Raw genomic sequence first — 115,343 nt, 5'->3', positions numbered from 1 at the left:
TGTCGTATCGATTTGTTGTAAAAGTTCATTCATAACCTAATAGAATTAATAATATCCTTGTCTCTCGTAAAAATGATAAAAATATCCGTCTAAATCTTCTTTCTTGGGTGCAAAGTTACTTATTTTTTTACAGACTTTTTGCCGTTAAATATTAGCTAATAGTAGAACGCATGAGTAAATGTTCTCAGTACAACATAAACATCAAATAGACAACTTATCGTCTCAAGGAGATATCGGAATCTGCATAAATGGAGAGAGGGGTACTGAATTACATAATTCTGATAAGAAGATTCATCACGAAATGAAAGTATGCAATTGTAAAATAAGCTCTATTTAGCTCGGAAATTCTTCCAATAGGAAACGTAAATGTTTCTTATGAGAAGAAGAATTGTTTTTCATATGAAAGATTTCTTTATTATATAACTAAAAATTGTACTGATTTTATCCCTCAAAAATGATATTCATGATTTCGTTTTAACACACCTAGATTATCTATTTTGTGTTAGTGATTTATAAATCATATAATAGCCTTTGGATAGGCTTTTTTAAAATAATAGCTTGCAAATTGAAAGCAAATTTCATAAACTGAGATAAAAATGATTTATTAGTTGGATAACGATATTGGCTTAATTTGTGTAATGTGAATTATTGGGGATTCAAGAATTAATTATGCAGAAAAAAGTTAAATGAAGTGTAGCTATAATCTTTATCTTTGGGTATCTTTGTGAAGATATAATAGGGAAAAGTGAGAAATTATGGCCAAGAATAAACTTGCTAAATTTGCCGATCTTGATAAGTTAGATATTGTGTTACAGTACCCATATTCAGTATTAAAGTCTGAAGATGGATTTCCTTACAAAGGACACTGGAACGAAGATGTATTTATGAACACTAATCCGATCGTCATAGAACTGGGCTGCGGTAGGGGTGAGTACACCCTTGGCATGGCTCGGAAGTATCCACATGTTAATTTCATAGGAATTGACATCAAGGGGAATAGGATATGGAATGGTGCGATGAAAGCCGAAGATGAGCAATTACCAAATGTTCGATTTTTAAGAACAGAGATAGAGTTCTTACCACACTTTTTTGGTCCTGAAGAAGTGTCTGAGATCTGGTTGACTTTTCCGGATCCACAGATGAAAAAGACTAGAAAAAGACTCACAAGTACACGCTTTTTGATTAGTTATTGTGAGATACTGGGTGGAGATAAGATCTTGAATCTTAAGAGTGATAGCTCGTTTCTCTATTTATATACAAAGGCGGTAGCTGATGCAAATCACCTTACGATACTTGAGGATTATCAAGATGTATATAAGGAGGTGGAAAGAGGGAGTGACCTGAGGCAAATTCAAACATATTACGAACGACAGTGGTTGGCACGAGGTCTTGATATCAAATACTTGCGGATTTCGCTTGCAGATTTGCCTGACCGTTGGGTGGAGCCAGATATTGATATTCCTTATGACACCTATCGGAGTTACGGTAGGAATCAAAGAAGTGAGTTGAACATATGATATGTATTTTATAAATCCAATATAATGAGCAAAATAGAAATTCAAGAAATAATAGATGCGTTAAAGACGGTACGATATCCTGGCGAAGAGGGGAATATTGTATCGAATGGAATGGTGCAAAATGATATTGTTATCGATGGCAATAAAGTGTCATTTTCTATTCGTTTTAAAAAGGCTAAAGATCCACTTCACAAGTCGGTTATTAAGGCGGCTGAGAGTGCTATCCTTACCTTTGTTTCGGATGAGATCGATATACAGGGTAATATCACCCCAATCTTTCCAGATCCAGTACCTTCCAAAAATACATCTGTATTACCTAAGGTTAAGAATATAATAGCTGTAAGTAGCGGTAAGGGTGGAGTAGGCAAGAGTACGGTTACGGCTAACCTTGCTGTAGCTCTCTCTCAAATGGGGTATAAAGTAGGGCTATTAGATGCCGATATCTTTGGTCCGTCTATGCCTAGAATGCTTAACCTCGAGGATGCACAGCCAGAGGTCGTTTCTATTGATGGTCATGACTATATCCAGCCTGCTGAGAATTATGGAGTAAAGATGCTCTCCATAGGTTTTTTTGTACAAAAAGATAGTGCTATTGTATGGCGTGGATCTATGGCATCAAATGCACTTGGTCAGTTAATCACAGAGGGTAATTGGGGTGAGTTAGATTATCTATTATTGGATTTGCCTCCGGGCACCTCTGATATTCACCTAACAATTATACAGACGGTTGGCCTTACTGGAGCGATAGTAGTAACGACACCTCAGAACGTTGCCCTAGACGATGCACGAAAGGGGATAAGTATGTTTAGGGATGATAAGATTAATGTCCCTATTCTGGGTATTGTCGAGAATATGTCGTGGTTTACTCCAGCTGAGTTACCACAGAATAAGTATTATATCTTTGGTGAAGAGGGCGGTAAAAAGTTGGCAGAAGAGCTGAATGTTCCACTATTGGGACAACTTCCATTGGTTCAGAGTGTTCGGGAGTCTGCAGATAAGGGGGCTCCGATAGCACTTAATGATGAGACCATCATGGGATTGTCATTTAGGAAACTTGCTGAGAATGTAATCTCAGCTGTAGATAAGAGAAATCAACAGCTCCCACCTACAAAAAAGGTGGAAGTGACCGAGAGATAAACAATTATAATTATCAAATTGACACATATATACATAAAGTATGACACAGTCTGTCTCAACTGAGAAAAGTAACCCTTTGAGAGAGTTTTACACGTGGTTAATGAGTGTAAACCCCTCGGTATTCCTGTTTTTGGCTGCTATTCTAGCAATCATTTTTGCAAATACAGGACTAAAAGAATTGTATGATAATATTCTTAATGCCCCTGTAACATTAGAGGTTTGGGGATATTCTTTCTTCAAGATTGCTGGCCGTCCGATGACCGCTGCTGAGTTTATTAATGATGCATTGATGGCTATTTTCTTCTTCTCTGTCGGATTAGAGATTAAGCGAGAAATGACCATTGGTTCATTATCAAGTTTTAAGAAAGCCTTATTGCCTGTAGTCGCTGCATTCGGTGGGATCATCGTACCGGTATTGGTTTTCCTATCCATTTGCCATACTGAGCCAGTAATGCGTGGTATGGCTATTCCGATGGCAACAGATATTGCTTTTGCCTTGGCCGTCTTAGGTTTGCTTGGGAAGAGAGTACCCGCAACACTAAAGATTTTCCTCATGGCTTTGGCCGTAGTGGATGATATCGTCGGTATCTTGGTTATCGCTATTTTTTATTCATCTGGAATCAATGTAGTGCCATTAGTCTTAGGATTAAGTTTCGTCTTAATCGCTTATATACTGGGGCAGAAAGGTGTTGTTCGTTCAGGGATTTATTACTTTATATTCTTTATAGTGTGGTCTCTATTCTTACACTCTGGAATTCACACTACCATTGCTGGTGTATTATTAGCTCTTAGTATTCCATATAAACCAACTATTCGACCACGAGACCTAAGAGAAGATCTGAAGTTATTGACAGAACGTGTGGAGATTGCATGTGAGCCAGATCATGTGGTTAGGGATTTCCTTAGTGACGATGAGATAGAGGAGATACTTAGAACGGAAAGGAGACTCCTCAGATCAATTAGCCCAGTTCAGATCATGGAGCAGCAAACAAATGCGTTCGTTAACTATGTGGTTCTTCCACTATTTGCATTTGCTAATGCTGGTGTAGCGTTAGGTGGTGTCTCTGCCAGTGAATTATTTGGTCTGCCGTTGGCGATTTTCTTGGGCCTATTTGTAGGAAAGACTATTGGTATTTTCGGCTTTACCTGCCTTTTCTCAAAGCTTAAGCTTATTCATCTATCTCCTGGGATTACTAAGTGGAATCTCTTTGGGGTGTCAATCTTTGGAGGAATCGGGTTTACGGTCTCCTTATTCATTGCAACTTTAGCATATTCTGGCTTAGGAGAAACTGGTGAAATTCTTTTAAATGAAGCAAAACTAGGTATATTTGCAGGTACGATCGTTTCGGGAATAGTGGGTGTACTCGTTCTTTCAACCATTTTGAAGAAAGAGAAAAAGCACAATAAGGGTGCATATAGTAAGGAGTACATTGATTATATGAAGACAGCTGTGATTGATGATTAAGGAATCAATATAGGAAATGTGTATCGTACCCGCTAGATTGTATAGTCTAGCGGGTACGTGCTTAAAGGAAATTGAATAACAGAGATGAAATTAGAGAAAATATTAGCAGTACGCTTTCTCTATCAAGAGGAAAGTAACACGACGCGACGTAAGAAGAGATTACGTCCTGTGGTTAGGATCTCCACTATTGGAATAGGATTAGGGGTCATGCTTATCCTCCTTTCATTATTCATTGTTCATGGCTTTAAGCAAGAGATCCAAAGTAAGATTAATGGCTTTAGTGGCACCGTTAGGATTTCAAACCCTGATAACGTTTTTAATCAATATTATCTACCATTGTCTATTTCCGATGAACTGCTTTCTCAGATTAGTGTGGCATCATCGGATATCGACCCAAAAGCTCTCGTCAATACCTTCATAGATGAAATGTCTCTTATCCGAGTGGACTCTGCCTATAAGGCTGTTTTGATGCATGGACTAGATGCTAATTACGATGCTTTTTTTTTTCAATCTTACCTTAAGGAAGGACGCTTGCCCAATTTTTCTGGAGAAGTGACAGACGAGGTAATGATATCAAAGAAAATAGCTGATCACTTGAATATAAAATGTGGTGACACATTTGTTAGCTCTTTTCTCCTAGATAATCGTATGAAAGTTAGGAAGTTTACTGTCGTAGGGCTCTTTGAGACTGGCTTTGATGATTATGATGGAAATATCTCAATCGTTGATCAACGTGTACTAAGGCAGGTTAAGGACTGGTCAGATGATGAGGTTAGTGGCATTACTATTACGCTTAGTAAAACAGATGCAAGTGGGGAGGTCTATGATAAGTTATATCCCGTGCTTGCGGATAGAAATATAGCTAATAAGTCTGAGAGGTATGCTATGTTTACTGTAGAGGAGTTGAATTATAGTATATTCGGATGGCTCAACCTATTGGATGCAAATGTATTGCTGATATTAGGTCTGATGATCGCAGTTGCTGGGATGACTATTATTACAGGTGTGGTGGTACTCATTCTGGAGAAGGTTAGAGCTATTGCTACTCTGAAGGCTCTAGGTCAGAGAAATTCCTCTTTGCGAAAGGTCTTTATACTAATGGCATCTACAATTCTATTTAAGGGAATAATATGGGGGAATGCTTTAGCTCTATCTATTGCCTTTATTCAGAAATATTGGCAGCCTATTACGCTTGATCCTTCTCAGTACTACATGACTCATGTCCCTATTGTTATCGACGTAAAAGTTTTATTGCTGATCAATATTTTGGTGTTCTTGCTAGTCTTTCTATTTATATTGATCCCAACCTCTATTATTTCCAATATCAAACCATCAAAATCTCTTCGTTTTGAGTAGTTGTCAAGAGACATCATGCCTGACTATAGGGGATTTCCAAGTGCATGTGACTAGAAAGAATATCAAAGGGTTGTACTTGAGGGTATTACCACCAGAGGGGAGAGTTGTTATTTCCGCTCCTTTGGGATGTGGTGATGAGTATATTAGTCGTTTTGTATTGACTAAACAGGACTTTGTCCAACGTGCGATTAATAGAATCATTGAAAAAAGTGGTTATCCTCTGGAATATGTTGATGGTGAGCTTTTGCCTTTTCTGGGTGAACATTATGTACTGCAAATAAATGAGGAAGTTAGAAAGCGACCAAACGTTTATCTTAAGGGTAACTCTATGATTCTTGAAATTACTGATAATAGTAGTAGGGAAGATAGAGAACGTGCCATATATGATTATTATTGCGAAAGACTTAAGAATGAACTAGACCCATTGATAACTAAATGGGAAGGAATATGGGGTGTGAAAATATCTGGGTATGCTTTTAGAAAACAAAAAACTATATGGGGCAGCTGTAACAGACGCACTCGGCACATATCATTTAATATCGAATTAATTAAATATCCATTGGGATGTATTGAATACATTGTTGCACAAGAGCTTTTGCATATTCTTATCCCAGGGCATGGATCAGATTTTAAGTCAGCAATGAATGAAAAGCTACCAATATGGCGAGATCTGAATGCAAGGTTGAAAATGAACCCTGTACAGACTGAACTTTAGGTGATTTCTCTAATCGGAGAATGTGTATTTTTGAGCAAAAATAGGTATCTTTGAGGAAGTAAATTACAAACGAGAGAGGCGACTATAAGGCCTCTCTCGTATTAAAAATAAGATTTATATAATAATGCAAGACGATTTTCAGAGTAACGACAAGATCATCGAGGTGAACTTGGAGGAACAGATGAAGTCTGCGTACATCGACTATGCTATGTCGGTCATCGTAAGTCGTGCCCTGCCAGATGTAAGGGACGGCTTTAAGCCTGTACACAGACGAATCCTATATGGGATGAATGAACTGGGAAATACGCCAGACAAAGCTTATAAAAAATGTGCTCGTACCGTAGGTGATGTAATGGGTAAGTACCACCCTCATGGTGATAGCTCTATATATATGGCCTTAGTAAGGTTGGCACAAGATTGGTCCATGCGTTATACTTTGGTAGATCCTCACGGAAACTTTGGCTCCATTGATGGGGATGGACCTGCTGCTATGAGGTATACCGAGAGTCGCTTAGCACCTCTAGCGATGGAGATGTTAGCAGATATTAATAAGGAGACCGTGGATATGGTGCCTAACTACGATGACTCTAATAGTGAGCCTAGTGTTTTGCCATCAAGAATTCCAAACCTCTTAGTTAATGGTGCCTCAGGTATAGCCGTTGGGATGGCTACTAATATGGCCCCTCATAATTTGACAGAAGTTCTAAATGGTACTCTTGCCTACATCGATAAGAGAGGAGAGATTACCATTGAGGAGCTTATGACTTACGTTAAGGCTCCTGACTTCCCAACAGGTGGTACCATCTATGGTTACCAAGGAGTAAAAGATGCCTTTACTACAGGTAGAGGTAGAATCGTCATTCGTGGTAAGGCTGAGATAGAGGTGGAGGGTCAGCATGAGCAGATCATCATCACCGAAATTCCTTATGGAGTTGTTAAGAAAGATCTTGTTAAGTCTATTGCGGAGTTGGCTACGGTCAAGAAAATTGAAGGAATCAGCAACGTACAAGATGAGAGTAGTGGCAAACAAGGTATGCGTATCGTGATTGATATCAAACGCGATGCGAATGCAGGGGTTGTCCTAAATAAACTATATAGATACACAACACTAGAGAGCTCCTTTAGTGTAAATAATATTGCTCTTGTTGATGGACGTCCTCGACTGCTTAACCTAAAGGACTTGATCGGAGAGTTTGTAAAGCATAGGCATGAAGTTGTCACTCGTCGTACTCAGTATGACCTGCGAAAAGCTGAAGAACGACTACACATACTTGAAGGTCGTATAATAGCGGCTGATAACATCGATGAGGTAATCGCAATTATTAAAGCTTCTCAGAAACAAACAGAAGCAATGGAGCGTCTGATAGAGCGTTTTGATCTTTCTCAAATTCAAGCTAGATCTATCGTGGAAATGCGTCTAGGTCAGCTTACTGGCATGGAGCTTGATAAACTACATGCTGAGTATGAAGAGGTTCAAGGTAAGGTTAAATATTACAAGGAAATTCTATCAAACGAGGATCTCCTCTATTCTATCATTAGTGATGAGCTGAAGGCTATTATCGAGAAATATGGCGACGAGCGTAAGAGCGATATCGTATATGCTACTGCCGATATGAATCCTGAGGATTTTTATGCTGATGATGATATGGTTATTACCATTTCACACTTCGGATATATTAAGCGTACTCCTCTAGCAGCCTTTAGAGCTCAAGGTAGAGGTGGCGTAGGTGCAAAGGGATCTGATACGAGAGATGATGATTTCGTGGAATATATCTATGCAGCATCAATGCACGCTACTTTACTCTTCTTTACTGAATTGGGTAGATGTTATTGGTTGAGAGTCTTTGAGATTCCAGAAGGAGCTAGGAACTCTAAGGGTAGGGCCATCCAGAACTTACTTAATATCGATACCGATAATAGAGTTACAGCCGTCATAAGAATAAAGAATCTGACTACTGATGAAGACTTTGTACAAAGCCACTATCTGACCTTCTTTACTAAAGATGGAACGGTTAGGAAGTCAAGATTGAAAGACTTCTCTAGGCCTCGTAGTAACGGTATCATTGCTATTAACCTAAAGGATGATGACAAGGTTGTTAGTGTGAGACTATCTAACGGTAAATGTGATTTTGTAATCGGGACACGCATGGGTAGAGCCATTCGATTCCATGAAAGCGATCTGAGGTCTATGGGACGCTCTTCTACCGGTGTAAGAGGTATTCGCTTGCAAAACAATGATGATGAGGTTATTGGGGCAATCTGTATTAAGGATTCGGAGGCTGAAACTGTCTTAGTCATCTCAAAGAATGGATATGGCAAACGATCAGATATAGAGGATTATCCTGTCCGCCATAGAGGTGGTAAGGGTGTAATTACTCTAAAGATCACAGAGAAGACTGGAGAGCTCATCTCGCTTCACAATGTTACTGATGAGCATGATATTATGATTATCAATAAGAGTGGAGTGGTTATTCGTACCAGTATGTCTGATATTTCAGTCTTAGGCCGTAATACACAGGGTGTAAAACTGATTGACCTTGACAAAAGAGGTGATGAGATTGCTAGCACATGCCGTGTTTTATCTGATGAAGAGGAGCCTGAGGTAGAGGATATTGACGAAGGTGTTATAGAGGCAGATGAGGATGGAGTCATTGATTTCGAAGGTGAGGAGGAGACTGATCTCGACGAGTAATAGCCAATGTAATATTAAACCTGATGTGTCTGTACACATCATATTAGTACCAATCTCTTTAATATAATGCTAAATCAAATTTAATTATTAAATTTGGAGCATTGAAGCTAATTAAACGAGAATAATAATAATCAAACCAAAGAGTGAAAGATATGAAAAAAGGAATTATTTTAATAGCACTTAGCTTTCTAATGGCATTTCCTGCAATGGGACAGCAAAAACTTGTGAAGTCTGTCGAACGCATGGTAAAAAAAGATAAGGCCGACTTAGTAGAGGCTCGTAAATTAATTGAACCAGCTCTCACAAACGAAGAAACAGCTAATGACCCATACGCATGGTATGTAGCAGGTCTTGTAGAAGAGAAAGCTGTGGAGAAAGATTATCTAGCTATGCAGCTAGGCCAAGAAATCAAAGAGGATGTATTCTATAATAACTTGATGAACATGGTTAAGTTTTATAGAAAGACAAACGAACTTGATTCACGTAATAAGTTCGAAAAGAAAATCTCTGGTCCTCTTTCTACATACTATCAACTACTCGTTAATGGTGGTGCCACCTTCCTTGATGATGGAAAGTTTAAAGAGGCTAACGAGTATTTTCAAGCATTCTTGGATGTAAAGAAGATGGAAATGTTCAAAGATAGTCCTGTATCTCAAAGTGATTCTTTAAGTATGCAGATTGGCTTCTTTAATGCTTATGCTGCATCACAAATTGAAGATAATGCAGAAAATGCTATTAAGGCATTTGAGAGTATTAAAGATATAGAGTATCGTCAGAATGATGTATATCAGTTGCTATCCCTTCAATATTATAATGCTAAGGACAATGAGAACTTTATTAAGACTCTTAAGGACGGTGCCGCACTATTCCCAGAAGAATCTTTTTATGTGAATAATATCATTGATGCTTACATTAAGCAAAATCAGCTAGATGAAGCTAAGAGCTACTTAGACATAGCTATTAGCGAACATCCGGACAATGCTCAATTGTATTATACATATGGATTTTTATATGAGAATGGTTATCAAGACACTGACAAGGCAATTGAATACTATACAAAGGCCACTGAGATAGATCCAACTTATGCACAAGGCTTCTTTGGTATTGGTAGATGTCACTTTAACGCTGGACACGCATTAATTAATAACGTGGACCTTTCTGACCAAGAGAAATATAAAGAAGCTACAGTGAAGAGTGAAAAGCTATTCAAACAATCAATCCCATTCTTTGAGAAAGCGATTGAATTAGAGCCTGATAATCAAGATTTCCTAAGAGCTCTTAGCAATTGCTACTATGTGCTTGGTATGGAGGAAGAGCGTGCTAAAATCGAAGATAAACTAAGCACAATGTAATAAGTTATTCATTGTAGTTATTAGCTACAACATATGTTATTAAAAGAGGGTGTGTCAAAACCTAGTTTTGATGCATCCTCAATTTTTTTGATAGGGTGTGTCCTAAGCAGCTACGAGATGTTTTAGAATTTGGTTTTCCTCTAAAAGTAGGTTGTTAGTGACTAAAAATGGATGATTTGGGCAAGAATGAGGTGTATTATCCATGTTTTTTGGGTTTTTCGCCATCATAGAGCATAGTTTCTTGACATTGAATGCTATGGCAAAGAAGGCAAAGTCCATAGTGACCTTGTCTTGACCGAAGTGTCGAAAGCGTTTGTAGCTCATATTGTATTTCATTTGACCGAATACTGATTCTGGCTCTACACATCGTCGTCCTCGATGTCTTAGTCCTTCTTCGGAGGTAAGGAGTTGGTTTGCTTTCTTTTTGTACTCATTGAGTCTGTGATTGACCTCTATGATTCGATTGCCTTTTGCCTTAAAACATAGTCCTCTGAGTGGACATCCTTTGCACCTCGCAGCCTTATATCTCGCACTCTCAGTAGTGTATCCGCTTGCTGTCTTGCCTCTCTTTGTCCCGATACGCCTCATCCTTTGTCCCATCGGGCAGACATAGTAATCTCCTTCTTTGCTGTAGTATAGCGATGAGGGCTGAAATGGGTCGGGCTTATAGCGAGGACGATGCTCAATATGGAAGCGATTGTATTTGACAAAGGGTGTTGTACCAGACTCTTCCATAAAACGATAGTTCTCTTCCGAGCCATAGCCAGAGTCGGCTACAACAGTAGAGGGCAAATCACCATAACGGTCTTGGTGGAATTGAAGAAAAGGGATAAATGTGAGGGTGTCAGTAGGATTGTAGAAGAGTCCAAAGTTGGTAATAAATTGCTGATTCGTAGCTATTTGTAAATTGTAACCTGGCTTGGTTTGACCATTTCTCATGGCATCCTCCTTCATACGCATAAAGGTGGCAGAGGGGTCGGTCTTGGAGTAGGAGTTGCGATCCTCGAGTTTTTCCAGCTTCTCGTCATACTCCATAAGTTTAGCCTTATGCTCTTCTAGTTGCTTGATCTGCTTCTTCCTCTCTCTTATTTTCTTTTTCTCCTCCTTGTTGACTGGTTCCGGGGTTCTCTCTAGTTCTGCTTTGAAGGTGGTCACCAGCTCTGAAAGTTGTTCCGCTGTAATCTCTACTTCTTCGCTACCCTCGCTATTCTCTTGAGCAATACAATCATCGATTTGAGAGAGCAATGCCTTTAGCTTTTCCTGAAGTTTGGCTCGATTTCGTTCCACGCTCTTCCGCCACACAAAGGTGTATTTATTGGCTTTGGATTCTATCTTAGTGCCATCGATATACTCCACATCAAGACTGATAAAACCTCTCTCTGCAAGTAACAATACCATCTGTGAGAAGACCTTATTGATCTCTCCTTTTACACGATTACGAAACCTATTGATGGTGATAAAATCTGGTTTTTCATACCCTGCAAGCCAGATGAAGTGGACATCTCTTTTGAGGGCTTGCTCAATCTTCCTGCACGAGTAGATGTTATTCATGTAGGCGTAGATAATCACCTTGAGCATCATCTTGGGGTGGTAGGGGTGGCGACCTATCTTACTGTACAAGCCCTTAATATTCTCAATCTCAATAGCATCGATAATGGCATTGACCACTCTCACTGGATCATTAGCACAAATATCCTCGTCAAGCCTTTGAGGAAAAAGCATTGACCTATTGTGTATGTATGGACGAAATTGTATCTTTGTCATAGTTAATTTATTGATATACATAAAGATACAAAATCTTTATGATATAGAAAAGCCCCAGCTTGTGAAAGTTGGGGCTTTTGTCGCAAAATAATAGGGTGCGTCAAAAAAATTAGTTTTGACACACCCTCTTTTTAATAAAAGAAAAGTATAGTCTTATTGAAGAGGCTATGGGGATTTACTAAAAATTCGATTTGGTAGTGTCCCGAAAAGTGAGTGCGATCTAAAAAGTGTGTACGCCAGAATTCGTCTCGCATAAATATTGTACCCGAAAAAACGAATACACCAAAACTGCTATCGCCATAAATGTGAATGTCAATATAAGGGTGATACTGTCCCCAAAAAGTGTGTAAGTCCCAAGAATGTTATCTTTGAAAAGTTAAAAACAAAAGATAAACAAGAAGATGAGACTTACACAAATGCAATTTAAGGAAATTCTATCAAACGTGATGACAGAGCCAAATGGAGTTGGTCGTTTAATGGAGTTAATCATCGAAATAGCGATGCAAGGGGAGAGGGAACTGTATAAAGAAGATAGTGGCGATGTGAGCAATGGATACCGCCCCCGTCGCATCTTTGCGAGTGGTAATATGCTAGAATTACGAGTACCCCGAACTCGACAGCAGGGCTTCATGCCCTTGATTTTAGGCGTTCTCAAAGATCAAGAGAAAGAGATGGGAGAACTAGCAGGTTATCTATATAGCTGCGGTAATACGATGGAGGATATCTCTGGAGTATTCGAGCGTTTGTATGGTAAACGTTATAGTACGAGTCAAATCAATCGTCTCTCCTTATCGACCCAAGAAGCAGTAGAAGAGTGGCGTCAAAGACGTCTACCGAGGACTTTAGAGGCACTTGTTATCGATGCTACATATCTTCCTGTACGGAGAGGAGAAAGTGTGAGCAAGGAGGCATTTTTTGTAGTGATGAGTTTAGATAGCGAAGGACGTCGAGACATCGTGGGTGTCTATAATAATCCAACAGAGGGAAGCGGCATCTGGGGCGAGTTTTTTGAGGATCTAAAAAGCCGAGGACTCGAAGAGGTAGGACTAATCATTTCAGACGGGTTGAATAACATTGAAGAGGTTGCACGTGAGCACTTTACAGAAGTGGAAGTCCAGCTCTGCACGGTGCATCTACAGCGAGAAATAACTCGAAAGATACGCCCTCGAGATAAGTCAGCCATCGCAAGTGATCTACAGGAGGTCTTTAGTAAAGACGGCTCAAGAAGCTCACCTTTAGATGGCCTAGAGAGCTTTAAAAACTTTGCGTTCAGATGGCGTAAGAGCTATCCTTTTCTCACAAAAATAGCTAACGGTCAGAGGATAGAGTATTACTTCACATACCTAAAATACGACGTCAGTGTTCGCAAGTACATTCATAGTACTAACTGGATAGAACGCTTCAATAGACAGGTAAAGAAAGGGGCTCGATATAAATGTGCATTACCTAGCGTAGAATCCGCTCTACACTTGATAGGTAGTATTGCAATCAATGCAAACTATCTGAAGAAAAGAATAGGAGATCTAACTCTTGGACTTAGGAAGAACAATGAAAAGTAAATAACAACAATGTGCTTTATTTTCCAACACAAAGATATCAACCTAAAAGAATACGGCAAGGCGGTGTCTCCGCGGTGCTACGACAGCCTTGCCTTAATTCTTTATTGGTCTATCTTTAATGTTTATGGAAAACAAAGCGAAAAAATATGTAGGTTTGCTTTTCAGAGACGCATTCTGCCGTACACACTTTTGGGGACACTACCATAAGGGTTAAGGTATTCATGCTAGAAATCGAATTATCAGCAATCATCAGATCTTCCTAATATTTCACATAGCACATTAAAGGAAATACAATCAATGTACTGCTTGGCTCTCGCAGGTAAAAACTTTCGTCCAAGTGCAATAAAGCAAGAAACAATTGTGTTGTTTATTTATATTTATTAGATTTGCTTGTTAATATTATCAAAACACATTTACTATATATACAATAGGACTATATTCTTGTAGTTTATCATGAAAAATCTTAAGTTATTAATAGCGATTACCACTGTGCTTGTACTTAGTGGTTGTGTGCAGCGTGTTTCTCTTGATGTTGAAGAAAATAACATTGTCGAAAAGGAGCAAATGGAGATCTTATTAACCGCTTCTTTTTCTGATGTGGTAACACGGGCATACCCTTCAACGGTTGATGAAATGAGAAAAGCGAGAATTAATTTCGAGGGTTTAAGGATTGTTTTCTATCAACTTGATTCTGACATAAAGTCTTCAACTGTTGCTTATACCTATGATTGTGATATAAATGCTCATAAAGGAGTTCTAAGTGGGAAAGACTTTATACAAAGTGATAACACAGACTCAAAATTTAGGATTAAAATACCATTTAAAATAAATAGGGGGTAATATCATATTTACATTATAGCAGGTGCTACCGAAGCCATTAAGAGTGCTACATCTGTAGGTCAGCCATTCAAGCTGATGCAATCTGCAATAGTAAGAGATGAGAAAGAGTTTTACACCAAAGGATATCTTAAGAATAGTATATATATAAATTCTAACCCCCTCATTATTTCAGAGAAAGAACCGAGCATATCCACGTTGTCTGACCATACATATGCTCTTGATGAGTGTGTCTTAGCTCCAATTAATGCTTTTGCATCAGTTAACTGGTCTCCTGTGATCCATGATAATAGATTCATTATCTCTAATAATAGCATTCTTGTTTTTGCAGACGTTCTAAATAAGAAATTTATTTTATTGCCAAAATATGATCAGCAAGTCAAGACTGAACTAGGCATTGATTTCCCTATTGATCCAAACTATTCGAACTTCGGGTCTAAAGAAATGGATTTATTAGAGCCTGATTTTTTGTACCATCCCTTTTATAATCAAGACGGGAGTGAAAAGTTCACGTTTTATTATTCATCGAAAGATGATAGGGAAAATAGTTATTTGATTATCCCTGAAAATACAATGGATGCTAAGGACTATTGGGGAACGGTGGTTACGCGATTAATAGTCATGGCTATGATATACCCCAAGGATATGAATTTAGGTGATGCAGATATTAATTCCATTAGAGATAGAAGCAAACTACCCTCCTGGGTCTATTTCAAGGATAAAGGATTTTCCGAAGCAGAGTTTGATGCTCTTTACAAAAAAAGCAATGAGTCAGAGACTAAAACAGATGAGGATATTGATATAATTACAGCATACCGTGAATTAAAAGGTAGTAGTGATCAATACCCAAAGAATGGCTATCAAAGTAAGTCAATCAGATATTACAAGCATGGAACTAGCTTTTTCTCAATTCCAATACAACACTTTACAGAAGAACAATTAAAGGGAAAAAGTGCTATCCCAGGATTATATGCTGTTGTAAGAAATACACACTATAATATCGTGATCAAATCTTTTCAGGGTGTAGGCGCCGCTTCGATGGAATCCTTATCGAAGGATTTAAATTACAAAGATATTATGAATGCGACCACTGGAGACTTGCAAATTTTAGATGTAAATGTGATTGACAATATTATCGACACATTATACTAACACTATCAGAGGTAAGCCACCTGCTATTCATAAGTTCTAAATTACTCGTCTGCGATTAATTTGGTTTGAAAAGGCAGTTGATTATTAAAATTCTCTATCCTAACATTCCCGAAAAGGGAATCTAAATATTAAGGGTTCTAAATTATTGGTGTACGATAAAACCATAAAAGAGTATAATGAGGTGTCTCAATCGCAGAAATGATGCGGTTAAGACACCTCTTTATACAATTTTAGAGTTTTGTTGAAGAGCTATATTTAAGTATTGATATACCGACTTTTAGAGGAACGGATAGAAATAAGTGATATTACCAGCGATCTATCTATTATTCACAAAAGCACGTTTTAAAGCGTATATTTAACGCATTTAGCGTCAATAAAAAACTAATGAAGCGTAGAATATTACTCGACAAAACGTTCCTATAGGAAGAATATTTTTTTCTCATGAGAAGAAAAATTGTTTCTTATGTGAAACTTTTCTCTATTATATAACTAAAAAATGAGTCGCTTTTATTGGTTGGTTCAAAACATCGTTATTTGTGATATCTATTTTGCAGAGCTAGTTGAGTGAGAGTGGAAATTTAGCTATCTTTGCATTCGTGTAAAAAAGAGTTATCGGTTCGTAAAGGGTATTAAAATCAATGTGGTTTTATTTTCTCTGATACGATTAAAAGGGAATTTGGTGCAAATCCAAAACTATCCCCGTAGCCGTGATATTTGTTAAAATACTACTTTGTGCCACTGCCTGTTTTATTTAGGTGGGAAGGTGTAGATATTTTGAATTAAGTCGGAAGACCTACCTCATAACCCTTTTGTTGTTTAATTCTTTCGGGTGAAAGGAATTGACCATATGTTTTCTTTTCTGAAATATCTATGATTCGCATAGATATTCGTATTAGCTAGCTTATTGGTTTTTCTTATGTCCCGAGAGTTAATACTTTAATGGGATGTCTGATAAATCATTAATTGTTAGTATTGTAGCTATTGCTCTTCTGGTCTTTAGCTCGTGTGGAAATAAACATACGAGTAGTGATTCAGAAAGTGGTGTTAATCAAGTTGACAGTGTCGATTTTAACTATCCTGTTGCATTTCAAAATGCTAAGGGGATAGATGTAGTGAATGGTGAGAACTATAAAATTGTTTATATTTTTCATCCCGATCTTCCAGATACCATAGACACCTATGTCTTGTATCCGCGTCACATGGAACGTCCTCAATTAAGTGAATTCAGCGATGCGAAAGTGACGGCATATATTCCTATTCCAATTACGAATATAGTATGTACCTCTAGTGTACAAGTTGGAGCTTTGCCTATACTGAATAGGGAGGAGCACCTGGTCGGTGTCGTATCTATTAAGAATATCAATGACCTCAAGCTTAGGGCTCTAGCCAAAGAGGGACGTATTCAAGAGGTGGGTAGGGGAATGTCTAAAAATATGGAACGAATCATGGCTCTTCAGCCTGATGTGGTATTGATGGACTTTACGAGAACACCTGAGGAAGCTCAGAAATTTAAGGATTCTGGTATTGATATCCTGTTATACAATTCTTGGAAAGAACAAAGTCTATTAGGCAGGGCGGAGTGGATCAAGTTTATTGGAATGCTCTTTGGAGATAATAAGTTGGCTAGTGAGGTCTTTGGAGAAGTAACCAGGGAGTATGACTCCGTCAAAGAGATTGTAGCTAATGAGGAAGAGATAATTCCCGTGATGTATGGGCAGGATTACAAGGGAACATGGTATCTACCTGGTGAGTTCAGCTATGTGACCTCAATGCTTCATGATGCTAAACTAAGCTTCGATTACGCAGAAGGGCGAGTGAGTAGCCTTCCATGTAGCTTTGAGCGGATATTTAAGAATAATAGAGATGTTAAGGTCTGGATCTGCGTGATGATGAGTAGTGTGATGACCTATAAAGACTTTATTGCTCAGAATGACCGATACCGTTTTTTTGCAGCGACTCAGGAAGGAGGAACACTCGTCACTGATCAAAAGAGGGTTAATGAATATGGTGGTAATGACTACTGGGAGAGTGGTCCATATCACCCTGATCTTATTCTTAAAGATCTCATCAAGATTACTCGTCCCTATTTGCTCCCAGATTATGAAACAACATACTTTAAGCAATTAACAAGGCAATGAATCGCAAGAAATTTCTCTTCCTCATTCTCCCCATTCTTATCCTTCTAGCATTTTTTGTGGAGTTACTATGGGGTAGCGTGTCACTCAGTTTTTCAGAGGTACTATCTTCTTTAGAGCGCATCACAGCTAACTCAGACGAATTAAGCACCTCCGATTTTATTGTACTTAATTTCCGCTTGCCCAAAGCTATCACAGCTTTAGTTGCAGGTGCAGGTATCGCCACAGCAGGACTTTGTCTTCAAGCACTTTTTCAGAATCCGTTGGCTGATACCTCCATTCTAGGTATCAATAGCGGTGCAGGAGTAGGTGTAGCACTTTATACGATGTCATTCGTCTTAGTCCCAGGCTTAGGTGGAGGTCCAGGCGTTTATAATGTTTGGGCAATTGCTATTGCTGCTTGTGTTGGATCGCTAGCTGTTTTGCTCATTATACTTGCATTTGTCTCATACCTCAAAGATATAGTATCTGTCTTGATTATCGGGGTGATGATTGGCTTTTTGGCCAGTTCAGTAATCACCATATTACAGTACTTTTCGGAAGAGGAAGCATTGCGTAGCTATCTATTGTGGTCATTTGGGAGTATATCAGGTACCACTTGGGAGCAGCTACGCTTGGTTGTTCCTGTCGTCTTAGTTGCATTGATCCTAACACTAGGACTCCCGAAATACTTAAATGCTATAGCATTAGGGGAGAATTATGCTCGCAGCGTCGGGGTTAATGTTAAGCAGGTTCGGGTGTCCCTAATATTGATAACAAGTATCATAACAGGTACGATTACAGCCTTTGTTGGCCCCATTGCTTTTCTAGGACTTGCAGTACCACACTTTACACGAATTTTATTTCGCACTGCAGATAACAAAATATTAATAGTGGCTAATATGCTCTGTGGGTCACTTCTGCTGCTTTGTTGTGATATCATCACCCAGTTTCCGGGTGGAGACTTAGTCTTTCCAATTAATGCAATCACCTCAATTATAGGAGCACCAGTAGTGGTTATCGGGATTATTAAGAACAGTCGGGGTAAATCAGTTTTCTAATGAAGACGACAATAAAAATAGAACAGTTAACAACTGGATATATCAGTAAGAAGGATCCGACTAGAGTCGTATCTAAAAAAGTACAGCTCTCTGTCTGCGAGGGAGAGCTGGTCTTACTCATGGGTCCGAATGGGTGTGGAAAATCTACTTTGATGAATACTATTTCAGGACTTCTGCCTCCGCTTCACGGTGATGTAAAGATTACGAATCAATCTACACACTCGCTAAAGCCAAAGGATAGAGCCAAGCTTCTAAGTTTGGTCCTGACTGATAGAATTCATTCTCCTCTCATCTCTGTTCAGGATATTATCGAAATAGGTCGTTACCCATACGTTGGGGCTTTTGGCTCTCTCATGGAGAAAGATCATGAGATAGTACGTCAAGCCATAAGAATATGTCACCTTCAGGGGTATGAGCATCGCTACTTTAGCGAATTAAGTGATGGCGAAAAGCAGAGAGTGATGATTGCACGTGCTCTTGCACAGCAGACCCCCGTGATGCTATTGGACGAACCCACTGCACACTTAGATCTCCCCAGTCGTCTGGATGTGATTATGATGCTGAAGACTCTAACTGAACAAACAGGCAGTAGCATTATCGTTTCGACCCATGAACTAGATCTCGCTCTGCATTGGGCGGATACTGTATGGCTGATGAATAAATCTGGAGAAATCTATAGTGGGTCACCTGAAGACTTAGTACTTAGTGGTCGCTTTGAATCTGTATTTGGTAACGAAAAGTTGAAGTTTGATCAGGAGAGAGGGGAGTTTTCGGTGATTCAAAGTAATACTATTCCGGTTCGTCTGATAGGTGACGGACTCAGATATTCATGGACCGTTAGAGCTTTAGAACGAAAGGGCTTTATGCCAAGTGAAGATGCAGGACAATATGAAATTATTATAGGTGAAGATGATTGGCTCTTTAGGGGCGAAAGGTATTCTTCATTAAGAGACCTCATTATTACATTAGTAACGCTACATAATGAATCAAAATAAGATCCTATGAGCAAGGTTTACAACATTGTTTATCTCTTAGATAATCATACTAGACTATCACCCTACGAAGCGTTAGCGACAGATGAGTTTCAGCTAAAGATTACAAAGCTTACGACGAAGCAGCTTGATGATACTGATGAGGACGCCGTGGGTTCTCCTTGGGACACATTGAGAGAAGCGGACTTTATATTGCTATTAACACACGGGGGACTTGGTATCTTTAGAAAGTTTGATCGCTTCAAAGAGCTCTTTATCCAAGATAAGTATATGTTTATCTCGACTGGCATAGAAGATGAAATGTCTGAAGTACGTCCTTTATTACGTATTACAGTCCCTACATATCTTAGAGTTCTTCGGTATGTGAAATGCCGTGATGAGTATAATAATCAATTACATCGCTTTTTGGCCTCGGAGTTTGGAGGATATGATGTCTCTTATGGCGAGCCTAAAATTCCAGAGTGGGATGGGCTTTATTTACGGAAAGGAGAACGGCCGGTTCAGGTCATACAGAAAGCACGAGAGGCACGAGCATTAGGACAATATGTCTGTGGTGTTACGATACCCTTTTATCTATATTCCTCTCGCAATCTTGAGCATATTGATGCTCTGATCTCACATTTATGGAGTAGAGGCTTTGCTGTAATCCCGATTTTTTCGACTGGTGCAGAGGATAGTCGTACAGGTCAGGAGGGGATCTCTAATGCCATGCGGAAGTACTTTTATCACGAAGGAGAGTTACTAATAGATGTCCTAATCAATACTATTTCATATTCTTTGGGCGTATTTGAGACCCAAGGAGCTCTATGGATGGATGATGATCAATCGGAGGAGCGTTCAATCCTCGTACAGATGAATATACCTGTGATACAGGCTTATCATACATATTATACTGAGAGGATCTGGAGAGAACGAATAGAGGGGGTTGATATGATGAGTCTTATATCCGCAATATATTATCCTGAATTTGATGGTCAGATTGATGGATATCCTATCGGGGTCACGGATGAAGAAGATCCATCGAAGATTTTACCTCTTCATGAGGGTATCGAGACTGTTTCCAAGCTCGCCTATAATTGGGCTAAGTTGAGGCATAAAAAGAATAGCGAGAAGCGAGTCGCTATCATCTTTCATAACATGCCCCCTCGAAATGATATGATAGGGTGTGCAGCAGGATTAGATACTCCGGCATCCGTTTTTAATCTCCTAAAAGTATTAGAGTCAGAAGGGATAAGGTTTGACAATCATTATCAGAATGGAGATGAGATTATTAAGGAGATAATTGATACAGTCAGCAATGATACCGAGTGGTTAACGGATGAGGAGACACTCAGTCGTGCGATAGATCACATCTCACGTTCACTCTATCAAAGATGGTATGATTCTTTGACAGAAAAAAGTAAAAGATTCATTGAAAAAGATTGGGGCGAAGCACCAGGTGATTTTAAAGTGATAGACGGTGTAATGCCTGTACCAGGTGTGCTCAATGAGCATCTATTTATCGCCTTGCAACCTCCTAGAGGACTTGAAGAACAGTCCGAAAAGATATATCATAGCCCAGATATTTCATGTCCACACTTCTACATTGCTATCTATAAGTGGATTAGGTATCAGTTCAAAGCAGATGTGGTTATTCATGTCGGTACACATGGGTCAGTTGAGTGGTTACCGGGTAAGGAAAAAGGGCTCTCAAAAGATTGCTTCCCCCTCATAAATATTGATGATTTACCTAATCTATACCCATATCACACGACTGTCATTGGAGAGGGTATACAAGCTAAAAGACGAACAGCCGCAGTTCTTCTTAATCATCTAGAACCCGTTTCTATCGAATCGGGGACTTATGATGAACTTTCAGAGCTTGATGCTTTGGTTACTCAGTATATAACTGCTCCTATGAATATTAGGGAAAAAGATCTTCTGGGCGAACAGATTATCAAACTTGCTCAGGAATTGAATTTGGATGACGATCTCAGAGCTACTGAGCATAATTATTCTGCAGAAGATTACATTGCTGAATTACATAAGTGGTTAGGGGTGATCAAGCATTCAATGGTAAAGGAAGGGTTGCATATTTTTGGCACGCCTCCTGAAGATGATAGGCTGGCTAGTTTTGCTCGTCTGTTATTGAGGCTACAAAATGGTGATACCCCCTCATTACCTGAGACAATTGCTAGTTATTATGGCTGTGATTACCACACTTTAATAGACGAACCTAATCATATATGGCCTTCTGGTAAAAGCTCTATCATGCTACGTGACGACTTTGTAATGATAGCAAAGTCTTTTGTAGAAGCACTTCGAAAGAATGACTATCATGCGATATCTGATGAGGCTCTATATGATATTCTAGGCGGAGAAAAAAAGAGTTTGTCTGGCTTTCATCAGATGATGGCTTTGATAGAAAGAGAGGTGATTCCAAAGTTACTTCGTACTACGGATGAATTGGAGTACTTCAGAAAAGGGATAAATGGGGGTTTTGTACTACCAGGAAAGGGTGGAAGTCCATCCCGAGGCAACTTAGATATTCTCCCGACAGGTAGGAATATGTATGGAATCGTTCCTAATGAAGTCCCCTCTAAGGTCGCATATAAGTTGGGTAAATCATTAGGAGATCAATTACTATCCAAGCATTTAGAAAACTCTGGGACTTATCCCGAAAGTATAGCTATAGTTCTCTACTCTGGTGATCAGATGAGGACTCATGGTGAGGATATTGGCGAGATTCTTTGGTTGATGGGGCTTAAGCCTAAGTGGTTATCGCCATCATCAGATAAGGTTATCGGACTGGAGGTCATTTCTCTTGAAGAACTAGGAAGGCCTCGGATTGATATCGTCTCACGTATTTCCGGATTACTGCGTGATACGTTTCCAAACTTAATTCAGCTTCTCGATGATGCTACTCAATTATTGATTTCTCTAGATGAGCCTTATGATATGAATTTCATCAAAAAGCATTTTGATGAAGATGTTCAAAGCCTTTTGGATAAAGGAACGACGATAGAAGTAGCAACACAAGAAGCGGCCGTCAGAGTATTCGGATGTCCTCCAGGGGGGTATGGAGGAGGTGTGGATGTCCTTGTAGAGGCGAAGAATTGGCAAACAGATGAAGATCTCGCTACCGCTGCTATCACTTGGGCGGCACATGCTTACGGAAGAGAATTTCATGGAGAGAAGTGTAGGGGAAATCTAGAGCGACAGCTTGCTAAAGTACAAGCAACCGTGAAGAATGAGAATACAATAGACTTTGACCTCTTCGATATGGATGACGAGTTTATTTACCACGGAGGGTTAATCGCTGCAGTGAAGAAGTGTAGTGGTAAAAAACCTGAGTCATACTACGGAAATAGCTCCGATCCTAACTTTACTGTGGTTAGAAATGTCAAGGAAGAGTCTGCACGGGTCATTCGTTCTCGCCTTCTTAATCCGATCTGGATCAATGGTCTGAAAGCACATGGATACAAAGGAGCTCAAGATGTGGCGTACAATATGGATAATATCTTTGGGTGGGATGCTACAGCTGACCTCATCGAAGATTGGAACTACGAGGCACTGGCTGATCACTTCCTTGGAAATCCTGAGAATAAAGAATGGATGCAGGGTGTTAATCCATGGGCACTGCGTGAAGTAGCAGCGAAGTTACTAGAGGCAGCACAGCGAGGAATGTGGAATGCTAAGGAAGAAACTCTCGACATGGTCCAGTCAATATATCTAGAGTGTGAAGGGTTAATGGAGGGCGATGAATAATCATTGATAATTCGAAATATATGGAAAATAAGAAGTTGCGATACCCATTTACAGCGGTTGTGGGACAAGACCAGATGAAGCTGGCCTTGATCCTAAATCTAATTAATCCAAAAATTGGTGGGGTACTAATATTTGGAGAAAAAGGCACCGCCAAGTCCACAATTGTACGATCTATGGAGAATCTTGTCTTCGGTAGGAAGGTGGTAGAGTTACCGCTTTCGACTACAGAGGATAAGATGATTGGTTCAATTGATGTCGAGCACGCTATCCAGACAGGTGAGACCCGCTTTGAGCCAGGAATACTATACCGAGCAGATGGCCATATCTTGTATGTTGATGAAGTAAACTTACTAGAGGATCATCTTGTGGACGTCTTATTAGATGTCTCCGCGATGGGCGTCAATTATGTGGAAAGAGAAGGTATCTCACATACCCACCCCTCTCGTTTTGTCCTAGTCGGTACCATGAATCCAGAGGAAGGTGATCTGAGACCACAGCTCTTAGATCGTTTCGGATTATCCGTGGAGGTACATGGGGAGTCTACGAAAGAAGCACGTACAGAAATCCTTAAGCGTAGGCTTCAATTTGAACAGAGCCCAGAAAAGTTTATAAAAGATTTTGAACATGACGAAAAGCAGTTGGCAGATAGGGTAAGTCATGCGAAGCAGATTCTCAACGAAATCAAATACTCTGATGAGATCCTTGACTTAATTGCTGCTATTGGGATCAAGCTAGAAGTTGATGGACACAGAGCAGATATAACACTGCTGAAGACTGCTCTTGCTTTAGCTGCCTATGAGGGCGATGAGTCTATTCAGAAACAGCACATATATAAGGCTGCTGAATTGGTACTTCCTCATCGATTAAAGAGAAGACCCTTCGAGGATAGACAATTTAATGGTAGTGAAATAATTAGGTTGATGGAGAAATGATCTCTTTCGATAGCATATTGGGCAACAATCAAGCACAGTTGGCGATAATCTTGACGCTGCTCCAACCCTCCTCATGTAGCCTTCTTATTTCAGGTGAATCGGGAACGGGAAAGACCTCGTTACTGCGTAGCTTATATTCAGTTCTTGGAGACGAGAGGCATGATCTTATTGTTAATATCCCTAGTTCTACTACCCAAGAGATGCTATCAGATTACATGGATACTGACCTCCTGATAAAGCATGGGTCAATTAAGTATAAATCTGGGTTGCTAAACAGACTGAATGGCAAGATAGTATTGATAGATAATATCAATCTCCATGATCGGATGGTGCTACAGAGCATCTTAGATTATCAAGCGACCTGTGCTATAAAGAATAGCTTTAAAATCATTGCTACTATTAACCCCAATGAAGGGGGGCTAAGTAGTACTATATTAGATCAATTTAATCTTTTTGTAGAGTTAAGAACTGTACGTGATATAGAGGTTAGGAGGCAGATATTAAGAAAGTCGATTGACAAAGTTAGTAGAATACCCAAAGAAAACCCGCTGTATGCCACGATAAAGCAAAGTCAATTAATGACCAATAAGGTACACTTGGAAGAAGAACTTATGGCATTAATAGCAAAGACATGCCAGGATTACTTCGTTTTGGGTCATCGTGGTGACATTGCTTTACTGAATGCGGCTATTGCTCATGCTGCCTGGATGGGAAAGAGTAGGGTGGAGAAGGGAGATGTCAAAGCGGTTCAGGATCTTGCATTGTTGCATCGTCGTCTGAATCCTGCTCATGAACCGCCTGAAACTTCTACTGATGATAATAACGATGAGTCTCATGAGCAGCAGGAGGACGGCAGGGATAATAAGTCCTCGAATGATGGGCAGCAAACAGAGGAGACACAACCAAAGGATAATCAGAAACTCTCGTTGACTCCCTACGCAGGGCAAAGTTCAGATAGGGATGCGACCCATGGAGATGATTCACCTGATAATAAACCTAACTTCGATGACTCCGCACGTACACAGGAGCATCAAGAGCTTCCTATAGATTTTTATTTGGAATATGATCCCTTGGATCACTTAGGTAGGTCCACAAGATTGGATGCTGGGTTTGGATCTCGAGTTAAGAGTACCCAGAATAATTTTAGAGGGAGCTTTCGAAAAGCTGTTCCAGAACGTGGGAATATTGAGCATCTAGCCTTTTCCGCTACTATTCGTACCGCGGCCCCTTTCCAAAGGCATAGACGACAATCGGCTCCTCTGAATGCTCCTAGAGTATTGTTACAGCCTATGGATTATCGTTTTCAAGTCAAGCAACATCGTACAGGTTATCACATCCTTTTTGTTGTTGATGCTAGTGGATCAATGGGCGTGAAGAGAAGGATGAAGAAGGTAAAGGGGCTCATTATTGAGCTACTGAAGAACTCATACGTTAAGCGTGATAGAGTAGGAATGTTAGCTTTTAGGGGCGAAAGCTGTGAATTGATATTGCCCTTTACCAAGAGTGTGTCCAAGGCACAGGAGTTATTAAAAGAGGTTCGCACAGGAGGACGGACCCCTCTATATCTCGGAATGAGAAAAGCTACTGAAGTAGTCCAAGCTCTTAAAAGAAGAGAGCAAAAGGCTGCTCCAGTTATTGTATTATTAACAGATGGGCGAGCTACCTCTAGTTACAAGTCTGAAAATACAGAATCTGAACTATCTGCTATAGGACAGCAACTTAAAGCACATTCTGTTAAAACTATCATCATTGACACCGAAGAAGGCTTTTTGCGACTGGGATTAGCAAAGAAGCTAGCTAATAATATTGACGCTCAATACTATACGTTAGATCAATTAGACTCAGATACAATATTAAGTGTATAGATTATGTTTGAAAAAGAAAATTTAAAATTCATCAGTCCAATGGGCGATGAGATGTTTCATGAGAATGAGAGCTTAATAGTTCGCTTTTCAGGAAGGAGAGGTGTTGTCAGTACTTCTAATCTATCCGGTGGATATAGACAGGACCTACGATATGCCTTCAATAATAGTTGTGGCAATAATCCTTTGATAAAGCAGAAAAAGTGTCCTGGAATGATGGGTAAAAATCTACAAGAGCATTATCATAACTTGGCGATAAAGATAGGACTGCCCCCAGAGGAAAGTACCGGTATGGGGACCGCTGCATTGATAGAGAATAGTGCTATGGCTAGACGCATTGAGCATAATGTAGAGGTGATGGCTATTGCTACCGCAGGAATAGATGTTAATGGAGGCAGAGCAGGTGATAAAGCTAGCTATGATGAGTTTACAAGACAAGGTATTAAACCGACAGCTGGCACCATTAATATATTTCTCTTCATCAATGCGAAGCTAGATGGTGGCACACTCACACGTGCCGTCGTAACTGCTACTGAAGCTAAGTGTGTGGCAGTGCAAGAATTAATGGCCAATAGCAGATACTCACAAGGTATAGCCACTGGATCAGGTACAGATTCTATCATCGTAATATGTAATGATGAGTCGGATGTGCAGCTTTATAATGCTGGCAAGCATGTCCTTCTTGGACAAATGATCGGAGAGAGTGTTAAGGAAGCGGTAACGAAAGCACTCGATTTACAATGCGGTATGAATCCTACTCGACAAGCCAGTATAGAGTGGCAGAGTAAACGTTATGGAATGACTAAGGATAGCATATTTATGTATTATCAACATGCAATAAAAGATACAGATAACATTGACGAAATTAGGAAAACCATTGAAGAAATAGACACAGACCAAAAACTATTAGTGCCTATAGCTGCCATCACCCATCTCTGTGATCAAAATAGGTGGGGAATCATTAAAGATGAGATGTTGGTGACTACTATTCAGTCGATGCTATCTCATCTCTTAGCAAGTGAGGGTGCTAAGGACATCAATATATCACGTTCCAGACCTCATAACCTCATGGAATCGTCACCTATATATAAGCAAATCATTTCTGATACGATCTTGTCATTGGCATACATCGCTCATGCTCGATCCAAAAGAGATAAATAAAAGACTTAACAAATGATTAATCCCGAATAAGATTCTTTCGTGGGGTAATCAATAAACCAGTGAGCCTAAAAAAGAGAAAATCATAACATAACAATCATTTATATTTAAATCACAAAACATGAGAAAGATTCTTTTGACTTTTCTAACACTGTGTATCTCCCTGCAGCTTTTTGCAGGTGAGGATCACACCAATCCGGTTGACTCTGTTCGGGAGTATAAAATCCCCGAAGTCATCGTTTATTCTACAAGAATAGCTACACCTGTAAAGAAGCTGCCCATGAAGATTGAGCTAATACAGGCTCCAGATATTCAGAAGTCTGGCTTTACAGAATTGACCAGCCTACTTAAGAACTATAGCTCGGTTGATGTCATTCAGTATCCAGGTTTTTTATCTAGTGTAGGTATTAGAGGTTTTAAGCCGTCTGGGAAGTACGTTACAGTTTTGATTGATGGTATCCCATCAGGTACTGATAACATAGCGACACTCGGTTTATCTGGTATTCGCCAAGTAGAGGTACTTAAAGGTCCATTTTCGGCTGTGTATGGCACTAATGCAATGGGGGGCGTCATCAATATGATTTCAGAAAAAAGCAAAGGAGATTTGAAAGGTCGCTTTGTCTTAGGTGGCGGAAGCTTTTCACAGTCCAATGGGTCTGTAGCTCTTGGAGGTCGCATCGTAGGTGGCCTTTCTTTTGATGCAAACCTTTCATTTGTAGCTCAGGCTCAAAATTATGAAACTGGTCGTCACAATCTCCTAAAGCTATCTGAGATGGAGAAAGAGATTATAGATCCTAGTACCTATGGTATACGGATGCAAGGAAGCCGAAATGGTATTTTCTCAGGACGCATACGGCTAGGGTATGATTTTTCACCAGCATGGAGTGTCAACCTATATAATGCCTATTTTGGAGGAAACAGTATTCCAACAGGTGGTAGTATCTGGGGTGTTAATGGAGAAAAAAGAAAAGATCTCAACCGCTACTCTGGTTCATTAGAAGTTATCGGAAATCTTGGAATGCACGAGATGCATATTACTCCATATTACAATATTCAAAACTCCAATACCTATAATGAAGATAGTGATGATGCATTTGTAACAAGTGCAATAAGAGATCTCACTTATGGGATGATGGCTCAGGATAATATTAACTTTGGTTACCACCAATTAGTCTATGGCTTAGATGTAAAGGCATTCAATCAAGATGCAAAGCGATATGAAGCAAAGGATAAGAGAATTGATCCATATAAGCCAGCTTATGGTACCCTAAATGTTGCGGGATTTGCTCAAGGTAGCCTTAACTTTTTACAAGATAGGCTTAACCTCTCTGCGGGTGCTAGATTTGACTATCTCTTATTTGATTTGGCCGCAGATTCGTATCTTAAGAATGAAGCCAAGAAAGAGAACTATTTCACGATAAGCCCTAATATTGGTTTGAAGTATGAGATATTTGAAGGGTTTAGAGTACACTCTAGCTTTGGTATGGGCTTCTCAGCTCCTGATGCTTACCAGAAGTCAGGAGAGTACGAAGGACCATTGGGATATACTAGAGGTAATAATGATTTGAAGCCTGAGCGATCTAGTACTATTGACTTTGGAGTTGGTTATGACAATCATGAGGCTGGCATCTATGCTGATGTAACTTATTTTAATACTGCTCACAAGGATTTTATTGTCAATGCTCGTATCCAAGAGGGTGATAAGACTATCAAAACATTTGAGAATGCTGATAAAGCAAAAATGAGTGGTCTTGAAACTGTTCTTTCCTATGACCTCGGTAGTCTATGGGACTACAGTTTTTCTCTACGAGCCTTTATGAATGCAACCTTTATGTTTGATTATAAAGTGCTTAAGTCAGAAAAGGATAGTAACTGGGAAGATATGAAGTATGTCCGTAAGCAGAACATTACTTTTGGGGTAGAGTACCAGAGAAATGGTTTTGAACTTGCCTTGAATGGTCGTTTTAGTGGCCAACGTTTTGAAGACAACTGGTTTAAGCCAGACCTCCGTCCTAACCTTACTGAAATTCTAGAGAAGGAGAATCCAGATTATTGGGAGGAAAAATATCTGAAGCATCCAGAGTCATTGATATTTAATGGTTCTATTTACTATAACTTTACTGAAGAGTTAAGAGCAGGAGTGAACGTGCTGAATATTTTCGATGATAACTATACCGAAAAAGATGGTTATAACATGCCTGGACGCAGCTTTATGTTCAACATTTCATACTCTTTCTAGGAGGTAGAAATAGATAATCAAAAAATCGTGTTTTTTGTGGATGGGGCTCAACTATGAAGAAAGGTGCCTCATCCATTTTTTTCTTGTAGATTTTTTTTATACGATGAAGAAAAATCTCTCACTTGTTTATGTCATTATAAATAAGATGATTAGCCCTTTTCACATTCTGTGATTGACCTAATTTCCCTATTTTTTATTTAGTGAACAGATTATTTTTCACGAAAAAGTTTTGGTGGTTTCAATATTCTTTGTATCTTTGCAGAGCAAACAGCGAAAGGGGTAAGTCCTACACGGCCAGCTCCTGGTGAAATCCCCCAGGGCTTGACCGCAGCAAGGGTAGCTGGTTGTAGCGGCGCGATGTAGATCGCTTACCCACCCGCCTCTTTAGCTCAGTTGGTAGAGCACCTGATTTGTAATCAGACGGTCGCTGGTTCGACTCCGGCAAGAGGCTCATGAGTTAGGTGTCTTAGAAGAATTCTTCTAAGACACCTTTTTTTTTGTTGTGTCGTTTTTACAAGTCACGTAACTCTTATCTGTGCTAGTGTGAAAGGACTAGAAATAAGATGTCAAATTATTGTAGCAGCCTAGACGTCAAATCAGGAATTTACTGATTATTGAAGCTCAAATCTCACTTAAAAGTGTTATCTTTGCAAATAATTTAGTATAAACACTGATCATATGTATTAAACCATTGCCAAAATGGAATTATACAGGGTATCTGAAGGAAATAATGATGAATACAGACAAGAGATTTAAGGAATATAATGGACTAAGCCTTGCTGAGATTAATAAGGAGATGCTAGATAAGTGGCAAAAAGAGCAGCTATTTGATGCGTCCCTCTCCTTAAGAGAAGGTGCCCCTAGGTATGTATTTTATGAAGGACCACCCTCTGCTAATGGTATGCCTGGCATACATCACGTCATGGCAAGAACCATCAAAGATATATTCTGCCGCTACAAAACCATGAAAGGTTTTTTGGTGGAGCGTAAGGCTGGCTGGGATACTCATGGATTGCCTGTGGAGCTAGGTGTAGAGAAAAATCTTGGCATTACTAAAGCTGATATCGGTAGTAAGATTTCTGTGGCTGATTATAATGCCGCTTGCCGAAAAGAGGTAATGAAATACACTGGCGAATGGGAAGACCTAACCCACAAGATGGGATATTGGGTGGATATGGATAATCCATATATTACATATGATAATAGATATATTGAGACATTATGGTATCTACTGAAGCGACTTTACGATAAAGATCTGCTATATAAGGGATATACTATTCAGCCCTATTCTCCAGCTGCTGGTACAGGGCTCAGCTCACATGAATTAAATCAGCCAGGTACCTATCGTGATGTCAAGGATACGACCTGTACTGCTATGTTCGAGATTAAGAATCCATCCTCTGAGCTTACAGCCTTTGGGAAAGCTTATTTTTTGGCTTGGACTACTACTCCATGGACTTTACCATCTAATACAGCCTTAGCTGTAGGTGCAGGTATTGACTACTTAGCAGTTCAGACTTATAATCCATATACTCTTGATCCTATAACTGTTCTTTTGGCGAAAAACTTATTAAGCTCGTACCTAAAGCCAGAAGGTGCTGAACTACCAATGGAACAACCTCAAAAAGGGGATAAAGTACTTCCATACCGTATTATCAAAGAATACAAGGGTAGGGACCTTGAGGGCATGGAGTATATCCAATTATTCCAATGGGTAGATCCTGGTAAAGGGGCCTTTAGAGTAATCATAGGCGATTTCGTTACTACCGAAGATGGTACAGGTATAGTACATATAGCACCTACATTTGGAGCTGATGACCAGAGAGTCGGAAAAGCGAATGGTGTTCCTGGTTTGTTGCTTCTTGATAAAGATGGCAAAGAGCGTCCTATGGTAGATCTAGCAGGTAAGTACTTTTTACTTGAAGATCTTGATGAGGATTTTGTTGCTAATCGTATTGATATAGATGAATACGGTAAGTACAGTGGTAGATTTGTCAAGAATCAATATGATCATGCACTTTCAGAAGGTGAAGATACTCTTGATATTGAATTAAGTGTAGTGCTCAAAGAGCGAGGACAAGTCTTCAGAATAGAGAAGATGACCCATAGTTATCCCCACTGTTGGAGGACAGATAAGCCCGTTTTATACTATCCATTAGATAGTTGGTTTATCAGAAGTACTGCTTGCAGAGACCGTATGATAGAGCTTAATGATACTATTCAATGGAAACCAACTAGTACGGGTACTGGTCGTTTTGGAATGTGGTTGAAAAATCTTCAAGATTGGAACCTTAGTAGGAGCCGATATTGGGGAACCCCACTGCCAATATGGAGAACAGAAGATGGTCAAGAACTTATCTGTATTGGTTCGGTAGAAGAGCTTAAAAATGAAGTGGACAAAGCCGTAAAGGCAGGGCTTATGGAGCAAAATCCGTATGCTAACTTCAAAGTAGGTGATAATAGTAGCGAGAATTACTCTGCTATTGAATTGCACCGTCCTTATGTAGATGAAATCATACTCGTCAGTGATTCAGGTAAACCAATGTATCGTGAGCCTGATTTGATAGACGTCTGGTTTGACTCAGGTGCAATGCCTTATGCTCAGCTACATTATCCATTTGAAAATAAGGAGCTGATAGATGAACATAAATTTTTTCCAGCTGACTTTATTGCTGAAGGTGTGGACCAGACTAGGGGTTGGTTCTTTACGCTTCATGCCTTAGCTACAATGATCTTTGATGGGGTGGCCTTTAAGAACGTCATCTCAAATGGTTTGGTACTTGATAAGCATGGTAATAAGATGTCGAAGCGATTGGGTAATAGCGTCGATCCTTTCTCTACAATTGACGAAAAAGGGTCAGATCCATTACGCTGGTACATGATCTCTAATTCCTCTCCAAGGGATAACCTAAGGTTTGACCTAGAGGGTGTTGATGAGGTACAGCGAAAGTATTTTGGAACGCTTTATAACACCTATTCTTTCTTTGCTCTTTATGCTAATCTAGACAATTTTGACCCATCTTCATCTGAGGATATGCCTTATAATCAACGTCCTGAACTAGACAGATGGATCATTTCCAAACTTAATAGTTTAGTGAAGTTTGTTTCAGAATCTCTGGATGACTATGAGCCAACAAAGGCTGTAAGAGCTATTTCTGACTTTGTAAATGATCAGCTAAGTAACTGGTATGTACGCTTAGGTCGTAAGAGGTTCTGGGGTGGTGGAATGAGTGATGATAAGCTTTCGGCTTATCAGACTCTCTACTTAGCTCTTGAGACGATTGCGAAATTGTCTGCACCATTTGCACCATTTTATTCGGATAGGTTGTATCGTGATCTTACAGGAAGTGATGAAAGTGTTCATCTAACTGATTTCCCTGAAGCTAACGAGAGCTTGATAGATAAGGCCTTGGAGGACTCTATGGACTATGCTCAGAGAATATCAAGTATGGTTCTAGCACTTCGTAGAAGAATGAATATTAAGGTTCGTCAACCATTGGCTAAATTTTTGATCTTGACAAATGATAAGTCAGTTATTGAGTCTATTGGTCATGTTAAGGACTTAATCCTTAATGAGGTCAATGTCAAAGATATGATATTTGCAGATACATCTGCTGATGTTGTAGTCAAAAGAATTAAACCAAACTTCAAAGCTTTGGGTCCAATTTTTGGCAAGGATATGAAGTCAGCGGCTGCATTCCTTACCAATCTGAGCAAGTCCGAGATTATTGATTTTGAGAATAATGGAAAAATCGATTTCAACGGGGTTGAAATTCAACTAGAGCATGTTGAGGTTATTTCTGAGGATGTTCCGGGATGGCTTGTTCAGAATGATGGTGCTATAACTGTTGCTTTGGATTCAACTATCACAGATGAGTTGAGATTAGAAGGAATTGCACGAGAATTAGTTAATCGCATTCAGAATATACGTAAGTCTCAGGAATTTGAGGTATCTGATAAGATAGAAGTCCTGATAGAAGATTTAGATGATATCTCTAAAGCACTAAAGGTGCACAAGGATTATATTTCCACTCAAGTGCAAGCACTAAAAATAGAGTTACGCAAAGGATTGGAAGATGGAGAATTACTCGATATAGAGGAGGGGCTAAACGTACATGTAGTTGTTAAACGTATATAAAATTTGGAGGAAAGTCTAATGACAGAGAAGAATAGATATAGTGATGAGGAGTTGGTTGAGTTCAAAGAGATTATTCAGAAAAAGTTAGATAAGGCTAGGCGTAATTACGACATCCTTGTCTCTACTATGGATATGAATGATGGAAATGACATCACCGACACAATGCCGACATACAAAAATTTAGGGGAGAGTGCAGTGCTGCTTTCTAGACAAGAAACGGCAGCACAGGCATTACGTCAGAAAAAGTTTATCCAAAATCTAGAAGCCGCTTTGGTTCGTATCGAGAACGGTACTTATGGCATCTGTAGGGTAACAGGTAAGTTGATTCCTAAGGAACGTTTGCGTGCTGTTCCTCATGCCACACTTAGTATTGAGGCAAAAGAGGCTGGACATAAATAATTAGTTGAAATAGAATCTTGAGTGAGATAAATGAGGCCCCTCTTACACAAGAAGAGGGTGCAGAGAACATTTTAAGCTCCAATACCAAACGTCGAGGTTGGATGGTTATTGGAGTAGCACTGCTCCTTTTGGTTATCGACCAGGCTATAAAGTTTGCTGTTAAGCTGAACTTTAAGCTTGGTGATGACTTAAAGGTCACTGATTGGTTTTACATATACTTCACTGAAAATCCAGGAATGGCTTTCGGATGGGAGCTTTTTGATAAGGCTTTTCTTACCATCTTCAGGTTACTAGCTTCCATACTGATAGGGTGGCTTATATATAAGGCTGTCCATGGAAAATACTCTAACGGTTTTTTATTATGCTTGGTCGCTATCTTTTCAGGTGCCATCGGTAATATAATAGACTCCGTCTTTTATGGGCAGATTTTCAGCCATAGTTATGGTCAGATCGCTACTCTATTTCCTGAGGGCGGTGGATATGCTGGATGGCTTCAGGGTAAGGTCGTGGATATGTTTTATTTCCCGATTATCCAGTCCACATGGCCTAGTTGGATACCATGGGTAGGAGGAGAGGAATTAGTCTTTTTCCGTCCCATCTTTAACTTTGCTGATTCTTGTATCTCCGTTGGAGTAGTACTGTTACTGCTTTTTTACTCTCATTCATTTACTGATTTGATTGGGGGTAGTGTAACAACTAAGGATGATTCAAAAAGTGATGAGTAAAGGGTGGGGGAATCGTCTAGGTTTGGTCTGTCTGATATTGTTGTTCTTTACACAATGTCAGAAGCCGATGAATGTCCTTAGTAGGGATCAAATGTTGGCTATTACTAAGGATATGATACTCACAGAGGCCTATCTTCGTAATCAATATCAGCCTGATTCGATTGCCATGTTATACTATGAAAGTGTATTAGATAAGCATGGTGTATCTAAGGAAAAGTATGACTCTTCTCTTGTATGGTATGGAGAGCACTCTCACCGCCTGGATAGGATATATGAAGAGATTGAAAAGGATTTGATTGCGAATAAATTGGAGCTTGATACCCTATATAGTGATTCCATAGCCATGGAACGTATAAGGTTTACTCCTAAGGAAACTCTTTGGAAGGGACCTGGTCGATTATTCCTATCAGAGAAGCAAAACCTTTATTACTTTGATCAATCCCTTGATCTCGATGGGGCATTTTCTCCTAGTGATACAATTGAGTGGTATGCATCGGTTAGACCTAACGAACTTATAGATTCGTTAGATTTGAGAGTATATCTACTGATATTAGATGAAAAGGCTCACTATTATTCTCGTCACCAATCAGTTCTTGCACCTGATAGTATTCATTCGCTTAGGCATCTCATATCACTCCCAGATTCTCTGCCTGCTAATGGAAGTGCAACATTGTATTTCATACTCCAAAAGTCAGCCAAATCTATCTTTATTGATCGATTTGATATGAAGAAGAGAGAGTTCGTAGGTAAACTCCAAACAGCAGAGCCCGATACTTTAGCTATAAATGAACCTGAGGATAGGTTAGAAGTAGTGGACTCATTGCAGCAAGACGAGTCTGTCGTTGAGTGAGATAAATGAAGCATACACAGCAACAGCACAATGCATTCATAACGAGAGCTTAATCCGTGTTAGATATTTCTTATAGAATACTTTCCTCCTGGTAAGGCTCTAATCTTATTATCTAATTCGAGATCGAATAATTCTGCCGAAATCGTAGTTAGTTCCTTACCCAGCCTAAGAGATAAATCTTCAATGGATAATTCTCCAACCTCTCTGAGAAGTCTTAAGATGGGATTCTCTTCTTCGGGTATATCTTCGATAAAAGGAAGTGGTTTTTGCTTAGGTTGATTTTGTATTAGATTCAATTCCCTGAGCAAATATTCAGGGGATGTAAGGATACTCGCTTTTTGTAACGCTATCATCTTATTGCATCCCTCGGATGCTTTATCAAATATCCTTCCAGGAATAGCATATAGCTGACGTCCGTAGTCAAAGGCTAAATTTCCTGTGATTAAGGCACCCCCTTTCATAGCACTCTCAGCTATAATTGTTGCTTGACTTAGCCCTGCCACTATTCTATTTCTGGCCACAAATCTCTGTGGTAAAGCTCTAGTATTATATCTGTATTCAGTGATAATCCCACCTCCAGTCTCAATGATTTGGTGGGCAAGTCGTATGTGAGCCGATGGATAAAGTGTATAGTGCCCATGAGCAACCACAGCTAAAGAGCGAAGACCATATTCAAGAGCTAATTCATGTGCCAACCGATCAACGCCGTATGCTAGCCCACTAACGATAATTATATCAGGTCTAGCTTCTGCTAGACCTGATATAATGTACCTTAATGACTCTTCGGCATAATAAGTATTACGTCTTGTCCCAACGATAGAAATCATGGGACCATCTACTGGTATCTCTCCTCTTACATATAATACCAAAGGAGCATCATAGCAGTGTGATAGGTATGGTGAGTAATCTTCATCTCCTAAGAAGTAGAGTCGCAAAGGATGGTTATTATCAGCCAATGTTTTGAGAATCTCCATCTCTTGGTCTGCTTTTTCATATCCACTCCTTCCATGAATTAGATCTATTAGCTTACTTTTTACTCCAGAAACCTTCGCCAACTCTTGCTTGGAAGCACTCAATATAGCTTTGGCTGTTTTGAAATGCTCTATTAAGCCCCTTCCTGTTACAGGGCCTATTCCATCAATGCAGCTTAATCGGAGCAGTGATAACTGCTCCTCAGTTATAGAGCTAGGAGATGTAAATAAGGGCATTAACCTAAGATCTTATTAAGTAATTCGTCAATATATTCACCCCTTGTAAGGACGCCATCCTTCAACACTACAGTATGGACACTTCCAGAGGCGGCTAGCTGCTGGTCCTTTATCTTGATCACATCCTCATCAAAAATGAAGCGTACACCCTCTTTCCTACAATTAACGCCCACCCAGAACCTGTCACCACTCCTAAGTGGTTGCTTAAATGAAATCTCAACTTTAGAGACCATGGCATCATATCCCTCATCATGCATTTTAGAAAAATTATCTCCTATTGATTCCAGAAACTCATGACGAGCATGCTCCATATATCGCTGATAGTTAGAGTTATTTACAACTCCTTGAAGGTCACATTCATAATCTCTAACCTTCATTTCTAACAAAAAAAGATATTCTTTTTTAGGCAGTGTTTGTAGTTGGAATACTTGATCTTTCATCATCATTATCAACGTCTTATAAATATTTACTCTTATTTTTATTTTCAACCATCTTCATTATGTACAATGTATCACCAGGTCGTACTTTCTCTGGTACTTTGATACTAAATCGTACCCCTTTGTCGTGTACCTCATCAACTGGGCCGTCATCTAGCCTCATATCATTGGCTATGAAAAAGACTGCTCCAGAGGTGGGTCCTGTGACTAAAAGTTCATCTCCATTTTTTACAACGTCATTCGTTAACTCAAATTCCGCCACCTCAATGTTTGAGAAATACTTGATGACCTTTCCGACAGCAGTCTTTACCCTTGTTGCCGAAGAACCATACTTATGAGTCCATTCCCCAAGTCTTTGTCCCAAGTAATAACCGTCCCAGAATCCTCTATTAAAGACTTTCGCTAATCGCTCATCCCAATCCCTAATCTTTTCTTCAGTATATGTATTCTCTAAATGTGCAAGAATGGCTTCATTATAGCACTCGCAGACGGTACGTACATATTCAGGGCCTCTAGCACGGCCTTCTATTTTAAATACACGCACCCCAGCATCCATCATTTTATTCATGAAGTGAATCGTTTTGAGGTCTTTTGGCGACATGATATATTGATTTTCAACCTCTAGGGACGAGTTACTACTAGTATCCTGTACCAAATAACTACGTCGGCAAATTTGATTGCACGCACCCCTATTAGCACTAGAGTTCATTTCGTGAAGGCTAAGGTAGCATTTACCACTAACCGCCATACATAAGGCTCCGTGTGCAAACATCTCAATACGCACTAGTTCTCCTAGTGGACCGGTTATATGCTCTTTCTCAATAGCATTGTGAATCACTTCTACCTGATCAAGATTTAGCTCCCTAGCTAATACCACGACGTCTGCAAAGCGTGAGTAAAACTTCAATGCCTCTACGTTCGTGATATTAAGCTGAGTGCTTAGATGCACCTCAACGCCTTGAGTAAATGCGTAATTCATGGCTGCTATATCAGATGCAATTATCGCAGATACACCTGCATCCTTTGCCGAGTCTATAATGTTATGCAATAGAGACATATCATTATCATATATAATAGTATTAACCGTAAGATAGGTCTTGATACTATGTTCATTACAGATCCTCACGATCTGACGCATATCCTCGGTATCAAAGGTCTTTGCAGAGCGTGCTCTCATGTTCAAGCCCTCTATTCCAAAGTAAATAGAGTCGGCTCCACCTTGTATCGCGGCATGCAGAGATTCCCAACTCCCTACAGGAGCCATAATCTCAAAATCTTTTCTTGTCAGCTTATTTTCAGCCATATTTTATAATATCTATCTCCTTAATGTTTCTTTTTATAAAATACAAAAATACCCATTTTATCCCTGAATACAAGGTGTGATATATTTCATTACACTTATTTAATACCCAAGAAATTATTTTGACTACTTTTTTATAGAGTTATCTACATAATAATAGGTTTAGATCAGATTAATCATTCGTCCCAATTGTAAGCGATTTTAGGAAGAAACTAGAAATGCCACTAGAAATTAGAAGCATATATTATGAATAGATTAATATGAAGGGCAACACTACGTAGGATTTGGAATAACGTCATTGCAAGAAACTTTTTTTCAAAAGAAGACAAGCATAAACACAAGCTATTTTTTAGTTATATGATGCAGAAAAGTTTCCTATAGGAAGAATTATTTTTTCATACAAGAAGAAAGACTGCTTCCTATAGGAAGAATTTGAACTCCTCAAATAGTGATTATTTCTAGAATAGGATCTTTCTATTTCTAAGCATTCATAGCCACGTGAAGGTGGTGTGAATCATTCTCAAAATTAATAATCTCTATAAAGAGCCGTTTTGTCATGAAAATGGAATTCCCATAACTTTCTTAGCTAAATCAGAATGATATATAGAAAATACTCTTCTGTCAATATTTTGACAATTATAATATCTACAATTTAGGCAAGGTATGTATATATATATTGTTTTTATCTGGAAATATATACATGTGTATGTATAACCATATATAAAATATTAATAAAAGAGTAGGGGAATACATATATATACTTTGTTTATGTATATAAGAATTTTCGATACATACATGAAGTGTAAATAATTGCTAATGCTAGTTCCTTGATTGTTATGAGGTGATACTCCTCTTATCCTAAATCATAATAATCAGAAAATCAATCATATATAGGTGTAAACTAATCAGTATTTAGCAACTCAAGACAAAACAATCATAAATACTTCGATAATTCTTTATACAACACGTGTTTACATATATTTATGCTGTTGTAAACCAGCGCATTACAAAGATAATTTAAATGAATGAATGTTTAACAGATGAGGATAGAAATGGATTCGATTATTATTAAGTATGTATCTACGTATATAAGTGAATTATATTAGGTATATTTGTGTGTATGTATTTATATTTATTATGTGTACTTTGTGTATATGTATAGTTTCGTTCTAATTCACATATGGATGTAAAGGATAGAATCAAAAAAATAATAGAAATGGAGGATATTTCTCAGGCAGAGTTTTCAAGAATCACTGGGATAAATACTTCTACTTTAAGCCATGTATTGACGGGGCGTAATAATCCAAGCATGGAGGTTGTCAATAAGATTTTAAGTGCCTATACAAGATATAGTAGTCATTGGTTAATTAATGGTGAAGGACATCCTCTCAGAGATTCACAAGAATCTATGGATAACAATTCTCTCAGTCCACTTAATGATTATCCTAATAACAAGGCGTTTACATCTCACAAGAGTTTATTCGAGGAACATCAAGAGACGCCCTTTGCAGGTGAAGAAGAAAAGTATATAAATGCCAGTCAAATACAGCAAGATTCATCTGCTGATGTAGATGCTTCTCATCATAATCCTAATGCTATTCAGCGGATTGGTCTTTCTGAATCTCCAAGCAAAAGCTATTCAGAACAAAAAATGGTACCACCCAAGGCTAGTGTCAAAAGAATTATCGTTTATTATGATGATAATACATTTGAAAGCTTTATTCCTGAGAAAGAGAGTAAATAGGCATAATTTTAATTACTTTTGCGGGAAAGAAATATCGTGCACATTGATTAACGACTGATATTATATGAATACTGTGAGTGAATATAATAAGCTGAATTATTCAGGTAGAGCTATTAAAGTCATTGACTTTAAAGTAGATAAAATGCAGTTTTACTCTCCAACGTTATACCTAATGGTACTTTCTCCCCTGGATGAGAAGGTGAAAATTCCTAATTGCAGACCTGGGCAATTTGTACAAATACAGGTGCCAAGTGGATGCGGCGCTTTTCTCCGCCGTCCTATATCCATATATAATGTAGATGATAATTCGTTAGGCTTACTCATATTAAATGTAGGAAAAGGTACTCAAGCATTGAGTAAAGCCCGTATAGGAGACGTTTTCAGTATCATTATTCCTTTAGGTAATAGCTTTACGTCTCCCGTGCTTTGGTTTCCAGAAGAGCCTAAGCAAAATATCAAACCTCTGCTTATTGGTGGAGGTGTGGGAATTGCTCCTTTATTAATGTTAGGTAAGAGTTTGAAAGAGAATGGGATAAAGCCAACATTTCTATTCGGGGCTAAAACGAAGACTTTATTTCCAGATCTAAGCTCTTTTCAAAAATGTGGAACGCTACATATTTCCACTGAAGATGAGTCATGGGGCGAAAAGGGGTTTGTTACAGAACATCATATTATTAATGAGCCCAATGCTTATAACTGTATATATACATGTGGACCGACCCCAATGATGAAGGCTGTGGCAAAAATAGCTAGAGAAAAAAATATTCACTGTGAGGCTTCTCTCGAGAATCATATGGCTTGTGGAGTCGGAGTTTGTCTCTGTTGTACAGAACCAACCATAGATGGGTATAAATCAGTGTGTACAGATGGACCGGTGTTCGATGTTAATAAATTGATGTGGTAAATGGGTATGAAGAACTTTTCTGTAAAAATTAATAATCTGGAGCTTAAGAATCCAATTACTACTGCATCTGGAACCTTTGGTGATGGGCTCCTAATGAATAGGATATATGATGTTGGTGAACTCGGTGCCATTTTTACTAAGGGTACTACTTTGGAGCCTCGTCAGGGTAATGCTCCTCAGAGAATGGCAGAGACAGCAAGTGGTATGCTTAATGCTGTGGGATTGCAGAATAATGGGTTGGATTATTATGTAAATGAAATATATCCTGAAATTATTCAGCTAGGGACCGAAATTATACCCAATATTAATGGCTCTAAAATAGAGGATTATGTGGCTGTTGCTCATAAGATGAACGAGCTGGAGCGGATTAACGCTATCGAGCTCAATATCTCGTGCCCCAATGTTAAAGAAGGAGGCATGGCCTTCGGGGTTTCGGAAAAGGGTATTGCAGAAATTGTTAGGGAGATTCGTGCTGTTTATCACAAGACTTTAATAGTAAAACTTTCACCTAACGTTACAAACATAGCTCGTATGGCCTCAATTGCAGAGGATCATGGGGCTGATGCGTTGTCCCTTGTTAATACATTTCTAGGAATGGCTATAGATGCTGAGCGTCAACGCCCTATACTTTCTACCGTGACTGGCGGTTTGTCGGGACCAGCGATTAAGCCTATTGCCCTCCGAATGGTGTGGCAAGTAGCGAACGCGGTAAAGATACCAGTGATAGGAATAGGGGGTATTACTAATGGTATAGATGCCATTGAGTTTATGCTAGCAGGGGCTACTGCAGTTCAGGTCGGGACTTACAATTTTGTTGATCCATTATGCACCTTAAAGATGTTGGAGGAGATGAGTGATTATATGGATCGACATTCTATTTCTGATGTTAATGAAATTATCGGTGCGTTGAAGATCTAAGTGGTTTTTTATTATTAAGCATAAGAAGAGAGGCATGATTCAACAACTCATCAGAGATACTGGATCATGCCTCTCTTTTGCTTTATTACAAACGAAAGATTAGATTGATATTTTTTCTACTTCCCTCAATATTGATCTAAATTCTTTGAGGATACCCTCCATAATATCTCTTACAGACTTTATTTCCTTTACGGTAGAGCTGATTTGTCCAATTTCTAACTCACCTTCATCTAAATCACCAAGAAATATACCTTTTTTTGCTCGCCCTTTTCCAAGAAGTATTTGAAGTTCTTCCTTTGAAGCACCTCTAGATTCAGCGGTCTCTACTTCTTCTAAAAATTTACCATTTGCAAGTCGAGTGGGGACCAATTTCTTAAGAAGCAACTTAGTATCACCTTCTTCTAGGGTTAAGCAATGATTTTTAAAGTCTTCGTGAGCCGAACTCTCTTCACTTAGAGCAAAAGCAGTTCCGATCTGAATCCCTTCTGCACCGAGAGCAAAGGCTGCTGCCATAGCACGACCAGAAGCTATACCGCCTGCGGCTATAACTGGGACATTGACAGAATCAACTACCGCTGGGATTAGGCACATTGTTGTTGTCTCTTCTCTTCCATTGTGACCGCCAGCTTCAAACCCCTCTACTATAATGGCATCAACACCAGCCAACTCCGCTTTACGAGCAAATTTAGAGCTACTTACGACATGCATAACCTTGATACCATGGTCGTGAAGATGTTTGGTCCAGCTTTTAGGATTACCAGCTGAAGTTATAACTATTGGTACGTTTTCCTCGATAATTATATCAATGTGCTGAGCAATATCTGGATATACTAGAGGTAAATTAACGGCAAACGGCTTGTCTGTTAGTTTTCTAGTGTTTCTGATTTCTTCCCGGAGTTGATCTGGATACATAGATCCTGATCCCAATACTCCTAGACCACCTTCATTACTAACGGCAGCTACTAGATTATGTCCGCTGCACCACACCATACCTCCTTGGACAATAGGATATTCGATGCCAAGTAATTCTGTAATTCTATTTTGATTCATACGATTTGAAATTTTCTTGTATTGATAACTGACATCAAATATAACAATAATATATAGAGCTGACTATTCCTGTCCTTAATATATCCATGCGGTTATAATAGGGGTTATGTTAAGTTCATAATGATATCAAAGAAGAACGATCATATGAATATTGTAGATAGTCACCTACTCTGGTCTAATGACGATATTATATTGCCAGTAAAAACATCGTTTAGTAATCACCTTGATCAAAACAATTTTCATATAATGGAGCATTTTTTTATAACTAGACATAGTGTTAGCTCCATTTCTTGGATATGTATCATCAGTTTAAGCTTGAATTCATAGTAATTTATCATGTACGAAACATTATTAAGATATCATTTAACATAAAAACAACATAAAAACAATAAATTTTATGTAATATTGTCACGAGATGAATTATTTGTATTTATTCATATAAGCTGAACTTATATTGTATGATTATACACATTATTTAGATAACATATTTCTTAAAAAACAAAGACTATGAGAATTTGTCAAAAAACTTGCTACAAAAAAGAAGGAGTTATCAAAAAGTTTTCTTTGCTTTTTATAGCTCTTTCGATGACAACTTTCGGTTGTCAAAACAAATCAGCGGAAATTGACTCCATTGATAGCTATCAAGCTGGTAAAGGTGTAAGCCTTGAGGGATTACCGGCTGGGGCTGGCATGATTCGAGCCAATGAAAATGTTCCAGATCCAGTACCTATTGGGGAACCATCCGAGGGTGAAGATATAACCCCTACTATACTAAATGGTATAAAAGGAGTTATTATTAGCCGCAGTTCAATGTACAGGGCTGGTGTAACATTTAATGAATATCTGCTTTTTAACCCAATGAGTAACTTGATATTTCCTGGCAATGTATTGGTTGGGAACTCTATCTCAAATGGTAGGTATATACCAGTCAAGGAACAAGAAGTAGGTGATATCACATGGTCCTCTCCAGATTTGTCGCCTAAAAATACGGGTTATAAATTTGTTGCTAAGACTCTGAATCCTAACTTCAGTGATTATACAGGTGTACTTCAGGAGTGGAACTCAGTTCCAAAAAATCCAACTGCTACTACTACTACTTTTGAGGTGACTGAAGTGAACAGTCTAAAAGAATTTAGCTCAAAGTTTGGAATTGGTATCGATACTGAAGAAATTAAGGCTGGGTTCAGTTTATCCGGAAAAGTAGGTGAACTGAAAACTCACATCTTAGTAAAATTTATCCAAAAGGCTTATTCGATATCTATGGATATCCCCAGAAGGCCGATTTTACAGAAAGCAAACGTAGCTTCTATGGATGGTGTCCTACCCGTGTATATTTCGGATATTTTCTACGGACGACTAGGCTATGCTTTGATTTCGACAGATCATGATTACTTAGAACTCTTAGCTGCTTTAGAGATCTTAGTTCCTAAGTACTCATTAGAAATTAGCTCGAAGTACAAAAAAATTCTAGATACTTCTCTTACTCAATTTGTAATCATTGGAGGAGAATCAGGCTCACATGGCCAATTTGTTACAGAAGGATGGGAAGGTTTTAAGAAGGCTCTGTCTGAGCCATTGCACTCTTATGATGCTGTGCCGATAGCTATGACCATGAGGTATGCTGACGATAATTCAGTCGCACGTGTACTTTTGACTGGTGAATATCCAGTCACTGAAAGCTACTTTGTGAAAGATTGTGAGTCCATAACTTTTTCGTTTAGGTCATCTTCAATATCAGCTAAAGCTGGAAATAGAGAAGATATATATGTCTGGGGAAATACTACACTTAAGGTTCCTTCAGAACTAACAGGAACTAATGAGGTTCAAGAATATCCATTAATTTCTATACCTAAAGAGCACTATGTGAAAGTTAAGAAGGATCAAAGTTCTCCTTTTGACAACCCTGAAGAATATCAAGTAAAGTTGATAAGACCAGAAGGAATGAGCATGCACGACTTCTTAGACAAACGTGTAGAGATAGAGTCTGAATTTCACAATACAAATCCTGCAGGTACGATTGTAGGTCAAGATCTAGGAAAGCGAACTGTCTCTGTAAAAATTCAAGACTTGCTTTTCAATGCAATGCATGGACAGTATATATTTAACACTCGTCGTAATACACGCCTAGACTATAGTGGTAGTATTGTCTTTGAATTATTCCATGATGTTGAAGGTGTCCAAGAAGTTCCTAGCACAATTGTAGAGACCGATGGACCTCAAGGAACATCGACACGTGCCATTGGAAGAAATGGACAGACACTTTTCTCCCAGTTTACTCAATCAAATAAAAATAAATAACTACATAAATAACAAAAGAATTATGAAAAAGAACATTATTTCAAGCGTTAAAGCTGTTCTGGTTTTTATGTCCTTAAGTCTGCTTTTTGGAGCATGCAGTAATACAGATGGACAACCTCGAGATTCTGATAATTCTAGTGTTACAGAATCTGACAACGAAATCACTGATTTTTCGAAGCTATCGTTACCATTAGCCGATGGTATGACTCGTGCAAATGGTGATGAAGATGGCGTTATCATTCCCCCACTAAGCCCGATAGAGCCTCCAGTAGATGGGACTGCCGTAATCGATGCTATTTATGATAATATCCATGGAGTTATTATCAATCAAAAGAAAGTATATAATGCTGGATTTGCATTTGATCAGATGAGTATTTTTAATCCATCCAGTAACCAAATCTATCCAGGTAGTGTCTTCGTCGGTAGTTCAATTACCAATGGAAAGTTTATGAATTTGAAGAGCACTATAGGAATGATTACATGGTCAGCTAATGGGCTCTATCCTCAGAATCCCGGAGATAGCTACGTTAGAAACGTCGTGGATCCTAAGAGTAGTGACTATAATGGGACTATGCAAGGTTGGGGATCTATCCCTGCCCTACCTCTTGCCGCAACTACTACTTTTGAAGTTAATGAGGTATCAAACTCTCAAGAAATTGGGATACAAATTGGGATAGGTTACGACTCTGACGACTTGAAAGCAAAGCTAAATCTTACTGGAAAACATGAAAAGATGAAGACACACGTCCTCGTCAAAGCTGTACAAAAAGCATATAGCGTAGCTCTTGACGTACCGAATTCTAAAAACTCTATCCTCAAGACCGCAGACGTTGAGGATATGGATGGTGTAATGCCAGTTTACGTTAGTGAGGTATTCTATGGTCGTCTAGGTTATGCAGTCATCTCTAGTAACCATGAGTATCACGAAGTTGTGGCTGCCCTTAATCTGAACTTCCCAAATGGAGAAGAGAAAATTGACATTGATCTCTCTACTAAGTATAAAGAGATTTTAGACGCCTCAGTGAGCAAGAGTTATCTCATAGGTGGTACAAGTCAGGAACACGGACAAGGTCTATCAAATGGTTGGGAAGGTTTTAAAAAAGCACTAGCCGCACCGCTCTCTCCATTCTCTGCAAAACCAATCGCTTACACTCTTCGCTATGTAAATGACAATTCTGTAGCTAGAGTAGTGTTAACTAGTGATTATGTATTAAACGAGAGTTACTTTATTCCTGATATGGATGAGATTAAGATTAGTCTTCAGCCTGAATCTGCTCGTGCTAAGTCAGGTCCAAGAAAACCAATCTGCTTATATGGTGAAGTTAATATGAAAGCGGATCTTCCAGGAGCTAAATGGCAAACTATGTTTAGTAAGAGTATGAGTGATTACATCCGCATAGAAGATGGTGAGACAATTGCCAGCCTAGCTAACGAACCTGTTACAGAATTAGTCATCAAACGCCCTTCTGGCATGACTATGAAAGAGTTTTTAGCTATAAAAGTTACTGTTGACGCTGCTTTTTATAACTCCGATATCAATGGTCGTGTGAAACTGGACGACCTTGGTAGTACAAGTTTGGATCTGACCATTCGTGACCTTATTTTTGGCTCACTCAAGGGCTCAATGAATGTTTATACTAAAAGAAAAACTTACAACAACCTTGAGTATGAAGCCAATATTATTTTCCAACCTACACTTGAGTCTAAGGGTGTTAAGAAAGTAGGTAACAAATATAGTTACTAATAAGTCCCTTAACTATCAGTAAATACATAACTAACACTGTGGATAGGAGGATCTCCCCCTATCCCAGTGTTGTTCTCTCGCTTTGTTATTTTATAATTTTACATTAAAAAAACTTATGAAACAGACATCAAAACTAAAGCTATTCTTGGCATTTATAGCTGGTTTACTAACCATCTTTCTTGTCAGCTCATGTACGTCCAAAAATGTTAGGACCCCAGAGGAAGCTAAAAGTTCTTCAGAGGCATCAAAGCATCTAACTGTCGAAGAAGCAAAAGATTTGGCCTATATATTTCTCCAAGAGAATGAGGCCATTGATTCAGATCTTAGGTCAATGAAAGAGACCTCTCTGTCACTTGCTTTTCAAGAGCCAACTTCAAGTGTGACATTAAGATCTACCAATTCCAATGACAGGTCATCTCAATTGCCCGCTTATTATGTGTTTAATATAGGAGATGAAGGGTATATCATTGTCTCGGCATGGGATGCAACTATTCCTATTTTAGGATATTCTGACGAAGGTAATTTCTTTACCCAAGAGTATGCCGAAAAGTATCCTAATGAATCCTCAAATGTCATTAGTTTCCTAGGGGCTTATGCTAGTTGTATTGACTCCATCAGACTTAATACCGTCGTTGATGAAAACCTCAAACTCAATAGAGAGTCGGCACTTCGCGGCTCGGTAACGACACAGACTACCAGAGCCTATCGGAGTATTTCCCCATTGCTGGGAAATATTAATTGGAACCAATCCCCTTACTATAATGCATACTGCCCTTCAGGCACGCCAGTGGGTTGTGTCGCAACAGCAACCTGCCAGATTATGAAGTACTGGGAATACCCTGATTATGGTACTGGTTCACACCGCTCTACCCACGATGGACAGGTTGCAAATTTTGAACACAGACTCAATTGGGATAATATGCCAGCATACACACTTAGAGGACGTAATGATGATGTAGCTCTATTCTGTTATGATGTTGCGGTAGGATTGAATATGCAGTTTGATAGAAATGGTAGTGGCACATATCAATATTATGTACCAGACCTGCTCGTAAAGCACTATTACTACAAAAATACGGTACAAGATATATACAGACGTAATTATAATACATCACAGTGGGAAAGCATTGTTTATCAAGAGTTAGCTAATGGTCGTCCAGTTCAGTACGCTGGTTCTGGCAGTGGCGGTGGTCACTCTTTTGTTTGTGATGGATATAATAATGGTTATTTCCACATCAATTGGGGATGGGGAGGTATGAGTAATGGTTACTTCCTACTCCACGCACTGAATCCAGGTAACCTAGGTACAGGTGGTGGATCTGGTGGCTTCAATTATGGACAAGACATTGTTATTGGCATTCAGCCAGCTTATTAACTTGATGCTTACTCTACGGAGCCTGATTTTACGCTTGAGTCTAAGGGTGTTAAGAAAGTAGGTAACAAATATAGTTACTAATAAGTCCCTTAACTTTTAGTAAATACACAACTAACACTGTGGATAGGAGGCTCTCCCCCCTATCCCAGTGTTGTTCTTTCACTTTATTTATTCTATAATTTAAGACTTATGAAACAGACATCAAAACTAAAACTATTCTTGGCATTTATAGCTGGTTTACTAACCATCTTTCTTGTCATTTCATGTACGCCTGAGGATGTTAGGACCCCAGAGGAAGCTAAAAGTTCTTCAGAGGCATCAAAGCATCTAACTGTCGAAGAAGCAAAGGCTTTGGCCTATATATTTCTCCAAGAGAATGAGGCAATTGATTCAGATCTTAGGTCAATGAAAGATGCTTCTCTTTCACTCGCTTTTCAAGAGCCCACTTCAAGTGTGACATTAAGATCCACTAATTCCAATGATAAGTCATCTCAATTACCAGCATATTATGTATTTAACATCGGTGAGGAAGGATACATCATTGTGTCAGCATGGGATGCAACTATTCCTATTTTAGCATATTCTGACGAAGGTAATTTCTTTACCCAAGAATATGCTGAAAAGTATCCTAATGAATCCTCAAATGTCATTAGTTTCCTAGGGGCTTATGCTAGTTGTATTGACTCCATCAGACTTAATACCGTCGTTGATGAAAACCTCAAGCTCAATAGAGAGTCGGCACTTCGCGGCTCGGTAACGACACAGACTACCAGAGCCTATCGGAGTATCTCCCCATTGCTGGGAAATATTAATTGGAATCAATCCCCTTACTATAACGCATACTGCCCTTCAGGCACTCCAGTGGGATGTGTCGCAACAGCCACCTGCCAGATTATGAAGTACTGGGAATACCCTGATTATGGTACTGGTTCACACCGCTCTACCCACGATGGACAGGTTGCAAATTTTGAACATAGACTCAATTGGGATAATATGCCAGCGTACACACTTAGAGGACGTAATGACGATGTAGCACTATTCTGTTATGATGTTGCGGTAGGATTGAATATGATGTTTAGTAGAAGTGGTAGCGGCACATGGCAATACTACGTACCCGATCTTTTGGTTAAGCACTATTATTACAAGAATACGGTACAAGATATATACAGAAGTAATTATAATACATCACAGTGGGAAAGCATTGTTTATCAAGAGTTAGCTAATGGTCGTCCAGTTCAGTATGCTGGTTCTGGCAGTGGTGGTGGCCACTCTTTTGTTTGTGATGGATATAACAATGGTTATTTCCACATCAATTGGGGATGGGGAGGTATGAGTAATGGTTACTTCCTTCTCCACGCACTGAATCCAGGTAGCTTAGGTACAGGTGGTGGATCAGGTGGCTTCAATTACGGACAAGATATCGTTATTGGTATTCAGCCAGCTAATCAACCTGATCCTACACCAGATCCAGAGCCTAATCCTACACCTGATCCTGATAATAATTACTGCGAATCATCAGGTCGTTATGCCAAGAGCACTTTTATCGGTAGGGTTAAATTTTCTAATGTAGATAATAAAACGTATAGCAATGCTGGAGGGTACAACTACTTCGAAGACCAGAAAGTATATCTAAAGAATGGTAATACATATGACTTTACCGTAGTACCTGGATCTACAGCGGGAAGCTACTACGAGTATTGGAGAGTGTGGATTGACCTTGATGGAGACAAGCAATTCTCACAAGACGAGATGGCACTTGAATTTATAACCAACAGTGCCAACCAAGCGGTCACTAAAAAGATATCCATCCCTAACAATACCACAAAGGAGGCCACTCGAATGAGAGTCTCCATGAAGTGGGGTAGTTATCCAAGCGTTTGTGAAACTTTTGATCATGGTGAGGTCGAGGATTACCCTATTCTTTTTACAAATCGCGAACCTTCCCCTACTCCTGATCCTATTGATCCTACACCTGATCCAGTAGATCCGACTCCAAATCCTGTGGATCCTACTCCCGATCCAATTAAATACCCAGAGTCGTATGCCTTAGATTCACATTATGGATATATTAAATCTGTTCAACTAGGTAGTATGACTAATGAGTCTAATTCTGGAGATAAGTATAGTAACTACTCTGCAAAATCCAAATATTACATCAAGTCATCTTCTGGTAGTTCGATTACCTATAAGTTAACTCCTGGCTTCGGTACCTCACAAGGTTATTGGTGCTATTGGAGAGTATGGATTGACTATAACCGCAATGGGTATTTTGAGTCCAACGAACAAGTTGTCAGTAAATATGGATGGCAATATGTTAGTGGCTGGTTTAGCTTGCCATTCCAGATGGATGAAGGATTCTATAGAGTCAGAGTCTCTATGAAGATGAATGACGGCTATCCTACTTCTAATGAAATCTTTGATTATGGCGAAGTAGAGGATTACTCACTCTATATCCAGTAAAGTCAATCGTAATATAAAAGATTTATTTCTTAGGAGAGCGTTGAAGTCATCTTTGGCTTTAACGCTCTCTTCTTAGATGATGTTTTCCTTCGAAGTAGAGAGCCATATGAACCTATTAAAGTAGAAATATTATAACCTTAGGTAAAAGAATCCCTCATGTGCTCCCTACATTAAAAACAACGGATAGGCAAAGTACGTCGATCTTAATAGGAGGTATCTATGTTTAAAGCTAATAGTTTGGAGGAAAAATAGTTGTAAGAAAACGAAAAGTCTCCTATAGGAAAAAAAATTGTTCTTATAGGAGACTATCATGCTACACATACCCACACATTATACGTAGGGAACTGCTCTCCCAACATTCATATATTAAAGAAGGATTATTGATGAAAATTTAAAAACATCACCCTATTTCTTTCAAAAAATCCAGAGTATGGTTCGCCTGTCGTCTATTCAGGGAATTAACTCCCCTTTTTTTGGTAAGTTTGTACAAAGATATTTTGGGAGTATTCAATAGACTTGGATGCCTCCCCTTTTGGGCATACTTACAATATTTTGATAAAAAAGAATGAGTACCAGAGTACTAAGCGAACAGGAATTACTTCGTCGAGAGAGTTTAAATAAACTAAGAGAACTGGGGATAAATCCATATCCTGCAGCAGAATATAAGGTAACCGCACACGCAGAAGAAATTAAAAAGACCTTTGAGGACGATGCTCCACAGAGGGAAGTGACTGTGGCAGGCCGTATCATGACACGTCGAATCATGGGAAAAGCTGCATTCTGTGAATTGCAGGATACCACCGGGAGAATCCAGCTATATGTCACTAGAGATGATATAGCACCAGGAGAGGATAAAACACTGTACAATACAGTCTTTAAGAAACTTCTGGATATTGGTGACATTATCGGTGTCAAGGGGTTTGTCTTCCGCACAAAGATGGGAGAAATATCTATTCACGTTCAGGAATTGACTATACTTACGAAGTCACTTCGTCCTCTTCCTATTGTTAAGATGAAGGATGGTGTCGCATATGATGCGTTTACTGATCCTGAGCAGAGATATAGGATGAGATATGTGGACCTTGTAGTTAATCCTGAGAAACGTGAGATTTTCAAGAAAAGGACTAAGACCTTCAAGGCAATGAGAGACTTCCTTGATAATCGTGGTTATCTAGAGGTAGAGACTCCTATTCTTCAGGGTATTCCTGGCGGTGCAGCAGCGAGACCATTTATCACTCATCACAATGCACTGGATATTCCTTTATATTTAAGAATCGCAAATGAGCTCTACCTTAAAAGGCTTATTGTGGGCGGTTTTGATGGCGTGTATGAGTTTAGCAAAAACTTCAGAAATGAAGGTATGGACCGAACTCATAATCCTGAATTCACAGCCATGGAAGTTTATGTGGCCTACACAGACTATAAGTGGATGATGGAGATGACAGAGCAAATGCTTGAGTATGTTGCTATTGAGGTTAATGGCTCTACTAAAACAAAGATTGGTAATACTGAAATAGACTTCAAGGCTCCTTACCCTAGAGTAACGATGAGAGATGCCATCCTAGAGTACACTGGCTTTGATATCTACGGCAAGAGCGAAGAAGAGCTATTTGAGGCTTGTAAAAAGATGGATATACCTGTGGACAAGACCATGGGGAAAGGTAAGCTGATAGATGAAATATTCGGTGAAAAGTGTGAAAAGAACTATATCCAGCCTACCTACATCATTGACTACCCTGTTGAGATGTCTCCGCTAACTAAGATGCACAGAGTGGAGCCTGGTATTACAGAGCGTTTTGAATTGATGGTCAATGGCAAGGAATTGCTGAATGCATATTCTGAGCTTAATGATCCTATAGATCAATTAGAGCGTTTCCAAGAGCAGGTGAGACTCTCCGAGAAAGGTGATGATGAAGCTATGTTTATAGACCAAGACTTCGTCAGAGCTCTTGAGTATGGTATGCCACCTACAAGTGGTATGGGTATTGGGATGGATCGTTTCGTAATGCTTCTTACAGGACAGGAGAGCATTCAGGAGGTCCTATTATTCCCACAAATGAAGCCCGAGGTAAAGCAGAGTAATAAAAATGAAGACGAATAAAGAGGAGATGGACCAGGCATGGTCTCCTGGAAGAATTGGGATCATAGGTAGTGGGAGCTGGGGAACAGCTCTTGCTAAGATCGTCCTAGCTCATGAAGAGTCTATTAATTGGTACTTTAGATTTGGTGAGACTGTTCGCCAATTCAAGCGTTTTGGACATAATCCGTCCTATCTGACCTCGCAGATGTTTGATACTGATCGTATCAATTTTTATAATGACATCCCATCAATTATCGAAGCATCCGATACGTTAATTTTGGTAACTCCCTCTCCATATATTAAGAATATCTTAGAGAAGACCAAAGAAAATAGTTTAGCGGATAAGTTTATCCTAAATGCTGTTAAGGGGATTATCACTGATGATTACATGATCATTTCTGAGTTTCTCCAAGAGCAGTATGGTATGCCTATCGATCAGATAGGTGTAATTAGCGGGCCTACCCATGCAGAAGAGGTGGCTCTTGATAGGCTATCGTATCTGACTGTTGCTTGTGAAGATATTGAGAAAGCACAGAAAATAAAAGAGGTAATGACCAATGAGTTTGTCTTCTGTAAGGTTAGTAATGATGTAGCAGGGATTGAGTATGGGAGTGTGCTTAAGAATATTTACGCTATCGCAGCTGGTATTTCTCAAGGGTTACGACTTGGCGATAATTTTCAGGCAGTGCTATTGGCAAATGCTGCTGACGAGATGCAGCGTTTTCTTAAAAAAGCACTCAAAAAGAATAGAAATATCACCGACCATGTCTATCTAGGAGACCTATTGGTAACAGCATACTCACGCTATAGTAGGAATCGTACTTTTGGAACGCTTTTGGGAAAAGGTTATTCGGTCAAACAAGCTCAGAGCGAAATGGAGATGATTTCTGAAGGCTATTATGGTGCCAAGTGTATCTACGAAGTTAATAAGAAATATAAAGTCGATTTGCCTATAGCAGAGACTATCTACATGGTTTTATACGAGCGTGCTAGTGCTATAGATAGTTTTGCTGAACTGAGTAAGAAACTCATATAATAATCTGGTGTTTATAAAAATCATATCAGTCAAAAATAAAATCAATGAAGAAGATATCAATTAACGTAGATAATGCTCTTAGAGAGGATAAGGTTAGAAAGCAATATGAACAACTCTTATTAGAAGCCAAGAAGTGCAACCATTTGGTTCACTCTAAGGAGGGCAAAGGTAATGACTTCTTAGGATGGGTTAATCTACCATCATCTATCACAGATACATTCTTAGAGGATATTCAAGCTACAGCAGATCTATTGCGTAAGGATTGCGATTTTGTAGTCGCTATAGGCATCGGAGGATCTTACCTAGGGACGAAGGCAGTGATAGAGGCCCTAAAGGACACCTTTTCTGACCATAAGCCATTAGAGGGAGACGCTCGGGTCTTATATGCTGGGAATCATATCTCTGAAGACTATCTATACGAATTGATGCAGTTACTCAAGGGACGCAAATTTGGACTCATCAATATCTCTAAGAGTGGTACAACTACTGAGCCAGCTATAGCATTCCGCTTGTTACGAAATATGCTTGAGCAACAAGAGGGCGATGATTTTGCCCAAAAGCATATCGTTGCTATTACGGATGCTAGTAAGGGAGCTCTTCGTACTTTGGCTGATAAGCAAGGTTACAAGACCTATGTTATTCCTGATGACGTTGGTGGTCGTTTTAGTGTTCTTACTCCAGTGGGTCTATTACCCATTGCCGTGGCTGGATTTGACATCAAGGCATTGGTGCAAGGAGCGAAAGAAATGGAGCAGGAGCTCACATACGATGGTGACAGCGAAGCCAATAGTGCTGAAAAGTATGCTGCTGCTCGATTAGCTCTATACAGTGAAGGTAAGAAAATAGAAATCTTAGCTAACTATCATCCTAAAATGCACTATATCACAGAATGGTGGAAGCAGTTGTATGGAGAAAGTGAGGGTAAGGATAGCAAAGGAATATTCCCTACGGGTGTAAACTTTACAACTGACCTGCACTCAATGGGACAATGGATACAGGATGGTGAGCGAATTATATTCGAGACCGTCATTAGCATAGACGAGCCAAAGCATGAGGTCATAATTCCCCAAGACGAACTAAATCTTGATGGTCTTAACTTTATTGCTGGAAAGCGAGTAGACTTTGTCAATAAAATGGCTGAAAAAGGGACCTTATTAGCTCATTTAGATGGCAATGTTCCTAACATGCATATATCAATGCCTCTACTGAATGAATATTATATTGGGCAGCTCTTCTACTTTTTTGAAAAGGGAGTAGCCATAGCAGGATACCTTAATGATGTGAATCCTTTTGATCAACCTGGTGTAGAAGCCTATAAGAAAAATATGTTTGCTCTTTTGGATAAACCGGGGTTTGAGAAAGCCTCGATTGATATTAAGAGAAGACTCAATGAAATAAAGTAAGAATAGATAAAAGATGAAATATAGTTATAATACCAAGGTGAAGCCCTTAATACTTCCAGAATATGGGAGACATGTTCAGAACATGGTGGATTACTGCCTTACAATCGAAGATAGAGCAGAGCGGCAGAAATGTGCTGAAGTCATCATCCAGACCATGAGCTTTTTTTCCAATAAACAAAAGGAACGTGAGGATTATTGGCAAGTGCTTTGGGATCACCTTCATATCATGTCTGACTTTAAGCTAGATATAGACTTCCCAGTCCAGGTAACGACCCGAGAAGAATATGAGGAGAAGCTAGAGCGGCATTTGGATAATGACCATCAAAAAAAGCCTAGCTATCGCCATTACGGTCATACCATTGAGCGAATGATAGCTGCTACTTTAGCCGAAACCGATGAAGAAAAAAGGGATCAGCTGGCTAAGTTGACAGCACTTCAGATGAAAAGGAATTACATGCAGTGGAATAATGAGAGTGTAGCTAACTCTAAAATTTTTGCTGACCTTTTTGAGCTATCAAAGGGAGAGATCTACCTTGATGAGATGACCTGTAATCTACCCGATGAGAAGGAGATGTTTGGGTTTTCCTCAAACGGACCAAACAATCACAATAACCATAACTCGAATAATAAGTCGAGGAAGATTAACGTGAGGCGAAGGACAAAAAAATAATAAAGAATATCTATGGGAGCATTTGTAGTTGAGGGTGGACATAGGCTAAAGGGGGATATAATCCCACAAGGAGCTAAGAATGAGGCCTTGCAGATTATCTCTGCAGTCCTTCTAACGGATCAAGAAGTCATCGTTAGTAACATTCCGGATATATTGGATGTCAATAATTTGATCCAATTACTTATAGACCTAGGCGTTAAAGTGAAGAGGTTAAGTGAGGATACCTATAGCTTTAAGGCTGATGATGTCAATCTTGACTTTGCTTATTCCCAGGATTTTCTTATTCATAGTGGTAAGCTACGAGGGTCAGTCCTAGTTATCGGCCCCCTACTCTCTAGATTTGGAAAAGCGACCATTAGCAAGCCTGGAGGAGATAAGATAGGTCGTAGAAGGTTGGACACCCACTTTATCGGCTTTATTAACCTCGGTGCAGATATGAAGTACGATGAGCAAACTCAGCTCTTCACTATAGAGAGTGATAGGCGTCTCAAAGGTACATATATGCTACTCGAGGAAGCATCTGTCACAGGAACGGCTAATATTATTATGGCTGCTGTTCTTGCAGAAGGTACCACTACCATATATCATGCAGCTTGTGAGCCCTATATCCAACAACTATGTAAGATGTTGGTACGTATGGGGGCCAAAATTGAAGGTATTGGAAGTAACCTACTTACAATCCACGGGGTAGAAAAGTTAGGCGGAACTACTCATCGACTATTACCGGATATGATTGAAGTCGGTAGCTTCATCGGTATGGCTGCCATGACACAGTCAGAAATCTCTATTAAGGATACCAATATCCATGAATTAGGAATTATCCCTACAGCTTTTAGACGACTTGGTATTAAGGTAGAGGAGCGTGGGGATGATCTATATATCCCTGCTCAGGACCACTATGAGATTGAGAACTTTATGGATGGTTCTATCCTCACTATCTCAGATGCTCCATGGCCAGGCTTAACGCCAGACCTACTCAGTGTTATTTTGGTGACAGCTACTCAAGCACGTGGCAGCGTCCTAATTCATCAAAAGATGTTTGAGAGTCGGCTCTTCTTTGTGGATAAGCTCATTGATATGGGAGCACAAATTATTTTATGCGACCCTCACAGAGCTACAGTGATTGGGCTTGATCGAAAGTTCCCTCTCAGAAGTAATACTATGGTTTCTCCTGATATTCGTGCTGGCATTGCACTGCTCATTGCTGCGATGTCTGCCGAAGGAAGAAGCCGCATTCACAATATTGATCAGATAGACCGGGGTTATCAGTACATAGACCAAAGGTTGAACGCCCTAGGTGCTGACATATCCAGAATCTAAATTTTTATGATTCAGAATCCTTACCCATCAATTGACTTCAATGCCCTACATCCGTATGGTGTCATTAGGAGAACTCATGGACATCAAGGCAATGTTATTATTAGCGTTCTTGGTGAATCTCTATTTCAGTTAGATCCTCAGTTTTTATTCATCGTCATTGATGAAATTCCCATCCCTTTTGAAGTTGAGGAGATGAGAGGAAGTAAAGAACAGTTGATCACGACCTTCAAGGATATTGACACACTGACAAAAGCCGAAAAATTGGTCGGGTATAAGGTCCTTATTCATGAAGATGAGTTATCTGGGATAGATGATTCAGAATCTATTAGTGACCTAATCGGATATGACTTGTACCACCCTACACTTCAGAAGGTTGGTACTATTCTACACTTAGATGATAGTACGTCTAATTTACTGCTTACGATTGAGACACCTGATGGTAGCTCTATAATGATACCAATGGTGGACGAATGGGTTGTAGATATTAATTCACAAAGTCGAAGGCTAACCCTCGACTTCCCTGAAGAGTTACTCGAGTTGTAATAGATACTCGAGCTTCAAAAGTCTGAAACCACTATACGGCATATAGTAAGGGTTAAGAGACGATACGTTTTGTATACCAATTCTCAGCGATGAAGATTACAGCTGAGCGGTATTCATACGCTCGGCATTCTCCGCTACAGTAAGAGCATCAATGAATGGCTGTATATCTCCATTCAAGACGTCATCCAACTGATGTAGGGTGAGACCAATCCTATGATCAGTCACACGGCCTTGAGGAAAGTGATAGGTACGAATCTTAGCCGAGCGATCGCCCGTACTGACGAGGGTCTTTCGCTTCGAGGCAATCTCATCAATATACTTCTGGTACTCCATATTATAGATACGAGTACGCAATTCTGTCATGGCTCGTGCTTTATTTTTTATCTGAGACCTTTCGTCCTGACTCTGTACCACTATCCCAGTCGGGATGTGTGTCAGTCTAACCGCAGAATAGGTCGTATTCACGGACTGACCACCAGCACCCGAAGAGTTGTAGGTATCCACTCTGATATCTTGCTCACGAACCTCTACGTCAAATTCATCTGCCTCAGGCAAGACTGCTACGGTTGCAGCAGAAGTATGAATACGCCCTTGAGTCTCAGTTTGAGGGACACGCTGCACACGATGGACACCTGATTCATACTTTAGTTTACCATATACTCCGTCCCCCTCTACAGAGAAAACAATCTCTTTGAATCCCCCCATCGTCCCCTCATTGAATGACGTAATGGATGTCTTCCATCCTTGACTTTCACAGTATCTACTATACATTTTATATAGATCTCCTGCAAATAAGGCTGCTTCATCGCCACCTGTTCCGCCACGAATCTCGATAATAGCATTTTTATCATCTTCAGGATCCGCTGGGATTAGTAGTAGTTTAATCTCATTTTCAAGTCCAGGCACCTGCTCACGCAGTTCTTCTATCTCGTCATAGATCATCTTACGCATCTCTGGATCACGCTCTGTGTCGGCCATCGATACGACCTCGTCCAACTGATGCTTAAGTCTAGCATATTCTTCACTTTTGGCCACAACTTTCTCCAATTCAGAATACTCCTTACTGAGTTTTCTGAATCTTTTTTGGTCATTAATAACCTCAGGATCTGTAATCATAAGCTGTACCTCCTGAAAGCGTTCTTTCAGCCCAGAGGTACGAGCAAGGATATCAAAAGTGTCGGACATTAATACTCAAATCTTCCTAGTGGGGTATCCAAGATCAGTTCATTTTGTTCTGCAGCCTCTACACGACCTATAACTTTCGCTGGCACGTTAAAGCTCTCAGATAGTGCGATGACGTCAGCCGCTGCTGCCTCTGGTACATACAGCTCCATACGATGTCCCATATTAAAGACTTTGTATAGTTCTCTTGCTGGTGTCTTACCATTCTCAATGATGGTTTGAAAAAGCGGTGGTATAGGGTGCCAATCATCTTTGATGACCCGCTTACCTTCTACAAAATGTAGTACCTTCGTCTGAGCACCTCCAGTGCAATGAATCATCCCATGGATAGAGCCACGCATCTGTTTCAGTGCCTTAGCAATGATAGGTGCATAAGTACGAGTAGGTGATAAAACTAAATGACCGTAATCAACACCTAGTCCTTCTACTGGTTCTGTGAGTCTCTTCTTCCCAACGTACACAACCTCATCAGGCAATGCGTTATCAAAGGATTCTGGGTACTTACTTGCTAATTCATGATCAAAAAGGTCATGACGTGCGGAAGTCAAACCATTGCTCCCCATTCCCCCATTATAGCTACTCTCGTAGGAGGCTTGTCCATATGAGGCGAGCCCCACGATGACATCCCCCGCTTGGATATTAGCATTATTAACTACATCAGTCCGTTTCATCCTGCAGGTAACGGTACTATCGACAATTATTGTACGCACCAAGTCACCAACATCTGCAGTCTCACCACCTGTTGAGTAGATCCCTACCCCAAGTTCTCTCAATTGCTCTAGAATCTCCTCTGTTCCGTTAATGATAGCACTAATAACCTCACCTGGTATTAGTCGCTTATTACGGCCGATAGTGCTAGATATAAGGATATTATCGACAGCACCTACACATATGAGATCGTCGAGATTCATCACTATAGCATCCTGAGCAATCCCCTTCCAGACAGATAAGTCACCCGTCTCACGCCAATAAGTGTATGCTAGAGAACTCTTAGTCCCAGCACCATCAGCATGCATCAAGCTACAGTAATCAGGATCATTACCCAACATATCGGGCAATATCTTACAAAATGCTTGAGGATAAAGTCCTTTATCTATTTTCTTGATGGCTGCGTGTACATCTTCCTTATCAGCCGAAACTCCTCTTTGTTGGTATAGGTCTTGAGAGCTTTGGTAACTCATAGTTATATCTCCGTTAAAAGTTAGAATATAGAGAAGTGAACATACTTCTTAGGGTTAGATTGAATATCCAGCAACAAACTATCCGCAGATTCAGTCGTCTTTATCAATCTGTTATAAAGCTGTGGATCATTAATCAATTGTCCTATGCTACCCTGATCGCTATTAAGCTTTGAAATAAATCCCTTAAGGTCCTTAACTGTAGTAGAGAGATCCGCAACCACTAGTTCTAAGTCTGATTCATTGAGCTTACCTGTCATTTCGGCAATTGACTTAGTGCTGGCATCAATATTATCAAGGATAGTTGGTATTTCCTGAGCAATCATCTTATCAATCTTCTGTGTCGAAGTTTGAATAGCATTAGCAGATTGCTTAACAGCCACCACCGTTTCTTTGATCGCTGGATCAGTAGCAAATAGATTAAGATTATATATCAGGGTGTCTAATGAGAGAGTTGCCTTATTAAGGTTAGGCAACAGCTGATTATTCAGCTTACCCATCAAATCTTCTGATGGAATACCTGTAATGGTATCATGTGGATTAACAATCCCCTCCTGAACGTCCTTTGGTAGCTTCAGTACTATTACAGCCCCCCCAAGCGGATTTGCGGTAATTGAAGCCTTAACGCCTTTAGGCAGCTCCAAACTCTTATCAAGGGCAACCGTTAGGACAGCCCCATCCATTCCAGTATAATCAAAGTCAATAGTCCTGACATTACCCACTTTGTAGCCATTAAGAGTAACCTTTGACGAGAGATCTATTCCTTGCAGATCCTTAAACGTCACATAATACATCTCAGCTTTATCAAAAATCTTAATTCCTTTTAAGAAATTAAAGCCAAAATAAAACATCAAAAGTGTAGCTACGGTTGTGATACCGATCCAGATGGATTTCTCTTTATTGCCTAACTTATTTTTCATAATTACTAATAATGAGCAAACAAATTTTTTACGTTTACAAAACTACATAAAATATCACTATTATTCGCTTTTATGTTTTGAATCTTCGGTATCGAAATTATATAGCTTAGGATGTAATGGCATTCTGTCCTACCAAAAGTCTGTCATAAATCTTAAGAATGCTTTTATTTTCCATCGCTAAGACCTAATGATTACATTCAAGTTATGTTTATTCACTTGGATAAGAAAAAATAATCTCCAGGTAGTCCTTCCCCGTATTCAGTATGCTTAGATCTTTCTTACTCTGTTTAGATTTTTAAAATAGCCTGTGCTATATTAAAGTAGATAATTAAGCTCATTGCATCCACTATCGTAGTAATAAGCGGCCCCGCCATGATAGCTGGGTCTAACTTCAGTTTTTTTGCAAGTATTGGGAGCAACCCTCCTATCATCTTAGCCATGATAACTGTGCATATCAGGGTTATGGATACCGTTAGAGCAATAGACACAGGCACTTGTGGCTCAAATATAAGAATTCGCAACAGGTTAATGAGAGACAATACAAATCCACAGATAATACTAATTGAAAATTCTTTACGAAGGACGCGAATTGTATCCGTAAGCTTGATATCACCAGTTGCTAGACCACGAATAATCAAAGTAGAACTTTGGCTACCAGCGTTACCACCAGTATCCATGAGCATCGGAATAAACATCCCAAGAAGTATGAGGGACTCTAGCGTGTCAGAGAAATTCTTCATGATAGATCCTGTGAAGGTAGCCGAAATTAAAAGCACTAAGAGCCAGATAATCCTATTCTTTGCCAACTTAAATACATTGGCATTAAGGTATTCGTCTTCCGAAGGAGTCATCGCTGCCATTATATGGAAGTCCTCAGTCGCTTCCAGCTCCATCACATCCAAAATATCATCTACAGTAATGATACCCGTTAGTCGTTCCTGACTATCCACTACAGGGATGGCAAGTAAGTCATAGTGCTTAAATTTTTCAGCCACCAACTCTTGGTCATCATGAGTATTTACGACGATGATATCCCTATCCATTATCTCCGTAATCATCTTACTTGGATCCTCTGTTACCAACTCACGAAGCGAGATGATGCCCATCAATCGTTCATGAATGGTGGTTACGTAACAGGTGTATACCGTTTCCTTTTTTAGACCCGTTTCCCTTATGTGATCAAGAGCATCTTTTACAGTCATTTTTTCATTGAGTCGTACATACTCAATGGTCATCAAGGTGCCAGCAGAGTCTTGAGGATAGTTCAGAAATTGATTGACTAAGTTCCTTTTTTCTGGAGGGATATTAATCAAGACTTTATTAACAAACTCAGCAGGCATCTCCTCTATCATGTCTATAACATCATCGAAGAAAATATTATCAACAAGGTCAGGAAGTTCATTTTCGCCTATGGCATTGATGATCTCTCGTTGGGATTCTACACTCAGGAAGGAGAATACCTCTACCGCTTTTACCTTAGGAAGCATTCTGAAAATAAGCAGTGCTAATACCTGATCGTTCAAATCATCCATCAGCTCAGCAATGTCAGCATCGTACATTGCTTCGAGGTGATTTCGAAGCTCAACTATTTTCTTCGCTTTGATAAGATTTTTGACTTCGTTTCTGTCTAATACCAATGAATCCTTGCTCATAATTAATTATTAACTTTGAAAATGTCACTAGGGTATAATACAAAGGTACGAAATATATAACTAGGAGTCGCCGGACTATCCCTCTATCACAGAGCTGACAGGACGTATTACATTGATGCCCCACTCCCATTTGAGACTATTCCTCCTAACTATACGTTCATGTGTACTTTCAAAAGATTGTATCCATTTCCTGTAATTATTCTATAGGTACTCATAAAAGAGTGTACCTATACCTTCCAAATAATCAAATTTTAAGGTATCAAAAAAGTCAATCCCCCATCACTCTGTATAAAGTAATGGGGGATTGCTTCTTGGCCGTCAAAAAAGCTTATAATATATCTTTTAAGCACCAGTACGTTATTAATCTACCAATGCAAGGGCCTCATTCATTCTTCACTCCTTCTATTCGTCTATGACTTAAGAATCAATACGGATAGAATAGGATACTATCATGCACCAGCGAAGCGATACTCATCCTGAATGTCAATGGTTAAGCGAGTAAATAGGTCTTCGATAAGTTCATCAGTCACATCTAGAGCTGCTTGCATCACTTTCTCTGAAAATTCCTGGACTAAATCTTTAGCACGAAGTGGCTGAGTCTTATAGATTCTGAGATACTCCTCCTCCATTTCTCTCTGACGTTGATCAGTCTCTTCCTCAAAGTCCTTATACACCTTCTGAATGACTGGAGCATACTTATTGTAGTTCACCATTCCCAAGACCTGTACCTTACGGAACTTCCAGTAAGCGGAGTCAGCACTAGACTTATCGGTTCCCTTAGTATATGCTTCGACATATTCACTCATCCCTTGATAGAACGGAATAAAGACACCAAGTGCAGCCATACCCATAGCGACATAATTTACCTCGCCAATAGCTTTAGGCAGATCAGGGCGAACCTGAAGGATATGAGTCTGAGTCGTACGGAATATTGATACTGGACGATACTCCTCCTTAGGGTTGCTATTCATGTAAGGGTCATGATCCGTTCCATTGTAATGGAAGCGGAAAGCCTTCCTCATGTCTGAGAGACTAATAGGCTGTTCAGCTTTGGCATACACAGGGAATGTATTCTTAGTCACATCATTTTTGATCTTGGGGCTAAACATCGCTTGTAGTCCCCATACACGTGGGTAGTTGTATGTTGTATCCAACTTCTCATCACGAATGTATGCCTCATGAAAGTCAAACTTCTCTTTCTTAGGATTATATAGATTGTGCTTTTCCGCAAACTCTAATAGATCCTTTGAAGCCATATAATTCTTTTTATCCTTAGGGTCATATTCACGGAAACGACTCTGATTACCCGTTACGAAATAGACATTCTCTGGAAGGCGACAGGCTAGCCAACGGTGTCCAGAAGCTGTTTCTAAGTACCAAATCTCATCATTATCAACAAAACCGATACCAAAGCCCTCTGCCACTCCATATTTTTCAATCAAGGACCCTAGCCTCTTAACGCCTTCTTTGGCAGATTTGACATAGGGGAGGACGATATTAAATACTGAGTTTTCTGCCACACCATCTTCCACTAGAGGATCAGCCTCCAATGCTTTTTCACTACTAAAGATACTCTCCGTAGCACTCATTCCTACACCAGCTGTATTGAACCCCGCACTCCCCCAATGGTTAGGCAACGCATATGGTGCTAAGGCAGTATATCCAAGGGCCTCCTTAGGTAATTCGCAGCGGAAGGGGCTATCCTTCGCGACAAACTCTTCATTACCCTCAGTGGTATCTTCATAGATTTCTAAGTTTTTTGCTTCCAGTGCATCCCAGTCTTCCGAGCGAGCGACCATCATTGATCCGTCTGCAGTCATCTTTCTTCCGACTAAGATAGTAGTACATTCAGAGAGAAATAATTCCCTTCTCTCTTCTTTTTTTATATTATTCATTATTATATATCAATTGTTATTAATATTATTATTACCAACTTATTATAGAGTCATCTATCCAATACCATGGCTAGATGATCATAATGTCACTACTGGCTTGATCAAGTCTTTAGGCTTATCCTTCATGAGCATAAGAGCCTCTTCGATCTTGTCAAAGCCATGAAATCTATGAGTGATTAGAGGTTTTACATCAAGCTTACCATACTCAAGTAGAGAAGCTAGCTTTTCCAGTCTCAACCGTCCACCAGGCATCAAGCCACCGACGATCTGTTTGTGCCCCATTCCTACTCCCCACTCTACACGAGGAATATTGACGTACTCACCACTACCTAAGTAATTCACATTACCAATCTTTCCACCTGGTTTCAGACACTTAATTACAGGTTCAAAGGTTTCGACACCACCTCCAGCAATGATGGCCTTATCCACCCCTTTTCCATTAGTCATACTCAAGACCTGCTCATCAATAGAGGCCCCCTTATAACCGATAAAGTCTGTTGCTCCATATAGCTTGGCTACATCTCTACAGATCTGCCTAGTCCCGACACAGATAATCCTAGACGCTCCACGCATATTAGCTGCAGCAACAGACATAAGCCCCACAGGACCTATACCTACGACTAAGACTGTATCGCCAAACTGAATATCTGCAAGCTCTACACCATGAAATCCTGTTGGGACCATGTCAGACATCATACAAGCTTCTTCGATAGAAACACTCTCTGGTAAGTGAGCTAAGTTACCATCAGCATCATTCACATGAAAGAGTTCAGCAAAGACACCGTCCTTGAAGTTTGAAAATTTCCATCCAGCCAACATACCGCCAGAGTGCATTGGGTAACCAGCTTGGGCTTCGAGAGAGCTCCAATCAGGGGTAATAGCAGCTACCATGACCCTATCGCCGACCTTAAAATCCTTAACATGAGACCCTACTTCCTCTACGACACCACATGCTTCATGTCCGAGGATCATATCTTCTCGCTCACCTATAGCTCCCTCCCATACTGTGTGAATATCTGATGTACAAGGTGATATGGCTAATGGACGCACCAAGGCATCTAGTGGACCACACTTAGGCTTATCCTTTTCGATCCATCCAGTATCACCGACTCCTAACATTGCAAAACCTTTCATAGTAATTCCTCCTAAATTTATAATTAAAAAAACATTGACAGTTCGTTCTTTCTACCCTCTTTTACTTACAGTAATGATGTTTATAATCCCCTACTCCCAATAGTAATATCCATATCATGAATGGTTAATCTATCGATACAAGTATCATATTTAATAAGACTCTAAAAATAGAATCTTGTAGGGGTATTAATCTTATGATATGCAAGAACTCATCAACAGCCTAAATGTAACCATTTTCTTTGTCACAATCTTCTTTTTTATGTTTTTTATCACTTCATATTTTCAGATTGATGTCATTAATTAATAATCTAATTTTATTTGAAAATAATATTACAATATAATCACAGGCACCTCTGGATTATGCGAGAACTATTAGCTAATTTAATTGAAAAGAGAGATAATAACCCCAGTAATTGCTCACGATAACCATTAGATATTTTCCGAAAAGGTATTCAATGTGGCTCTTCATCTACTCATAACATAATTATCAGGTTGAGCATCACCTAAAAATACGTTGGAAAGTAGACGTTGTAATTCGTAACTAATTTCAAGCCAAAATCTAAAACTCAGCTCCAAAAGAGAATATTAAGTAGATAACTGTCTGAAATAAAGCGATTAATAGAATATGTCAATACGTTTCAAATAACACTGATTATCTTAGCTAAAGACCAGTCTATTTTTAGTTATATAAAAGAGAAGAGGGTGTGTCAAAACCTAGTTTTGATGCATCCTCAATTTTTTTGATAGGGTGTGTCCTAAGCAGCTACGAGATGTTTTAGAATTTGGTTTTCCTCTAAAAGTAGGTTGTTAGTGACTAAAAATGGATGATTTGGGCAAGAATGAGGTGTATTATCCATGTTTTTTGGGTTTTTCGCCATCATAGAGCATAGTTTCTTGACATTGAATGCTATGGCAAAGAAGGCAAAGTCCATAGTGACCTTGTCTTGACCGAAGTGTCGAAAGCGTTTGTAGCTCATATTGTATTTCATTTGACCGAATACTGATTCTGGCTCTACACATCGTCGTCCTCGATGTCTTAGTCCTTCTTCGGAGGTAAGGAGTTGGTTTGCTTTCTTTTTGTACTCATTGAGTCTGTGATTGACCTCTATGATTCGATTGCCTTTTGCCTTAAAACATAGTCCTCTGAGTGGACATCCTTTGCACCTCGCAGCCTTATATCTCGCACTCTCAGTAGTGTATCCGCTTGCTGTCTTGCCTCTCTTTGTCCCGATACGCCTCATCCTTTGTCCCATCGGGCAGACATAGTAATCTCCTTCTTTGCTGTAGTATAGCGATGAGGGCTGAAATGGGTCGGGCTTATAGCGAGGACGATGCTCAATATGGAAGCGATTGTATTTGACAAAGGGTGTTGTACCAGACTCTTCCATAAAACGATAGTTCTCTTCCGAGCCATAGCCAGAGTCGGCTACAACAGTAGAGGGCAAATCACCATAACGGTCTTGGTGGAATTGAAGAAAAGGGATAAATGTGAGGGTGTCAGTAGGATTGTAGAAGAGTCCAAAGTTGGTAATAAATTGCTGATTCGTAGCTATTTGTAAATTGTAACCTGGCTTGGTTTGACCATTTCTCATGGCATCCTCCTTCATACGCATAAAGGTGGCAGAGGGGTCGGTCTTGGAGTAGGAGTTGCGATCCTCGAGTTTTTCCAGCTTCTCGTCATACTCCATAAGTTTAGCCTTATGCTCTTCTAGTTGCTTGATCTGCTTCTTCCTCTCTCTTATTTTCTTTTTCTCCTCCTTGTTGACTGGTTCCGGGGTTCTCTCTAGTTCTGCTTTGAAGGTGGTCACCAGCTCTGAAAGTTGTTCCGCTGTAATCTCTACTTCTTCGCTACCCTCGCTATTCTCTTGAGCAATACAATCATCGATTTGAGAGAGCAATGCCTTTAGCTTTTCCTGAAGTTTGGCTCGATTTCGTTCCACGCTCTTCCGCCACACAAAGGTGTATTTATTGGCTTTGGATTCTATCTTAGTGCCATCGATATACTCCACATCAAGACTGATAAAACCTCTCTCTGCAAGTAACAATACCATCTGTGAGAAGACCTTATTGATCTCTCCTTTTACACGATTACGAAACCTATTGATGGTGATAAAATCTGGTTTTTCATACCCTGCAAGCCAGATGAAGTGGACATCTCTTTTGAGGGCTTGCTCAATCTTCCTGCACGAGTAGATGTTATTCATGTAGGCGTAGATAATCACCTTGAGCATCATCTTGGGGTGGTAGGGGTGGCGACCTATCTTACTGTACAAGCCCTTAATATTCTCAATCTCAATAGCATCGATAATGGCATTGACCACTCTCACTGGATCATTAGCACAAATATCCTCGTCAAGCCTTTGAGGAAAAAGCATTGACCTATTGTGTATGTATGGACGAAATTGTATCTTTGTCATAGTTAATTTATTGATATACATAAAGATACAAAATCTTTATGATATAGAAAAGCCCCAGCTTGTGAAAGTTGGGGCTTTTGTCGCAAAATAATAGGGTGCGTCAAAAAAATTAGTTTTGACACACCCTCATTTTTTCTATATATCAAGAAGAAAGCTTTCCTATAGGAAGATTTTTGCAGCTATATAAGTGTGTCTTTTTAGACTTAGATTGCATTTCTTTATATTTTGTGAGCTCATTACAAATAGCCTAAAAATCGACATGAATACATTGAATGTAATCAGATTAATGTAATTACTTAACCCTTCCAATTTCTTTTTTACTGAGTACTATTACAAAAGTAGAAATTATATACTGCTTATAAACAGTAGCACTGTGTCTTAAGAGGAGACAATCCCATCTACAATAGTAGAAATTATATACTGCTTATAAACACCCTCGTGCTACTTTTGACAAAGCTATTATCTACAATAGTAGAAATTATATACTGCTTATAAACGCCAATTGTGAGCAATGCTAGTTACCCGGTGGATCTACAATAGTAGAAATTATATACTGCTTATAAACAGAGTTCGAGTCGCTGATGGAGCTACTCAATCTACAATAGTAGAAATTATATACTGCTTATAAACCGTGTGGAGGGTGTGAAGTACGAGGTTGATCTACAATAGTAGAAATTATATACTGCTTATAAACTTGCTGGTGCGTATGACCATACGGCCGTTGATCTACAATAGTAGAAATTATATACTGCTTATAAACTGCGTATCTCCACCCGTTCATCAAGTTCTATCTACAATAGTAGAAATTATATACTGCTTATAAACGTTTAGTGTGTTCCAGAGAGTGCTTGTGAATCTACAATAGTAGAAATTATATACTGCTTATAAACATTTAGACGTTTCAGTTAATAAAAGATTCTATCTACAATAGTAGAAATTATATACTGCTTATAAACGTCCACTGTGAGGCCACCACCGATAGTGGATCTACAATAGTAGAAATTATATACTGCTTATAAACCTACGTATTTTCAACATTGGGGTAATGAAATATCTACAATAGTAGAAATTATATACTGCTTATAAACAGTAACACCACAAATATAGCATATAATTAACTAAATACCAATGTTTTAGGCATGTATGTCTAAGAACTCATTTCTCCCCCTCCTATTTTATTTTTGTTGAGAGTGTCCTTTATACCCTTAATATTCAGAACATTATAATTTTACCAACAAAAAATATCGACAACGGTTTGCAGATTAAAAATATACAATATCTTCATCCCGATGAATAGCATTACCATACTTTCTCAACTTTACAGAAGATACATCAAAGATAATGACACTATCACCACCGTCAAACTTTTTGGCAAACTGCTCCTCAATTTTTATGATGAGATTTTCAAGAAGTCTATTGGTGTTATTGACTTCATATACAGAATACTGTAAGCGTATAGCTCCATTTTTGGTTAGCATCTTTGAAAATCGATTTCGGAGCTTATCATTACTGATATCATAACTGATTATAAGCATATCAAATTAGAAATTGAGGGTATTCGGATACTGATTTTTTCTGCATAAAACATCTATAATAGGATTGTACATAATCAAAAACGTCTCCTTTATAAGGGATGAGTGCATCATAGAAAAGCTGCTGGTATTCTTTATTTTTTTCACGTTTGAGATAGTACTCTCCTTTCCTAACATTAAAGTCTTTTTCACTTATTTGGTTCCGATTAAGACCTTTTCTAACGGTCTTATCAATTACGCATCTAAATGGCTCCATTATATCACATACTAAGGATTTGCGTTTGAACCATAACCGATGATAGACACCCACATATAGATCAAAACCAAATAATCTAAGGAAACACTCAATATAATTGAATAATATGGTATAACCAATATCTAATGTAGCATTAATGACGTCACACTTAGCACGTGGTCGCCGCCCTTCCCAATGGTGCATTTGGTAAAACGCTGCAAAGAACTGCTTTGCTACAATTCCCTCTATGCCCATCAATTCTGAGTAATTAATGCACTGATTCACCATAGGCAGGTAGCTTATACACTTTTCTATCGCTGATAAAGTTATATCGTCTTTCTTTCGGGTATTTTTTAGAGACTTAATCTGATTTCTTATCTTATTATTTACGATAATCTTTGCGATGGATAAATCTTCTTTGGCCATTAGGTGCTGACGCTGACGAAGAAGATAATTGGCTTCCGCTGGGTTGCTCCAAAAGAAGATAGGTCGTAGATTGGGTTTCATCACAACTAATGCCACACCATACTTCTGACACTTTTCGATAAGAGCAGAGGTGATGGTAATATGTCCCACCACAAAAAGGGCGAAAATCTTTTGGAAAGGTAACTTTGTTAGTGTCTTAACCCTTCCCTCATCATCAACTTCCTCTTCTAAGAGTAACTCGCCATTAAGCAAGCGGAGATGCCGCTTTTGAATACAATTAATGACAAAAATGGTTCTATATTCAATGTCTTTATGAGTAAACATTTTCTAAATCAGTCTTATCGCATAAGTTACAATAGATACAGTGACTACACTTATTAGGATTTATTTTAATGGGACTAGATGGATCATAATTCAAAAAGTCAGAAACAAACTTCTCAAATTGGCACTCCTTCTCAGAAGATGGTAGAGATATAGGTATCATCCTATTGGTCGAAATCTCGTAAAATGCAAAAGATTCTACGATATATCCCATCTCTCTCATACAGAAGAATTGTGCCCATAATTGATAGATCTGCCCTTGAAAAATTCCCTTAAGTTGGTATTTACGCTCTACTAGCTTTTTCTCTTTTCGTTTATATACATCTATCTTTCCCATTAAATGAAAGCGTTCTGAAAAAACTGGTAAGGCTAGTATTACATCTTTTTGAGTTGAAGATGACTTACTGTCAGTGGCTTTGTGTGCTACCGTACCTCTTACTTGTGGCACAGCATGGTAAAGGTCTTCATCCGTACTCATATATACGTTATGTAGGTATATAGAGTACGGACAAAAGATAAAGTCATTTAGGGTTGAGATGAGAATATAATCATTCATTACCTGTTCTGAAAAGGCTTTTTCTGAATAAAATTCAACCACTCCTTATTAGAGATTCCTAGCTTTGGTTTCTTCTCCTCTTCGGTATCACGAATCGTCTGTAAGGCCCATAATCCTTTGAGTGCAATATTGTATGCCCCATTAGCGTCAGCGTTTTTGGGCAGATTTTGACCACAGTCTCGGCTGTCATAGAAGTTTCCGTTTGCGTCAGCGATAGGAGAAATTAGGTAGTCCTCATCTGTCTCTTTCCTACTATTACGCATCTGCACTAACAGTCTGAATAGAATAAGTAGCCTCACAAAAAAGTCTTTATCATTTACCTTAATGATATCGTCTTGTATGCTATCTTTAGCATGATAGTCTATTTGGTACTCTTCAAAGAGTGCTTTAAATTCATTAGTAAGACAGATGTCTTTGTAATCCCATTGGCTATTCTTTTGTGAATTTCTAAATGCCATAATCCGATCGCCATGGGTACATAAGACCCATTTCGTTTGAGTTCCTTCTGCCCTGCGATTAAATTTATTATAGTCAAACTTGAACTCAAACCAATCATGACCTTGATGATAATTAATCGAATCAAATTTTTCGAAAAAGGCTTTTGAATTATCTACACTCTCATATCGGGTATTGAAGAGATTGACAAAACCTGTCACGGGGTCTATCTTACTCGTATTCCATGCTGGGATATAAAAGAGAAAACCATTCTGCTTACCCATCTCTCTAATGCTTTTGAATGGACTGGTAAGCTGGTAAGCTTTTAGTAATCCGCCCTCTTTATGTGGATCCAGCTTCTTATCCACTAGATAGTTTAATTTGTCTATTAGTTGCTTTTCGAATTGTTGGTAAACGGAGCTTTCCACCTTTTGGCGACCTCTCTTGAAACCCATATTTAAGTCTTCTAGTGCCACGATAGCATTATACTTTATCATTAGCTGAGATACTTTGTGGACGACTTGACTCAGGTATCCTTGCTTAAGATCCTTTATACCTTCAATAGTCTGCCAGTTTTGGCGTTCCTTCTGACGCTGTGCATTTCGTGTCTCTAGTAGGCCGTGATAATCCGTTTTGTACTCATTTCCATTATGATGATTAATAATCTCATTTAATGAGAATTGCTCTACGATATTACCCCTTCCATCTATCACAGAGATATATAATAGATGTCTCTCCCCTCTATCAATACCAATAACATGGATGTCCTTATTGGACCTAATATAATCTTGTACAAGTTGGTTGACTCGATCTCCTTGAACACTCTTGAAGTTCATCGTTATAGGAACATGAAATTGAAACTTATCAAGCGTATATCGTCTGTCCTTAATTAGGTCATATTCAAAGAGACTCTCTTCTCCCTTATTAATGGCATTTTTCTTTTTGATGGGCTGATGTGCCGGATGTGTAGGTTGCTCATAACGGAGGCTCCTTTTACGGAAAAAGACTTCGGCTTGCCCATTAAGCTTATAGACTACATCGGCCAAATTACGTTCGTCAAAGAGCATCTTCCAATAGAGGGTATGAAGGTTAGGCGTCCCTTTGCTATATGGAGAGAAGTCTTTATTGTATATCTGAAACAGGTATAACTTACCATCATTGACCAAAGAATCAACATAAGCTACAGATACATTACGGAAGGTCACCTTATATCCTTGATGTTCGACCTCTCGATAAAAGCCTGAGATGTCACTGTAGGTGGATGTCTCTGAAAAGTCAAAGTCGAAGTGACGCCAATCCACATGAGCATTGATTGATTCTTTAAAAAAATCAATTAGTTTGTGTGTATACTGAATATTGAAGTTTTCTCCTTTCTTATGAGTGCCTAATGCGTATTTTTCTAGTAGTTCTTTACTAGGCTTGAATGTTTCTATTCCTTTCTTAGACAAAAATACTTTGGGGAGCATCTTATTAGGACCAGGCAAGAGTTTATAGTCCATTTTCTCATAACAGTCCCCATCGTTAGGCAATGGATTAGCATCAAAACTCTTATTATGCTTTTTGTCCATAATAGCTAGATAGTAATTACCATCTTTGCGTAATATAATGCTGGTATTATCTCTTTCCTTATTTCTGTCCCACCCATTTAGTAACTGAGAATTACCGAAGTTGAGCTTAATCTTCTCTGTAGAATATGGCTTTCGAGTAAGATAATTACGCACCATATTATATAGCGGAATAATCTGATTAAGTGCTTCCCATATATAATTTAGTTCACCATAAAACTTCTGATCTTTATCGGACTCATCGCCATAACCTATTAATGGCTTTAGGAATCTCTGTAGGTTACTAACAGAATCTAATAAACTCTTAATGAGGGCAACGTTCGCTTTATCTTGTATTAGGTTGTAATCTTCAGGATATGGGGTGGTCAATAGTTGTTTTGTATTAGTGTTGGATAGCTTAATTACCTCTATCAGATCTAAGGCATCTCCCTCATTATGATCAACTTTTCTCAATTCTGAGAAGTATTTATCAATTTGTTTTTCACAATATTCCTCTGGTAATAGTTTAATGCACTCATTGAGGGTGGCGATTGTAACACTCTTTTCTGCATTCAGTGCTTTCTTACGGTTGTCCTCATACCTAGCAGTACCTTTCTTAGCAGTCGTGGTAAGATCGTAAGCCAGCTCTCTAGCTTTATTGATTAGGTTCCAATCTCCAAAAATCCACTTAGATATATCTGTTAGCTGTGCATCATTTCTTATATAAATCTTAGATAAGTCATAATCTGAGATAGATCTCATAAATACACGGGTACGATCGAGTACGTCAGAATCAAGGTATTCACAAAAAGTCTTGATGGACTCGAGCAACTCATCATCATCAGCATAAGTCTCTGGTAGCCAAGAGAGTTGTTCCCTATCACTTAGTATTTGCTTGTAGAGCGGCTTAAATAATGGTAGTCGATCTTCTATTCCTATTTTGCCTTTGATTATATAGGTTTATGCGCTCATTTAGTCCTTTGTATTCTGTTCCGTCTTCTCCTACAACTTTTCCGATAACAGCATTATAGGATTCAATTCCTTTCTGAGATAGCACATGGGTATAATGCTCTAATGTGAAAATATCATTAAGCCGTGGTACATTAATGTAACCTCCATCTGTAAAGGTTGTATAGAGGTCTGAAAGTTCGTGTGAAAGTGGATCTTTTATTTTTTCGAAAATCAATAGATTATCTATAAACTTTGGGAGATTTTCGTGAATAAGCCTATAACTAATAGCGGTAGAATGAGCTTGATCCGAATATATATTTTTCCTGTTTTCATGAAACCCTACAAAATAAGTAGTGAAACCTTTAAACTCGGATAAGAGCTTTCGGTCCTCCTCACTGCTGACAAAAGGGGGTAGTATATCTCTTATCAATTCTTCTTTGAAAAGATTTTTATATCGACCATTTTGGTCTTTATCTTTATGTTTTCCTTTAGCTCCAGTTAAGACACTAACGATTAGTTCACGAAGATCTGTTTGGATTTTTTCAAACTTCTTATCTTCTTCCTTAGTCTTATTGCCATTCAAATATAGATTATAGTACGACCTTAGTAGCTCAGTCATATCTTGCCTTATTTCAGCGCGTCCAAAACGATTCAGTGCTGTGTCAATAAATACTTTATGATATTCATCGATAATTTTCTTCACCTTTTGGTAGCTATCGGCACGATGGTTGTCTTTTTTGATAATATCGACATTCTTGATATTATCTAAAGTTTTTCCAATTGGTTTTAATTCAAAGCGCAGTGTCTTACTCACTGGATAGAGATTAGTAAAGTCATTAAATTGTTTCATCATATTATCTTTTTATTTAAGTTATTTTTTCAAATATATCCCTTTTTTGTATTATTCTCAATAAAAACGACCAAATAAAACTTTGCATAAAATAATCATCGTTCCTATTGGAAACATATCTCTATCACATAGAACTAAATTTTTGGGGAGAGGCGAAGCTTTTTATGGGTGAGTTCAAATATTTTTGAGAAAAGGATGCAAGATTTATCGTAGTCTCGCGTTTACTAAGTAGAGTTCAATCATTAAACAAAAACGATTATGAAAACAAGAAAAATTTTTTACTCGCTAGCAGTACTTTTAACTGCTATTTTTACTCAATCATGCCTTAAGAATAATGGGCATGAACCTGACAACAAATATTATCCAAATGGGATTGTAACTGTAAAGACAAGTCCTGACAACACGATTTTCTTACAACTAGATGATCAAACGACCTTATTGCCTGTCAATATTAAGAAACATCCATTCGAAGGAAAAGAAGTAAGAGCGTTACTGAACTTTGAAGAGGTTCAGGAAAAACATGAAGGTTATACCAAGGCCGTCAAGGTGAATTGGATCGATAGTATCTTAACCAAACAGACCATCCCATACGTTATAGCCGATGAAAAAAAATATGGGAATGATCAGTTAGAGATCCTAAACGACCCAAAGAAAGCCATTGAAGACGGCTACCTGAATCTTAAGATTAGAACTGTTTGGAGCCAAAGTACTAAACGACATATGCTCAATCTAGTATCAGGTAAAAATCCTGATGAACCGTATGAGTTGGAACTGAGACATAATGCTTTCGGTGATATTTATGGTCGTCCAGCTGACGCATATGTAGCATTTAATCTAAAGTCTCTTCCTGACACTAAAGGTGAGACTGTTAAGATAAAGTTAGTTTGGAGGTCATTTTATGGCGAGAAACACACATTAATTGATTATAAAACCAAAGAAAAATAATCAATCTCTCCCACTGTAGTATGTGCTTATGTCCCAAAGTTATGTAACTTTGGGGCATAAAACATCTATTATAATTGATAATAACGTGACAAACGAACAGCGAATCATCAGTAAGATCAAAGCTGGAGATAACAAAGCTATGAAGTCTATCTATGACTTACATATCGGTTATCTAATGGGTGTTTGTACCCGCTATATCAGAAATAGAGAAGATGCAAAAGACATTCTCCAAGATAGTTTCATCAAGATTTTCAAAGAAATAAGCCGCTTTACATACCAAGGGGAAGGGTCATTCAGGGCATGGGCTACCCGAATCGTCATAAATGAATCGATTTCTTTCATAAGAAAGACGAGTAACATCAGTTTACTTGATCCAAATTTCGAACTAGCAGACGAAAGGGAGGATGTGGAGATTGAGGAGATCCCTATTGAGGTGATCCACAAATTTATCAGCGAGCTACCAGACGGATATCGAATAGTTTTCAACCTATATGCTATAGAGGGCAAAAGTCATAGAGAAATAGCAGAGACATTGAATATAAAGGAAAACACCTCTGCGTCTCAATACTTTAGGGCAAAAAAACTATTGGCTTCTTGGATTAATGAATATCGAAAAAAGCATCATGATGAATAAGTCATCATCAAGGTAAATTATGAAAAAAGAGTGGATAGATAACTTACGCGAAAAGCTAAAGCTTTATGAAGAAGAACCTCCAAAGGATCTTTGGGAGGCGATAGAGGAGCGACTCGATACAGAGAAGATTAGTACCCCTCGTCCCCTATTTCCGATATGGAGTAAAGCTCTTTTGACAGCTGCTGCTATTACTATTATTGCACTACTTATCACACAAAGATTTTCTAAACAATCTGAGATAATCCTTAGTACAGATGATCGTGAGATAGCGTTACTAGACACTCTTTCACAATGGAAGATAGTAACGCCTTCAGAAAGCATCGATAAGGATCACATACGAGCTATGCAAAAGACACCTCAGAAAGTGGTGACTAATAATAATCTTAACCTTGACGAGAGTGAGAGTCTATCCGTAGCAGACTCAACGAATATAATAAGTGTCATCGTCACTGACAGCATCAATCAGTATCAAGACTCATCAAATGAGTTGGCATCAGATAGTAAGAATGAGCTCTCTAAGAATGCTAATAACAACAATATCACTCCTAACCCAAAAGAGCCTACAGCAGCCTCACCAATAAGAAGGTTAAAGGTAAATGATAATGTATCTCACCTTTCACTCAACATTTTTGCTCAGAACGCATCGAAACACCATGATAGTCAATCTGGATATGGCAGAGATTACATTCAAATGGCTTCCTCTAGTCCTAATGACGTCGGGAGTAAAGAATCTTATACAGCGAAGAGAGAGGTGGACTTCTTTAATCAAAATAAGGAGATAAAAAAAGAGACATTTCATGACTTGCCTATAACGATTGGGATAACTGGATCCTATATGATCAGCAATAAACTTGCGATAGAAGCTGGACTTACTTACACATATTTATCAAGTAAGACAAAGCAGGGGACTATGGATAACTTTCAAGAGATTAGGCGTCAACAGCACCTAATTGGATTGCCAATTGCCCTAAAATACAATTTCTGGAAGAGTCGCAACCTTGATTTATATGGATCGCTAGGAGGTGCTATTGAGAGGACACTATCTGTAACAAGTAGTAGCAAATTTATCGTTGATAAGAATACACTCAGAACGTTCAATCACCCAAACGATCCGAATTACTATATTTGGTCTGTAAGAGGATCTCTAGGTATTCGTTATAACATATACTCAAACATAGGACTATATCTAGAGCCTGGTCTGAGTTATCACTTTACTCACAGTGGAATGCCTGAAAGCATATATACTGAAGCTCCTCTTAAATTTAGTCTGTCCCTTGGGTTAAATTTCAGATTTTGAGAGCTTTAAGATAAATGTTGTTTAACTCAGTTTACATCCACGGAGATTTATTGATGCTAGTATCTTAAGCGATCTTATGACAAAAGCCGAACCAGGATATCGTAAGCATGCGATATGGTCGAGACATTTTTTACAACAATTGAGCGACGTCCTCCATCTTCCTCTTTGAATTGCAAATCCTTGGTCATTCGTGCTGCGTTCGATAGGATCGTTGCAAAGGTTTTACTACGATAATAGGGACTATTGGAATCACTCACAAAAAAGAGCTTAAGGAGACCCTGTCTGTGCAAGATCCTTTCTATTCCAGCACGCTTGCCTAATAATCTGAGTTGTACTACCTTCAGCAACTCTTCAGCTTCGTCAGGTAACTCCCCAAAACGGTCTTGTAGTCTCTCCTTATAAGCCTCAATCTCTCTTTCCTTTTCAATCGTATCCAACTCCCGATACAGCGATATTCGTTCATTATCTCCAGGCACATATATCTGAGGGAAGTAGGCCTCTGCATCGGTCTCTATGACGGTCTCATACACGTATTGCTCTTCGCGTACACCCCTATTATCTACCTCATCATCATTTTCTGAAGTGTCATCTAAGATATTTGAAAACTCCTGTACCTTTAGTTCCAAAACAGCCTCTTCAAGAATTCTCTTATATGCTTCATATCCTAGATCTGCAATAAAGCCGCTTTGCTCTGCACCTAGCAGATTTCCTGCACCACGGATATCCAAATCCTGCATTGCTATATGAATACCACTGCCCAACTCAGAAAATGAGGTAAGTGACTGTAATCGACGTTTAGCATTGGGTGTCAGCGATTCTATAGGTGGCGTTAGGAGATAGCAATAGGCTTTACGATTACCACGCCCTACTCTACCACGTAATTGGTGTAAGTCGCTTAATCCAAATCGTTGAGCATCATTAATGATAATAGTATTAGCATTAGGCACATCTATACCATTCTCTACTATCGTAGTCGCTAGCAAGAGATCATACTCGTGATTTACATAATCCATCAGTACCCTCTCTAATTCTTTTGGGGGCATCTGTCCATGGCCTATCCCTACTCTTAATCCTGGGACTGCTCGCTGGAGATCACGAGCGATGTCATTCATATTATGGATCCGATTATGAATGAAATAGATCTGACCATCTCGAGCTAACTCGCTATTTATTATCTCACCCAAGACCTCCACATCATAGATCATGTGTTCAGTACGAATGGGATAGCGATTAGGGGGAGGTGTCTGGATATTGGATAAATCACGAGCCCCCATCAATGAAAACTGCAACGTCCTCGGTATTGGTGTTGCGGTCATCGTAAGCGTATCTATATGGGTTCTAAACCGTCGTAGCCTCTCCTTGATGGCGACACCGAATTTCTGCTCTTCATCAATCACCAATAAGCCTAAATCCTTATATTCAACAGACTTACCCGCTAATGCATGTGTGCCAATAATGATATCTATCTTCCCTTCCTTTAAGTCCTGGAGTATCTCCTTTCGTTCCTTGGGATTCTTAGCTTGACTCAAATACTCAATCCTACACGGAAAGTCTTGAAGCCTCTTCGTGAATGTACGATAATGTTGGTAGGCAAGTACTGTTGTGGGTACCATCACCGCTACTTGCTTACTGTCGGCAACAGCTTTGAATGCTGCTCGTATGGCTATCTCTGTTTTTCCAAACCCTACATCTCCACAGATAAGTCTATCCATAGGAATTGGCTTTTCCATATCTGCTTTGACATCAATTGTTGCCTGCTCTTGATCAGGTGTATCCTCATACATAAAGGATGATTCAAGTTCCTTCTGCATGTATGTATCTGGAGAGAAAGCAAAGCCCTTAACCTTTAGTCGTTCTGCATACAGCTTTATAAGGTCCCGAGCTATATCCTTGACCTTCTTTTTCGTTTTCTCCTTGAGCTTATCCCAGGCAGATCCCCCCAATTTACTCAATTGAGGCGGCTCCTCATTATCCTTGCTCTTATATTTAGAGATATGATGAAGTGAGTGAATGCTGACATATACACTATCGCCACCCTTGAAATTTAAGCGTACAGTCTCCTGTTGTTTGCCATTCTGATTGATCGTAAAGAGCCCACCAAAAGTTGCAATACCGTGAGTCATATGTACCACATAGTCTCCGTACTCAAAAGCTTGGATATCCTTCAGAGTCATTACCGCCCTATTCCGACGAATACGATCACTCTTCAGTTTGAAATTATGGAAGCGTTCGAAGATAGAGTGGTCAGTGAAGAGGGTCAGCTGCAATTCATCATCGATAAACCCTCCATGGAGAGTTGGGATAAGTGGCTGAAAGGTCACACCTTTGCCTTGTTCATCAAAGACAGATCTTAGGCGGCTTATTTGCCCCTCTTGATCGCTCATGATGATTGTATCATACCCTTTAGTTTGGTATTTCAAAAGTGCATCCGACAAGAGCTCGAAATTTTTATGAAATAGTGGCTCTACCTTTTGTCCAAAACTAATCTCAACTGCTTTTGAATTGGATGGAAAGTTCGTTCCAATAACTATATGATCCCAGACTTCACCTAAAAGCACCTCAGGCTTGACCAAAACTTTCTGTATCTCTTCAAGAGTAGTGAAGATATTATCCTGGGGATGGATTGGTCCTAAATTGTAAACTTCCTTAAGTGATGCTTCAAGAAAAGCAACCTGATCTACATAAATGAGAGTCTCCTTAGGTAATATTGAAAGTAAAGAGTGACCGGCTCTTTCATCTGTATCAAAAGCGGCCAGAATTGTGATCTCCTTATACTGCTTATTTGAAAGTTGCGTTTCAGGATCAAAGCTTCGGATACTTTCTAACTCATCATCAAAGAAGTCAAGCCTCATTGGACTTTCTGCTGCAAAGGAATAGATATCTATCAAGCTTCCCCGGATTGCAAAATCGCCAGGAGAATAAACATAATCAACTTCCTCAAAGCCCATCTCCCATAAATTCTCTCGTAGCTCTGATCTATTTATCTCTTCGCCCACCTTGAGCTGCATTCGTCCAGCATCATACACATCCTTATCTACAACGCCTTCAATAAGAGCCTCGGGATATGTAATGATAAACTTGGGATACTTTTCTTCTCTGACTAATTCCAGAAGTTCTGTCCGTATAACCTCATTAGCAAGATCCTTCTGACCATATCTAATGGCTCTCTTATAGAGAGAGGGGAAGAAGAGGACCTCTACTTCGTCCCCTAATAAGACCTGAAGATCATTTTGAAGATAAGCGGCATCCTCCAAATCCTTAGCTATACCGAGCATAGGAACTGAATTAGTTAGAGAGAGGGCGTTCAATAATAAAGCCGGAGCAGATCCTTGAAGTTCTGATAATGCTATTTTATCTATCCCTAGATCTAAGTTACGTAATAGAGATTTATAGGCTTTACTACCCTCAAATCTCTTAACTAAATCATTTAATTCCATACTCAATACCATTAATAAAGGTTACTGCAGTCAGTAATTTGACTCCAGTAACCTTCACTTATCTTTATAACTGTTTTTGATTATTCCTTATCCGATTCGTCATCCGCCATATTATGGAAGACATTCTGTACATCGTCGTCGTCTTCTAGAAGGCCTATCAGCTTATCAATATCGGCTCGCTGCTCTGGTGTCACATCCTTGTAATCCATTGGAATACGTACAAATTCGGCACTACTAACTTCAAAGCCTTGTTCTTCTAAATAATTCTGAATGGCAGAGTTTGATGCGAATTCTCCAGAGATTACGATTTCGCCCTCATCTTCATCTTGATCCACCTCATCAACATCAAAGTCAATGAGCTCCAAAGTCAATTCCTCGAGGTCTATTTCCTTATTCTCTGGTGGTTTTGCATGGAATATCACCTTGTGTTCAAACAAAAACTCTAAGCTACCTGTGGTCCCAAGAGTACCACCAACTTTATTAAAGTAACTACGAACATTTGCAACTGTTCTCTGGTGATTGTCCGTTGCTGTTTCTACAAAGACAGCTATGCCATGAGGTCCATATCCCTCATAGTTAATCTCTTTATAGTCCGTATATTCCTTATCTGTAGCTTTCTTTATGGCTCGTTCCACATTTTCCTTAGGCATATTCTCCTTTTTGGAGGTCTGGATCAGGACACGCAGACGTGGGTTAGTATCAGGATCAGGACCACCAGCCTTAGCTGCAATCGTGATTTCTTTACCTAGCTTAGTAAAGACTCTAGCCATATTGCCCCATCTTTTCATTTTACGGGCTTTCCGATATTCAAATGCTCTTCCCATCTTACGGTTTTAATCTAATTATCTTAATTCAGCACCAAGTGATTTGTTTAGTGCGTCATATATTTTATTCATTGTTTTATCAATCACTTTGTCAGAAAGTGTTTTCTCTGGATCTTGTAGTTCGAAGTTTACAGCATAGCTCTTCTTGCCTTCTGGTAAGTGATTTGAATCTTCATACACATCAAAAAGAACGATGCTCTTAAGCAATTTGCCTCCTGCCTTTCGTGCTACTTGTTCAATAGCAGCAAAGGTAACATGCTTATCTACAAGTAAAGCAAAATCACGCTTAACGGCAAAGAACTTAGGGATAGGAGTGAACTTCACTTCTCTATTCAAAACGCGATCCATGATAGGATTCCACTCAATCTCAGCAAAATAGACTGGCGTAGAGATATCATGCTTCTTTAATAGCTCTCGGCTAACCAATCCCCACTTAGCGATAGCATCGCCCCCTCTTAGTGTAATAATCTCTGCCGCTTCGTAAACTGCGGAGTCACCACTCTTCTCAATTAAAAGCTCCGACTGGTTAAGCCCAAGACGTGTCAGCACGTTCATCAAGACAGCTTTCAATTCGTAAGAAATAGCTTCATACTCTTTTCTAGCCCAATGCATTGGAGCAGCATCTCCTGTCATCCATAACCCTAACCTAAAGTTTTCGACAAACCCAGCAAGTGGCGATTGTTCACCCTCTTCAGCTCTGCGATAGCAATTACCAAACTCAAATAATCTTAAGTTGTGGGCTTGACGGTTAAGGTTGAAATTAATGGTCTCTAAGCCACCATGAATGAGTGTCATTCGCATAGTGGATAGATCACTAGAGAGCGGATTCATTACTTGTACAGCTTTCCCCTTTTCTATCTCATCAAGATAGTAGACTGCCTTAGATAGTGAGTTATTCAGAATCTCATTAAATCCAGCACCAACTAGTTGTTCACTAACTTTTTGCTGCATCTGAATACTAATGTCAGTAGGTGTATTTACACTAATGGTACTTGTTAACCTCTTACTTTCGGGGTACTCGTTGTAACCATAGATCCTAAGAATATCCTCAATCACATCTATATCTCTAGTGACATCGAATCTATATCTTGGCACCTCCAACTTTAGAGCTCCATTATTATTTTCCTTAACCTTTATATCTAAAGCTTCAAGAATTTCGATGATTTTTTCCTCTGAGATGGGGAGTCCTGTGAGGCTTTGAACGTTTTGAATGGTCAGATCAACCTTGTATGGCTCTAACACCTCAGGGTATTCATCATATACACGGCTAGCAATATGTCCTCCTGTCACTTCAAGGATTAGCGAAATAGCTCTCCTCATGGCATCTGGTATCTGCTCAGGATCCAAACCTCTTTCAAATCGGAATGAGGCATCAGTATTAAATCCATAACGACGAACACTTTTTCGAATGAAAGTAGGATCAAATGTAGCTATCTCTAGGAACATATTTTTAGTATCCTTCGTCACTCCCGAATCTAAGCCTCCCATAACACCAGCCAAGCACATTGGCTTTTCAGCGTCAGCAATGACCAAGTCTCGCTCCATTAATTTAATCTCATTGCCATCCAGAGTCGTTAAGGTCTCACCATTTTTAGCCAGTCGTACCTGAATTTCATCCCCTGTAATCTTATCCAGATCAAAGGTATGTAGCGGCTGTCCTAATTCGAATAAGACATAATTAGCAACGTCCACCACATTATTGATAGACTTTTGCCCAATAATCTCCAAGGCATTTCTAAGCCACTTAGGGCTATCCCCCACTGTCATATCCTTGATGACAATACCAGAGTACCTTCGACAAGCTTCAGGAGCAAGGAGAGATAATGTAACAGGCTCTTCTTCGATTGCTTTGACTTCAGGAAGCTCAGGTTTCCTCAAGGCTGTTTCATAACCATGAGTCTTGAGATAAGCATACAGATCTCTAGCTACGCCATAATGACTAGTACCATCGACACGGTTAGGTGTAATCTCTACCTCAATGATATGATCAGAAATCACCTCAAAATAATCCTTTGCCAGAGTCCCAGCTGGTATATCTGAAGGGAGTACCATAATACCACTCGCATCAGTACCAACACCAATTTCAACTTCCGAGCATATCATACCAAAGGACTCTTCACCACGAATCTTACCTTTCTTAATAACGAATGATTCCTCACCAGAGTAAAGGGTGGTCCCAATAGTGGCAACCACTACAGTCTGCCCAGCTGCAATGTTAGGTGCACCGCATACTATTTGTACTGGACCATCAGGAGAAAATTTACTGCCTAAATCTACTGTAGTGACATGGAGATGATCCGAATTAGAGTGCTCCACACAGGTAAGCACCTTACCAATAACCAGACCTTCCAAACCACCACGTATCGATTCATGCTCCTCGACAGCAGCCACCTCCAACCCAATTGAGGTTAGGATTTCAGCCACTTCACTAGGTGTTTGGTCAAAATCAACATATTTTTTTAACCAAGAATACGAAACATTCATAATCTATCTATTTTTTAATCAAAAGTTGTCATCATCAAGAATGTGGCAATCACCCACATATTACCTGCAAATTTAATACTTTATTTGATTCTATACCACCCCCCAAGCTTTCACATTTGCTTGCTGCATTTCGATTGAAGAATATTTCCCTAAACCAAACGATTTTCAAATCGATATTTATCTAAATATAATTCCTACAACTACCACTCTTATAAGATTATTAGTTGGATAAGAGGTCTAAATTCCTGTCAACTCAACATTTCTGATCACAAGTAATTTATTCTATTAGTGAAGTAACATTTAGAGATGTTACACGATAGATTTGTTAACAAAAGTGATAATAAGGGATTTATTTATTCCACTTAGAGAATATATGTATATTTGATATACACTCTATATTTGGAGCATAACTGTAATATTAAAACATAAAAAAACACAATTTACTTATGAAACTACCTTTTTCGGAATCCTATCGTATTAAGATGGTTGAACCTATTCATAAAAGCACTTACGAAGAACGTGCTCATTGGATAAAGGAAGCGAACTATAATCTTTTTGGTCTCAAGAGTCAACATGTCTTTATCGACCTCCTTACCGACTCTGGTACAGGAGCGATGAGTGATAGGCAATGGTCAGGAATAATGTTAGGAGACGAAAGTTACGCAGGAGCAAGCTCTTTTTACAACATGAAGGAAGCGATTAATAACATATTAGGCTTCCCTTATTTTCTACCAACGCACCAAGGAAGAGCTGCTGAAAATGTATTGTATTCTGCTACTATAAAAGAAGGAGACATCCTACCCGGAAATTCTCACTTTGATACCACTAAGGGACACATCGAATTCAGAAAAGCTGTTGCACTAGATTGTACCATTGATGATGCAGCTGACACCGAAAAGGAAATGCCCTTCAAGGGTGAAATGGACCTTAATAAACTGGAGGATTGCTTTAAAAATAATCCTAAAGAAAAAATACCTATGTGTGTCCTTACCATTACAAATAATACAGCTGGAGGACAACCTGTATCCATGAAAAACATTCGTGAGACAGCCGAACTTTGCAAGAAATACGGCATCAAACTTCAGATAGATGGAGCAAGATTTGCTGAAAATGCATACTTCATAAAGATGAGAGAAGAAGGGTACAGCAGTAAATCCATTAAGGAAATCGTAAAAGAAATGCTTAGCTATGGTGATATCATGACCATGTCAAGTAAGAAAGATGCTATCGTCAATATGGGCGGTTTCTTAGCGATGCGTGATGAAGAACTATACCATAAGTGCCAGATGTATAGCATCATGAATGAAGGATTTCTTACCTATGGTGGTATGAGTGGTAGAGATATGAATGCTCTCGCTATCGGACTTGATGAGGGTACTGAGTTTGACACTCTTGACTCTCGCATCAAGCAAGTAGCTTACTTAGGACAAAAACTTGACGAGTATGGTATTCCATACCAAAGACCTGCTGGAGGACATGCCATCTTCTTGGATGCTAAGAAAATACTAACTCATGTTCCTAAAGAAGAATTTATAGCTCAGACACTAGGTATCGAACTCTACCTAGAAGCAGGTATAAGAGGCGTAGAAATTGGTTCTCTATTAGCAGACAGAGATCCAAAAACTGGAGAGAATAGATATCCTAAGCTAGAGCTGCTAAGGCTTGCTATCCCTCGAAGAACCTATACAGACAATCATATGAATGTAGTCGCTGCTGCGTGTAAAAATGTATTTGATCGCAGAGAAGAGATTACGAAAGGATATGTTATTAAGCGAGAGTTACCAGTAATGAGACACTTTACTATTGAATTAGATAAAGCGAAGTAAAGGATTAGCCATAATAGATACCTATAAGTAGGTATTATTTTCAAATAAAAGTGTATATTTGCAGTGGAAACTAAAAGTAATAATTAATTTATACACTAAATAATTTGAATTAAACGTTATGGCACACTTTATTGAAGACTCTTGTATCGCTTGTGGCACTTGCCAACCAGAATGCCCAGTTGACGCAATCTCTGAAGGCGATATCTATGTAATTGACGCTGATGTTTGCATCGACTGTGGTGCATGTGCAGAAGCTTGCCCAACCGGCGCTATTGTAGCTCAGTAATTTAATTACAACATACAAGCTTAAAAGAGCTCTGTGGAAATTTCCATAGAGCTCTTTTTTATTATAGTTCGTTTGATAAAAGTTGAGGACAGAAGGATACCCTATTCTGGGGATAAGATACCTCAAAGTGTATCATCCAAGAAATGCCATCTTGTATGAATTTCAAGATAAAAGGTAAACAAATACCATTGAGACTTACCGACTTTTATAGAGGCTTAACCGCTTTATTTCATTCTACGGATGATAGAATAGGCTTTGTAGAATCCTAAGTTACCTGCGGCACTTAGATCGGAATCTCCTTTATTCTTCTCACCAATAGAGTAATGTGCAAGTCCTCGATTGTAATATGCAGCTCCCATCTTGGGCTCAACAGATATAGCTCGATCATAGTACTCAATTGCTTCTATATACTGTCCTAGAGATGCATAAATATATCCTATATTGTATAGTGCTGGAGCATAATCTGGAACTAGCTTAAGTACGGTCTCTAAGTCTTTAATCGAGTCTTGAGCTTTTGCTTTTTTTAGCAAATACTCTTTTGAGTGGTTAGGATCTTGTACGAGATCAGGGGTATTGCTCTTTTGTTTATTCTCAAAATCAACTTCCTTCAGAGTTGCTTCGTAAGCCAGATACCTTGACACCGCTCTCTGAAATAGAGAGGCTGGATCATCTGGCATGGAGTCTAAAATTAATGAGAATGTCGCTATAGCCATCTCGTGATCTCTAAGCGTTACCTGATCCATAGCGTACTTTAATAGTTTATCAGCACTCATCAATTCATTAGGGTTGAATTCTTGGACCCGCTGTAAATGCATGTCTACCATATCCTGACTTAATTGAGGAACATGTCTTACCACCTGAATAGCATATTCGCTCTCTGGTAACTCCAACTTACTGGCATACTTACTAACGGCTTCGCTCCTAATCTGCTCACCAACGACCACATAGTAAGAGAGCTGATACATAGGTTCAGGAGATATAGCTACATCTCTATCCTGAACACGACCTCTGATGCCGTCCTCCTTATATAAGTCATTATATCCTTTCTGCTGACTATTATAGACCAACATCTTGAACTTTTTGATATTCTTGTCACGATCATCTCGAACATCGTTCATCTCAGACGCCTCTTTGTCGGCTTTGGCCTGCAAGTCAGCAGCTTTGCTAAGAGTGTTGGAGTCGTACATGAGTTTAGAGGCCTGATATAAATCTTGTTTTGAGTCATGGGCTAATCCCATCTTCTCTTTTGCTTCGGCTCTTTGAACATAAGCTGGTACAAAGGTTGGGTACCTCTCAATAATCTTATTGAGGTCTGAAATAGCCAAACGATAATCACCTATTTCATTAGAAATAATAGCTCTATTGAATAGTGCAAAATAATTTTCGGGATCCAGCTGAAGCACCCTATTGAAGTCCTCCTGTGCTGCATTTCTCTCCCCTACCTGTGTGCGTAATAGTGCCCTATTATATAAGGCTAATGAGTTATTGGGGGCTAAATCTACTGCCTTAGAATAGTCAGTCATAGCACCTCTAATATTCTTCCTTTGATATCTAATCAATCCACGATTGATGAATAGCTCTGGCACTTTATTATCATAGTGAATGGCTTCATCCATGTATTGCTCCGCTTTCTGATATTTAGACTGATCATACGCGATTCCTGCCATAGCGATGTAAGCACCAGTCAGATCTGGAGAGATTTCTATCGCTTTTTCGAATAAATTGATCGCTGTGATGGTATCATTTTGTTCAAGATGAAGTCCCCCATCAATCATATATCCAGGAGCATAAGATGGGAAAAAACGTTGAAGATGATCCAGGGCTTTCCTTGCTGATATCGTATCATTCATAGCAACATTCAGTAGAGCGGAGTTATGGAGTGCCCCCTTATGATCTGGATTACTATTAAGCACTACCTTATAATCCTCAATAGCTAATGAATCCTTACCCAAGGAGTGCCTAGAGATTGCTCTCAGATAATAGGCTTCACCAATATATGGATTTCTCTCAATACATGCGTCTGAGTCAATCTCTGCTCCCAAATAGTCATCCAAACTAAATTTTGCCAAGCCCCTATAGTAATAGGGCTCAGCTCTATTCGAATCATTCTGAATCGCTGAGTTAAAATACTGAATGGCTAATACGTAATCCTTGAAGTATATGGCATTCAAACCGATTGATATCACTCTATCAGTATCAATCTGTGCTTTGAGTGGAGTTGCTAATCCGCCCAGTAATAGAATGTATAATATCCAGATACTCCAAGCCTTTTTCATGACAATTATATTCTACTTTGTTACCATCTTATAGCTCGCCGACACATTGCCACGACTCATTTTCTGAAGTTTTTTCTTAACCATTTGCTTACGCATTGGGCTAATTTTATCAGTAAATAAAGTTTCCTCCAGATGGTCATATTCATGTTGGAACACCCGAGCATTGAAGTTATGCAATGTCTCCTCTACTAGTTCGAAACGTTCATTCAAGTACTTAACCGTGACAGAGGCTGGTCGCTCCACCTTTTCAGAAAGACCAGGTAAACTCAAGCATCCCTCCCACATACTCACAACCTCTTCACTACTAGAGATAATCTCTGGGTTAATCACAACCCTCTTAAAGTCCTTACTATCCTCAAAGTCTTCTGCAACTGGAGAGGCATCAATGACAAATAAACGAATGGACTTTCCCACTTGGGGAGCAGCCAAACCTACTCCATCCGACTGGTACATGGTCTCAAACATATTTGCAATAAGCTTCTCAAGACCTGGATAATCAGCTTCTATCTCTTTTGTCTCCTCTCTTAGAACATCTGTTCCATATATGTATATCGGTAATGTCATATCTATTTGTAGCTATCTTTATACACTTTACTTTCCATAAAATCCTGAAGAATGATTACAGCACTGACCTCATCAATTAGTCCTTTTTCCCTTCTAGCCATCTTCTTAATCCCCCCCTCTATAACTGCTCTATGAGCCAATACGGAGGTATATCGCTCATCGTAAGGGATAATCTCCATATCTGGTAATAATTTCTTCAACCTATTCACCACGGGTCTAATGTACTGCATACTCTCGGACTCCGTATTATTGGCCTGCTTCGGTAGTCCTATGACGATCATATCAACTGGCTCTTTGGCACAATAATCCTTGACCCAGTCGGGTAAAAGATGTGTAGGCTGATAACCTAAGCCACCAGGAATGATCCTCAATGGATCAGTCACAGCTATACCACACCTTTTTCGACCTATGTCAAGACCTAAAATCCTACCCATTTTGCTTTCCCTCTAGCTCCATGATGCTCTTATGAGTGACAGGATCGATAACGTTAGCAGCTATATCGAGCATCGGACGTAATACAAAACGCCGCTCCCTAAAGTGAGGATGAGGAATTTGTAATTTCTCATTATCAAGAATAAGATCTCCGTACAAAATGATATCTATATCACAAGTTCGGTCAAAGTGCTGTCCATTCTCACTTTTTCTATCTCTTCCTAGATCCAACTCTATTTCCTGAGTCACCCTCAATAACTCAAATGGCTCTAAATCTGTTACCACTTTAATCGCTTGATTAATAAATGGGTGTTCTGAAACAAAGCCCACAGGCTCTGTTTCATACTCCTCAGAGCATCGCTCTATCTGCCCTACTCTCTCATTAATTAGTTGGCGAGCCTTTTCCAACTGCTGGCGTCTATCCCCCAGATTTGCACCTAGTGCTAAATATACTGTAGTCACTTCTTTTTATTAATCAGATGATGAGCATTGCATCTCCATAGGCACCAAAGCGATACCCTTCTTCAATGGCCACCTTATAAGCATTCATTACATTGTCGTAACCTCCAAAAGCAGCCACCATCATCAGTAACGATGAATATGGCATATGGAAACCTGTAATCATAGAATCTGCCACCTCAAAATGATACTCAGGGAATATAAACTTTCCAGTCCAGCCATCATAAGGCTTGATAAAGCCGTCTGTGCTCACACATGTTTCGACAGCTTTCATGGAAGTGGTACCAACAGCACATACTCTTTTAGAGCTTCGAATCGCATTATTCACTAGATCACAGCAATCCTCATTCACTATCATTCGCTCTGACCCCATCTTAAACTTAGATAAGTCATCGACATCAATCTCAGAGTACATAACCCTGCTTGCATGTAGGGTTAGATATGCAAAACGACAATCCTGCAACTCGAGTCGCTTAAATAGCTCTCTACTAAAGTGAAAACCAGCAGATGGGCCTACTACAGCACCCTCTTCAGTCGCATATATTGTTTGGTATCGTTCTTCATCCTCAGGGACTACTGGACGTTCAATATAGTCAGGAAGTGGAGTCTCCCCAAGAGCAAAAAGTGCTTCCTTAAACTCTTCGTGCGTACCATCGAACATAAACTTTAGGGTACGCCCTCTTGAGGTAGTATTATCAATAACTTCAGCTACCAAAGAATCATCCTCTCCAAAGAAAAGCTTATTGCCAATCCTAATCTTACGAGCTGGATCCACCAATACATCCCAGAGTAATGACTCTTTTTTCAACTCACGTAACAGAAAGACCTCTATCATCGCATTGGTTTTCTCCTTGTTTCCTAATAGCTTAGCGGGGAATACTCTGGTGTTATTTAGGATAAAGACATCATCCTTTCCGAAATACTCCGTTAGATCCTTGAACAGCTTATGAGTAATCTCCCCCGTCTTTTTATTAAGAACCAACATCTTGCTCTCATCCCTATGGTATGATGGATGTAGTGCAATCTGCTCCTTTGGTAGTTTGTAATTAAATTGTGAAAGCTTCATTTATCCTTCTATATATCTATATAATTAATTGTATTCTTCTAATTTTTCTCTGATGTAATCCTGAATTTGCTCTACTTGAATGGCTTCATTTACATCAAAGTCCCCTACCCGTGTACGTCTTAGCTGGGTGAGGTGTGCTCCACTCTCTAGAGCTTCACCGATATCCCTTGCAAGAGCACGAATGTATGTACCTTTTCCACAAGTTACTTTGATATCAACATATGGCATTTTGTACTTAATTAGCTCTATGTCATATATCTGTATAGTCTTGGGTGCCAAGGTCACCTCCTCTCCTTTTCGAGCCATACTATAGGCTCTTTTACCATCTACTTTCACAGCGGAAAAGACAGGTGGCACCTGTGATATCTCACCCACAAATGTTGCTAGTACATCTCGTACGCTATCCTCTGTAATATGACTCGTAGGATATGTGGCGTCCACCTCCTTCTCTAAGTCATATGAAGGTGTGGTCTCTCCCAGTTTCAAGGTCGCATAATAGACCTTTTGTTGCTTCTGGACTTCCTCTATTTTCTTAGTGTATTTACCAGTACATAAGACTACAACACCAGTAGCCAATGGGTCAAGTGTCCCCGCATGTCCTACCTTCATACGTTTGACGTTCAAGGCACGACTAAGCTGATTACGAAACTTATATACTACATCAAAACTAGTACGTCCATAAGGTTTATCAATGACCACAAACATTCCCTCACTAAAGGGGTTAGGTGGCGGTACTAGAAGTCTCTTACTCTTTATATCGTCTGTCATTACTCCTTACTGAAAGATCGCTAAGTCCATCCCTAATAGAATCATCAAAATGATGGCACCACCGACAATGATACGATAAATTCCGAAAGCAAAGAAACCATGCTTCTGCAAATACTTGATAAAATACTTTATCGCTATCATTGCCACTATAAATGAGACCACATTTCCTATGATTAGCGTCTCTATATTATCACTCAATATACTGAGATTACCATTTTTCCAAAACTTCAATAGTTGATATACTGAAGCCCCTAACATCGTAGGCACCGCAAGAAAGAAGCTGAATTCAGCCGCAACCTTTCGTTTCAGGCCCACGGCCATCCCTCCAACTATAGTACACATGGAGCGTGACATGCCAGGCAAAAACATTGCAATAGTTTGAAAAAGTCCAATAACAAAAGCATTGTTGTAAGTCACAATACCGCTCATATTATTCTTAATCAGCTTATCAATAAAAAGCATAATCACCCCACCTACAACTAGGTTAACAGCTATAATCCACGTAGAGCCTAGTGCCTCATCCACCCAATCACTAAATAAGAGTCCCAAGACGACAGCTGGGATAAGCCCGACTAGTAACTGAAAGTAAAAACGGAATCGGCTCAAAAATCGCCTTATCTTAGAATGATTCCCATGCCACATATCACTAGGTAGCTCAAAACGAAAAAAACGCTTAAGATAGAGAACCACTACTGAAAGGATAGCCCCAAACTGTATCATCACGGTAAAGGCTTTCACATACTCTGTGCTTTCAATTCCCATTAACGCCTGGGTAATTACCATGTGACCAGTACTAGAGACTGGTAAAAACTCTGTTAATCCCTCTACAATAGCTAATATGATTGCTTCGAAAACGGTCATCCTTGCTTCTTAATTATCACTTTTATTTGATTTATCCTTCCAAATCACAGCCACCAATACGCCTAAATATCCAATCGTCAGTATTATCGGTGCTACACTCGTCCGCATAGTGTTGAATACCTCAGGATTGAAGCTAACACCATCTTCGGATTTTCCACCTCCCATTAGTATATACCCTATTACAATTACGACTAAAGACAGTAGCAAAATAATCAAATTCTTCAGGGTAAAGCCATAGGTTTTATGGACCACTCCTTTGTTGTTATCTTTCATAAAATCAAATCTGTATCTATAGTAAATTAAGCTCGATATAGCTTATTCACATCCATATGTAAGTATTTAGTGACCGCTGAAGCAGCAGAGAACCATGAAATTAAAATACCTGCAATCAGAACTACTACTGCCACGATTACTGAATTTGTATCGGTCAGTACTGCACGCATTAATGGATAGTTAGTCACCATATAATACCATGCCCAACCCAATAGACCAATAGCAATAATGGCCGCAATTATTCCACTCCAGACATTGTATCGAATAAAGGGACGACGAACAAAACTACTCGTAGCCCCGACCAATTTCATCGTATAAATAGAGAATCTCTTAGAGTAAATAAGTAGTCTAATAGTATTATTAATCAGCACTATCGAGATAAGCAAGAGCAGTGCTGCCACCACAATCATCACTAAGGTCATCGTTTTGATATTCTTATTGAGCTCATCCACTAAATCATTTTTATAACTAAGAGATTCAGTCAATAAGTACCCTCCTAATTTATCTTCGACAATACTAATACTATCCCTATTAGATACATATTCAGCATGTAGCTGGACTTCAAAAGTAGGAGATAGTGGATTCCATCCAAGAAAATCCTCTGGATTGTCACCTAACTCTTTCTGAAGCTCGGCAAGGGCTTGCTCTTTAGAATAATAAGTGACATCTTTAACAAACGGTTCACTCCGTAACTGACGCTCCATTAGGGATATCTCTGATGGCTCAGCATCCGGAGATAACAGTATCGTAAAGTTAACACTTTCACGGACATAGTCCTTCAATCCATTCCCCACTAACCCAGTCATCGTCACTACACCAAGCAGAAAAAGTACCATCGAAATACTGATGATGCTAATAATCCTAGAGTGTATAAAGTTAGGTGATCCCTTCTTTCGTTTTTTTTCTGACATATATTCGTACTATTATCAATCCGTAAAATTGCTACAACTCCCTGCAAATATACTAATTATATCTTTTCTTTTGGACACCCTAAGCCCAAAAAGATGGGTTCATGACGATGAAGAACTCAGAAGAAAGAGTATTATTCATCGTTATTATGACACCTAATAGGTCCATAATCATTTAAGTACACACAAACATGACCTCCATTTTTTTTCAAAGGGTTTTAACTAACTTTCATACGATCTTTATTCATTAATCTCTAAACAACGAATTGATAGACTTTTTTCAGAAGAAAACAAGAGAAGACACTCCTATATTGAAGATGAAATTCTTCTCATAGGAAACATTTTTTCTTCTCATATGAAAAAAATATTCTTCACATAGGAACCGTTTCTGTTTATTATAACTAAAATCTTATCTGCTCTTGCCTTCCCTCAAAAAAATCTCATCTCAATGATTGCCATACGTCTTATAGCTTTTATATCAACATATTATAGGTTTATTCTTAGTACATGATAGTATCCCGAAATTTATCTTCAAAACAGTGTACGAATGGTTGGGAAAATTAGAATATACATTTATTATCACTAAAAAACTATTCTGCCTTTTTAGTTGACATCTAAGAGACATAAAAAAATACACATCAAAAGAGCATCTATAAAGTTCAATACATCACTTTGTATCCTATAATTGTAAAGAGGAAGCCAAGCACTAAAAACACCCAGAGTAAGACGGCAATCGATAAATATGCAACCAAACAGAGACTTAATAGCTAAATAACTACAAAAAATATAGCATTTTTTTAGTAGCTTTGCGTGATAAATCGTGACGATTCACGAACGAATGTAGAACCAAATCATAACTATTTAACTTATGATAACAGCAGACCAATTACAGAATGTATTGGAGCGCCGCGATGCGCTAAGGGGGTACCTTTGACATCGATGAGAAGAAAATACAGCTGCAAGAGGAAGAATTAAGAACTCAGGACCCACATTTCTGGGATGACCCCAAAAAGGCTCAACTCCAGATGAAGGTAGTCCAAGGTATCAAAAAGTGGATTGATGGCTTTGAGGAGGTTGATAACTTCGCTGAAGAGCTCAAATTAGCATTTGAATACATAAAGGAAGACCTAGTCACAGAGGAAGAGATTGATGATCTCTATGCTAAGACCATAGCAACCATTGAGGATTTGGAGCTTAAGAATATGCTTCGTGCAGAAGAGGATCACCTAGGAGCTGTACTTAAAATCAACTCAGGTGCAGGTGGTACAGAAAGTCAGGATTGGGCATCAATGCTATTCCGTATGTACATGAGGTGGTGTGAATCACAGAATTACAAAGTTACTATTACCAACTGGCAAGATGGTGATGACGCTGGTATAAAGACAGCTACCCTACAGGTGGAAGGCGACCTCGCCTATGGTTTTCTTAAAAGTGAGAATGGGGTTCACCGTCTAGTGCGGGTATCACCATATAATGCTCAAGGGAAACGAATGACATCATTCGCCTCAGTATTTGTAGTACCCCTCATTGACGACTCCATAGAGATCGCGATTAATCCCGCCGATGTTTCTTGGGATACCTTCAGATCGGGAGGTGCTGGAGGACAAAATGTCAATAAGGTGGAGACTGGAGTACGCTTACGTTATAACTACACAGACCCTGATACAGGCGAAACGGAAGAGATCACTATCGAAAATACTGAGACTCGAAGTCAGCTAGATAATAGAGAGAATGCTATGCGACTACTGAAGAGTCAATTGTACGAAAAAGAGCTTCAACGGAGAAGAAAAGCACAAGCCGAAATTGAAGGCTCTAAGAAGAAAATCGAATGGGGTTCTCAGATACGAAGCTACGTATTTGATGATAGAAGAGTAAAAGATCATCGGACTAATTATCAGACATCTGACGTTACAGGTGTCATGGACGGAAACATATCTGATTTCATTAAAGCCTATTTAATGGAATTTTCAGGATCATAACTTTTAAAGAGGTAATTTGATAATCATAAAATATAATTTATAATGGCATCAACAGCAGATTTTAGAAATGGCATGTGCCTCGATATCGATGGCAACTACTATGTAATTGTGGAATTTTTGCACGTAAAGCCTGGTAAGGGTCCTGCGTTTGTACGTTCAAAACTAAGAAATATCGAAACTGGTCGTATCCTCGAGAAGACTTGGAGCTCTGGGGTAAAGGTAGATGAAGTGCGTATAGAGCGTCGACCATACCAATACCTATACAAGGATGATATGGGCTTGGTCTTTATGCACCCAGAGACATTTGACCAGATTCATATCCCAGAAGAAAGAATCGAAGGCGTACAGTTCCTAAAAGAAGGCGACACTGTCGAAGCTATGGTTCACGCAGATTCTGAACAAGTATTAACTTGTGAATTACCTGCACACGTAGTTCTTGAGATCACCTATACAGAGCCTGGTATTAAAGGAGATACTGCTACCAACGCTATGAAACCTGCAACAGTAGAAACCGGTGCTGAAATCCGTGTACCATTATTCATTGACAATGGAGAGAAGGTTATCGTGGATACTCGCGAAGGTGCATACGTAAGTCGTGCGAAAGAAAACTAATATCGCATCTTAATACCCCGCACTACATTAAAGATCGAGGGTGTATCAAACACAGTTTTGATACACCCTCGATCTTTTAATTTATCCCCCACCCCTCACATACATGACATTACATAGCAATTATTGGTGTCCGATAACTCAAAGCATCCCCTTGAAGCATTTCTATGGCGAGAGTGCCGATGCCATCAAGATCCAAATATGGGTAACCCTGATAGTGGATCTGATCTGCTTTTGATGGTAATGAAAAGTGGGTTAACGCACTCTTGGAGCTTCTCTGGACTGGTAACTATGGTTCAGATAATGCTAATGTACTATTTGGGCTTATACAGCTTCTTTAATCATCTGGAAAAGAATAGGAAGCATGTGATTTCAATTAAGTCTCTGACGAACCTCCATTGCCCTCTCTTTTTGATTAGGGGAGCTTGGATTTTTAAAATGAGAGTCTCAACCGCATCATTTCTGCGATTGAGACACCTCATTATACACTTTTACAGTTTTATCGGACACCAATAATTTTCTTAATTGCACTCATAGATTAGGAAAAGAGAAGTTCGTAAACAAGGGGAGTGGCATTTATAAATAAATGTACAGCAAATATCGAAGCAAATGGATGATTGCCTTGTCGTAGGTGATAGCCAGTGGCAAGGAGAATTCCAGGAAAAAAGGCAAATACAACATAAATAATTGAGTAAAAATGAAGCGAAGCAAATACAAGACCACTAACAATGATAATAAGCCATATTCGTTTTCGAAAGAATTCTATCTTACTCAATAAATAATAGGGAAGTGCTTGAAAAAGTGCGGTCTCAACCAATGGTGCTATAAGAATAAAAACAACATAATCAAAAATACTTTGAGGAGGCTCAAAGTTATGCAATATGTCTAGCTGGATCCCACTAAGCTGAACCAACATATTAAAAATAAGATTCCAAAGACACCCGACAGCCCAGAAAACACCTACAAACAGTGGAGCTGGGACATTTTCAAGCCACCTAAAAACCCTGTTCATACTTGTCTATTTCTAAAATGTATAAGTGGGAAAACAAATATTCCTCCAAGTGTAATCGCAATCATATCATACCAATCGCCTTTACCTAATATCATATCTAAACCTTCAAACAAATAATTCCCAAGCACAATGCATGCTAGTAAAACATACTTCCACCTAACTCCAAAAATCTCAAATACTTTTGGATCTCCTGAAGAATAGATTTTAAATACTAAATACCCTAAAAGCACAGAAGAGAAACTTGGATTATTATTTACAAACGTAAGCCCATCACTGATTTCAAAATTTGCATAGACATATGGTCTGTATAGCTTAACAATACAAATGTGAATTATAAGCAATAGCAGAATTAAAGTAATCTCTGAGCGCGGAGTATACGCTTTGAAACGTTCTATTGCTTTACTAAATATGTTCATACTCAAGTGCTACTTTACTTTATACCCGAATTATAACCTGCATTAAGCTGTTTGGCAGTACTGTTGGGATTGAGATCTACATAGTACCAACCGCAACTACACAAGCGCCTAATATCCAATTTTCCACCATAATTGTACCTGTTATAACAGAGCCTTCTCCTCCGGCCACAGATTATGCATCTTCTTGCATGGGCTCCAATCCCAACACATTTAATTCAATCTCTTTCATTCGATTAATCTTCTTAGTTATAATTATAGTTGTACATCGTTTGGCAAAGGTAAAAAAATGGGGGGAAATAACCAAATCCTTGAGCAACTATCTTCGGACATTACGTGTTCCTTAACGAGCAATCGTAACCTCACAACGCTTATCGATATTTCTTTGGTATTTTTCTTTTTTTTATAAAGATGACTGATGTAGGCTTCTCTATAATCGTAAGGAGTACGGATTTACTTCTGGCACTACACTAATGACGATTTCCATTTCAAAATCTTTAGATTTTTTCCCATCTGCTTTTTGGGGTCTCTCGTGAATACTTATTTAGCCTAGTCTTCTTCTTTTGAAGCTATAGATATTACGCTTCCTTTTCCTAAGTTTGTCTAGAAAGTGTTGAAATTCTTCTCCTAGTTACTTATCCTTTCTAGTGACTTATATCTCGTTTCATGAGAGGGAGTCCAGAGAAGCAAGAAAAAACGAACATATCTCGCACCAATTCCAATCGAGGCAAAGCAGTTCGGCTTACGTTCCCAACTGCGTGGGATGTATGCACAAAGGGGATTGAAAATCAAAAACTGAAGGGGATTGTAGCCAAACTAGAGTATTTTGAGAGTTTAGGTTGCCTTATTACGTGCTCTGGGAAGAGGTCGCTATATAAAGGAGAAGTGCCGTAACTCATTGTAAATTACGGCACTTCTTAAATCCTTAGAACCTCTTTTGTTAGGTCTCCAGAGTACTTCATGTGGAGATGGAGGATCTTGTACCTATATCTCCTTAATCGTTATAAGCCACAGAATTCCATGTGACTACTTTTTCTACTGTAGCAAAATTGTAGCAGGATTTTGAATATCTACTGACTACCATTCTGATTACCTATTGAATATACGCTTATACTCTCCTCAGTGGTGCAAAAATAGCTAAAATTGAACTAACAGCCAAACCTCTGTAAATTACTTTCTTAACCTATTCTCTGCTACAGAGACAGGTGCAAGGTGCAAGCCTCTATATGTAGAAGGCTTGCACCTTGCACCTGAGAGCCCCTCAGAAGTAATCAACCTGCAATCTTCTGCCTCAAGCAAGTTGTTGAGCAAACAATGAGGAATTTTGCAATTACCATTGCAATCAATTCGCATGCAGGAAGTTAGAGTATTCTTAACTATTAATTATGCACCTAATGAGAAAACACTTGCAATTGGTGCATATTCTTGCAATAATCGGGTTGGTACATTTCTTAGGTGCTGGTAACTTTAACATATGAACAGAATAAATATAATTCTGAGAGAATTGAGAGAGCAAAGGAGCCTCAAACAAGAGGATGTCGCTGAAATGCTCAATGTTTCACCTAGTACCTATTCACGATGGGAACGAGGTGAAAAGGAACTATCCTCAAGTGAAATTGAGAGAATTTCTCGTGTGTTTTTTGGCAATGAATTAAAACTATATGCAATACTTGCAAGTCCTTTGATAGAATCATCACCCATCACAAATATCACAGTGTCAATATATACTGAGGAAGCATACAAAAACCTATTGGTGTATTTGTCATCTTGCAATCCAAAATCAATAATTATAATTCAGAATTCAAACCAATGGAAGTAATAGGATTTGAAAGTGATGCTTTTCAAGATCTTTTAGAACGGATTAAGAAGATTGAGGGCTTTGTCGAACGGAGCTCCTCACTCCTTCAAGAGATAGACGAAGAGCTTGAGATGACCTCTAAAGATGTGATGAACGTATTAAACATATCAAAGTCCACACTCTATCGATGGCGAAAATCACAAATGATACCATTCCGATTTACTGGCAATGGTGATGTACGCTATCCTTATAAAAGTGTATGTAATGCTATTAAGAGTAAGCGACTCACAGTTGTGGGGCTTACTTCAGATGATGCCCTAAGAGAATTAATCAAATACAAAGACAATATAATATTAAGCTGTTGTTCAACAAAATCGATAACAGAAGAGAGTGATGATTGATAAAGAGCAGATATTAAGTCTAACGCAAGGAGGTTTGAATGTGTATAACCACTACTTGGGTTTCGAAGTGAACACTCATAAGAACTTCAGAAGTCCCTTTTATGACGATAAAAAGCCTTCATGCCATATCTACTATGATGCTAAAAGTACATCATACAAGTTTCATGACCATGGAGAACCGAGTTACTCTGGAGACTGCTTTTGGTTTGTTGGAGAGCTTTATGGATTGGATACGAGGAGAGATTTTCTTGATATTCTCAAACTGATAGTTCAAGACTTAATGCTCCCGATAAGGGTAGCAGATGATTATCCGTCACGTTTTAACAAGCGTCATGTTCAGAAGAAATGGGTTAGACCTAAAGCTATCCAAGAAGAAGAGAGGATAGATGATAAGCCATATAAAATCCAAACGATGTCCTACTCGCAGCCCTTTCTTACCTTTTGGGGAAGGTATGGGGTAGATGAGAATACACTCAAGAGATACAATGTCATCAATATCTCTCAGTTTGAGTCTATCAATTCTCAAGGTGAGGCTTATACTATAAAAGCGACTGGCACGGAGCCAATCTACGGCTATAAGGGGTATGATTATGTCAAGATTTACAGACCTAATAGTACGAAGCTACGCTTTTTATATGGAGGTAGGAAACCTTCTCTCTATTGTTTTGGGCTTGATCAAATACCAACGAAAGGTGATGTTCTTTTAATCACTGGAGGAGAAAAAGATGTTCTATCACTTGCAGCACATGGTTTCAATGCAATCTGCTTCAATAGTGAGACTTCAGTAATTCCTGAGAGCCTAATTGATGGATTGTTACTTCGTTTTAGGCATATTGTGCTCCTATACGATGTTGATGAAACTGGCATTCGAGAGAGTGAAAGACAGAAAGTAGCTTTGGAAAAGTACAAGGTCAAAAGTATTCAACTGCCACTGAGTGGAGGTCAATTTGAAAAGGATGTCTCTGACTTTTTCTCCCTTGGACATACATCAGAAGAATTAAGAGGTCTTATAGCTTCTTTACTTCAAGAAATTTACTCAGAGACTCTGATGATGATGAAGTCATGTGAGATAGATTATGACAATCCTCCAGACTTGTCTAAAGCAATCGTTTCAGTAAATCATGTGCCACTAGGAACTCAGGATAATTTGTTTTGTATAACGGGTGGTGAGGGAACAGGTAAAAGCAACTTTGTATCTGCCATTCTTGCTGGAGCAATGAGATATGATGCTCTTGTACCAGAGGAAACTCTTGGATTGGAGGTGAATCCTAATCCCTATGGCTTAGCTGTAATACATTATGACACCGAACAATCAGAAGCACAGCTATATAAAAATCTTGGAAAGACCTTGCGACGAGCATCACTGGTGCAGGTTCCTTCTTTCTATCACTCTCTTTACTTAGCCTCTTTATCTCGACAAGACAGACTTAGGTTAATCAGAGATAGTATGGATTTACTCTACCACGAACACGGAGGCATCCATTTGGTAGTTATAGATGGAATTGCAGACTTAATTAGATCAGCCAATGATGAGAGTGAGAGTATTGCTGTAGTTGAAGAACTATATCGCTTAGCAGGCATCTACAATACATGTATTATCTGTGTGCTTCATTTTGTTCCAAATGGAGTAAAGCTTCGAGGCCATATCGGCTCTGAACTTCAGCGAAAAGCTGCTGGGATTTTATCAATAGAAAAAGACGACAATCCAGAACTCTCCGTAGTCAAAGCACTTAAAGTGAGAGATGGTAGCCCTTTGGATGTACCGATGATGCTTTTCGGCTGGGACAAAGAGTTGGACATGTTCGCCTACAGAGGTGAGAAGTCCAAGGAAGAAAAAGAGAAAAGAAAGACGGTTGATTTAGCCTCTCTTGCCAAGGAGATTATGGCTGGGCGTGAGGTTATATCCTATAGTGAATTGGTTGATGCCGTGATGGAGGAGATGGATGTCAAAGATAGGACGGCGAAAAAGTACATAGCTTATATGAGAGATCAAGATATCTTATCTCAGGAAAACAGTGGAAACTACATAAAAGGGAAGCTATGTCATACTTCTTAAATGAACCTCCTGAGTCTTCTGAGCACAAATCCGAGTTTGAGCTTCTTAAGGAGATGCTTGTCAATATGGAGGGTAAGCTAAATCAATTGCTTGCCCTCCAAGAAACGACTGTTCACCCTCCTATGAGACCAGAATACTTAGATATTATTGATGTGTCAAAGCTCTTGAAAGTAGAGCAAAAGACTATCTACAACTGGGTGTCTCTCGGCAAAATACCTTTTATCAAAGCTAATGGTCGTCTCCTCTTCTTGAGGCACGAAATAGATGAAATGCTTCGTAGAAGAGATGAATGGTAACTACAAAGTTAAATTTGAATATGTTTTGATGGATCAAAGTAATTGTGTTCATTTAAGGAGATGTACCCCAACTGGTTAGTAACACACCGTGTTCTGCCAATTACCCCATTAATATTTCTATGAGAATGACCATAGATCCAATAGGCTATCGAAGTCTCTTTAACGAAATCACTCAATTCAGATACAAACGCCCCATTCAGTTTACTGGTACTAAACTCAGGGGACATTAAAGAGAATGATGGGACATGATGAGTTGCTACAATAATGCGTTCTGCCGTGCTTTGAGAAACACTATCCTTTATAAACTGTAGGCACTCATTATGTTCTTGATTAAAGCGTTGCCATGTTAGTGGCTCACCACCTGCTTGGATTTTTCGAAAGTCTGACACACCTAGTTCAGTCAAGTAGGCATTTTTAGCATCAATTTTTGCCCATAGAGTAGACACAATAAGTTCAATATTGTCTCCTATAGGCACAACAGCATTATAGAAGCAAGTCACATTACTCTTTATAGATCTACTCCAACCTCGGTTCATCAAATCCAGATCATACCCTTTATAAAACTCATGATTCCCAGGTACAACTATGACTTGTTCGTAGTTATCCGAAGCCCAATCCCAAAAAGGGTGATTACTAAATTTGTCGTCACCTATATAGCCTATGTCTCCAGCTAGGACTAATATAGTTCCAGAAACAGTCAGAGGATTATACTTGAGATAGCGACTGTTGTCTCTGAACTCCAAGTGAAGATCAGATGCGTATTGAATCTTAGTCATGAAGCATAAATACCATCTCTAACAACTCTACTAATTGTTCTCCTGAGACATTGTGGAGTTTGATGGACTTAAAGAAATCTTGATTTGGTAATTCATTCCTCACGATTTCGCAGAAAGTGGTGAGATCTTCCTTTAGTGTATTGGGTAGAGTAAATCTTTCTGAGGGAGCCAGCATTGCGACCAATCTGAAGACATCTTTCTTGTGCTTGTCAACATTCTTCTTATCAACTGTATATCCTTTAGCTCTCCGCTCAGATAAATCAAGAAAAGCTTTAGCTTTAAGACATATCAAGCTCTCCTTATTAGCAACTTGGACTCCCTCTATTTGCTCACTATTCTCAATCGTATAACCATAATAATCATCGTCCATTAGTATAGCGGACAAACTCGAAAGGTCATCTGAAATAGGAACAGGTGTTATGTGAGCATCTTCAGGGAAGTTAATCAGACCAAGATTTCTAGAAAACAACTCTAGTTGATACGGGAAATCTGCCTGCTTAGGCTTTAAGAACCTAAAGTATTCATGTTTTCTTCCTCCGATAACATTGTCTCCTACTTCTCTTTTCTCATAGTCTCCCGATTTAATAAATTCCCAAAAGCGAGTTACGAACTCCCTTGACAGAGCCTCTACAACCAATATGATATCGATGTCTTTGGTCGCTCTAGGCACTTGTGCATTGACATACTCATGTACCTCACAGGCAGTTCCTCCTATGATAACATAGTTGTCTTCATAATCTTGGAAAAACTCTCTGAATATCTCAAATCCTCCTACCATTCTATTGTTTCTAACAAGTGTTCTAATTCTATTTGTACTCGTTCGTCTTTGTCGTTTATCAGCGACAAGTATAAAGATAGTTTATCTACATAACCATTGAGACTCATCAATGTCGGATCATACCTCCAGACCTCAATCATATTCTTGCCAAATTGTTTATCTGTCACCACTCCCAATTCTTTGAGTCCTGCCCGAAACACAGCGTATGTATCGTACATGTCAGGATTCAGCATAGTGTACTTCGAAAGAGCATTTATTCCACTTTTAATTCCTCCTTCTAGTGTTACATCCGTAAATAAAACTCTTTCAACCGGAGAGGTTAAATATGGGAGAGCTTGTTCCCATATTTCGCGTTTCGGCAAGGATATCTCTATATGCTTAGTTTTTGCCCCTCGTAACCCTATCAGCTTATGCTTCGTCAACCATCTAATAGCTCTATTGATAGTGGCATAGGAGACAAAAAACTCTTCTGCAGCCTCTTGGGTGTTCTTCCCATGGATTGATTTTACTTGTATGTGATACAATAACATACACTGAGCCATAGGGGGTATTGTATCTCCTAAATCAACATTCCGATTCTCCTCCTTTTTTAAGTTAACTAAGAGGTCTGGGATGAATAGTTGTTTACCTGGGATCACAAAACCAACTCTTTGGTTTACCAATCTAAGCTGATTATATGAAGCTAGCCTTTGAGGAGCAAGAACCACGGGCTTGCCTATTTTCTCTTCTATTATAGATAAAGTCTTCTTCATTTGAAGGGGAGCAAAATCATCCCCATCCTCTATACAAGCAAGAACAACCTCGTTGCCTAACAACTTAGTTTCAAAGAATCTAAAGCTACTTGAGATGTACAATGGAAGCTTAGCAGATTGGGCTCTATCAATCGGCTTTATCTTTATCATTTTACCTTCAATCGTACCAAGGTAATCTTCTAGCAGACAGATATAATCATTCATAATGCATAAAATCAACCATATGTGATTATGTGCAAATATACTGATTATATATTCATACACAAAGGGATTGTAGATTATTGTGGAGTAGAAAGTTTACGACACATTACAAAAATCTGAACGAAGCACCACAAAAACACCGAGTGAAATGCCACAAAAACACAGAACAGCAAGAGTAAATACACCTTACTTATCGCAAATTTACGGTAAATTTGCGACAAGAAAGACATCCTAATTCGCTTTGATATTGCAATTTACAGAGAAGCGAATTTTTATCGCAAAAGAATTATATCTATCGCCACTTGGGACGGTAGCCGTTCTTGGGTGAGTCTTTGTTGGGCTTTTGTGATTGGCTTTCTTGTGGCGTTGTAGAATCAGGCATTGATACCTGACGCGATTGTGTGGGGCTTTCACTGATTTGGTTTGACTGCTGTTGCTCGGAGCTGTCATCAGTGTCGGAGGCAGGAGCGAGGGAGAGCGCTATTTTGCGGTCAAGCTCGGAGGCTTGGCTCTTTAGGGAGCGAAGCTCCTCCTCTTTCTTCCAAGAACCATTGGCTATCTCCTTGTAGGTGGAGATTGAGGAAGTCACCTTTGTGAGTTCCTTCTGATGACTCTCAATAACCTTAGGAATACGCTCTAGTGCATTGACGAAATTGCGACAAGCGAGCTTCGGGTCGGTTGCCAAAGCTCCATTGTTGTAGGTGTAGTAGATATTACCCTTGCCCTTCACGAAAAATCGGTTTTGCGTCAGTGCAAACAGTCCATCCTTAGCAGAACTCTCCGACTTCACGAGGATAGGAAAACCATACACCTGCCCTACCTCTAGATAGTCATTGCCTGTACGAGCTTTGTCTGCTATCTCGTGCAATCGTTCAGCTATCCTCTTTTCATCAGCTACTCCTTCTACACCCTTTATCACGATGGAATTGAGTGGCAGTCCTGCTTCATCGCGTAGGACCACACTGTTGTACTTGCTCCAGTCATTCTCAGCTTGAGCAATTCTACTCTTATGGATATTCGCCTTAAACTCAATCTCTCCAATTGTATTCAGTGCCTGGTCACGCTCCCGATTAAAAGCCTTTCGCTCCGATTCTAGAGCAGTAATCTTCTTCTCTAATTTTGCCTTCTCCAAGAGGTCGGTATTACCAGAAAGCACTGCCACATACTCTGAGAAGTTTAGTCCGCTATCCTCATCCATAGCTCCCTCATCAATCGTGCGACTACCGAGCGAATTGCTCTTGAGCTGATTGATAAAGAGCTGCTTATTGTGTAGCAAATTGAACTTATAGCTATCCAGCGACCGCTCTACAGCATAGATAATTATGTCCACCTTGTTAGCCGCATGGAGCTTTGCCACCTCGTTACCCTTACGGACGGCACGCCCATTGCGTTGTTCCAAATCGGAAGGACGCCAAGGCGTGTCGAGGTGATGCACTGCGACTGCTCTTTGCTGTGCATTCACCCCAGTACCCAGCATCTCAGTAGAACCAAATAGCACCCTTACCTCTCCTCGGTTCATCGCTTCTACCATTGCCTTCTTCGCCCGCTCCGTCTTACACTCTTGGATAAATCGCACTTCTGAAGATGGGATACCATGATCCTCCGTCAGTTTTCTCTTAATCTCTGAGTAAACCGACCACTCATTGGGCTTGTAAGTCCCTAAATCGGAAAATACAAACTGAGTCCCCTTCTGCTTATCAAACTTCTGATAGTACTCCCAAATCATCCTTGCGCAGTGAGAAGCCTTATTGTCAATGTGGTCTGAGTACTTTTGAGAAATCATCCTCAAATCAAGGCTCATCTTGCGGGCATAGTCTGTGGCGATGAGCATCTTTGCCTTTTCCTCACTCTCACTCAGCGGTGCACGCCCCAAGAGTTCCGCATTACCCGTCTTGGCAAACTCCATCAGTTTGCCAATAAACTCTTCCTGCTCGGGTGTGGGCGGTATGTTGTGGAGTATTTCGTCCTTCTCGGGTCGGTCGATACCGATGTCCTTGGCTGTGCGAAAGTCGCAGATCTCCGCATAGAAGGAGGCAAGCTCTGGCACCTTGATAAATGTCCTAAAACGTTCCTTCTGGATGATTTCATTGGTAACTGAGAACTCATAGTCCGTGGACTTCTTGGCGAATACGGCAGCCCAAGCATCAAAGGTATTAATACCTTGTTTCTCCAATGCTTGTGGGCGTAGGTACTTGAAGAGTAGATATAGCTCTGTCAAACTATTAGAGATAGTAGTACCCGATAAGAATGTAGCCCCCAAGTCTTTGCCTGACCGCTCCTGAATAGTGCGTAATGCAAAGAGCATATTGAGAGCTCTTTGTGAACCATCTGGATTACCTAAGCCACTTACCCGACTGTGACGGGTGTTAAAGAGTAGATTCTTAAAGCGATGACTCTCATCCACAAAGAGGTGGTCAATACCCATCAGCTTAAAATCCACTGCGTCATCCTTACGCTCTGTAAGGTCATCAGCAATGGTCTTCAGTTTGACCTCCAAGTTTTCCTTTCGCTTCTCCAACCCCCGTAACATACTGCGAGATACCTCCACCCCTTGTTGCCTAAGCACCTCAAGGTTTTCTTCTACCGAGTCTAACTCTTTTTGAAGGATAGCCTCCTGCACCTCCAAGGATTGAGGTATCATTCCAAACTGCTCGTGTGTCAAGATGATACAGTCCCAGTCATTATTCTTGATGTCGTTGAAGATGCGTTGGCGGTTCTGCTTCGTAAAGTCATTCTTCCCAGGATAAAGCACCTTGGCATTGGGGTATGCCTTGCGAAAGGTATCTGCAATGTCAAAGACATTTGCTTTCAGTCCAATAATCATTGGCTTATTAGCTAGCCCTAGTCTCTTCATTTCATAAGCAGCTACGCACATAATGAGCGTCTTGCCAGCTCCCACCTCGTGGTCGCAGATACCTCCACCATTTGTTTTCAGCATCCAGACCGCATCCTTTTGGCTCTTATAGAGTGCAGGGATACCCAGTCCTTTTAGGTCAAGATGAGGAAAAGTCTGATGTGTACCATCAAAGTCGGGACGGACAAAGCAATTGAACAGCTTATTGTACCGCTCAGCCATCTGTTCCTTAAAGGTCTCAGGCTGTCTTCCTAACCAATCGACAAAGCCTTGCCGTATCTCCTCAATCTTGGAGTTGGCTTGCTGAATCTTCTCCCCATCCCTTACCTTAATCGTCTTCATCATACCCGACACTGGGTCTGGCACCTCCTTACTCTTATTGATTTCGGGGATGGTGTTCTGCAGAGCATGTCCCAATAGCTTGATACCATCATACCGCCTAAACTCCCCCTGCACCGCATACTTGTTCCATATATTGGCATTCTTACGCTCACACTGTACAGCATACTCATCCATATTGGCGTGGTACGAGACATCCACCTCCGTGCCAAAGAGATCCGATGCAAAGAGCGAATAGACCTTACTCGGGATCCATCGCTCCCCTAGGTTGAAGTCTAAGTCGGCAAAAGGGACAGGCGTAGGAATAGCAGCTTTGAGAGCCGAAAGACTTCGCTTCGCCTCTTCCACGTCGGGATGCTCCAAGAGCCATGACTCCAATCGCTCCGCTTTCTCAATGACATTGCCCGAGATGTACTTATCGGCAATCTCGTAGTTACCCACCTCGGGATTATAGAAGATACGGTCTTCTAATTCGGTCACGAGGTCGCTCTCTTCTGTTTCGGGGAGTAGCGAAGCCATATAGCCCAAGTCCACCTCCCCAAACTTATTGAGCGAAGCCGAGAGTGCCTCCAAAGGGTTTGCCACGACTGTAAGCTCCTCATTTGAGAATGCGGTAGGGTGGTCAAAGATATCTGCCTTAACCAGCTTTCCATCGATGCTTCGCTCCAAGAAGAGCATCTCTACCCCAGTAGCATCCATCTTGATAAGGTCCACATTGGAGCGGTCATTGAAGTGTCCTCTTTGTGCTACAAAAGCATCGTAGAGGCGATTGAGCTTCTGTCGCTCCTCCTTATCCTCCACCCGATTGTGAGCCTCATAGTCATAAAGACGGTGATAGCTGTCCCTTATCTCCACATACTCCTTTAGCTTCGAGAGCTGTCCATAGGACAAGTCCATCGGATTGAAAAGAGGACTACTCTTTACTCCCGACAAGAAACCGACCTGACCATTCTGAACCACAATGGATCCATCACGCAGGTGACTATCGGGAAGTGAGAGAAAAGGTCGAGGAGATGTATCAAATACCTTCTTCACCTCTTTAATGGGCTTACCCTTATTGGGTATAATATCCCCCTCCTCATCAAAAGAGAAGAGTGATGGCTGGGTCATCTTAGGAGTAGCTCTCTTGGCACTCCTTTTTGGAGAGGCAGGCTTAGCCACACTTTGTTTTGACTTCTCTTTCTTCTCAGTCTGAAGTTCCTTATTGACCCGATCCACCTCCTTTGTCCATTGGGTATATTCCTCTGGAGCAAAAAGTGGTAGCATGGATGCCTCAGACCTCTCATCGTACAGCGTTGGGTCATCTATCGGGTGATGATCATCGTCAAAGTACACCAACTTACCACCCATCTCCCTCGGTGCTTCAAAGTCAGTGCGAATAACCCTCTCCTCCTGCTGATGCTGCTGCTTCTCATAGAGCTTTTGAAGTGAGAGTACTGGCACTCCCTCGGGAGCGACCTCTTCCTCCACTTCCTGCTTATGTGTGTATTGCTCCCCGACGTACTCCTTTAGTTCCTCAATCTGATGAAGCGGTTTCGGCTCAAAGTAAAGGTCACGCTCAATGCCTAGTCCTCTCACCTTTACCTCTCTCATCTCAGCAAGGGACATATAGCCTAGCTCCCAGCCATAGCCCATAGTGGTCAAGCCAAAACCGATTTCCTCCTTCGGGTCATATTCTAGAATATAAGAGGTGTAGGCACCCATCGGAAAAAAGTAACGACCATAGGCGACCTTATCCCCCAATAGCTTTATCTTCTCCGTGGCATAGAGCTTAGGGATCTGCTTTTGCAGTGGCTTAGGCATCAGGTCGTAGGCATTCTCAGCCTCTTTTTGAACCACCTCCTGCTCCTCTTGCTTTACTTCTTTCTTTTGCCCTAGCACTCCAGTCTCATAGAGGGAGAGGTCAAATTGTTTACCCATATCTATAGTCAGTTGCTCCCTAATTTCATTGGCAATCCCCTCTACACCGCCTTCGTGGGTATAAACCCAAGTGGGCTTGCCGTAAGGGTCGCTTCCTATTCTTTTGTCTGTAGCAATAATCCGCTGGCGAGCTTCTTCTCCCTCAAAAAGAGCATTGTGGGTAAAAGCGATACTAAAGCCATCACCCTTAGACACAGCATAGCTCTCAATAAAGAGCTTCTCCGTGGGAGTCAGCTCTTGCTTATTACTCTGCTTCTGTAGGATAATCAAGTCGCTCCCCACCTCTGTCCCAGCATTTTCTGAAAACATGCCAGAGGGGAGTCTCAGTGCAGAGACAAGGTTACTATGCTCCATTAGATACTTGCGAATAGGCTCATTTTTAGGTGAGTCCAAGACACCTCGCGAAGTAATGAATGCGAGCAACCCGCCCTCCTTCAGCACATCAAGCCCTTTGACAAAAAAATAGTTATGAATTGCCTTGGTAGAAGCCTGCTTAATGACCTCATCACTCTTGATGAAACTTCGGTCATAGACCAAGAAGTCTCCAAAGGGAATATTGCTGGTGATGAGTTCGAAGCCACCTCCTTCTGCCCCAAGGTCGTCCACCTGCTCAAAGGGTTTCTGATAGACTTGTATATTGCCCTCGCCCATCGGGTAAAGGGCTTGCATCATACGAGCGGTTAAGAGGTCTTTCTCCAAGGCATACACCTTGGTAGTTGGTGAAGTAGCAAAGGCAGTGGTGAAAGCTCCCATACCTGCCGATGGATCGAGCACACGATTGAGCCGAATGCCACTGCTCTCTATCCCCTGAGCAATCGCATCTACTATCCGCTGGTCGGTATAAAAGGAGGTCAAGACACTCGACTTAATGCTATCCCAATACCGCTTCGCCATATTCGCATCCAGAGCATCCCGATAGATGAGTTGCTTCAGCTGACGAGTCGGTTCAAAGAGCGACTGCTCGCTCATAGCCCAATAACGGATATCCTCATCGCTGTCGGTGCGACTGAGGATACACTTTAGCCCTCCGAAGCCTTGATAGCGGAGCAGTTGCTCCCGCTCTTCAGTAGTCGGTAGTCTCCTCTCTTTTTCCAGTCTAAGGATCACTCGTATTGCCTCGCTATTCTCTAGCAATACCTTTTTCTTATTGTATGCCATATCGAAATCTTACTATAGATGAGCAATACTTTCTCAATAGAATGAACGCTATAGGTATCAGACATGAACGACTGATAGGATATCCCTTGAACCTTATAGCTATATGGCATGACCCTTAATATATACTAATCACCTACTTTAATATATACTAATTGAGCCAATTAATATATATCAAAGGTTCATGCTTTCGGCATTAAACGCTCATGCGTGATAGCTATCTCGGTTGCCTTATATGCCCATACCGCTTATCTCCGTGGGGTGTTCCTACTTTTTCTTGGCTCTCACCTCAAACTCAAAAGCGGCGGAGAAGTCCTCTTTTAGCACTAATCGGGCATTGAATTTCTTACCAGCCTTACTGGTCATTCCTTTGAGGGTGGGTGTTTTGCCCTTAGTGATGAGGTCTTGGATATTGCTATCCGAGAGGAAAGTACCACAGAGTTCACGAAAGACTTTGAAGCCACAAGCTTCATCTTTGCACTTCGCCACCTTATTGTAAATAGCAAAGCTCTCCTTACCACACTTGGGACACTTGTAAACTGGGTACTGCTTGGTAGGTACAGTCAGTGCCAATAACTCACTACATATTTGGCGAGTGTACTCCTTGATACCCTCCTCGAACTCTCCAATATCTAAAGCTCCTGCTTCAATAGCAGCAAGAGAGAGCTCCCAATTGCCTGTCATCTCTGCATTGGCGATCTTCATCTCTTTCACCAACTCAAATACCTCAAGTCCCTTGTCGGTAGGGATGAGAGACTTCTTCTCCCTACGGATGAAATCTCTAAGGATAAGGGTCTCAATGATATTGGCTCTTGTTGCTGGTGTGCCGATACCACATTCCGCAAGAGCTTTCTTACTCTCCGTGTCCTCGACCTCTTTACCAGCATGTTCCATTGCTGAAAGCAGGGTCGCCTCTGTGTAGAGTGGCTTTGGTTTGGTGGCTTGCTTCAGTAGCTCGGCACTCTGTAGGGATAGAGTTTCGCCCTCCAAGATAGCTGGGAGCTTATCCAACTCTTCTTCTTCACTCTCTTTCCTTTTATCGTCCCTCTTACGTTGTACTACCTTCCAGCCAAGGGCAACTGATCGCTGACCTTTCCAGATGAAATGATGTATGCCCTCTGTCATCTCTACCTGCATTCGCTCCTCCTGGGAGGGTGGCAGGAATGCCTCGACAAAGCGATGGGCAATCATCGTGTAGATGGTTTGCTCATCCGCGGAGAGCATCGGGGACTCCTCGCCGGTCGGGATGATAGCGTGGTGGTCAGTCACCTTGCTATCGTCCACAGATTGGCGATTGAGAGGGATAGGAAGCGTCTGCTTCAGCACCTTGGCGATGAGCTTCGGGATTTCCTCAAAGAGATCCTCCGAGATATAGCGACTACCCGTGCGTGGATATGTGGTTACCTTCTTCTCGTAGAGGCTCTGAGCGATAGACAAGGTCTTGTCGGCAGAGAAACCGTGGCGACTATTGACTTCCTTTTGGAGTGCGGTCAGGTCGTACAAGAGAGGTGGCGGTGTCTCCGTCACCTTTCTTGTGACCTTAGTGACCGTAAGCGAGCCGTGAGAGCGGAGCTGTGCGAGCATACTCTCGGCTGCCGTTTCATTATCATATTGCTCCAGAGAGTTGGCTTGGAGCGTGAGGTCGGGGTGGTTGATGGAAGTGGATAGCTTCCAGTAAGGCACTGACTGAAACGCTCTATTCGTGAGGTAGCGAGAGCATATCATCGCCAAGGTGGGTGTCTGAACTCGCCCGAGAGAGTAACCGCCACGCCTTGCAATAGACATGGCTCTGCTGGCATTTATACCTACGCACCAGTCGGCTTCGCTCCTCGCTTTAGCGGAGAGGTAGAGGTTGTCGTACTGAGAGCCTGGCTTTAGATGACTAAGTCCCTCATTGATAGCTTTATCTGTAAGCGAGGAGATCCAAAGTCTTTGGAAGGGCTTTTGGCAACCAAGGTAGCTATAGATGTAGCGGAAGATAAGTTCGCCCTCTCGCCCCGCATCTGTGGCAACGATGATTTGGTCTGCCTTGGTAAAGCAATGGCGAATAGCCTTGAGCTGCTTGATGGCTGACGGGTCATCGTGGTACTCCTTATCCTTGCGGACTTGTCGCACTACCAACTGGTGTGGATTGGGGAGTATCGGCATGTCGTCTGCTCTGTACTCCTTAAATCCATATACTTCGGGCATGGCAAGAGTGATAAGATGACCAAATGCCCAAGTGACGAGATAGCCATTCCCCTCCATATAACCGTCCTGCTTTTGGCTTGCCCCAACGATTCGGGCAATATCACGAGCCACAGAGGGCTTCTCTGCAATAATACATGTAGTCATAGTCTATGGGGGATTAGAGTTTACGACCTCGTGAGACCTTCTTCTTCTCAGCTTGCTGCTCTGCCTGCTTCTCTGTAGGCTGGGTCTGCTTAGGTTTGAGGGGTTCTTCCAACTTCTTTGTCGCTTCGTTGGTCTTCCCCTCGATATTAACCGCCACTTGGGTCTTGTGCTCTTCGGCTACCGCCTCCACCTTATCGGCAGACTGCTTCTTGTCGGGATTGAGGCGGAAGAAGCGTAGTCGGTTCTCCTCGGGCATCAGCTTGACATAAGCATTGAATGACTGCCCCTGCTTATCCACCATATTCTTGAGATAGAGGGTGGCACCATTGGAGAGAGCTTGGTGCTGTTTATCGCTGAGTTCCAAACCACATAGCTTCTTGGGAATACGAGGCTGTTGCTGCTCCTGTGACTGCTCGTGTCGCTGTTTGTAGCTCTTGGTATTGTCAAAGATAAACTCAATGCCTTTCTTCTCCGCATTGACTTGGAGGGTCGCATCAAAAGGTTTATTGCTCTTGGAGAGCATCCCTTCTACTTTCACCGCCTTTCCCTCCACGAGGTCTTTGTACTGCTGGTCGGTCAGCTCTACGCCCTTTATCTCCTTCGGAATGGAGACTCTATCTGCACGGAGGGCAACCAACTCATTAGTCAGTGAGTCGATGGATACGTAAGCGGCAAATGGCTCACTGCTCTTGGGTGTCAGTTCTACTACCTTACCAAGGTTTCCCGTGGTCTGAAGTGTCGCTTTCTCATCATCAGTGAATTTGTACCCCAAATATGGGTAATCGAGCTTCGGTTCCTTGCGGATGTTGTGGATGGCTAGACCAATCTCGCCATTCTCATTGGTGCGAA

83 protein-coding genes, 1 tRNA gene, 1 CRISPR repeat array and 1 riboswitch (1 of these 86 running past the window's edge) are annotated in these 115,343 nt (G+C 39.8%); of the genes, 46 read left to right on the top strand and 38 right to left on the bottom strand.

What is annotated here, in order from left to right:
- On the bottom strand, positions 1-33 hold the 5' end (the start) of the coding sequence (locus QYZ87_00420) for a MarC family protein (protein MDN4753002.1). It extends 567 nt beyond the left edge of the window; only the first 33 of its 600 coding nucleotides appear in the window; the start codon lies at positions 31-33; its stop codon lies off the left edge, out of view.
- Positions 34-755: 722 nt separating this feature from the next.
- Here QYZ87_00420 and trmB point away from each other — a divergent pair.
- From trmB to QYZ87_00385, 7 genes are all read left to right on the top strand, one after another.
- Positions 756-1,517, top strand: coding sequence for a tRNA (guanosine(46)-N7)-methyltransferase TrmB (gene trmB / locus QYZ87_00415; protein ID MDN4753001.1), 762 nt, complete (start codon positions 756-758; stop codon positions 1,515-1,517).
- Positions 1,518-1,541: 24 nt separating this feature from the next.
- A complete protein-coding gene (locus QYZ87_00410) occupies positions 1,542-2,654 on the top strand; it encodes an Mrp/NBP35 family ATP-binding protein (protein ID MDN4753000.1) in 1,113 nt (370 codons plus the stop codon).
- Between the two features lie 100 nt (positions 2,655-2,754).
- Positions 2,755-4,119 (top strand): Na+/H+ antiporter NhaA, encoded by a 1,365-nt coding sequence (nhaA, locus tag QYZ87_00405; protein ID MDN4752999.1) that lies wholly within the window; start codon positions 2,755-2,757, stop codon positions 4,117-4,119.
- Positions 4,120-4,203: 84 nt separating this feature from the next.
- On the top strand, positions 4,204-5,475 hold the full coding sequence (locus QYZ87_00400; GenBank protein ID MDN4752998.1) for an ABC transporter permease: 1,272 nt from the start codon (positions 4,204-4,206) through the stop codon (positions 5,473-5,475).
- A gap of 46 nt (positions 5,476-5,521) precedes the next feature.
- Positions 5,522-6,190 (top strand): SprT family zinc-dependent metalloprotease, encoded by a 669-nt coding sequence (locus tag QYZ87_00395; protein MDN4752997.1) that lies wholly within the window; start codon positions 5,522-5,524, stop codon positions 6,188-6,190.
- Between the two features lie 124 nt (positions 6,191-6,314).
- A complete protein-coding gene (gyrA, locus tag QYZ87_00390; protein MDN4752996.1) occupies positions 6,315-8,882 on the top strand; it encodes a DNA gyrase subunit A in 2,568 nt (855 codons plus the stop codon).
- A gap of 152 nt (positions 8,883-9,034) precedes the next feature.
- Positions 9,035-10,234, top strand: coding sequence for a tetratricopeptide repeat protein (locus QYZ87_00385; GenBank protein MDN4752995.1), 1,200 nt, complete (start codon positions 9,035-9,037; stop codon positions 10,232-10,234).
- Positions 10,235-10,336: 102 nt separating this feature from the next.
- Here QYZ87_00385 and QYZ87_00380 read toward each other — a convergent pair whose 3' ends face one another.
- Positions 10,337-11,998 (bottom strand): IS1182 family transposase, encoded by a 1,662-nt coding sequence (locus QYZ87_00380; protein MDN4752994.1) that lies wholly within the window; start codon positions 11,996-11,998, stop codon positions 10,337-10,339.
- A 416-nt stretch (positions 11,999-12,414) separates the two neighbouring features.
- On the opposite strand from QYZ87_00380, the gene QYZ87_00375 reads away from it, so the two are divergent.
- The 16 genes from QYZ87_00375 (at position 12,415) to QYZ87_00300 (ending at position 35,763) form a co-directional block, all read left to right on the top strand.
- Entirely contained in the window at positions 12,415-13,557 is a 1,143-nt protein-coding gene (locus QYZ87_00375) for an IS256 family transposase (GenBank protein ID MDN4752993.1), read from the top strand.
- Positions 13,558-14,010: 453 nt separating this feature from the next.
- The gene (locus QYZ87_00370; GenBank protein MDN4752992.1) at positions 14,011-14,397 is read left to right on the top strand and encodes a hypothetical protein; all 387 of its coding nucleotides are present in this window, start codon (positions 14,011-14,013) and stop codon (positions 14,395-14,397) included.
- Positions 14,398-14,472: 75 nt separating this feature from the next.
- Entirely contained in the window at positions 14,473-15,546 is a 1,074-nt protein-coding gene (locus tag QYZ87_00365; protein MDN4752991.1) for a fimbria major subunit, read from the top strand.
- Positions 15,547-16,170: 624 nt separating this feature from the next.
- Positions 16,171-16,362: riboswitch (cobalamin riboswitch) on the top strand.
- 128 nt (positions 16,363-16,490) lie between these two features.
- Entirely contained in the window at positions 16,491-17,684 is a 1,194-nt protein-coding gene (locus QYZ87_00360) for an ABC transporter substrate-binding protein (protein MDN4752990.1), read from the top strand.
- The gene (locus QYZ87_00355) at positions 17,681-18,721 is read left to right on the top strand and encodes an iron ABC transporter permease (protein ID MDN4752989.1); all 1,041 of its coding nucleotides are present in this window, start codon (positions 17,681-17,683) and stop codon (positions 18,719-18,721) included. The genes QYZ87_00360 and QYZ87_00355 overlap by 4 nt, the downstream gene beginning before the upstream one ends.
- A complete protein-coding gene (locus QYZ87_00350) occupies positions 18,721-19,716 on the top strand; it encodes an ABC transporter ATP-binding protein (GenBank protein MDN4752988.1) in 996 nt (331 codons plus the stop codon). Before QYZ87_00355 ends, QYZ87_00350 begins: the two co-directional genes overlap by 1 nt.
- 6 nt (positions 19,717-19,722) lie before the next feature.
- Positions 19,723-23,460 (top strand): cobaltochelatase subunit CobN, encoded by a 3,738-nt coding sequence (locus tag QYZ87_00345; protein ID MDN4752987.1) that lies wholly within the window; start codon positions 19,723-19,725, stop codon positions 23,458-23,460.
- 20 nt (positions 23,461-23,480) lie between these two features.
- Positions 23,481-24,392, top strand: a complete 912-nt coding sequence (locus QYZ87_00340; GenBank protein MDN4752986.1) for an AAA family ATPase — start codon at positions 23,481-23,483, stop codon at positions 24,390-24,392.
- Complete coding sequence (locus QYZ87_00335) at positions 24,389-26,257, top strand: VWA domain-containing protein (GenBank protein ID MDN4752985.1); 1,869 nt, start codon at positions 24,389-24,391, stop codon at positions 26,255-26,257. Before QYZ87_00340 ends, QYZ87_00335 begins: the two co-directional genes overlap by 4 nt.
- Before the next feature lie 3 nt (positions 26,258-26,260).
- Positions 26,261-27,415, top strand: a complete 1,155-nt coding sequence (locus QYZ87_00330; GenBank protein ID MDN4752984.1) for an adenosylcobinamide amidohydrolase — start codon at positions 26,261-26,263, stop codon at positions 27,413-27,415.
- A gap of 118 nt (positions 27,416-27,533) precedes the next feature.
- The gene (locus QYZ87_00325; GenBank protein MDN4752983.1) at positions 27,534-29,651 is read left to right on the top strand and encodes a TonB-dependent receptor; all 2,118 of its coding nucleotides are present in this window, start codon (positions 27,534-27,536) and stop codon (positions 29,649-29,651) included.
- Between the two features lie 378 nt (positions 29,652-30,029).
- Positions 30,030-30,102 (top strand) — tRNA-Thr (locus QYZ87_00320).
- A gap of 282 nt (positions 30,103-30,384) precedes the next feature.
- Entirely contained in the window at positions 30,385-33,789 is a 3,405-nt protein-coding gene (ileS, locus tag QYZ87_00315) for an isoleucine--tRNA ligase (protein ID MDN4752982.1), read from the top strand.
- 18 nt (positions 33,790-33,807) lie between these two features.
- Positions 33,808-34,188 carry a TraR/DksA C4-type zinc finger protein gene (locus QYZ87_00310; protein ID MDN4752981.1) on the top strand — a complete coding sequence of 127 codons (381 nt, stop codon included), beginning with the start codon at positions 33,808-33,810 and terminating at the stop codon, positions 34,186-34,188.
- Positions 34,189-34,289: 101 nt separating this feature from the next.
- A complete protein-coding gene (locus tag QYZ87_00305) occupies positions 34,290-34,913 on the top strand; it encodes a lipoprotein signal peptidase (GenBank protein ID MDN4752980.1) in 624 nt (207 codons plus the stop codon).
- Entirely contained in the window at positions 34,906-35,763 is an 858-nt protein-coding gene (locus tag QYZ87_00300; GenBank protein ID MDN4752979.1) for a DUF4296 domain-containing protein, read from the top strand. Before QYZ87_00305 ends, QYZ87_00300 begins: the two co-directional genes overlap by 8 nt.
- A gap of 59 nt (positions 35,764-35,822) precedes the next feature.
- Here QYZ87_00300 and QYZ87_00295 read toward each other — a convergent pair whose 3' ends face one another.
- The 3 genes from QYZ87_00295 to QYZ87_00285 form a co-directional block, all read right to left on the bottom strand.
- Positions 35,823-36,971, bottom strand: coding sequence for a DNA-processing protein DprA (locus QYZ87_00295; GenBank protein ID MDN4752978.1), 1,149 nt, complete (start codon positions 36,969-36,971; stop codon positions 35,823-35,825).
- Positions 36,971-37,348: an acyl-CoA thioesterase gene (locus QYZ87_00290; GenBank protein MDN4752977.1), complete on the bottom strand. Its 378-nt coding sequence runs from the start codon at positions 37,346-37,348 to the stop codon at positions 36,971-36,973. Before QYZ87_00290 ends, QYZ87_00295 begins: the two co-directional genes overlap by 1 nt.
- A gap of 79 nt (positions 37,349-37,427) precedes the next feature.
- Positions 37,428-38,711 carry a peptidase U32 family protein gene (locus QYZ87_00285; GenBank protein ID MDN4752976.1) on the bottom strand — a complete coding sequence of 428 codons (1,284 nt, stop codon included), beginning with the start codon at positions 38,709-38,711 and terminating at the stop codon, positions 37,428-37,430.
- Between the two features lie 1,177 nt (positions 38,712-39,888).
- On the opposite strand from QYZ87_00285, the gene QYZ87_00280 reads away from it, so the two are divergent.
- The 3 genes from QYZ87_00280 to QYZ87_00270 all read left to right on the top strand — a co-directional run bounded on the left by QYZ87_00280 (position 39,889) and on the right by QYZ87_00270 (position 42,274).
- Positions 39,889-40,452 (top strand): helix-turn-helix transcriptional regulator, encoded by a 564-nt coding sequence (locus tag QYZ87_00280; GenBank protein ID MDN4752975.1) that lies wholly within the window; start codon positions 39,889-39,891, stop codon positions 40,450-40,452.
- Between the two features lie 64 nt (positions 40,453-40,516).
- Entirely contained in the window at positions 40,517-41,356 is an 840-nt protein-coding gene (locus QYZ87_00275) for a dihydroorotate dehydrogenase electron transfer subunit (protein ID MDN4752974.1), read from the top strand.
- A 6-nt stretch (positions 41,357-41,362) separates the two neighbouring features.
- Positions 41,363-42,274, top strand: a complete 912-nt coding sequence (locus tag QYZ87_00270) for a dihydroorotate dehydrogenase (GenBank protein MDN4752973.1) — start codon at positions 41,363-41,365, stop codon at positions 42,272-42,274.
- Between the two features lie 99 nt (positions 42,275-42,373).
- Here the strand turns inward: QYZ87_00270 and QYZ87_00265 are convergent, their stop codons facing one another.
- Positions 42,374-43,324, bottom strand: coding sequence for a nitronate monooxygenase (locus QYZ87_00265; protein ID MDN4752972.1), 951 nt, complete (start codon positions 43,322-43,324; stop codon positions 42,374-42,376).
- Between the two features lie 585 nt (positions 43,325-43,909).
- Between QYZ87_00265 and QYZ87_00260 the strand changes: the two genes are divergently transcribed.
- The 10 genes from QYZ87_00260 to rimM all read left to right on the top strand — a co-directional run bounded on the left by QYZ87_00260 (position 43,910) and on the right by rimM (position 58,253).
- Positions 43,910-45,622 carry a thiol-activated cytolysin family protein gene (locus QYZ87_00260; protein MDN4752971.1) on the top strand — a complete coding sequence of 571 codons (1,713 nt, stop codon included), beginning with the start codon at positions 43,910-43,912 and terminating at the stop codon, positions 45,620-45,622.
- 22 nt (positions 45,623-45,644) lie between these two features.
- Complete coding sequence (locus QYZ87_00255; protein ID MDN4752970.1) at positions 45,645-47,366, top strand: thiol-activated cytolysin family protein; 1,722 nt, start codon at positions 45,645-45,647, stop codon at positions 47,364-47,366.
- A gap of 115 nt (positions 47,367-47,481) precedes the next feature.
- Positions 47,482-48,741 carry a C10 family peptidase gene (locus QYZ87_00250; GenBank protein MDN4752969.1) on the top strand — a complete coding sequence of 420 codons (1,260 nt, stop codon included), beginning with the start codon at positions 47,482-47,484 and terminating at the stop codon, positions 48,739-48,741.
- A 189-nt stretch (positions 48,742-48,930) separates the two neighbouring features.
- Positions 48,931-51,201, top strand: coding sequence for a C10 family peptidase (locus QYZ87_00245; GenBank protein ID MDN4752968.1), 2,271 nt, complete (start codon positions 48,931-48,933; stop codon positions 51,199-51,201).
- Between the two features lie 565 nt (positions 51,202-51,766).
- Positions 51,767-53,302 (top strand): lysine--tRNA ligase, encoded by a 1,536-nt coding sequence (gene lysS / locus QYZ87_00240; GenBank protein MDN4752967.1) that lies wholly within the window; start codon positions 51,767-51,769, stop codon positions 53,300-53,302.
- A gap of 7 nt (positions 53,303-53,309) precedes the next feature.
- Positions 53,310-54,317 carry an NAD(P)H-dependent glycerol-3-phosphate dehydrogenase gene (locus QYZ87_00235; GenBank protein ID MDN4752966.1) on the top strand — a complete coding sequence of 336 codons (1,008 nt, stop codon included), beginning with the start codon at positions 53,310-53,312 and terminating at the stop codon, positions 54,315-54,317.
- Positions 54,318-54,361: 44 nt separating this feature from the next.
- A complete protein-coding gene (locus QYZ87_00230; GenBank protein ID MDN4752965.1) occupies positions 54,362-55,720 on the top strand; it encodes a glucose-6-phosphate isomerase in 1,359 nt (452 codons plus the stop codon).
- Between the two features lie 13 nt (positions 55,721-55,733).
- Positions 55,734-56,390, top strand: coding sequence for a DUF4290 domain-containing protein (locus tag QYZ87_00225; protein ID MDN4752964.1), 657 nt, complete (start codon positions 55,734-55,736; stop codon positions 56,388-56,390).
- A gap of 12 nt (positions 56,391-56,402) precedes the next feature.
- Entirely contained in the window at positions 56,403-57,710 is a 1,308-nt protein-coding gene (gene murA / locus QYZ87_00220) for a UDP-N-acetylglucosamine 1-carboxyvinyltransferase (protein MDN4752963.1), read from the top strand.
- Positions 57,711-57,716: 6 nt separating this feature from the next.
- A complete protein-coding gene (gene rimM / locus QYZ87_00215) occupies positions 57,717-58,253 on the top strand; it encodes a ribosome maturation factor RimM (protein ID MDN4752962.1) in 537 nt (178 codons plus the stop codon).
- A gap of 96 nt (positions 58,254-58,349) precedes the next feature.
- On the opposite strand, the gene prfA is transcribed toward rimM, so the two are convergent.
- The 12 genes from prfA to QYZ87_00155 all read right to left on the bottom strand — a co-directional run bounded on the left by prfA (position 58,350) and on the right by QYZ87_00155 (position 75,484).
- Positions 58,350-59,438 (bottom strand): peptide chain release factor 1, encoded by a 1,089-nt coding sequence (gene prfA / locus QYZ87_00210; protein ID MDN4752961.1) that lies wholly within the window; start codon positions 59,436-59,438, stop codon positions 58,350-58,352.
- On the bottom strand, positions 59,438-60,616 hold the full coding sequence (locus tag QYZ87_00205; GenBank protein ID MDN4752960.1) for an AIR synthase-related protein: 1,179 nt from the start codon (positions 60,614-60,616) through the stop codon (positions 59,438-59,440). Before QYZ87_00205 ends, prfA begins: the two co-directional genes overlap by 1 nt.
- Positions 60,617-60,636: 20 nt before the next feature.
- The gene (locus tag QYZ87_00200; GenBank protein ID MDN4752959.1) at positions 60,637-61,533 is read right to left on the bottom strand and encodes an MlaD family protein; all 897 of its coding nucleotides are present in this window, start codon (positions 61,531-61,533) and stop codon (positions 60,637-60,639) included.
- A 287-nt stretch (positions 61,534-61,820) separates the two neighbouring features.
- Positions 61,821-63,185, bottom strand: coding sequence for a magnesium transporter (mgtE, locus tag QYZ87_00195; GenBank protein ID MDN4752958.1), 1,365 nt, complete (start codon positions 63,183-63,185; stop codon positions 61,821-61,823).
- Positions 63,186-63,634: 449 nt separating this feature from the next.
- Complete coding sequence (locus QYZ87_00190) at positions 63,635-65,080, bottom strand: C69 family dipeptidase (GenBank protein MDN4752957.1); 1,446 nt, start codon at positions 65,078-65,080, stop codon at positions 63,635-63,637.
- Positions 65,081-65,158: 78 nt separating this feature from the next.
- Positions 65,159-66,214, bottom strand: a complete 1,056-nt coding sequence (locus tag QYZ87_00185) for an NAD(P)-dependent alcohol dehydrogenase (protein ID MDN4752956.1) — start codon at positions 66,212-66,214, stop codon at positions 65,159-65,161.
- Between the two features lie 755 nt (positions 66,215-66,969).
- Entirely contained in the window at positions 66,970-68,631 is a 1,662-nt protein-coding gene (locus tag QYZ87_00180) for an IS1182 family transposase (protein ID MDN4752955.1), read from the bottom strand.
- A 328-nt stretch (positions 68,632-68,959) separates the two neighbouring features.
- Positions 68,960-69,719: a CRISPR direct-repeat array (repeat unit 36 nt; unit sequence ATCTACAATAGTAGAAATTATATACTGCTTATAAAC).
- 174 nt (positions 69,720-69,893) lie between these two features.
- Positions 69,894-70,166 carry a CRISPR-associated endonuclease Cas2 gene (gene cas2 / locus QYZ87_00175; protein MDN4752954.1) on the bottom strand — a complete coding sequence of 91 codons (273 nt, stop codon included), beginning with the start codon at positions 70,164-70,166 and terminating at the stop codon, positions 69,894-69,896.
- A 1-nt stretch (position 70,167) separates the two neighbouring features.
- Positions 70,168-71,148 (bottom strand): type V CRISPR-associated endonuclease Cas1, encoded by a 981-nt coding sequence (cas1, locus tag QYZ87_00170; protein MDN4752953.1) that lies wholly within the window; start codon positions 71,146-71,148, stop codon positions 70,168-70,170.
- Complete coding sequence (gene cas4 / locus QYZ87_00165) at positions 71,135-71,701, bottom strand: type V CRISPR-associated protein Cas4 (protein MDN4752952.1); 567 nt, start codon at positions 71,699-71,701, stop codon at positions 71,135-71,137. Before cas4 ends, cas1 begins: the two co-directional genes overlap by 14 nt.
- Entirely contained in the window at positions 71,701-74,571 is a 2,871-nt protein-coding gene (cas12a, locus tag QYZ87_00160) for a type V CRISPR-associated protein Cas12a/Cpf1 (protein ID MDN4752951.1), read from the bottom strand. The genes cas4 and cas12a overlap by 1 nt, the downstream gene beginning before the upstream one ends.
- 16 nt (positions 74,572-74,587) lie before the next feature.
- Positions 74,588-75,484 carry a hypothetical protein gene (locus tag QYZ87_00155; protein ID MDN4752950.1) on the bottom strand — a complete coding sequence of 299 codons (897 nt, stop codon included), beginning with the start codon at positions 75,482-75,484 and terminating at the stop codon, positions 74,588-74,590.
- Positions 75,485-75,739: 255 nt separating this feature from the next.
- Between QYZ87_00155 and QYZ87_00150 the strand changes: the two genes are divergently transcribed.
- From QYZ87_00150 to QYZ87_00140, 3 genes are read left to right on the top strand one after another with little or no spacing between them, the layout of a single operon-like run.
- Positions 75,740-76,426, top strand: a complete 687-nt coding sequence (locus QYZ87_00150) for a NigD-like protein (protein MDN4752949.1) — start codon at positions 75,740-75,742, stop codon at positions 76,424-76,426.
- A 28-nt stretch (positions 76,427-76,454) separates the two neighbouring features.
- Positions 76,455-77,060: an RNA polymerase sigma factor gene (locus tag QYZ87_00145; protein MDN4752948.1), complete on the top strand. Its 606-nt coding sequence runs from the start codon at positions 76,455-76,457 to the stop codon at positions 77,058-77,060.
- Positions 77,061-77,079: 19 nt separating this feature from the next.
- Positions 77,080-78,357, top strand: a complete 1,278-nt coding sequence (locus QYZ87_00140; protein MDN4752947.1) for an outer membrane beta-barrel protein — start codon at positions 77,080-77,082, stop codon at positions 78,355-78,357.
- 74 nt (positions 78,358-78,431) lie between these two features.
- Here the strand turns inward: QYZ87_00140 and mfd are convergent, their stop codons facing one another.
- The 3 genes from mfd to pheT form a co-directional block, all read right to left on the bottom strand.
- Positions 78,432-81,794, bottom strand: coding sequence for a transcription-repair coupling factor (gene mfd, locus QYZ87_00135; protein MDN4752946.1), 3,363 nt, complete (start codon positions 81,792-81,794; stop codon positions 78,432-78,434).
- Between the two features lie 80 nt (positions 81,795-81,874).
- The gene (locus QYZ87_00130; protein MDN4752945.1) at positions 81,875-82,618 is read right to left on the bottom strand and encodes a YebC/PmpR family DNA-binding transcriptional regulator; all 744 of its coding nucleotides are present in this window, start codon (positions 82,616-82,618) and stop codon (positions 81,875-81,877) included.
- An 18-nt stretch (positions 82,619-82,636) separates the two neighbouring features.
- Positions 82,637-85,102: a phenylalanine--tRNA ligase subunit beta gene (gene pheT, locus QYZ87_00125; GenBank protein ID MDN4752944.1), complete on the bottom strand. Its 2,466-nt coding sequence runs from the start codon at positions 85,100-85,102 to the stop codon at positions 82,637-82,639.
- Positions 85,103-85,548: 446 nt separating this feature from the next.
- Between pheT and QYZ87_00120 the strand changes: the two genes are divergently transcribed.
- Together QYZ87_00120 and QYZ87_00115 are read left to right on the top strand one after the other, a co-directional pair.
- The gene (locus tag QYZ87_00120) at positions 85,549-86,928 is read left to right on the top strand and encodes a tryptophanase (protein MDN4752943.1); all 1,380 of its coding nucleotides are present in this window, start codon (positions 85,549-85,551) and stop codon (positions 86,926-86,928) included.
- Positions 86,929-87,046: 118 nt separating this feature from the next.
- Positions 87,047-87,214, top strand: a complete 168-nt coding sequence (locus QYZ87_00115; GenBank protein ID MDN4752942.1) for a 4Fe-4S binding protein — start codon at positions 87,047-87,049, stop codon at positions 87,212-87,214.
- A gap of 224 nt (positions 87,215-87,438) precedes the next feature.
- On the opposite strand, the gene QYZ87_00110 is transcribed toward QYZ87_00115, so the two are convergent.
- From QYZ87_00110 to QYZ87_00070, 9 genes are all read right to left on the bottom strand, one after another.
- Positions 87,439-89,490, bottom strand: coding sequence for a tetratricopeptide repeat protein (locus QYZ87_00110; protein MDN4752941.1), 2,052 nt, complete (start codon positions 89,488-89,490; stop codon positions 87,439-87,441).
- A gap of 12 nt (positions 89,491-89,502) precedes the next feature.
- A complete protein-coding gene (gene def, locus QYZ87_00105; protein ID MDN4752940.1) occupies positions 89,503-90,054 on the bottom strand; it encodes a peptide deformylase in 552 nt (183 codons plus the stop codon).
- Positions 90,055-90,056: 2 nt separating this feature from the next.
- Positions 90,057-90,488 (bottom strand): Holliday junction resolvase RuvX, encoded by a 432-nt coding sequence (gene ruvX / locus QYZ87_00100; GenBank protein ID MDN4752939.1) that lies wholly within the window; start codon positions 90,486-90,488, stop codon positions 90,057-90,059.
- Positions 90,481-90,948 (bottom strand): 2-amino-4-hydroxy-6-hydroxymethyldihydropteridine diphosphokinase, encoded by a 468-nt coding sequence (folK, locus tag QYZ87_00095; protein MDN4752938.1) that lies wholly within the window; start codon positions 90,946-90,948, stop codon positions 90,481-90,483. Before folK ends, ruvX begins: the two co-directional genes overlap by 8 nt.
- Before the next feature lie 13 nt (positions 90,949-90,961).
- Positions 90,962-92,011, bottom strand: coding sequence for a tRNA preQ1(34) S-adenosylmethionine ribosyltransferase-isomerase QueA (gene queA / locus QYZ87_00090; GenBank protein ID MDN4752937.1), 1,050 nt, complete (start codon positions 92,009-92,011; stop codon positions 90,962-90,964).
- A gap of 24 nt (positions 92,012-92,035) precedes the next feature.
- Complete coding sequence (gene truB / locus QYZ87_00085) at positions 92,036-92,716, bottom strand: tRNA pseudouridine(55) synthase TruB (protein MDN4752936.1); 681 nt, start codon at positions 92,714-92,716, stop codon at positions 92,036-92,038.
- A 69-nt stretch (positions 92,717-92,785) separates the two neighbouring features.
- Positions 92,786-93,640, bottom strand: coding sequence for an undecaprenyl-diphosphate phosphatase (locus QYZ87_00080; GenBank protein MDN4752935.1), 855 nt, complete (start codon positions 93,638-93,640; stop codon positions 92,786-92,788).
- 9 nt (positions 93,641-93,649) lie between these two features.
- Positions 93,650-93,913: a DUF3098 domain-containing protein gene (locus QYZ87_00075; protein ID MDN4752934.1), complete on the bottom strand. Its 264-nt coding sequence runs from the start codon at positions 93,911-93,913 to the stop codon at positions 93,650-93,652.
- A 26-nt stretch (positions 93,914-93,939) separates the two neighbouring features.
- A complete protein-coding gene (locus tag QYZ87_00070; protein ID MDN4752933.1) occupies positions 93,940-94,824 on the bottom strand; it encodes a permease-like cell division protein FtsX in 885 nt (294 codons plus the stop codon).
- An 865-nt stretch (positions 94,825-95,689) separates the two neighbouring features.
- Between QYZ87_00070 and prfB the strand changes: the two genes are divergently transcribed.
- Positions 95,690-96,800, top strand: a protein-coding gene (gene prfB / locus QYZ87_00065) for a peptide chain release factor 2 (GenBank protein MDN4752932.1) whose coding sequence is annotated in 2 segments (ribosomal slippage) — positions 95,690-95,752 and positions 95,754-96,800 — 1,110 coding nt in all. Because the reading frame shifts where the segments join, the coding sequence is not laid out codon by codon here.
- A gap of 42 nt (positions 96,801-96,842) precedes the next feature.
- On the top strand, positions 96,843-97,412 hold the full coding sequence (gene efp, locus QYZ87_00060) for an elongation factor P (GenBank protein ID MDN4752931.1): 570 nt from the start codon (positions 96,843-96,845) through the stop codon (positions 97,410-97,412).
- Positions 97,413-97,947: 535 nt separating this feature from the next.
- On the opposite strand, the gene QYZ87_00055 is transcribed toward efp, so the two are convergent.
- Positions 97,948-98,421: a CPBP family glutamic-type intramembrane protease gene (locus QYZ87_00055; protein ID MDN4752930.1), complete on the bottom strand. Its 474-nt coding sequence runs from the start codon at positions 98,419-98,421 to the stop codon at positions 97,948-97,950.
- Entirely contained in the window at positions 98,418-98,837 is a 420-nt protein-coding gene (locus QYZ87_00050; GenBank protein ID MDN4752929.1) for a hypothetical protein, read from the bottom strand. The genes QYZ87_00055 and QYZ87_00050 overlap by 4 nt, the downstream gene beginning before the upstream one ends.
- 1,806 nt (positions 98,838-100,643) lie before the next feature.
- On the opposite strand from QYZ87_00050, the gene QYZ87_00045 reads away from it, so the two are divergent.
- Genes QYZ87_00045 through QYZ87_00035 form a run of 3 tightly spaced genes read left to right on the top strand, consistent with a single transcriptional unit; the run spans position 100,644 to position 103,385 of the window.
- Positions 100,644-101,033 carry a helix-turn-helix domain-containing protein gene (locus tag QYZ87_00045; protein MDN4752928.1) on the top strand — a complete coding sequence of 130 codons (390 nt, stop codon included), beginning with the start codon at positions 100,644-100,646 and terminating at the stop codon, positions 101,031-101,033.
- Positions 101,026-103,089, top strand: a complete 2,064-nt coding sequence (locus tag QYZ87_00040; GenBank protein ID MDN4752927.1) for a bifunctional DNA primase/helicase — start codon at positions 101,026-101,028, stop codon at positions 103,087-103,089. The genes QYZ87_00045 and QYZ87_00040 overlap by 8 nt, the downstream gene beginning before the upstream one ends.
- Positions 103,074-103,385 carry a helix-turn-helix domain-containing protein gene (locus QYZ87_00035; GenBank protein MDN4752926.1) on the top strand — a complete coding sequence of 104 codons (312 nt, stop codon included), beginning with the start codon at positions 103,074-103,076 and terminating at the stop codon, positions 103,383-103,385. The genes QYZ87_00040 and QYZ87_00035 overlap by 16 nt, the downstream gene beginning before the upstream one ends.
- 8 nt (positions 103,386-103,393) lie before the next feature.
- Here QYZ87_00035 and QYZ87_00030 read toward each other — a convergent pair whose 3' ends face one another.
- The 6 genes from QYZ87_00030 to QYZ87_00005 all read right to left on the bottom strand — a co-directional run.
- Complete coding sequence (locus QYZ87_00030) at positions 103,394-104,161, bottom strand: metallophosphoesterase (protein ID MDN4752925.1); 768 nt, start codon at positions 104,159-104,161, stop codon at positions 103,394-103,396.
- The gene (locus QYZ87_00025) at positions 104,154-104,939 is read right to left on the bottom strand and encodes a hypothetical protein (GenBank protein ID MDN4752924.1); all 786 of its coding nucleotides are present in this window, start codon (positions 104,937-104,939) and stop codon (positions 104,154-104,156) included. The genes QYZ87_00030 and QYZ87_00025 overlap by 8 nt, the downstream gene beginning before the upstream one ends.
- Entirely contained in the window at positions 104,933-105,895 is a 963-nt protein-coding gene (locus QYZ87_00020) for a hypothetical protein (GenBank protein ID MDN4752923.1), read from the bottom strand. Before QYZ87_00020 ends, QYZ87_00025 begins: the two co-directional genes overlap by 7 nt.
- Positions 105,896-106,184: 289 nt before the next feature.
- Positions 106,185-112,163, bottom strand: a complete 5,979-nt coding sequence (locus QYZ87_00015; protein MDN4752922.1) for an N-6 DNA methylase — start codon at positions 112,161-112,163, stop codon at positions 106,185-106,187.
- 264 nt (positions 112,164-112,427) lie between these two features.
- A complete protein-coding gene (locus QYZ87_00010) occupies positions 112,428-114,494 on the bottom strand; it encodes a DNA topoisomerase 3 (protein ID MDN4752921.1) in 2,067 nt (688 codons plus the stop codon).
- Between the two features lie 13 nt (positions 114,495-114,507).
- The coding region (locus QYZ87_00005) for a DUF3945 domain-containing protein (protein ID MDN4752920.1) at positions 114,508-115,343 on the bottom strand (836 nt) is incomplete at its 5' end.

The sequence above is a fragment of the Porphyromonadaceae bacterium W3.11 genome (genome assembly GCA_030434245.1).
GTDB lineage: Bacteria > Bacteroidota > Bacteroidia > Bacteroidales > Porphyromonadaceae > Porphyromonas_A.
The sequence above is the reverse complement of the archived record's forward strand: the minus strand, read 5'-3'. Positions and strand labels throughout refer to the sequence as shown.

Excerpts from the sequence above, each read along its gene's own strand:
- QYZ87_00370 (MDN4752992.1), top strand. The coding sequence starts at position 14,011 with ATGAAAAATCTTAAGTTATTAATAGCGATTACCACTGTGCTTGTACTT.
- efp (MDN4752931.1), top strand. The coding sequence starts at position 96,843 with ATGGCATCAACAGCAGATTTTAGAAATGGCATGTGCCTCGATATCGAT.
- QYZ87_00345 (MDN4752987.1), top strand. The coding sequence starts at position 19,723 with ATGAGCAAGGTTTACAACATTGTTTATCTCTTAGATAATCATACTAGA.
- QYZ87_00080 (MDN4752935.1), bottom strand. The coding sequence starts at position 93,640 with ATGACCGTTTTCGAAGCAATCATATTAGCTATTGTAGAGGGATTAACA.
- pheT (MDN4752944.1), bottom strand. The coding sequence starts at position 85,102 with ATGAATGTTTCGTATTCTTGGTTAAAAAAATATGTTGATTTTGACCAA.
- rimM (MDN4752962.1), top strand. The coding sequence starts at position 57,717 with ATGATTCAGAATCCTTACCCATCAATTGACTTCAATGCCCTACATCCG.
- QYZ87_00255 (MDN4752970.1), top strand. The coding sequence starts at position 45,645 with ATGAAAAAGAACATTATTTCAAGCGTTAAAGCTGTTCTGGTTTTTATG.
- QYZ87_00015 (MDN4752922.1), bottom strand. The coding sequence starts at position 112,163 with ATGGCATACAATAAGAAAAAGGTATTGCTAGAGAATAGCGAGGCAATA.
- QYZ87_00245 (MDN4752968.1), top strand. The coding sequence starts at position 48,931 with ATGAAACAGACATCAAAACTAAAACTATTCTTGGCATTTATAGCTGGT.
- QYZ87_00380 (MDN4752994.1), bottom strand. The coding sequence starts at position 11,998 with ATGACAAAGATACAATTTCGTCCATACATACACAATAGGTCAATGCTT.
- QYZ87_00205 (MDN4752960.1), bottom strand. The coding sequence starts at position 60,616 with ATGAGTTACCAAAGCTCTCAAGACCTATACCAACAAAGAGGAGTTTCG.
- ileS (MDN4752982.1), top strand. The coding sequence starts at position 30,385 with ATGAATACAGACAAGAGATTTAAGGAATATAATGGACTAAGCCTTGCT.
- nhaA (MDN4752999.1), top strand. The coding sequence starts at position 2,755 with ATGAGTGTAAACCCCTCGGTATTCCTGTTTTTGGCTGCTATTCTAGCA.
- trmB (MDN4753001.1), top strand. The coding sequence starts at position 756 with ATGGCCAAGAATAAACTTGCTAAATTTGCCGATCTTGATAAGTTAGAT.
- QYZ87_00200 (MDN4752959.1), bottom strand. The coding sequence starts at position 61,533 with ATGAAAAATAAGTTAGGCAATAAAGAGAAATCCATCTGGATCGGTATC.
- QYZ87_00020 (MDN4752923.1), bottom strand. The coding sequence starts at position 105,895 with ATGAATGATTATATCTGTCTGCTAGAAGATTACCTTGGTACGATTGAA.
- QYZ87_00040 (MDN4752927.1), top strand. The coding sequence starts at position 101,026 with ATGATTGATAAAGAGCAGATATTAAGTCTAACGCAAGGAGGTTTGAAT.
- QYZ87_00340 (MDN4752986.1), top strand. The coding sequence starts at position 23,481 with ATGGAAAATAAGAAGTTGCGATACCCATTTACAGCGGTTGTGGGACAA.
- cas2 (MDN4752954.1), bottom strand. The coding sequence starts at position 70,166 with ATGCTTATAATCAGTTATGATATCAGTAATGATAAGCTCCGAAATCGA.
- QYZ87_00225 (MDN4752964.1), top strand. The coding sequence starts at position 55,734 with ATGAAATATAGTTATAATACCAAGGTGAAGCCCTTAATACTTCCAGAA.
- QYZ87_00375 (MDN4752993.1), top strand. The coding sequence starts at position 12,415 with ATGCAATTTAAGGAAATTCTATCAAACGTGATGACAGAGCCAAATGGA.
- mfd (MDN4752946.1), bottom strand. The coding sequence starts at position 81,794 with ATGGAATTAAATGATTTAGTTAAGAGATTTGAGGGTAGTAAAGCCTAT.
- QYZ87_00030 (MDN4752925.1), bottom strand. The coding sequence starts at position 104,161 with ATGACTAAGATTCAATACGCATCTGATCTTCACTTGGAGTTCAGAGAC.
- QYZ87_00275 (MDN4752974.1), top strand. The coding sequence starts at position 40,517 with ATGAATACTGTGAGTGAATATAATAAGCTGAATTATTCAGGTAGAGCT.
- QYZ87_00325 (MDN4752983.1), top strand. The coding sequence starts at position 27,534 with ATGAGAAAGATTCTTTTGACTTTTCTAACACTGTGTATCTCCCTGCAG.
- QYZ87_00305 (MDN4752980.1), top strand. The coding sequence starts at position 34,290 with ATGGTTATTGGAGTAGCACTGCTCCTTTTGGTTATCGACCAGGCTATA.
- QYZ87_00360 (MDN4752990.1), top strand. The coding sequence starts at position 16,491 with ATGTCTGATAAATCATTAATTGTTAGTATTGTAGCTATTGCTCTTCTG.
- QYZ87_00045 (MDN4752928.1), top strand. The coding sequence starts at position 100,644 with ATGGAAGTAATAGGATTTGAAAGTGATGCTTTTCAAGATCTTTTAGAA.
- QYZ87_00075 (MDN4752934.1), bottom strand. The coding sequence starts at position 93,913 with ATGAAAGATAACAACAAAGGAGTGGTCCATAAAACCTATGGCTTTACC.
- cas4 (MDN4752952.1), bottom strand. The coding sequence starts at position 71,701 with ATGAATGATTATATTCTCATCTCAACCCTAAATGACTTTATCTTTTGT.
- QYZ87_00070 (MDN4752933.1), bottom strand. The coding sequence starts at position 94,824 with ATGTCAGAAAAAAAACGAAAGAAGGGATCACCTAACTTTATACACTCT.
- QYZ87_00010 (MDN4752921.1), bottom strand. The coding sequence starts at position 114,494 with ATGACTACATGTATTATTGCAGAGAAGCCCTCTGTGGCTCGTGATATT.
- QYZ87_00265 (MDN4752972.1), bottom strand. The coding sequence starts at position 43,324 with ATGAATCAAAATAGAATTACAGAATTACTTGGCATCGAATATCCTATT.
- QYZ87_00180 (MDN4752955.1), bottom strand. The coding sequence starts at position 68,631 with ATGACAAAGATACAATTTCGTCCATACATACACAATAGGTCAATGCTT.
- truB (MDN4752936.1), bottom strand. The coding sequence starts at position 92,716 with ATGTTTGTGGTCATTGATAAACCTTATGGACGTACTAGTTTTGATGTA.
- QYZ87_00055 (MDN4752930.1), bottom strand. The coding sequence starts at position 98,421 with ATGAACAGGGTTTTTAGGTGGCTTGAAAATGTCCCAGCTCCACTGTTT.
- ruvX (MDN4752939.1), bottom strand. The coding sequence starts at position 90,488 with ATGGGTAGGATTTTAGGTCTTGACATAGGTCGAAAAAGGTGTGGTATA.
- QYZ87_00355 (MDN4752989.1), top strand. The coding sequence starts at position 17,681 with ATGAATCGCAAGAAATTTCTCTTCCTCATTCTCCCCATTCTTATCCTT.
- QYZ87_00115 (MDN4752942.1), top strand. The coding sequence starts at position 87,047 with ATGGCACACTTTATTGAAGACTCTTGTATCGCTTGTGGCACTTGCCAA.
- QYZ87_00110 (MDN4752941.1), bottom strand. The coding sequence starts at position 89,490 with ATGAAAAAGGCTTGGAGTATCTGGATATTATACATTCTATTACTGGGC.
- QYZ87_00335 (MDN4752985.1), top strand. The coding sequence starts at position 24,389 with ATGATCTCTTTCGATAGCATATTGGGCAACAATCAAGCACAGTTGGCG.
- QYZ87_00280 (MDN4752975.1), top strand. The coding sequence starts at position 39,889 with ATGGATGTAAAGGATAGAATCAAAAAAATAATAGAAATGGAGGATATT.
- QYZ87_00190 (MDN4752957.1), bottom strand. The coding sequence starts at position 65,080 with ATGAATAATATAAAAAAAGAAGAGAGAAGGGAATTATTTCTCTCTGAA.
- QYZ87_00350 (MDN4752988.1), top strand. The coding sequence starts at position 18,721 with ATGAAGACGACAATAAAAATAGAACAGTTAACAACTGGATATATCAGT.
- QYZ87_00230 (MDN4752965.1), top strand. The coding sequence starts at position 54,362 with ATGAAGAAGATATCAATTAACGTAGATAATGCTCTTAGAGAGGATAAG.
- QYZ87_00260 (MDN4752971.1), top strand. The coding sequence starts at position 43,910 with ATGACAACTTTCGGTTGTCAAAACAAATCAGCGGAAATTGACTCCATT.
- QYZ87_00155 (MDN4752950.1), bottom strand. The coding sequence starts at position 75,484 with ATGATGAAACAATTTAATGACTTTACTAATCTCTATCCAGTGAGTAAG.
- QYZ87_00250 (MDN4752969.1), top strand. The coding sequence starts at position 47,482 with ATGAAACAGACATCAAAACTAAAGCTATTCTTGGCATTTATAGCTGGT.
- QYZ87_00285 (MDN4752976.1), bottom strand. The coding sequence starts at position 38,711 with ATGGCTGAAAATAAGCTGACAAGAAAAGATTTTGAGATTATGGCTCCT.
- QYZ87_00410 (MDN4753000.1), top strand. The coding sequence starts at position 1,542 with ATGAGCAAAATAGAAATTCAAGAAATAATAGATGCGTTAAAGACGGTA.
- QYZ87_00185 (MDN4752956.1), bottom strand. The coding sequence starts at position 66,214 with ATGAAAGGTTTTGCAATGTTAGGAGTCGGTGATACTGGATGGATCGAA.
- QYZ87_00290 (MDN4752977.1), bottom strand. The coding sequence starts at position 37,348 with ATGAAGGTTAGAGATTATGAATGTGACCTTCAAGGAGTTGTAAATAAC.
- QYZ87_00235 (MDN4752966.1), top strand. The coding sequence starts at position 53,310 with ATGGACCAGGCATGGTCTCCTGGAAGAATTGGGATCATAGGTAGTGGG.
- QYZ87_00385 (MDN4752995.1), top strand. The coding sequence starts at position 9,035 with ATGAAAAAAGGAATTATTTTAATAGCACTTAGCTTTCTAATGGCATTT.
- QYZ87_00310 (MDN4752981.1), top strand. The coding sequence starts at position 33,808 with ATGACAGAGAAGAATAGATATAGTGATGAGGAGTTGGTTGAGTTCAAA.
- QYZ87_00140 (MDN4752947.1), top strand. The coding sequence starts at position 77,080 with ATGAAAAAAGAGTGGATAGATAACTTACGCGAAAAGCTAAAGCTTTAT.
- mgtE (MDN4752958.1), bottom strand. The coding sequence starts at position 63,185 with ATGAGCAAGGATTCATTGGTATTAGACAGAAACGAAGTCAAAAATCTT.
- QYZ87_00300 (MDN4752979.1), top strand. The coding sequence starts at position 34,906 with ATGAGTAAAGGGTGGGGGAATCGTCTAGGTTTGGTCTGTCTGATATTG.
- QYZ87_00295 (MDN4752978.1), bottom strand. The coding sequence starts at position 36,971 with ATGCCCTTATTTACATCTCCTAGCTCTATAACTGAGGAGCAGTTATCA.
- cas1 (MDN4752953.1), bottom strand. The coding sequence starts at position 71,148 with ATGTTTACTCATAAAGACATTGAATATAGAACCATTTTTGTCATTAAT.
- def (MDN4752940.1), bottom strand. The coding sequence starts at position 90,054 with ATGACATTACCGATATACATATATGGAACAGATGTTCTAAGAGAGGAG.
- QYZ87_00400 (MDN4752998.1), top strand. The coding sequence starts at position 4,204 with ATGAAATTAGAGAAAATATTAGCAGTACGCTTTCTCTATCAAGAGGAA.
- QYZ87_00025 (MDN4752924.1), bottom strand. The coding sequence starts at position 104,939 with ATGGTAGGAGGATTTGAGATATTCAGAGAGTTTTTCCAAGATTATGAA.
- QYZ87_00330 (MDN4752984.1), top strand. The coding sequence starts at position 26,261 with ATGTTTGAAAAAGAAAATTTAAAATTCATCAGTCCAATGGGCGATGAG.
- QYZ87_00365 (MDN4752991.1), top strand. The coding sequence starts at position 14,473 with ATGCAATCTGCAATAGTAAGAGATGAGAAAGAGTTTTACACCAAAGGA.
- QYZ87_00120 (MDN4752943.1), top strand. The coding sequence starts at position 85,549 with ATGAAACTACCTTTTTCGGAATCCTATCGTATTAAGATGGTTGAACCT.
- gyrA (MDN4752996.1), top strand. The coding sequence starts at position 6,315 with ATGCAAGACGATTTTCAGAGTAACGACAAGATCATCGAGGTGAACTTG.
- prfA (MDN4752961.1), bottom strand. The coding sequence starts at position 59,438 with ATGTCCGACACTTTTGATATCCTTGCTCGTACCTCTGGGCTGAAAGAA.
- QYZ87_00150 (MDN4752949.1), top strand. The coding sequence starts at position 75,740 with ATGAAAACAAGAAAAATTTTTTACTCGCTAGCAGTACTTTTAACTGCT.
- QYZ87_00050 (MDN4752929.1), bottom strand. The coding sequence starts at position 98,837 with ATGAACATATTTAGTAAAGCAATAGAACGTTTCAAAGCGTATACTCCG.
- QYZ87_00270 (MDN4752973.1), top strand. The coding sequence starts at position 41,363 with ATGAAGAACTTTTCTGTAAAAATTAATAATCTGGAGCTTAAGAATCCA.
- queA (MDN4752937.1), bottom strand. The coding sequence starts at position 92,011 with ATGAAGCTTTCACAATTTAATTACAAACTACCAAAGGAGCAGATTGCA.
- QYZ87_00035 (MDN4752926.1), top strand. The coding sequence starts at position 103,074 with ATGTCATACTTCTTAAATGAACCTCCTGAGTCTTCTGAGCACAAATCC.
- QYZ87_00145 (MDN4752948.1), top strand. The coding sequence starts at position 76,455 with ATGTCCCAAAGTTATGTAACTTTGGGGCATAAAACATCTATTATAATT.
- murA (MDN4752963.1), top strand. The coding sequence starts at position 56,403 with ATGGGAGCATTTGTAGTTGAGGGTGGACATAGGCTAAAGGGGGATATA.
- lysS (MDN4752967.1), top strand. The coding sequence starts at position 51,767 with ATGAGTACCAGAGTACTAAGCGAACAGGAATTACTTCGTCGAGAGAGT.
- QYZ87_00130 (MDN4752945.1), bottom strand. The coding sequence starts at position 82,618 with ATGGGAAGAGCATTTGAATATCGGAAAGCCCGTAAAATGAAAAGATGG.